The 110,187-nt window shown below is 66.0% G+C and carries 106 protein-coding genes (2 of these 106 only partly in view); 40 read left to right on the top strand and 66 right to left on the bottom strand.

Annotated features, from left to right (window positions below):
* Positions 1-313, bottom strand: partial view of a class I SAM-dependent methyltransferase gene (locus AC5P9L_RS00975; RefSeq protein ID WP_099524721.1) — the 5' end (the start) only. 752 nt of this gene lie to the left of the window's left edge; the window shows 313 of its 1,065 coding nt (coding positions 1-313); its start codon is at positions 311-313; its stop codon lies beyond the left edge, outside the window.
* Between the two features lie 155 nt (positions 314-468).
* Here AC5P9L_RS00975 and AC5P9L_RS00980 point away from each other — a divergent pair, with 155 nt between their 5' ends.
* Positions 469-732 carry a hypothetical protein gene (locus AC5P9L_RS00980; RefSeq protein ID WP_005407925.1) on the top strand — a complete coding sequence of 88 codons (264 nt, stop codon included), beginning with the start codon at positions 469-471 and terminating at the stop codon, positions 730-732.
* A gap of 82 nt (positions 733-814) precedes the next feature.
* On the opposite strand, the gene AC5P9L_RS00985 is transcribed toward AC5P9L_RS00980, so the two are convergent.
* On the bottom strand, positions 815-1,105 hold the full coding sequence (locus tag AC5P9L_RS00985) for a DUF3247 family protein (protein ID WP_024957100.1): 291 nt from the start codon (positions 1,103-1,105) through the stop codon (positions 815-817).
* A gap of 43 nt (positions 1,106-1,148) precedes the next feature.
* Complete coding sequence (locus AC5P9L_RS00990; RefSeq protein WP_005407923.1) at positions 1,149-3,137, bottom strand: hybrid sensor histidine kinase/response regulator; 1,989 nt, start codon at positions 3,135-3,137, stop codon at positions 1,149-1,151.
* A 244-nt stretch (positions 3,138-3,381) separates the two neighbouring features.
* Here AC5P9L_RS00990 and AC5P9L_RS00995 point away from each other — a divergent pair, with 244 nt between their 5' ends.
* Entirely contained in the window at positions 3,382-3,945 is a 564-nt protein-coding gene (locus AC5P9L_RS00995) for a DUF3016 domain-containing protein (protein WP_024957101.1), read from the top strand.
* Between the two features lie 186 nt (positions 3,946-4,131).
* Here AC5P9L_RS00995 and alr read toward each other — a convergent pair whose 3' ends face one another.
* Together alr and AC5P9L_RS01005 are read right to left on the bottom strand one after the other, a co-directional pair.
* Positions 4,132-5,199 carry an alanine racemase gene (gene alr / locus AC5P9L_RS01000; RefSeq protein ID WP_099524723.1) on the bottom strand — a complete coding sequence of 356 codons (1,068 nt, stop codon included), beginning with the start codon at positions 5,197-5,199 and terminating at the stop codon, positions 4,132-4,134.
* Complete coding sequence (locus AC5P9L_RS01005; protein WP_005412127.1) at positions 5,178-6,482, bottom strand: D-amino acid dehydrogenase; 1,305 nt, start codon at positions 6,480-6,482, stop codon at positions 5,178-5,180. Before AC5P9L_RS01005 ends, alr begins: the two co-directional genes overlap by 22 nt.
* Before the next feature lie 149 nt (positions 6,483-6,631).
* On the opposite strand from AC5P9L_RS01005, the gene AC5P9L_RS01010 reads away from it, so the two are divergent.
* Positions 6,632-7,111: an Lrp/AsnC ligand binding domain-containing protein gene (locus tag AC5P9L_RS01010; protein ID WP_005407919.1), complete on the top strand. Its 480-nt coding sequence runs from the start codon at positions 6,632-6,634 to the stop codon at positions 7,109-7,111.
* Between the two features lie 109 nt (positions 7,112-7,220).
* Here the strand turns inward: AC5P9L_RS01010 and AC5P9L_RS01015 are convergent, their stop codons facing one another.
* A complete protein-coding gene (locus AC5P9L_RS01015; RefSeq protein ID WP_004140556.1) occupies positions 7,221-7,400 on the bottom strand; it encodes a hypothetical protein in 180 nt (59 codons plus the stop codon).
* 144 nt (positions 7,401-7,544) lie between these two features.
* Positions 7,545-7,922 (bottom strand): classical arabinogalactan protein 4, encoded by a 378-nt coding sequence (locus AC5P9L_RS01020; RefSeq protein ID WP_262101930.1) that lies wholly within the window; start codon positions 7,920-7,922, stop codon positions 7,545-7,547.
* A gap of 140 nt (positions 7,923-8,062) precedes the next feature.
* Between AC5P9L_RS01020 and msrB the strand changes: the two genes are divergently transcribed.
* From msrB to AC5P9L_RS01045, 5 genes are all read left to right on the top strand, one after another.
* On the top strand, positions 8,063-8,530 hold the full coding sequence (gene msrB / locus AC5P9L_RS01025; protein WP_262101931.1) for a peptide-methionine (R)-S-oxide reductase MsrB: 468 nt from the start codon (positions 8,063-8,065) through the stop codon (positions 8,528-8,530).
* Positions 8,531-8,621: 91 nt separating this feature from the next.
* Positions 8,622-9,476, top strand: a complete 855-nt coding sequence (gene motA, locus AC5P9L_RS01030) for a flagellar motor stator protein MotA (RefSeq protein WP_005407915.1) — start codon at positions 8,622-8,624, stop codon at positions 9,474-9,476.
* 3 nt (positions 9,477-9,479) lie between these two features.
* On the top strand, positions 9,480-10,418 hold the full coding sequence (gene motB / locus AC5P9L_RS01035; protein ID WP_099561297.1) for a flagellar motor protein MotB: 939 nt from the start codon (positions 9,480-9,482) through the stop codon (positions 10,416-10,418).
* Between the two features lie 128 nt (positions 10,419-10,546).
* Positions 10,547-11,035 (top strand): hypothetical protein, encoded by a 489-nt coding sequence (locus tag AC5P9L_RS01040; RefSeq protein ID WP_043033926.1) that lies wholly within the window; start codon positions 10,547-10,549, stop codon positions 11,033-11,035.
* A gap of 13 nt (positions 11,036-11,048) precedes the next feature.
* The gene (locus AC5P9L_RS01045) at positions 11,049-11,324 is read left to right on the top strand and encodes a DUF4031 domain-containing protein (protein ID WP_043033927.1); all 276 of its coding nucleotides are present in this window, start codon (positions 11,049-11,051) and stop codon (positions 11,322-11,324) included.
* 219 nt (positions 11,325-11,543) lie between these two features.
* Here the strand turns inward: AC5P9L_RS01045 and AC5P9L_RS01050 are convergent, their stop codons facing one another.
* On the bottom strand, positions 11,544-12,086 hold the full coding sequence (locus AC5P9L_RS01050) for a DUF6630 family protein (RefSeq protein ID WP_012479021.1): 543 nt from the start codon (positions 12,084-12,086) through the stop codon (positions 11,544-11,546).
* A gap of 90 nt (positions 12,087-12,176) precedes the next feature.
* Here AC5P9L_RS01050 and AC5P9L_RS01055 point away from each other — a divergent pair, with 90 nt between their 5' ends.
* Positions 12,177-12,425 carry a DUF3297 family protein gene (locus AC5P9L_RS01055; RefSeq protein ID WP_005415112.1) on the top strand — a complete coding sequence of 83 codons (249 nt, stop codon included), beginning with the start codon at positions 12,177-12,179 and terminating at the stop codon, positions 12,423-12,425.
* Between the two features lie 99 nt (positions 12,426-12,524).
* On the opposite strand, the gene AC5P9L_RS01060 is transcribed toward AC5P9L_RS01055, so the two are convergent.
* The 3 genes from AC5P9L_RS01060 to AC5P9L_RS01070 form a co-directional block, all read right to left on the bottom strand.
* On the bottom strand, positions 12,525-14,174 hold the full coding sequence (locus AC5P9L_RS01060; RefSeq protein ID WP_005407909.1) for a Na+/H+ antiporter: 1,650 nt from the start codon (positions 14,172-14,174) through the stop codon (positions 12,525-12,527).
* A gap of 117 nt (positions 14,175-14,291) precedes the next feature.
* The gene (locus tag AC5P9L_RS01065) at positions 14,292-15,080 is read right to left on the bottom strand and encodes a dioxygenase family protein (RefSeq protein ID WP_005407908.1); all 789 of its coding nucleotides are present in this window, start codon (positions 15,078-15,080) and stop codon (positions 14,292-14,294) included.
* 31 nt (positions 15,081-15,111) lie between these two features.
* Positions 15,112-15,522 carry a DoxX family protein gene (locus AC5P9L_RS01070; protein ID WP_005407907.1) on the bottom strand — a complete coding sequence of 137 codons (411 nt, stop codon included), beginning with the start codon at positions 15,520-15,522 and terminating at the stop codon, positions 15,112-15,114.
* 96 nt (positions 15,523-15,618) lie between these two features.
* Here AC5P9L_RS01070 and AC5P9L_RS01075 point away from each other — a divergent pair, with 96 nt between their 5' ends.
* Positions 15,619-16,500 (top strand): LysR family transcriptional regulator, encoded by an 882-nt coding sequence (locus tag AC5P9L_RS01075; RefSeq protein WP_005412119.1) that lies wholly within the window; start codon positions 15,619-15,621, stop codon positions 16,498-16,500.
* 94 nt (positions 16,501-16,594) lie between these two features.
* Here the strand turns inward: AC5P9L_RS01075 and AC5P9L_RS01080 are convergent, their stop codons facing one another.
* Positions 16,595-19,657 (bottom strand): bifunctional diguanylate cyclase/phosphodiesterase, encoded by a 3,063-nt coding sequence (locus AC5P9L_RS01080; protein WP_005407905.1) that lies wholly within the window; start codon positions 19,655-19,657, stop codon positions 16,595-16,597.
* Between the two features lie 176 nt (positions 19,658-19,833).
* On the opposite strand from AC5P9L_RS01080, the gene AC5P9L_RS01085 reads away from it, so the two are divergent.
* A complete protein-coding gene (locus tag AC5P9L_RS01085; RefSeq protein WP_088435535.1) occupies positions 19,834-21,945 on the top strand; it encodes a M13 family metallopeptidase in 2,112 nt (703 codons plus the stop codon).
* Between the two features lie 150 nt (positions 21,946-22,095).
* Here the strand turns inward: AC5P9L_RS01085 and AC5P9L_RS01090 are convergent, their stop codons facing one another.
* Both AC5P9L_RS01090 and AC5P9L_RS01095 read right to left on the bottom strand, forming a co-directional pair.
* Positions 22,096-23,268: an MFS transporter gene (locus AC5P9L_RS01090; protein ID WP_043033929.1), complete on the bottom strand. Its 1,173-nt coding sequence runs from the start codon at positions 23,266-23,268 to the stop codon at positions 22,096-22,098.
* Positions 23,265-24,476, bottom strand: a complete 1,212-nt coding sequence (locus AC5P9L_RS01095; protein ID WP_043033930.1) for an MFS transporter — start codon at positions 24,474-24,476, stop codon at positions 23,265-23,267. The genes AC5P9L_RS01090 and AC5P9L_RS01095 overlap by 4 nt, the downstream gene beginning before the upstream one ends.
* A 133-nt stretch (positions 24,477-24,609) precedes the next feature.
* Between AC5P9L_RS01095 and AC5P9L_RS01100 the strand changes: the two genes are divergently transcribed.
* Complete coding sequence (locus AC5P9L_RS01100) at positions 24,610-25,197, top strand: TetR/AcrR family transcriptional regulator (protein WP_005407901.1); 588 nt, start codon at positions 24,610-24,612, stop codon at positions 25,195-25,197.
* A gap of 178 nt (positions 25,198-25,375) precedes the next feature.
* Here the strand turns inward: AC5P9L_RS01100 and AC5P9L_RS01105 are convergent, their stop codons facing one another.
* Positions 25,376-26,305, bottom strand: a complete 930-nt coding sequence (locus AC5P9L_RS01105) for an oxygenase MpaB family protein (RefSeq protein WP_262101779.1) — start codon at positions 26,303-26,305, stop codon at positions 25,376-25,378.
* A gap of 309 nt (positions 26,306-26,614) precedes the next feature.
* On the opposite strand from AC5P9L_RS01105, the gene AC5P9L_RS01110 reads away from it, so the two are divergent.
* A complete protein-coding gene (locus AC5P9L_RS01110) occupies positions 26,615-27,229 on the top strand; it encodes a hypothetical protein (protein WP_005407899.1) in 615 nt (204 codons plus the stop codon).
* Between the two features lie 39 nt (positions 27,230-27,268).
* Here AC5P9L_RS01110 and AC5P9L_RS01115 read toward each other — a convergent pair whose 3' ends face one another.
* The 13 genes from AC5P9L_RS01115 to AC5P9L_RS01175 all read right to left on the bottom strand — a co-directional run bounded on the left by AC5P9L_RS01115 (position 27,269) and on the right by AC5P9L_RS01175 (position 39,761).
* A complete protein-coding gene (locus tag AC5P9L_RS01115; protein WP_114618949.1) occupies positions 27,269-27,613 on the bottom strand; it encodes a hypothetical protein in 345 nt (114 codons plus the stop codon).
* Positions 27,614-27,647: 34 nt separating this feature from the next.
* The gene (locus tag AC5P9L_RS01120) at positions 27,648-28,418 is read right to left on the bottom strand and encodes a LytR/AlgR family response regulator transcription factor (RefSeq protein ID WP_005407897.1); all 771 of its coding nucleotides are present in this window, start codon (positions 28,416-28,418) and stop codon (positions 27,648-27,650) included.
* Positions 28,408-29,667, bottom strand: a complete 1,260-nt coding sequence (locus tag AC5P9L_RS01125; RefSeq protein ID WP_043033934.1) for a sensor histidine kinase — start codon at positions 29,665-29,667, stop codon at positions 28,408-28,410. The genes AC5P9L_RS01120 and AC5P9L_RS01125 overlap by 11 nt, the downstream gene beginning before the upstream one ends.
* Before the next feature lie 212 nt (positions 29,668-29,879).
* Positions 29,880-31,529 carry a M28 family metallopeptidase gene (locus AC5P9L_RS01130; protein ID WP_138970091.1) on the bottom strand — a complete coding sequence of 550 codons (1,650 nt, stop codon included), beginning with the start codon at positions 31,527-31,529 and terminating at the stop codon, positions 29,880-29,882.
* 360 nt (positions 31,530-31,889) lie between these two features.
* The gene (locus tag AC5P9L_RS01135; protein WP_032966398.1) at positions 31,890-33,536 is read right to left on the bottom strand and encodes a CsgG/HfaB family protein; all 1,647 of its coding nucleotides are present in this window, start codon (positions 33,534-33,536) and stop codon (positions 31,890-31,892) included.
* Positions 33,537-33,552: 16 nt separating this feature from the next.
* A complete protein-coding gene (locus AC5P9L_RS01140) occupies positions 33,553-34,230 on the bottom strand; it encodes a hypothetical protein (protein WP_049395636.1) in 678 nt (225 codons plus the stop codon).
* Positions 34,231-34,327: 97 nt separating this feature from the next.
* Positions 34,328-35,428, bottom strand: coding sequence for a hypothetical protein (locus tag AC5P9L_RS01145; protein ID WP_005407892.1), 1,101 nt, complete (start codon positions 35,426-35,428; stop codon positions 34,328-34,330).
* The gene (locus tag AC5P9L_RS01150; RefSeq protein ID WP_100443128.1) at positions 35,419-36,615 is read right to left on the bottom strand and encodes a hypothetical protein; all 1,197 of its coding nucleotides are present in this window, start codon (positions 36,613-36,615) and stop codon (positions 35,419-35,421) included. Before AC5P9L_RS01150 ends, AC5P9L_RS01145 begins: the two co-directional genes overlap by 10 nt.
* A 107-nt stretch (positions 36,616-36,722) precedes the next feature.
* Positions 36,723-37,985 (bottom strand): RNA polymerase sigma factor, encoded by a 1,263-nt coding sequence (locus AC5P9L_RS01155; protein WP_049395632.1) that lies wholly within the window; start codon positions 37,983-37,985, stop codon positions 36,723-36,725.
* 45 nt (positions 37,986-38,030) lie between these two features.
* Complete coding sequence (locus tag AC5P9L_RS01160) at positions 38,031-38,387, bottom strand: DUF1428 domain-containing protein (RefSeq protein ID WP_005407889.1); 357 nt, start codon at positions 38,385-38,387, stop codon at positions 38,031-38,033.
* A 24-nt stretch (positions 38,388-38,411) separates the two neighbouring features.
* The gene (locus AC5P9L_RS01165) at positions 38,412-38,822 is read right to left on the bottom strand and encodes a VOC family protein (protein ID WP_049418164.1); all 411 of its coding nucleotides are present in this window, start codon (positions 38,820-38,822) and stop codon (positions 38,412-38,414) included.
* A 34-nt stretch (positions 38,823-38,856) separates the two neighbouring features.
* Positions 38,857-39,279 (bottom strand): VOC family protein, encoded by a 423-nt coding sequence (locus AC5P9L_RS01170; protein ID WP_005407887.1) that lies wholly within the window; start codon positions 39,277-39,279, stop codon positions 38,857-38,859.
* Between the two features lie 68 nt (positions 39,280-39,347).
* The gene (locus AC5P9L_RS01175; protein ID WP_005412103.1) at positions 39,348-39,761 is read right to left on the bottom strand and encodes a YciI family protein; all 414 of its coding nucleotides are present in this window, start codon (positions 39,759-39,761) and stop codon (positions 39,348-39,350) included.
* Positions 39,762-40,488: 727 nt separating this feature from the next.
* On the opposite strand from AC5P9L_RS01175, the gene AC5P9L_RS01180 reads away from it, so the two are divergent.
* Positions 40,489-40,896 (top strand): YciI family protein, encoded by a 408-nt coding sequence (locus AC5P9L_RS01180; RefSeq protein WP_005407885.1) that lies wholly within the window; start codon positions 40,489-40,491, stop codon positions 40,894-40,896.
* Here the strand turns inward: AC5P9L_RS01180 and AC5P9L_RS01185 are convergent.
* On the bottom strand, positions 40,874-42,955 hold the full coding sequence (locus AC5P9L_RS01185) for an NHL repeat-containing protein (protein ID WP_262101542.1): 2,082 nt from the start codon (positions 42,953-42,955) through the stop codon (positions 40,874-40,876). The genes AC5P9L_RS01180 and AC5P9L_RS01185 overlap by 23 nt on opposite strands.
* A gap of 165 nt (positions 42,956-43,120) precedes the next feature.
* On the opposite strand from AC5P9L_RS01185, the gene AC5P9L_RS01190 reads away from it, so the two are divergent.
* Complete coding sequence (locus AC5P9L_RS01190) at positions 43,121-44,641, top strand: tetratricopeptide repeat protein (RefSeq protein ID WP_150359429.1); 1,521 nt, start codon at positions 43,121-43,123, stop codon at positions 44,639-44,641.
* Between the two features lie 48 nt (positions 44,642-44,689).
* On the opposite strand, the gene AC5P9L_RS01195 is transcribed toward AC5P9L_RS01190, so the two are convergent.
* Both AC5P9L_RS01195 and cycA read right to left on the bottom strand, forming a co-directional pair.
* Positions 44,690-45,466 carry a lytic transglycosylase domain-containing protein gene (locus tag AC5P9L_RS01195; RefSeq protein ID WP_012479002.1) on the bottom strand — a complete coding sequence of 259 codons (777 nt, stop codon included), beginning with the start codon at positions 45,464-45,466 and terminating at the stop codon, positions 44,690-44,692.
* 244 nt (positions 45,467-45,710) lie between these two features.
* Entirely contained in the window at positions 45,711-47,084 is a 1,374-nt protein-coding gene (gene cycA, locus AC5P9L_RS01200) for a D-serine/D-alanine/glycine transporter (RefSeq protein ID WP_005412098.1), read from the bottom strand.
* A gap of 230 nt (positions 47,085-47,314) precedes the next feature.
* Here cycA and AC5P9L_RS01205 point away from each other — a divergent pair, with 230 nt between their 5' ends.
* Positions 47,315-48,931: an EAL domain-containing protein gene (locus AC5P9L_RS01205; protein ID WP_262101541.1), complete on the top strand. Its 1,617-nt coding sequence runs from the start codon at positions 47,315-47,317 to the stop codon at positions 48,929-48,931.
* 324 nt (positions 48,932-49,255) lie between these two features.
* Here the strand turns inward: AC5P9L_RS01205 and AC5P9L_RS01210 are convergent, their stop codons facing one another.
* Positions 49,256-50,440 (bottom strand): MFS transporter, encoded by a 1,185-nt coding sequence (locus AC5P9L_RS01210; protein ID WP_049459180.1) that lies wholly within the window; start codon positions 50,438-50,440, stop codon positions 49,256-49,258.
* Entirely contained in the window at positions 50,437-51,615 is a 1,179-nt protein-coding gene (locus AC5P9L_RS01215) for a serine hydrolase domain-containing protein (RefSeq protein WP_005407878.1), read from the bottom strand. Before AC5P9L_RS01215 ends, AC5P9L_RS01210 begins: the two co-directional genes overlap by 4 nt.
* Before the next feature lie 229 nt (positions 51,616-51,844).
* On the opposite strand from AC5P9L_RS01215, the gene AC5P9L_RS01220 reads away from it, so the two are divergent.
* Both AC5P9L_RS01220 and AC5P9L_RS01225 read left to right on the top strand, forming a co-directional pair.
* On the top strand, positions 51,845-52,744 hold the full coding sequence (locus tag AC5P9L_RS01220; RefSeq protein ID WP_043033947.1) for a LysR family transcriptional regulator: 900 nt from the start codon (positions 51,845-51,847) through the stop codon (positions 52,742-52,744).
* Positions 52,745-52,969: 225 nt separating this feature from the next.
* A complete protein-coding gene (locus AC5P9L_RS01225) occupies positions 52,970-54,577 on the top strand; it encodes an ATP-binding cassette domain-containing protein (RefSeq protein WP_262101540.1) in 1,608 nt (535 codons plus the stop codon).
* A gap of 104 nt (positions 54,578-54,681) precedes the next feature.
* On the opposite strand, the gene AC5P9L_RS01230 is transcribed toward AC5P9L_RS01225, so the two are convergent.
* Positions 54,682-56,007: a GTP-binding protein gene (locus AC5P9L_RS01230; protein WP_262101539.1), complete on the bottom strand. Its 1,326-nt coding sequence runs from the start codon at positions 56,005-56,007 to the stop codon at positions 54,682-54,684.
* A 69-nt stretch (positions 56,008-56,076) separates the two neighbouring features.
* Here AC5P9L_RS01230 and AC5P9L_RS01235 point away from each other — a divergent pair, with 69 nt between their 5' ends.
* Positions 56,077-56,463 carry a MerC domain-containing protein gene (locus AC5P9L_RS01235; RefSeq protein WP_262101538.1) on the top strand — a complete coding sequence of 129 codons (387 nt, stop codon included), beginning with the start codon at positions 56,077-56,079 and terminating at the stop codon, positions 56,461-56,463.
* Positions 56,464-56,545: 82 nt separating this feature from the next.
* On the opposite strand, the gene AC5P9L_RS01240 is transcribed toward AC5P9L_RS01235, so the two are convergent.
* Positions 56,546-56,830: a metal-sensing transcriptional repressor gene (locus AC5P9L_RS01240; protein ID WP_111117790.1), complete on the bottom strand. Its 285-nt coding sequence runs from the start codon at positions 56,828-56,830 to the stop codon at positions 56,546-56,548.
* A gap of 48 nt (positions 56,831-56,878) precedes the next feature.
* Between AC5P9L_RS01240 and dmeF the strand changes: the two genes are divergently transcribed.
* Positions 56,879-57,853, top strand: a complete 975-nt coding sequence (gene dmeF / locus AC5P9L_RS01245) for a CDF family Co(II)/Ni(II) efflux transporter DmeF (RefSeq protein ID WP_262101953.1) — start codon at positions 56,879-56,881, stop codon at positions 57,851-57,853.
* An 88-nt stretch (positions 57,854-57,941) separates the two neighbouring features.
* On the opposite strand, the gene AC5P9L_RS01250 is transcribed toward dmeF, so the two are convergent.
* Positions 57,942-58,226, bottom strand: coding sequence for a hypothetical protein (locus AC5P9L_RS01250; RefSeq protein WP_012478993.1), 285 nt, complete (start codon positions 58,224-58,226; stop codon positions 57,942-57,944).
* Between the two features lie 90 nt (positions 58,227-58,316).
* Here AC5P9L_RS01250 and AC5P9L_RS01255 point away from each other — a divergent pair, with 90 nt between their 5' ends.
* The 3 genes from AC5P9L_RS01255 (at position 58,317) to AC5P9L_RS01265 (ending at position 60,096) form a co-directional block, all read left to right on the top strand.
* Entirely contained in the window at positions 58,317-58,733 is a 417-nt protein-coding gene (locus tag AC5P9L_RS01255) for a hypothetical protein (protein WP_161772004.1), read from the top strand.
* A 69-nt stretch (positions 58,734-58,802) separates the two neighbouring features.
* Positions 58,803-59,126: a hypothetical protein gene (locus AC5P9L_RS01260; RefSeq protein ID WP_088435675.1), complete on the top strand. Its 324-nt coding sequence runs from the start codon at positions 58,803-58,805 to the stop codon at positions 59,124-59,126.
* 127 nt (positions 59,127-59,253) lie between these two features.
* Positions 59,254-60,096 carry a class I SAM-dependent methyltransferase gene (locus AC5P9L_RS01265; RefSeq protein WP_024958106.1) on the top strand — a complete coding sequence of 281 codons (843 nt, stop codon included), beginning with the start codon at positions 59,254-59,256 and terminating at the stop codon, positions 60,094-60,096.
* A 3-nt stretch (positions 60,097-60,099) separates the two neighbouring features.
* Here AC5P9L_RS01265 and AC5P9L_RS01270 read toward each other — a convergent pair whose 3' ends face one another.
* Positions 60,100-61,068 (bottom strand): polysaccharide deacetylase family protein, encoded by a 969-nt coding sequence (locus AC5P9L_RS01270; protein ID WP_099474735.1) that lies wholly within the window; start codon positions 61,066-61,068, stop codon positions 60,100-60,102.
* 70 nt (positions 61,069-61,138) lie between these two features.
* Positions 61,139-61,798: a hypothetical protein gene (locus AC5P9L_RS01275; protein WP_111686810.1), complete on the bottom strand. Its 660-nt coding sequence runs from the start codon at positions 61,796-61,798 to the stop codon at positions 61,139-61,141.
* Positions 61,799-61,931: 133 nt separating this feature from the next.
* Here AC5P9L_RS01275 and AC5P9L_RS01280 point away from each other — a divergent pair, with 133 nt between their 5' ends.
* Entirely contained in the window at positions 61,932-62,612 is a 681-nt protein-coding gene (locus AC5P9L_RS01280; protein ID WP_262101951.1) for a hypothetical protein, read from the top strand.
* Between the two features lie 91 nt (positions 62,613-62,703).
* Here the strand turns inward: AC5P9L_RS01280 and AC5P9L_RS01285 are convergent, their stop codons facing one another.
* Entirely contained in the window at positions 62,704-62,877 is a 174-nt protein-coding gene (locus AC5P9L_RS01285) for a hypothetical protein (RefSeq protein ID WP_005412082.1), read from the bottom strand.
* Between the two features lie 9 nt (positions 62,878-62,886).
* Positions 62,887-63,699, bottom strand: a complete 813-nt coding sequence (locus tag AC5P9L_RS01290) for an alpha/beta fold hydrolase (protein WP_262101950.1) — start codon at positions 63,697-63,699, stop codon at positions 62,887-62,889.
* 227 nt (positions 63,700-63,926) lie between these two features.
* Here AC5P9L_RS01290 and AC5P9L_RS01295 point away from each other — a divergent pair, with 227 nt between their 5' ends.
* The gene (locus AC5P9L_RS01295; protein ID WP_262101949.1) at positions 63,927-64,409 is read left to right on the top strand and encodes a nuclear transport factor 2 family protein; all 483 of its coding nucleotides are present in this window, start codon (positions 63,927-63,929) and stop codon (positions 64,407-64,409) included.
* A gap of 39 nt (positions 64,410-64,448) precedes the next feature.
* Here AC5P9L_RS01295 and AC5P9L_RS01300 read toward each other — a convergent pair whose 3' ends face one another.
* The 4 genes from AC5P9L_RS01300 to AC5P9L_RS01315 all read right to left on the bottom strand — a co-directional run bounded on the left by AC5P9L_RS01300 (position 64,449) and on the right by AC5P9L_RS01315 (position 68,768).
* Positions 64,449-65,468 carry a helix-turn-helix transcriptional regulator gene (locus tag AC5P9L_RS01300; RefSeq protein ID WP_049397217.1) on the bottom strand — a complete coding sequence of 340 codons (1,020 nt, stop codon included), beginning with the start codon at positions 65,466-65,468 and terminating at the stop codon, positions 64,449-64,451.
* 70 nt (positions 65,469-65,538) lie between these two features.
* Positions 65,539-66,564, bottom strand: a complete 1,026-nt coding sequence (locus AC5P9L_RS01305; RefSeq protein WP_049399110.1) for a hypothetical protein — start codon at positions 66,562-66,564, stop codon at positions 65,539-65,541.
* 12 nt (positions 66,565-66,576) lie between these two features.
* Positions 66,577-67,131, bottom strand: coding sequence for a tellurite resistance TerB family protein (locus tag AC5P9L_RS01310; protein WP_033833675.1), 555 nt, complete (start codon positions 67,129-67,131; stop codon positions 66,577-66,579).
* Between the two features lie 86 nt (positions 67,132-67,217).
* Positions 67,218-68,768 (bottom strand): hypothetical protein, encoded by a 1,551-nt coding sequence (locus AC5P9L_RS01315; protein WP_053091916.1) that lies wholly within the window; start codon positions 68,766-68,768, stop codon positions 67,218-67,220.
* Positions 68,769-69,284: 516 nt separating this feature from the next.
* On the opposite strand from AC5P9L_RS01315, the gene AC5P9L_RS01320 reads away from it, so the two are divergent.
* Entirely contained in the window at positions 69,285-70,367 is a 1,083-nt protein-coding gene (locus tag AC5P9L_RS01320; protein ID WP_043033963.1) for a hypothetical protein, read from the top strand.
* 65 nt (positions 70,368-70,432) lie between these two features.
* On the opposite strand, the gene AC5P9L_RS01325 is transcribed toward AC5P9L_RS01320, so the two are convergent.
* The 4 genes from AC5P9L_RS01325 to AC5P9L_RS01340 form a co-directional block, all read right to left on the bottom strand.
* Positions 70,433-71,581 (bottom strand): YncE family protein, encoded by a 1,149-nt coding sequence (locus AC5P9L_RS01325; protein WP_099526890.1) that lies wholly within the window; start codon positions 71,579-71,581, stop codon positions 70,433-70,435.
* Between the two features lie 166 nt (positions 71,582-71,747).
* Entirely contained in the window at positions 71,748-72,674 is a 927-nt protein-coding gene (locus AC5P9L_RS01330) for an XVIPCD domain-containing protein (protein ID WP_227415455.1), read from the bottom strand.
* A 133-nt stretch (positions 72,675-72,807) separates the two neighbouring features.
* Positions 72,808-73,746, bottom strand: coding sequence for an XVIPCD domain-containing protein (locus AC5P9L_RS01335; RefSeq protein ID WP_262101947.1), 939 nt, complete (start codon positions 73,744-73,746; stop codon positions 72,808-72,810).
* Between the two features lie 9 nt (positions 73,747-73,755).
* Positions 73,756-74,223 (bottom strand): hypothetical protein, encoded by a 468-nt coding sequence (locus AC5P9L_RS01340; protein WP_262101946.1) that lies wholly within the window; start codon positions 74,221-74,223, stop codon positions 73,756-73,758.
* A 668-nt stretch (positions 74,224-74,891) separates the two neighbouring features.
* Between AC5P9L_RS01340 and AC5P9L_RS01345 the strand changes: the two genes are divergently transcribed.
* From AC5P9L_RS01345 to AC5P9L_RS01360, 4 genes are all read left to right on the top strand, one after another.
* Complete coding sequence (locus tag AC5P9L_RS01345; RefSeq protein ID WP_227415452.1) at positions 74,892-75,101, top strand: hypothetical protein; 210 nt, start codon at positions 74,892-74,894, stop codon at positions 75,099-75,101.
* 91 nt (positions 75,102-75,192) lie between these two features.
* Positions 75,193-75,618, top strand: coding sequence for an energy transducer TonB (locus AC5P9L_RS01350; protein ID WP_049403705.1), 426 nt, complete (start codon positions 75,193-75,195; stop codon positions 75,616-75,618).
* A 454-nt stretch (positions 75,619-76,072) separates the two neighbouring features.
* Positions 76,073-76,441: a hypothetical protein gene (locus tag AC5P9L_RS01355; RefSeq protein ID WP_262101945.1), complete on the top strand. Its 369-nt coding sequence runs from the start codon at positions 76,073-76,075 to the stop codon at positions 76,439-76,441.
* A gap of 625 nt (positions 76,442-77,066) precedes the next feature.
* A complete protein-coding gene (locus AC5P9L_RS01360; RefSeq protein WP_262101944.1) occupies positions 77,067-78,020 on the top strand; it encodes an HNH endonuclease in 954 nt (317 codons plus the stop codon).
* A gap of 909 nt (positions 78,021-78,929) precedes the next feature.
* Here the strand turns inward: AC5P9L_RS01360 and AC5P9L_RS01365 are convergent.
* The 4 genes from AC5P9L_RS01365 to aceE all read right to left on the bottom strand — a co-directional run bounded on the left by AC5P9L_RS01365 (position 78,930) and on the right by aceE (position 84,941).
* A complete protein-coding gene (locus AC5P9L_RS01365) occupies positions 78,930-79,835 on the bottom strand; it encodes a hypothetical protein (RefSeq protein WP_262101943.1) in 906 nt (301 codons plus the stop codon).
* A complete protein-coding gene (locus AC5P9L_RS01370) occupies positions 79,836-80,945 on the bottom strand; it encodes an AAA family ATPase (RefSeq protein ID WP_262101942.1) in 1,110 nt (369 codons plus the stop codon). It lies immediately after the preceding gene.
* A complete protein-coding gene (locus AC5P9L_RS01375; RefSeq protein WP_262101941.1) occupies positions 80,942-82,108 on the bottom strand; it encodes a DUF262 domain-containing protein in 1,167 nt (388 codons plus the stop codon). The genes AC5P9L_RS01370 and AC5P9L_RS01375 overlap by 4 nt, the downstream gene beginning before the upstream one ends.
* Positions 82,109-82,253: 145 nt before the next feature.
* Positions 82,254-84,941 carry a pyruvate dehydrogenase (acetyl-transferring), homodimeric type gene (gene aceE / locus AC5P9L_RS01380; protein ID WP_012478970.1) on the bottom strand — a complete coding sequence of 896 codons (2,688 nt, stop codon included), beginning with the start codon at positions 84,939-84,941 and terminating at the stop codon, positions 82,254-82,256.
* Between the two features lie 568 nt (positions 84,942-85,509).
* Between aceE and AC5P9L_RS01385 the strand changes: the two genes are divergently transcribed.
* Both AC5P9L_RS01385 and AC5P9L_RS01390 read left to right on the top strand, forming a co-directional pair.
* The gene (locus tag AC5P9L_RS01385) at positions 85,510-86,070 is read left to right on the top strand and encodes a PadR family transcriptional regulator (RefSeq protein WP_024957161.1); all 561 of its coding nucleotides are present in this window, start codon (positions 85,510-85,512) and stop codon (positions 86,068-86,070) included.
* Between the two features lie 59 nt (positions 86,071-86,129).
* A complete protein-coding gene (locus AC5P9L_RS01390; RefSeq protein WP_262101940.1) occupies positions 86,130-86,927 on the top strand; it encodes a siderophore-interacting protein in 798 nt (265 codons plus the stop codon).
* A gap of 93 nt (positions 86,928-87,020) precedes the next feature.
* On the opposite strand, the gene AC5P9L_RS01395 is transcribed toward AC5P9L_RS01390, so the two are convergent.
* Together AC5P9L_RS01395 and AC5P9L_RS01400 are read right to left on the bottom strand one after the other, a co-directional pair.
* The gene (locus tag AC5P9L_RS01395) at positions 87,021-87,173 is read right to left on the bottom strand and encodes a hypothetical protein (protein ID WP_159082292.1); all 153 of its coding nucleotides are present in this window, start codon (positions 87,171-87,173) and stop codon (positions 87,021-87,023) included.
* Complete coding sequence (locus AC5P9L_RS01400) at positions 87,170-87,991, bottom strand: hypothetical protein (protein WP_262101939.1); 822 nt, start codon at positions 87,989-87,991, stop codon at positions 87,170-87,172. Before AC5P9L_RS01400 ends, AC5P9L_RS01395 begins: the two co-directional genes overlap by 4 nt.
* Positions 87,992-88,200: 209 nt before the next feature.
* Between AC5P9L_RS01400 and AC5P9L_RS01405 the strand changes: the two genes are divergently transcribed.
* Positions 88,201-88,602 (top strand): hypothetical protein, encoded by a 402-nt coding sequence (locus AC5P9L_RS01405; RefSeq protein WP_099524508.1) that lies wholly within the window; start codon positions 88,201-88,203, stop codon positions 88,600-88,602.
* Positions 88,603-88,800: 198 nt separating this feature from the next.
* Here the strand turns inward: AC5P9L_RS01405 and AC5P9L_RS01410 are convergent, their stop codons facing one another.
* Together AC5P9L_RS01410 and AC5P9L_RS01415 are read right to left on the bottom strand one after the other, a co-directional pair.
* Positions 88,801-89,508: a YceI family protein gene (locus AC5P9L_RS01410; protein ID WP_005407837.1), complete on the bottom strand. Its 708-nt coding sequence runs from the start codon at positions 89,506-89,508 to the stop codon at positions 88,801-88,803.
* A gap of 86 nt (positions 89,509-89,594) precedes the next feature.
* Entirely contained in the window at positions 89,595-90,185 is a 591-nt protein-coding gene (locus AC5P9L_RS01415) for a malonic semialdehyde reductase (RefSeq protein WP_005407836.1), read from the bottom strand.
* A 126-nt stretch (positions 90,186-90,311) separates the two neighbouring features.
* Here AC5P9L_RS01415 and AC5P9L_RS01420 point away from each other — a divergent pair, with 126 nt between their 5' ends.
* The 6 genes from AC5P9L_RS01420 (at position 90,312) to AC5P9L_RS01445 (ending at position 94,249) form a co-directional block, all read left to right on the top strand.
* Positions 90,312-91,271, top strand: coding sequence for a mitochondrial fission ELM1 family protein (locus AC5P9L_RS01420; RefSeq protein ID WP_049417673.1), 960 nt, complete (start codon positions 90,312-90,314; stop codon positions 91,269-91,271).
* Positions 91,272-91,424: 153 nt separating this feature from the next.
* Entirely contained in the window at positions 91,425-91,655 is a 231-nt protein-coding gene (locus tag AC5P9L_RS01425) for a hypothetical protein (protein ID WP_262101938.1), read from the top strand.
* A gap of 48 nt (positions 91,656-91,703) precedes the next feature.
* Positions 91,704-92,555, top strand: a complete 852-nt coding sequence (locus AC5P9L_RS01430; RefSeq protein WP_060380533.1) for a DUF2145 domain-containing protein — start codon at positions 91,704-91,706, stop codon at positions 92,553-92,555.
* A gap of 19 nt (positions 92,556-92,574) precedes the next feature.
* Positions 92,575-93,069 carry a hypothetical protein gene (locus AC5P9L_RS01435; protein WP_043035716.1) on the top strand — a complete coding sequence of 165 codons (495 nt, stop codon included), beginning with the start codon at positions 92,575-92,577 and terminating at the stop codon, positions 93,067-93,069.
* A 32-nt stretch (positions 93,070-93,101) separates the two neighbouring features.
* The gene (locus tag AC5P9L_RS01440) at positions 93,102-93,614 is read left to right on the top strand and encodes a hypothetical protein (RefSeq protein ID WP_262101937.1); all 513 of its coding nucleotides are present in this window, start codon (positions 93,102-93,104) and stop codon (positions 93,612-93,614) included.
* Between the two features lie 74 nt (positions 93,615-93,688).
* Positions 93,689-94,249, top strand: coding sequence for a queuosine precursor transporter (locus AC5P9L_RS01445; protein WP_043035712.1), 561 nt, complete (start codon positions 93,689-93,691; stop codon positions 94,247-94,249).
* A 516-nt stretch (positions 94,250-94,765) separates the two neighbouring features.
* Here the strand turns inward: AC5P9L_RS01445 and glnE are convergent.
* Positions 94,766-97,561, bottom strand: coding sequence for a bifunctional [glutamate--ammonia ligase]-adenylyl-L-tyrosine phosphorylase/[glutamate--ammonia-ligase] adenylyltransferase (glnE, locus tag AC5P9L_RS01450; protein WP_262101772.1), 2,796 nt, complete (start codon positions 97,559-97,561; stop codon positions 94,766-94,768).
* Positions 97,562-97,982: 421 nt separating this feature from the next.
* On the opposite strand from glnE, the gene scpC reads away from it, so the two are divergent.
* Positions 97,983-99,497 carry a succinyl-CoA:acetate CoA-transferase ScpC gene (gene scpC / locus AC5P9L_RS01455; protein ID WP_043035710.1) on the top strand — a complete coding sequence of 505 codons (1,515 nt, stop codon included), beginning with the start codon at positions 97,983-97,985 and terminating at the stop codon, positions 99,495-99,497.
* A gap of 173 nt (positions 99,498-99,670) precedes the next feature.
* On the opposite strand, the gene hglS is transcribed toward scpC, so the two are convergent.
* The 9 genes from hglS to AC5P9L_RS01500 form a co-directional block, all read right to left on the bottom strand.
* A complete protein-coding gene (hglS, locus tag AC5P9L_RS01460) occupies positions 99,671-101,035 on the bottom strand; it encodes a 2-oxoadipate dioxygenase/decarboxylase HglS (RefSeq protein WP_495230532.1) in 1,365 nt (454 codons plus the stop codon).
* 166 nt (positions 101,036-101,201) lie between these two features.
* On the bottom strand, positions 101,202-101,690 hold the full coding sequence (locus AC5P9L_RS01465) for a hypothetical protein (protein ID WP_065183823.1): 489 nt from the start codon (positions 101,688-101,690) through the stop codon (positions 101,202-101,204).
* 31 nt (positions 101,691-101,721) lie between these two features.
* The gene (locus AC5P9L_RS01470) at positions 101,722-102,474 is read right to left on the bottom strand and encodes an HAD family hydrolase (RefSeq protein ID WP_012478958.1); all 753 of its coding nucleotides are present in this window, start codon (positions 102,472-102,474) and stop codon (positions 101,722-101,724) included.
* Positions 102,475-102,558: 84 nt separating this feature from the next.
* Positions 102,559-102,975, bottom strand: a complete 417-nt coding sequence (locus tag AC5P9L_RS01475) for an EF-hand domain-containing protein (protein WP_049418551.1) — start codon at positions 102,973-102,975, stop codon at positions 102,559-102,561.
* Between the two features lie 232 nt (positions 102,976-103,207).
* Complete coding sequence (locus AC5P9L_RS01480; RefSeq protein WP_012478956.1) at positions 103,208-103,579, bottom strand: hypothetical protein; 372 nt, start codon at positions 103,577-103,579, stop codon at positions 103,208-103,210.
* A gap of 398 nt (positions 103,580-103,977) precedes the next feature.
* Positions 103,978-104,691 (bottom strand): M15 family metallopeptidase, encoded by a 714-nt coding sequence (locus AC5P9L_RS01485; RefSeq protein ID WP_049440784.1) that lies wholly within the window; start codon positions 104,689-104,691, stop codon positions 103,978-103,980.
* On the bottom strand, positions 104,624-106,177 hold the full coding sequence (locus AC5P9L_RS01490) for a serine hydrolase domain-containing protein (RefSeq protein ID WP_262101773.1): 1,554 nt from the start codon (positions 106,175-106,177) through the stop codon (positions 104,624-104,626). The genes AC5P9L_RS01485 and AC5P9L_RS01490 overlap by 68 nt, the downstream gene beginning before the upstream one ends.
* A gap of 55 nt (positions 106,178-106,232) precedes the next feature.
* The gene (locus tag AC5P9L_RS01495) at positions 106,233-109,256 is read right to left on the bottom strand and encodes a TonB-dependent receptor (RefSeq protein WP_012478953.1); all 3,024 of its coding nucleotides are present in this window, start codon (positions 109,254-109,256) and stop codon (positions 106,233-106,235) included.
* Positions 109,257-109,307: 51 nt separating this feature from the next.
* On the bottom strand, positions 109,308-110,187 hold the 3' portion of the coding sequence (locus AC5P9L_RS01500; RefSeq protein WP_049460875.1) for a transglutaminase-like domain-containing protein. Its footprint extends 593 nt past the window's final position; the window shows 880 of its 1,473 coding nt (coding positions 594-1,473); its start codon lies beyond the right edge, outside the window; it ends in the stop codon at positions 109,308-109,310.

A 110,187-nucleotide genomic window follows, 5' to 3' on the forward strand; every position in this document is an offset into this window, starting at 1 on the left:
CCAGCGCGCGGGCGAACAGCGCGCGGGCTTCTTCACGCTGGCGCGGCGGCAGCACCAGCACCAGCGGGTAGCGGCCCTTGCCGGCCACATCATCCAGCTGGCCGCTGACGGTCCAGCCGGCGGCCTGCTGCAGCGGCTGCGCGAACGGGGCGAAGCTCTGCTCGCAATGCACCTCGCGGTTGCCGGCCACTTCGCGCAGCGGCCAGCCGTCGCGGGCCCGCAGGAAAGCCACGGGGCCTTCCGGCCAGCGCAGGGCGCCTTGGGAGAACGGCAGGAACAGGGTCTGCAGGGGGGCGTCGTCGCTGGAGGCCATCGGCGCGGGTACTTCAAGCGTGAGGGCCGTCCATTGTACCGGCTTGACCGGGTCGGCCCCGGCAGCCGCTTTGCGAAACCCGAACGGGGCCTTGATCTGCCAGCAACATTGGAACGTTCAGGGTAGAGGCTCCCCGGAAACCCAGGAGAACCTGCATGCGAGCCTTGTTCGTCGGTGGCGTGGTCGACAACAGTGAAATGGACCTGGAAGGCAGCCATCCGCCCGTGCATTACCCCGAGGACACCGGCGGCGGCCACTCGCGCTACCGGCTGCACCAGGTCGGTCATGGTGCCGACGGCAGCGTGGCCTATGCGGTGTATGGCGCGCCGGACCTGGCCGATGACGAGGTGGCGAGGGTTGCGGAGGAGCGGGCGTATGCACGCCGGTTCGAGGCGACGCCGACTCTGTTCGAGCACTGAGCGCAGCAGCCACGCATGGCGTGGCTCTACTGCAACCTCTGGTAGATCCACGCCAAGCGGGGATGGGCCCGGCAGGTTGCCGTCAAACCCTCGGCGGCAACCTGCGGATGCTGGCGATTTCATCCAGCCACACATGGTGCTGCTGCACCGGCGTGTCGTAGTCATCCAGGCGCAGCTGGCCGTTGCTGCCTTCATCACCAGCGACGTTGCGGTATTGCTGCACGGTTGGCCTCACGGCCACCGTGCCGAGCAGGCGGCGGCCATCGTGCAGAATCAGTTCCACCTGCGTTTCGCCATCCAGCTGCGGCAGCAGGGCTTCCAGGCGCGCGATCTGCGCCGGATCGGTGTGGATACGTGGAGCTATACGGGACATCGGCGACCTCCTGATTGCAGGGTCGCCGATCGGCCGTGAATGTTCAGTGCAGCGCGCTGTCCGCGCGCGGCACCTGCACCTTGCGTACGGCAGCCACCAGCTGCGCCACCGAGTACGGCTTGGCGACATGCTCCTGGAAGCCCGACGCCAGCGCGCGGCGGCGGTCATCGGCACGCGCCAGTGCAGTCACCGCCACCGCAGGCAAGGTTGCCGCGTCCACGCCCATGTCCTCGCGCAGCGTGCGCACCAGCCCATAGCCATCCATGCCCGGCATGCCGATGTCGGTCAGCATCACGTGGTACTGCAGATGGCCGGTGTCGGCCAGCAGTGCCAGTGCCTCGCCGGCCGAGCTGGCCGCCGACACGCTGGCGCCCTGCTCTTCCAGCATGCGCCGCAGGTACTCCAGCACCTCCGGCTGGTCTTCCACCGCCAGCACATGCATGCCCCGCAGCGGATACGGTTCGACGATCACCGGCTCCAGGATCGGCCCGCTGATGACTTCGCGCAGCGGCCGGCGCTCGGCATCCGGCAGGTGCTGGGGCAGGCGCACGGTGAACGTGGCGCCGTGGCCATGGCCTTCGCTGGCGGCGGCGACGGTGCCGCCGTGCAGTTCGACCAGCTGCTGCACGATCGCCAGGCCCAGGCCGAGGCCGCCATGGCGGCGCGTGGTGGTGCCATCGGCCTGGCGGAAGCGGCTGAACAGGTGGTTGAGGAACTCCGGTGCGATGCCATCGCCGGTATCGCGCACCGTAATCACCCAGTGGGTGCCGTCGGCCTGCAGCTGAACGTCGATGCGGCCCTCGGCCGGGGTGAACTTGATCGCATTCGAGAGCAGGTTCCAGAACACCTGCTGCAGGCGCGTGGCATCGCCCAATACCAGGCTGGGCTGCTCGGGCAGCTGCAGGTGCACGTCCAGCGCCTTGCCTTCGGCCACCAGTTCCTGCGCGCCGATGGCTTCGCCAAGCAGCGTGCGCAGGTCCAGCACTTCCACCTCCAGCTGTACCTTGCCCAGCAGCATGCTGCTGAGGTCGAGCATGTCCGAGATCAGCCGCTTCTGCGCACCGGCGCTGTTGGCGATCACGTTCAGGCCCTTGTACAGCGGGCTGGTGTTGTCCACGCGCTGCAGCAGCAGCTCGCTCCAACCGAGGATGGTGGTCAGCGGCGTGCGCAGCTCGTGCGACAGCGTGGCCAGGAACTCGTCCTTCAGCCGCGCCATGTTCTCGGCGGCGCTGCGCGCGGCGCGTTCGGACTGCAGCAGTTCCTCGCGTGCCAGTTCGATCTCGCGGCGCTCGGTCACGTCCGGGCTGCTGCCAGCCAGGCCGATGAAGCGGCCCATGCGCGAGAAGCGCGGGCGCGCGTTCATCTCCAGCCAGCGCCACTGGCCGTCGGCGCGCCGCGCACGTACCAGCGCATGCATCGAACGCTGCGCCTTCAGTGCTTCCTGCAGCTCGTACTCGAATACGGACGCATCATCTGGATGTACCAGGCCGCGCCAGACATCTTCCGGAACGCGCGTTTCGTCGCCACCGAAAAACTCGCTGAAGGCGCTGTTGACGAAGCGGGCGTGGCCGCGCTCGTCGAGCACCCATACCGGCATCGGCAGGCCATCGGCCAGTGCGCTGAAGCGGGCTTCGCTTTCGCCCAGCTCCACTTCCATCTGCTTGCGCGCGGTGATGTCGAAGAACAGGATGCCGACCTTGTCTTCGCCCGGACGACCAACGCGCACCGCATCAACCGCGAACGAGCGGCCCAAGGCGCGCGCTTCCATCTCGAACTGGGCGGGGCGACCACTGCGGGCCACTTCACCGTAGATGCGGAACCAGTCTTCCTCGTGGTTCGGTTCCAACGCACTCATGCGCTGACCGCGTGCGTCCTTCAGGCCGGTATGGCGCTCGAAGGCGTCGTTGACCTCGATGAAACGATAGTCCACCGCGCGGTCGCCTTCGAACAGCACCTGGATCACGCAGAAACCGGCGTTGATGCGCTCAAGCACGCCATGATGCAGGTCGGGTTCGGGCGCCGGCACCATCATCGGTGGGCGCTCCACTAGGGGCGGCAGTGTGGACAAGGGCGTCTGGACGGGCCGGATTGGAGACACAGCATGTTCCAGAGAGCGTATTCACAGCGTCAAGCGCCGTCAGTCAGGGTTGACGACGATGAATTGGCGGTAACCCCCCTTGCATACGCCGCAGCCGGCCATTGCAGTGACCCGGCCACAGGATCACACTCGATCCGTGATCAACATCGTCCCCAGCGCGGGGACGCAGGAGACCGTCATGAAACGCGCACTCGTGATTGCCCTGCTGGCAGGCGCCCTGGTGGTGAGCGGCGCCAACGCTGCAGCGCGCAACGTAACCGGTACGGACGCGCCGCGTGCGTTGCAGGCCAATGGCCCGGTCAGCGTGAAATGGGAGGATCCGGCCACGTTCACCGAGATCCGCCAGAGCACCAACCGCTTCGAGGCCGAACGCGGTGACTGGGTACAGCAGCTGGCCCGCTACCTGCAGACCACCGCTGCCAAGCCGCTGCAGCCTGGGCAGACCCTCGATGTCACCCTGGTGGACATCAAGCGTGCCGGTGACTACGAGCCGTGGCACGGCCCGCGTGCGCGCGACATCCGCGTGATGCGCGATATCTACCCGCCCCGCATCACCCTGCACTACACGTTGAAGGACGCCGACGGCCGTATTGTGAGCGAAGGCGACGCCCGCCTGAGCGACTCCGGCTACCTGCAGGGCAGTGGGTTGCTGACCAACAGCGATCCGCTGCGCTACGAGAAGCGCCTGATTGATGACTGGGTGAAGCGCCAGCTCGCCAGCCAAGCCACCGCTGCGCGCTAGGCCCCCCGGCAGGTGTCGACCTTGGTCGACACGCATTCATGGCGCCGACCAAGGTCGCCCGCCACCGAAGCCGCGCATGGCAACCGCTGCGCGCCAGGCCCCCCGGTAGGTGTCGACCCTGGTCGACACGCATTACAGGGCGCCGACCGAGGTCGCCCGCCACCGAAGCCGAGCGTGGGCTCGGCGCTACACGTATACCTTCGCCACGCGCTTGACCGCGCACGGCAGCTGGTACGCGCTCACGCCGCAGCGCGGCGCCAGTTCCGCCAACGTCGGCGCACTGCCCCACAGTTCCACCACGCTGCCCACCGCGGCCTGCGGATGCGCCGTCAGGTCCACCGTCAGCATGTCCATCGACACGCGCCCGATCAGTGCGCCGGGCTGGCCATCGATCAATACCGGCGTGCCATTCGGGGCGAACTGCGGATAACCGTCGGCATAGCCCAGTGCAACCACACCCACGCGGGTGCGCGCCTTGGCCACGAAGCGCGCGCCATAACCCACCGGCTCACCCGCTTCGATCCAGCGTTCGGCGATCACTTTCGACTGCATCGTCATCACCGGGCGCAGGCGCTCGGTCAGCGTGGTGTCGTCCGGCAGCGGGTTTGCGCCATACAGCATCAGGCCCGGGCGCACCCAGTCGCTGCGCACGTCCGGCCAGCCCAGCAGCGCCGGCGAATTGCACACGCTGGTCTCGCCGTGCAGGCCGTCGATGGCGCGCGCGAAGGTCGCCGCCTGCTCGTGGGTGCGTTCGCTGTCCAGCTCGTCGGCGCGCGCCAGGTGGGTCATCAGCACGATGCGCTCGACCTGCGGCAGCGCTGACAGGCGCGCGTGCGCCGCGCGGAAGCTGTCCACGTCCAGGCCGAGGCGATGCATGCCGCTGTCCAGCTTCAGCCACACCGTCAACGGGCGCGGGCTGTCGAAGGCGGCGACGGCCTCCAGCTGCCACGGCGAACCCACGGCGAACCAGAAATCATGCTCGGCCACCAACGCCATGTCGCTGGGTTCGAAGATGCCTTCCAGCAGCAGGATCGGCGCATGGATGCCGGCCTGGCGCAGTTCCAGCGCCTCTTCGATGGTGGCCACGCCGAAGCCATCGGCCTCGCCTTCCAGCGCCTGCGCACAGCGCACCGCGCCATGCCCATAGGCATCGGCCTTGATGATCGCCAAGGCCTTGCCACCGCCCAGTTCACGGGCGAGCCGGTAATTGCTGCGCAGGGCGCCCAGATCGATCAGCGCGCGGGCAGGACGCATGTGCGGTTCTCTTGTTGCGGCGCGTGACCGTACTGGCCGTAGCGGAAAATATCCAGGCCTTCGGTGCTGATCTGCGGCTGGCGCGCGCTCATCAGGTCAGCCAGGTAGCGGCCCGAGCCGCAGGCCATGGTCCAGCCCAGGGTGCCGTGGCCGGTGTTGAGGTACAGGTTGCGGAACGGCGTGGCGCCGATCACCGGCGTACCGTCCGGCGTGGCCGGGCGCAGGCCGGTCCAGAACTGCGCGCGCGACAGGTCGCCGCCCTTCGGGTAGAGGTCGCTGACCACCAGCTCCAGGGTCTCGCGGCGGCGCTGCGACAGCGACAGGTCGAAGCCGGCCACTTCGGCCATGCCACCGACGCGAATGCGGTCGTCGAAGCGGGTGACCGCCACCTTGTAGCTCTCGTCGAGGATGGTCGAGGTCGGCGCCATCGCCGGGTCGGTGATCGGCAGGGTCAGCGAATAGCCCTTCAGCGGGTACACCGGCAGGCGCATGCCCAGCGGTGCGACCAGCGCCGGCGAATAGCTGCCGAGCGCGACCACGAAGCGGTCGGCGGTTTCCAGCTTGCCGTCGATGCGCACGCCGGTGATGCGGTCGCCATCGAACTCCAGGCCGGTGATGTCCTGGTCGAAGCGGAACTCGACACCGGCATCCACGCACATCTGCGCCAGGCGACGGGTGAACAGCTGGCAGTCGCCGGTCTGGTCACGCGGCAGGCGCAGCGCGCCGACCAGGCCATCGACATGCGCCAGCGCCGGTTCGGCCTGGATGATGCCGGCGCGGTCCAGCACCTCGTACGGCACGCCGTACTGGGCCAGGATCTCGATGTCCTGCGCCGAGGCATCCAGCTGCTGCTGGGTGCGGAACAGCTGGGTGGTGCCCAGGTCGCGGCCTTCGAATTCGATGCCGATCTGCGCGCGCAGCTCGTTCAGGCAGTCGCGGCTGTACTCGGACATGCGCACCATGCGCGCCTTGTTGATCGCGTAACGCTCGTGGGTGCAGTTGCGCAGCATCTGCCACAGCCAGCGGTACTGGGCCAGGTCCATGCCCGGTTTGATCGCCAGCGGCGCGTGCTTCTCGAACAGCCAGCCGATGGCCTTCTTCGGCACGCCCGGGGCCGCCCACGGCGAGGTGTAGCCGAACGACAGCTGGCCGGCATTGGCGAAGCTGGTTTCGAGCGCCGGGCCGGGTTGGCGGTCGATGACCGTGACTTCAAACCCGGCCTGTCGCAGGTACCAGGCACTGGTGGTACCGATCACGCCGCTGCCGAGAACTAGGACTCGCATGGGACTTCTCCAACCCGATCATTCCCTGCACTGGAGCGCACAGGGACCATAATTGGGGAAGTATAGACAGCCATTCCCAGTTGATTTGCCTGTTTTGAAATCAACCGGCAGGATGTTCTCCTGCAATTCATTCCCCAAGGTTGACGACCATGGCCACCCGTACCCGCGAACTGGACAAGATCGACCGCAAGATCCTGCGCATCCTGCAGGCCGAGGGCCGTATTTCCTTCACCGAACTGGGCGAGCGGGTCGGCCTGTCGACCACGCCGTGCACGGAGCGCGTGCGCCGGTTGGAGCGCGAAGGGGTGATCACCGGCTACCACGCCCACCTCGACCCGGCCGCAGTGAAGGCCAGCCTGCTGGTGTTCGTGGAAATCAGCCTGGCCTACAAGTCCGGCGACATTTTCGAGGAGTTCCGGCGCGCGGCCCTGAAGCTGCCCAACGTGCTGGAGTGCCATCTGGTGTCGGGCGACTTCGATTACCTGCTGAAAGCGCGGATCAGCGAAATGGCCTCCTACCGCAAGCTGCTCGGCAGCACGTTGCTGACACTGCCGCACGTGCGCGAGTCGAAAAGCTACATCGTGATGGAAGAAGTGAAGGAAACGCTGAGCTTGCCGATTCCGGATTGACGCGGTTGCGATCGGGGTCAGAGCCCGCGTTGCGGGATCCGACCCCGGTCGGGATTCGGCAAGGGGTCGGATCCCGCGCAGCGGGCTCTGACCCCGGTCATGGCAACAGTCAACGCTGCTGTGGATGTTTCTGCGAGCGCTGTTCCTGCTGCTTGCCGCCCTTGTGCGGCTGCTGCGGGTCCATCTGCTGTTGCTGTTGCTGCTGCTGCGGGTTGCGGCCCTGCGGTTCCTTGCCGGGATGACGGTTCTGCTGGTTTTTCATGATCGCGATCCAGTGGACAAAGGACATGCGGCGGCGGAATGCCGGCGCAGGGCCACGGTGGTCCCGGAACGGTTAATCGCAGGCGAAAAAGCAGTGATCGCCAGGAAGCTGTTTTCGTGCGTTCAGCCCGCACGGCTCGCAGTAGCTGCCAACCTTGCCTGGCACCAGAGGTCAGCGCTTGATCTGCTGGCCATCGCCGGCCGGTACGCTGTCGTAATAGCGCCCGGTGCGCGAGTCGAACACGCGGTTCGGGCCGGCCGGGCGCACCCCGGGAACGATGCGGCCATTGCGGTCATAGACCTTGTCGGCCGGCTTCGGTACCGGCGCCGGCACGGCCTGGGCCGGACCGGTGGACTTGATCGGCTGTGCCGGCTGCGGCGAGGGCAGTACCTGCGGCTGCGGGCGCGCAGCCTGTGGCGGCGGCACCACCGGTTGCGGGGCCACGGTGGTGGCACTGCGGGTGGCGGTCGGGCTCGACGACGTCGGTACCTGGGCCTGCGCGACCAGGGGCAGCAGGGCCATCAACAGCAGGGAAAGGGTCGGCTTCATGTCACGCTCCGGCGTGGATCGCATTCACCTTGCGCCTGCACCTGTGTGCCGGCCATGAACGGCCATCTCACTTGCAAGCACGCGCCGACACCCCCACGTTTTCCGGCATCCCCAGGCCATCGACCCCACGGAGCGCCGCCATGACCGCCTTCGATCTGACGCCCCCCACTGCCACCCAGACCGAGGCGCTGGTTGCCGGTCTCAGCAGCGAGGAACGCCGCGTGCTGCTGCAGCACGGCACCGAAGCGCCGTTCTGCGGGGTATTCCTCGACAACAAGCGCGAGGGCGTCTACTGCTGCCGGCTGTGCGCACTGCCGTTGTTCCGCTCCAGCACCAAGTTCGATTCCGGCACCGGCTGGCCCAGCTTCTTCGCGCCGTTCGATCCGGCGCACGTGCGCGAGATCCGCGATACCAGCCACGGCATGGTGCGCACCGAGATCACCTGCGCGCGCTGCGGCAGCCACCTCGGCCACGTATTCCCGGATGGTCCGCCGCCCACCTACGAGCGTCACTGCCTGAATTCCGTCTCACTTTCATTCACTGGCAATGGTGAGCCGTGGCCCGACCCGTTGCAGCGTGGTGGCGCAGAAAACGGTGTGGCGGGCTGAAACACCCCGCTGACCGATTTCACAGAATTCCCTCTTCAGAAAACCGGGCGACGGGCCGACAAGGAGATATCCCCTCTCCTTGCGTCGCCCCATGCTCATCATCGTTGGATTCCTGGTCGTCATCATCAGCGTGATCGGGGGCTACCTCGGTGCCCACGGCCGCCTGGGTGCCCTCTGGCAGCCCTACGAGCTGGTCATCATCGGCGGCGCCGCGCTCGGCGCCTTCCTGGTCGGTACCCCGGCCAAGACCGTCAAGCAGACCCTGCAGGCCATGGTGGGCGTGTTCAAGGGCCCGCGCTACAAGCAGCAGGACTACATCGATGTGCTCAGCCTGCTCTATGAACTGCTCAACAAGGCGCGCCGCGAAGGCTTCATGGCACTGGAAGACCATGTCGAGCGCCCAGCCGAGAGCGCCCTGTTCGGCAACTACCCCAAGGTGCAGGCCGACCATCACCTGATCGACTTCATCACCGACTGCCTGCGCCTGATGATCGGCAGCAACATCGAGCCGCACGAGCTGGAACCGCTGCTGGAACTGGAGCTGGAAAAGCATCACGCCGAAGCCATGGCGCCGTCGCAGGTGCTGACCAAGGTCGCCGACGGATTGCCCGGTTTCGGCATCGTGGCGGCGGTGCTGGGCATCGTCATCACCATGGGCTCGATCGGCGGCGACATCGTCGAAGTAGGCGGCCATGTGGCCGGTGCGCTGGTCGGTACCTTCCTCGGCATCCTGCTGGGCTACGGCTTCGTCGGCCCGATGGCGGCGGCGATGGAAGCCCGCGCCGAACAGGACAGCCGCATCTACGAATCGGTCAAGACCGCCCTGCTGGCCTGCCTGCGCGGCTACAACCCGAAGATCGCGCTGGAATTTGCCCGCAAGACGCTGCCGTCGAACGTGCGCCCGGCCTTCTCCGATTTCGAGCAGCACCTGAAGACGGTCAAGTAAGCCATGGCCGAGAACAAGCCCACCGTCATCGTCCGCCGGATCAAGAAGGCCGGCCACGCCGCCCACCACGGCGGCTCGTGGAAGGTGGCCTACGCCGACTTCGTGACCGCGATGATGGCGTTCTTCCTGGTGCTGTGGCTGATGGCCACCACCAACAAGAACGACCGTGCGGCCATTTCCGAGTACTTCCGCAACCCCAGCCCGCTGAGTGGGCAGAACGCCACGCCGGCGCCCGGCATGGCCGGCCCGGGCGGCGCCAGCACCTCGATGATCAAGCTGGGCGGTGCCACCGACATCTCGCGCGGCAACAGCAACGATCCCTTCCAGAACCAGAAGGAAGCCGTGCCGCAGCCGGTGGACCAGCAGCAGCGCGACAAGCAGCAGCTGGAAGCGCTGATGAAGGAACTGCAGGAGGCGATCAGCAGGAGCCAGGCGCTGGAGCCGTTCAAGGACCAGCTGCTGCTGGACCTGACCCCGGAAGGCCTGCGCATCCAGATCGTGGACAAGCAGAACCGGCCCATGTTCGACCTTGGCAGCGCCACGCTGAAGCCGTACACGCAGCAGATCCTGCACGAACTGGCCGAGTACCTGAACCATGTGCCGAACCGGATCAGCCTGACCGGCCACACCGACATCACCGCCTATTCGGCCGCACGCGGCTACGGCAACTGGGAACTGAGCGCCGATCGTGCCAACGCCGCACGGCGCGCACTGGTGGACGGCGGCCTGGAGGACAGCAAGATCACCCGCGTGGTCGGCCTGTCCTCGTCGGTGCTGTTCGACAAGACCGACCCGCAGAACCCGATCAACCGCCGCATCAGCATCGTGGTGATGACCAAGGCCGCCGAGGAGGCCGCCCTGGCTGGTGCCGGCCCGCAGGTGGGGCTGTCGGCGCCCACCGCCGACCCGGACGTGCAGGCCGCGCCGGGGCCGGCAAAGTAAACGGCAGGTGCGGGCCCTGGTCCGCACATCCGGGAAAAGCGTGCGGACCAGGGCCCGCACGCACCAGGGGCATCACCCGGCGCACCCGCTACAATGGCGGTCTTTCCGTTTCCAGGTGATCCCACCCCATGTCCCAGAACTCCAAGGCCAAGCGCGACAAGCGCAAGAAGCAGCAGGCCAAGCGCCCGTTCCTGCGCCTGAACGCGCAGCAGCAGGTGCAGAACCATGCCGTGCTGACCAACGAAGACGGCCAGGTGGTCGCGGCCATCGGCCTGCAGGGCCGTGAGTGGCTGCTGGCCATCGGCGGCCAGACCATGGGCAACGCCGAGAACCCGGTACCGATGCTGGCCATGCTCAAGCACCTGGCCAACGTGCAGGAGAAGGAAGGCCGCAAGGTCAACCTGGAGTACTCCGAACTGCTGCAGAAGCTGCTGGACACCCTGGCGGCCGAATCCGAGCAGACCGCCGACGAGTACCTGGACAAGCTGGTTGCCGAGTTCGAAGGCGTCGACGCTGCTGAAGGCGAGGAAGGCGAAGCCGCCGACGGCAAGGTGGCCGAAGAAGCCGCTGCCGAGGCCGCTCCGGCCGCTGACAGCGACAGCAAGCCGCAGGCCTGAACCGGCCGCGGCGGTGACGGTCTACGTCGATGACGCGGTGCATCCCTGGCGCGGACAGCGCTGGGCGCACCTGATGGCCGACACCCTGGCCGAGCTGCACGCGATGGCGGCGCAGCTCGGCATTCCCCCGCGGGCCTTCCAGAACAAGGCCAGCGGTGCCCACTACGATGTCACTTCCGAGCTGCGCGCACAGGCGATCGCGCTCGGTGCGCAGGCGATCTCACGGCACACCGACCGTGAACTGGTCAAAACGGTGATTGCCAACGCCAGGGCGCAGTACCGGCCGTAGGCCACGTCGCGGGTTCGCCGGACACCAACCGGCACCGACCGGGTAGAGTCGACTGTCAGTCGACTGCTCTCCCATCCGGCCGCGAGAACCCCGCGCTGCGCGCGATAGTCGACCAACAGTCGACTCTACCCCGTCGGGTCGTCTCCAGCGGATCAACCCATCAGGCCGCACCCAGCAGATCGTCCCCGCCGGGTCGTGCCGGGGGGATCGGCCCATCGTTCAGAACGGGTCGCTGCCCAGCCGGATTTCCACGTTGAGCAGCGAGCACAGCGCCAGCATTGCGTCGTCGTCGCGGGTCAGCGCCATCACGCCGGTGAAGCCGTCGCTGCCGGCATCCACGCTCCACAGCGTGTAGTTGTGCTCGCGCAGGCGGTCGAAGGCGGTGGACATCAGCTGCACGCCGTCCAGGCCTTCGGCGAAGTCCTCGTCATCCAGGTCGCCGCCCCAGTCCAGCTGCAGGTTGAAGCGCGCCGACAGCTCGTTCACTGCCGACTGCAGCGATTCCAGATCATCACGCTCGACCTCGAAACCGGACTGCCAGGCGATGGCCGTGAACAGGGCCGGCAGCCAGTCGCTGTCCGCTTCCAGCGGCTGCCCGTCCTCGGCCAGGTGTTCGCGCCAGCGGTTGAACTGCTGCAGGGCCAGTTCCTCGTCGCCCGGGTTGATCAGCACCAGCAGGTTCCAGACCCGTGCCTCGAAGCCATCTTCGTCGAAGTCGTGGATGTCTTCCTCGAAGTCGAAATAGTCGCTGTTGTCGGGCATGGCGGAACTTCCTCTGGGGCAGGCCGGCATTCTACGGTTTATCCTGTGCCGCTGAAGCCGGCCTTGGTGGCCGTCACTGTGAATGAAGCGATGAGCGATACCCCTCCCGACCACCTGGCGATCAACCCGGCCAGCCCCTTCCATGATGCGCAGGCGCTGGAGCGCGGCGTCGGCGTGCGTTTCAACGACGTCGAGCGTGACAACGTCGAGGAATACTCGGTCAGCGAAGGCTGGATCCGCGTGCAGGCCGGCAAGGCCCGCGACCGCCGCGGCAACCCGATGACCATCAAGGTCAAGGGCAAGGTCGAGGTGTATTTCCTGGACCAGAAGCCGGAATAAGCACGGCTCCCGGATCCTGGGGTCAGATCCCTTTCCTGCGGAAAGGGATCTGACCCCGATCAACGCGGACCAAGGTCCGCACCCACCCGGGGTACACGGTCATTCGCGCTTGCGCGATTCCAGCAGGTCCAGGTTGCGGATCAGGCGCCGCGAGATCTCATCGGAGATCACCCCGCGCCGGGTCAACCGGAACAGCTCCTCGCGCTCGGCATTGAGGCCGGCGCTGCGCAGCTGGCGGTAGCCCATTTCCATGCGCCGTACCTTCTCCGGGTCCACGTCGGGCCCATCACTGTCGCGCTCCAGGTGGCGCTGGTAGAGCAGGCTCACCCGCGAGGCGGCGTCGTTGTACAGCTGCACGTTCTCGGTGTTCTGGTTCATCACCAGCTGCTGGCGCATGCGCTCGACCCCGGCCAGCGCGGCCTTCGACGACAGCCGGCGTGCCAGGTCCTCTTCCTTGCGCTCGCCCGAGTCAGCCGGCAGCTGCAGGCCCTTCAGCAGCTGTGGCAGCGCGATGCTGGCGCCCAGCAGCGAGAACAGGATCACCGATGCGGCCAGGAAGATCACCAGGTCACGCGCCGGGAATGCACTGCCGTCGGGCAGGAACAGCGGCAGGGTCAACACACCGGCCAGGGTGATCGCACCGCGCACGCCGGCCACCGAGGTCGCCACCACGATGCGCCAGTTCGGTGCCTCGCCCCGCTCCAGGCCGCGACGGCGCGCGCGCAGCAGGTTCCAGCGCAGCGACAACCACACCCACAACAGGCGCAGCACGACCAGTGCCAGATTGATCACCACCACATACACCAGCAGCCACCACGCACTCTGGTGGCCGGTCTCGTTCATGGTGGTGGTGGCGCGTTCGACGATGCCCGGCAGCTGCTCGCCCAGCAGCACAAACATGATGCCGTTGAAGCTGAACTGCAGCATGTTCCAGACCCCGGCGCGCTGCACGCGCATGCTGCCGGAGACGCGACCGGTCAGCTCGACATAGCTCATCGCGATACCGGCGGCGACCGCGGCGAGGATGCCCGAGGCATGGATCTCTTCGGCCAGCAGGTAGGCCGCGAACGGAATGAGCAGGTTGACCAGCATCGCCGCGCCGGGCTCCTCGCCAAAGCGGCGCCACAGCCAGCGCTGGAAGGTGGACACACCCAGCGTCACCGCCACGCCCACCGCCAATCCCGCCACCGCCACCCACACGAAGGTCAGCGAGGCCGTGGCCAGCGAGAAGGTGCCGGTCATCACCGCCGCCACCGCGAAGCGGAAGCAGACCAGGCCCGAGGCATCGTTCAGCAGCGACTCGCCTTCCAGGATGTGCATCAGGCGCTTGGGAATCGGCGCCTTCGAAGCAATCGCGCCCACCGCCACCGGGTCGGTCGGCGAGACGATGGCCGCCAGCGCGAAGCACACCGCCAGCGGCATCACCGGAATCAACCAGTGGATCAGGAAGCCGGCGCCGATGACGGTGAACACCACCAGGCCGAACGCCAGTTCGAGGATCGCGCCCTTGTCGCGGAACAGGCCCTGCTTGGGGATGCGCCAGCCATCGAGGAACAGCAGTGGCGGCAGGAACAGCAGGAAGAACACTTCCGGCTCCAGCGCGTGGCCGCGGTTGAACACCCCGGCGATGACCGCACCCAGGCCGATCTGCACCAGCGGCAGCGGCAACGAGAACGGCAGGACGCGAACCAGGTAGCCGCTGGCGACAACGGCCACCAGCATCGCCAGGACGACTTCAATGGTATGCATGCTTCTTCCAGGAAGCGGCGCGTGGGGAGGCTTGGAGGCCAGCGCCGGAAACCCGGAAAAAACTACCACATGCGGCCATGGCCGCGACGGCCGGGGCCGCCGCGCGTCAGCCCCGGCTCATGCCCCGTCGAAGCGGTACAGATCCATGGCGAGGAAGCCGGCATCGATGCCGGCATCGATGCGACGCGCACCGAAACCGCCCTCGCCGGCCGCGCCCATTGCAAAGAACAGCGGCAGCAGGTGCTCGTCGGTCGGGTGCGCGCGTTCGGCGAACGGCGCCTGCCGGCGGTAATCCAGCAGGGCCTGGCGGTCATCGGCGGCCAGGCGCTGCTCCACCCATTCGATGAAGGGCCGCACGTACGGCGCTTCCTTGCCGTCCTGGTAGTCGCCCCAGTCGTGCAGGTTGTGGGTGATGCTGCCGGAGCCGACCAGCAGCACGCCCTGTTCGCGCAGCGGCGCCAGCGCACGGCCCAGCGCGAACTGATGCTCGGGGCCGAGCAGCGGCTGGATCGACACCGGCACCACCGGGATGTCCGCCTGAGGGCGCAACAGCCGCAGCGGTACCCACGCGCCGTGGTCGAGGCCACGCTGCGGGTCGATGGCCACTGGCAGGCCTGCGGCGGCGATGCGGCCGGCCACTTCTTCGGCCAGTGCCGGATCACCCGGTGCCGGGTACTGCAGTTCGAACAGCGCGCGCGGGAAGCCACCGAAGTCGTGGATGGTCGGCGGCTGTGGATGCGCGCCAACCAGCGGCTGCCGGCCCAGCCAGTGCGCCGAAGCCATCACGATGGCGCGCGGCGTCGGCAGATCGCGCGCCAGCTCGGCCAGGCGCACGCCAACCTGGCCCGGCTGCAGGGCAGTCATCGGCGAACCATGGGAGATGTACAGCGAAGGCAGGCGGGACATGGAATTCTCCAGTTGCAGGATCAGGCGGCGATCAGCGCGAACGCAGGGTCCACTTGCCATCGCCGAGCAGGAACAGCACCACCAGCGCCAGCGCCCAGAACGCCGGGTATTCCCAGCCGCCGCCAGCATTGGCGAAACCGAAGCCGTTGGCGCCGTGCACGGTGACGATGGTGCCCAGCAGCAGCGGCACGCCGACCAGGCCCACCCAGCGTGCGTAGATGCCCAGCAGCAGCGCGACGGTGATCACCAGTTCGACGCCGATGGTGAGGTAGCCGAGCACACCGGGCAGGCCCAGAGACTCGAAGAACGCCGCCGTACCGGCCGGGGTGAAAACCAGCAGCTTGGTCAGTGCGTGGACCAGGAACAGCACGCCCAGAGCCAGGCGCAGCAGGGTGGCGCCATACGGCGCCAGCGGCGAAACAGGAGCGGTCGTGGTGTGCATGGCAAAGCACCTTGAAGGGAGTGGGCACAGGTTATTGCGCCTTCACTGGCCGATAAATACGATCGTTTGACCGTATTTATTTCACAAGGCGCAACAATGGACACCCTCGAGGCGATGCGCGTGTTCGTGGCGGTGGTCGAGCGCAACGGCTTCAGTGCCGCCGCCCAGGCCCTGGACATGTCCACCGCCGGCGTCACGCGCCAGGTCGCGGCGCTGGAAAAGCGCCTGTCCACCCGCCTGCTCCACCGCACCACGCGCCGGGTCAGCCCGACCAGTGCCGGCGCCGCCTACTACGCCCAGTGCGTGCGCCTGCTGGCCGAATTCGACGCGCTGGAAGCCAGTATCGGCGCGCAGGCGCTGGAGCCTTCGGGCACGCTGCGCATCAACGCACCGGTGAGCTGGGGCATTGCCCGCCTCGGCCCGCTGCTGGCCAGTTATCGCCAGCGCTTCCCGCAGGTGGAGCTGGACCTGGCGCTGTCCGACCGGCTGGTGGACATGGTCGAGGAAGGCTACGACGTGGCCATCCGCATCACCCGCGAGCCCGGTCCCACGCTGATCGCGCGCCGCCTGGGCGAATCGCGGGTGAGCCTGTGCGCCGCGCCGGCCTACCTGGCCGCACACGGCACCCCGCAGACCCCGCAGGAGCTGCAGGCACACGCATGCCTGAGCTACAGCTACTGGGCCGCCGGTGATCACTGGCCGCTGCAGGGGCCCGGCGGTGAAGTGAAGGTGGCGGTAAGCAGCCTGCTGCACGCCAACAACGGCGACGTGCTGCGCGAAGCGGCGATCGCCGGCATGGGCGTGATCCTGCAACCGGACTTCCTGCTGGAAGACGCACTGGCCGATGGCCGTCTGGTGCGCGTCCTGCCCGAGTGGGAGGCCGCGCCGATCGGCATCTTCGCGGTCTACACCAGCCGCAGCCACCTGGCACCGAAGGTGCGCAGCTTCATCGACCACCTGGTGGAGGCCGGGGTGTAGCCGAGCCTGGCGTTTGCGGTAGTGCCGGCCGCTGGCCGGCAATCAGACACCTCCCGGTCCTGGGCGAATGCCGGCCAGCGGCCGGCACTACCACTTAGGCGGCGACCTCATCCAGCGCGTCGATGATCCGTTCCAGCGGTGCCGGCCGTCCCAGCAGGTAACCCTGCACCTGGTCACAGCCGTGCGCAGCCAGCCAGTCCAGCTGTCCCGGCGTCTCCACGCCTTCGGCGATGATGGTCAGGCCCATGCTGTGGCCCAGCGACAGCAGTGCGCGGCAGATCGAGGCGTTGCGTGGATTGGTTTCCACGTCCGCCACGAAGCTGCGGTCGATCTTCAGGATGTCCAGCGGCAGGTGCTGCAGGTAGGACATGCTGGAATAGCCGGTGCCGAAGTCATCCAGCGACACGCTGATGCCCTGCTCGTGCAGGCGCTGCATGGTCTGCATCGCCTGCCCCGGCTTGCGCATCAGGCTGCTCTCGGTCAGTTCCACATGCAGCGCACCCCGCGCCAACCCGAACTCCTGCTGGGCGCGGGTGAACTCGGCCACCAGGTCGCTGTTGAAGAACTGCACGGCCGAGACGTTGACCGCAATCGGCAGCTCGCCCCACCCGGCCTCGACCAACCGCCGCTGCGCCTTCGCTGCCGCTCGGATCACCCAGCGGCCAAGTGCCAGGATCAGCCCGGTGTCCTCGCACAGCTGGATGAACTCATTGGGCGGAATGAAGCTGCCATCAGCCTGCGGCCAGCGCAGCAATGCCTCCAATGCCGCCGGGCTGCCATCGCTGGCATGCCGGATCGGCTGGAAGTACAGCTGGAACTCGTTGTCGATGGCCGCATGGATGCGCCCGGCCAGGCGCAACCGGTCGGCCAGCCGCGTGGTCACCGCTGCGTCGAACCAGACCACCACGTTGCCCTCAGCACGCGCCGCGTGCGCCGCCTGCGCGGCCATGCCGATCACCTGTTCGGCGCTGTGGCCGTCACCGGCCACATGCACCGCCACGCCGATGCGCGGCTCGAACTGGTGCAGTGAATCCTTGCCGCGCATCGGCGCCGACACGATCTGCAGCAGGTCGTCCAGCACGCGCTGGGTATCGTGCTCCGAACCGATGGCGAACACGAAGTCCTCCGCCGGCTGGAACGCCAGCGTGCCGCAGCGTGCGCCCAACCCGCCCAAGCGGGTCGCCATCGACTGCAGCACGGCATCACCGATTTCACGGCCCAGCGTATCGGCCACCAGCTGCAGTCCGCGCAGTTGCACGAAGGCGATGGTATAGCCCTCGCCCTGCTCATCCAGCTGGTCGGTCAATGCACGCACGTTGAGCAGGCCGGTGGCCGGGTTGTGCCGTGCCTGGTAGGCCAGGTCGCGCTCGTAGGCCAGCCGTTCGCTCACATCCTCGGCCAGCACCAGGCACGCGGGCTGTCCGTCGAAATCGAGTTTGGACAGGTGTGCGCGCACCTCGAACACACTGCCGTCCTTGCGCCGGTGCAGGCGCACGGTTGCGTCGGGGGGATCGCCCACCTGCGCGCGCTGGATGGCACCACGCACCTCGTCCCAGCCTTCGCGCGGGCGGATGTCGAGGATGCTCATCGCCAGGAACTCCTCGCGGCTGTAGCCGTACTGGCGCACCGCCGCGTCATTGACCTCGATGAAGCGCAGCGTGTCCGGGTCGAACACCCAGAATGGCGCCGGGTTGCGGTCGAACAGCAGGCGGAAGCGGCGTTCCACTTCGCTCATCTGCTCGCGCGCCTGGTAGCGTTCGCTCAGGTCGGTCAACGCGCCGATCATGCGTCGTTCGCTGTCGGCCACCTCCACCCGCTGTCCGCGCGCGCCCACCCAGCGCACTTCACCACCGGGCAGCACCAGGCGGAACACCTGGTCGAGCACTGCGCCGCCGGCAAAGGCCTGGTCGAAAGCCTGCTGCAGGCGCGCGGCATCATCGCGATGCACGCGAGCGAAGAAGTCGGCTACCGGCAGCGCATCGGTCTGCACGCCGAAGATCTCGCGCGCCAGGGGGGACCAGCGCAGCAGCGCGGCGTCCTCATCCACGTACCACGTGCAGACACGCCCGACCTGATGGGCCAGACGCAGCTCGGCATGGCCCGCCTTCAGTTCCTCGGCCATCGCCTGCTGGCTGCGGGTACTGCGGCGCACCGCATACAGCAGCACCAGCAGCACCACGATGTAGGCCAGCACGATCGCCACCGATGCCTGCAGGTACGGCCACCAGGGTGCCAGCACGTCTTCATCGGCCAGGCCGATCTGCACCGCCAGCGGGCTGCGGTCGAGCGTACTGATGGTCGTGATGCGCGGCACACCATCGACCACGCCGGGCAGGCTGCCGAGCTCGACCACCGCCTGCTTGCCGAGCAGGTCACGCCGCGGCAGGTCGTAGCGGCGACCGACCGTGCCATGCGGATCGGGCACGCGCGCCAGCATGTAACCCTCGGCGTCGGTGATCGAGACCAGCCCGTTGGGACCAACATCCAGGCCGCCGGCGATGCGCTGCAGTTCACCACAGCGCAGCCGCGCCAACAGCCAGCGTTCACCGGCCATCGGCAGTGCCAGCGGCACCACCCAGTCGCCATCGCTGGCCCGCTGCGGCGGGCCGATGTACAGGGCACTGCCCTGCCCCCGGCGCAGCGGGTCGGTCCACAGCGGCAGCTGCAGGTCGCCGCGCCCGGCGGTCAGCGCGCGCCCGTGGCGGTCCAGCACCACGATGCTGTGCAGTTCAGCGTGGCGGCGCAGCACGCCACCGATGGCCGCCTCCAGCAGTGCCGGAGCCTGTGACGGCACGCTGCGGAACAACTCACCGGCATCGCCGGCGATGCCGGTCATCGCCCGCTCCAGATTGCGCAGTTCCAGCGCCAGCAGGCGCTCGCTCCCCACCGCCAGCGCCCGGCTCTGCCGCTGCGCCGCCTCCAGGCGGCGGTGATGGTCGTTGGCCAGCATGGTGGCCAATCCGGCCACCAGCAACAGGCCCAGCAGCACGCCGCCCCAGGTGATGGCGCGCAACGGACGGGCCAACGCCCGCTTCAACGCGGGCATCGGTCGATCTTCCTTGTGCAGTCGGCTGGCTTCATGCGCGAACGAATCCTCCACATCCCCGACCTCAACGGCCGGCGGACGCCATTCTTGACGCCTGACCCCGTCCTGCATGGCCACCTCCCCGTGTCCGCGCAGGGCTCCAGGGCCCAGCATGCACCACCCCGGTGACGGCGTGAAGATCGCTTCGGCGCGTTCAGCCAGATCCTGCACAGGACCGGCCAGCCACAGGGACGGCCAGCCGGGCTGCGGCGGATTAGACTTGGGGTTTTCCGCTGCAAGAGAAGTCCATGTCCAAGCTGCGCCGTCCCACCCTGGCACTGGCCATCGTTGCCAGCCTGTCCCTGGCTGCCTGCGACCGTCCGGCCGATCCGGCCGCTGGCACCGCCAAGCCCGCCGAGGCTGCACCCGCTGCCGCCAAGCCGATGCTGGGCAGCTTCGGCTTCGATGCCAGCGGCATGGACCGCAGCATCGCGGCCGGCGATGACTTCTTCGGCTTCGCCAACGGCACCTGGGTGAAGAACACCGAGATTCCGGCCGACCGTTCGCGCTTCGGCAGCTTCAACGTCATCGCTGAAAAGACCCTGGCCGACACCCGCGCCATCCTCGAGGGTGCGGCCGGCAATGCGCAGGCCAGCGGTGACGACAAGCTGATCGGCGACTACTACGCCGCCTACATGGACGAAGCCGGCATCGAGCAGCACGGCATCGCCCCGGTGCAGCCGCAGCTGAAGGCCATCGAGACCATCGCCGACAAGGCCGGCCTGGCACGTGCCCTCGGCGGCGACATGCGCGCCGACGTCGACCTGCTCAATGCCACCAACTTCTACACCGACCGCCTGTTCGGCCTGTGGGTCTCGGTCGACATGCTGCAGCCGGACCGCACCGCGCCGTACCTCGTGCAGGGCGGCCTGGGCATGCCCGACCGCGACTTCTACCTGGGCGGCGGCCGCATGGCCGAACTGCGCAAGCAGTACCAGGGCTACATCGCGCAGATGCTGCAGCTGGCCGGCGTGGCCGACCCGGCCGGCAAGGCACAGCGCATCCTTGCGCTGGAGACGAAGATCGCGCAGGCGCATGCCACCCAGGAAGAAACCAACGACGTGACCAAGGGTGCCAATCCGTGGACCCAGGCCGATTTCAACGCCAAGGCACCGGGCATGGACTGGAACGCCTTCCTTGATGCGGCCGCGCTGGGCGAGCAGCAGGACTTCATCGTGTGGCAGCCCAAGGCCGTGGCCGGCCTGTCCAGGCTGGTCGCCACCGAGCCGCTGGAGGTGTGGAAGGACTACCTGGCCTTCCACGCGCTGGACCGAGCCGCCGCCTACCTGCCGAAGAAGTTCGCCGACGCCCGCTTCGCCTTCCATGGCACCGCGCTGAGCGGCACGCCGCAGCAGAGCGACCGCTGGAAGCGCGCCGTGGATGATGCCAACCACGCTGTCGGCGAGGCCATCGGCAAGCGCTATGTCGAGAAGCACTTCGACGCCAGGACCAAGGAGCGTGCGGACGAAATGGCGAAGAACATCATCGCCGCCTTCGCCAAGCGCATTGACGCACTGTCGTGGATGTCGCCGCAGACCAAGGCGCATGCCAAGGCCAAGGTCGCCGGCCTGACCGTGGGGATGGGCTACCCGGAGAAGTGGCGTGATTACACCGGCCTGGAGATCCGCCGCGATGACGCGCTCGGCAACGCACAGCGCGCCGAGCTGTTCGAATACCAGCGCAACATCGCCAAGCTGGGCAAGCCGGTCGACCACAGTGAGTGGGCGATGCTGCCGCAGACCATCAATGCGATGAACGTGCCGCTGGAAAACCGCCTGGTGTTCCCGGCCGCGATCCTGCAGCCGCCGTTCTTCGACGGTGCCGCCGACGACGCGGTGAACTATGGTGCGATCGGCGCGGTGATCGGCCATGAGATCAGCCACGGCTTCGATAACGCCGGCGCGCTGTTCGACGAGACCGGCAAGCTGCACAACTGGTGGACCGCCGAGGACCTGAAGCAGTTCAACGCCGCCGGTGATGCGCTGGCCGCGCAGTTCAGCAGCTACGAACCGTTCCCGGGCGTGCATGTGAACGGCAAGCTGACCCTGGGCGAGAACATCGCCGACGTGGCCGGCCTGGGCACTGCCTACGATGCCTACCAGCTGTCGCTGCAGGGCAAGCCGGGCCAGACCCTGGAAGGCTTCACGCCGGACCAGCGCTTCTTCCTGGGCTTCGCCCAGGCGTGGCGCAGCAAGAGCCGCGAGCAGGCGCTGCGCAACTCGCTGCTGACCGATGTGCATGCGCCAGGCCAGTTCCGCGCACTCACCGTGCGCAACATCGACGCCTGGTATCCGGCGTTCGAAGTAAAGGAAGGCCAGAAGCTGTACCTGGCCCCGGACAAGCGGGTCAAGGTGTGGTGATGTAACCGGAACGGGCGCCGCGAGGCGCCCGTTTCATTTCCCGGTAGCTGCCAACCTCGGTTGGCGAATGCCCCGCTCGGGTGGATGCCGACGTTGGTCGGCATATCTACAGGTCTACAGGACTACAAGCCATCCACGCATGGCGTGGATCTACCGGCGCGTTGTGGCAATCACCAGCGTGGCGACCATGGCAAGCCCGGCCGCGGCCCACAGATTCGCATGCAGGCCCACGCCATCCAGCAGCCGTCCACCGCCCCACGCGCCCATTGCGATGCCGATATTGAACACACCGACATACAGCGCGGTGGCGATCTCCACCGCGTGCGGGACTGCCTTCATCATCCAGCTCATCAGGCCGACCGACACGCCGCCATAGGCCAGGCCCCACAGCAACAGCACCACAATGCCGCCGGAGGGTGTGCCGCCCAGCCACAGGAACAACAACGGCGTCAGCAGCAGGCCGCAAGAGATCGCCAGCAGCATGCCGCGCGGGTGACGAGCGGCCAGTGGTCCGGCGATGAAGTTGCCCGCGATGCCCGCCATGCCATAGGCGAACAGCAGCGCGCCGATCCAAGCGGCATCCACGCCCGATCGCAGGGTCAGCAACGGGCGTACATAGGTGAACGCAATGAAGTGACCTGCTACCAGCAGCAGCGTCAGGCATAGGCCGCGCTGCAGGCCACGGTGGCCGAGCAGCTGCACGAACTGCGCCGGGCGCACCGACGCCACCACCGGCAACGCGGGAACCACCCACAGTTGCAGCAGCATCACCGCCGCACTGAACAGCGCCATCGCTGCGAACGCGAAGCGCCAGCCCAGGGCGTCGCCGATCAGTGCACCCAGCGGCACCCCCAGAACCGATGCTGCGGCCACGCCCCCGAAGATGATCGAGGTGGCCAGGCCGATGCGATGCGCCGGCACCAGGCGTGCTGCCAGCCCACCAGCGATGGCCCAGATCCCGCCCATGCAGAACCCCACCAGTACGCGCGCGGCCAGCAGCCAGCCGATGCCGGGTGCCAGCGCCGAAGCAACGTTAGCGACCAGCAGCAGCCCCAGCAGCACGCACAGGATGCGGCGACGATCGATGCCACCGGCTGCGATCACCACCAGCGGTGCGAACACTGCCGCCAGTAGGGCCGGCAGCGAGATCATCAGGCCGGCGGTGCCGGTGGACGCGCCGAGATCTTCGGCGACAGGGGTCAGCAGGCCCACCGGCAGCATTTCGGTGGTGACCACCGAGAAGGTGGCGAGGCCAACCGCAGAAACCGCCCACCACGGATGGCGATGCACAGGCGTGGCATGCGCAGGCGATGAAGCGCTCACGGGATGATGCCTTCAGGGGTGGATGCGGCAACCGGGCGCAAGGCACGTCGCGCGAGAACGGCCAACAGCAGCACGCCCCCGCCTGCCACCAGTGCAACGACAAAGCCGCTACGCACGCCCCCCGCATCGACGCTCTGCCCGGACAGCGCCGCGCCCAGCGCCACGCCGATGTTCAATCCGGCCAGCAGCCAGGTCATGCCCTCGGTCAGGCGCGATTCGGGTACGCGTTGTTCGACCAGCGACATCGCCACGATCATCGTCGGCGCGAAGAACACCCCGGCCAGCAACACCGCCACGGCCAGCCCGGGCAGGCTGCCGACCCATGGCAGCGGCAGGGTGGTCATCGAGGTAGCTGCTGCACCGAGCAGCAACAGGCGCCGCAACGGCGCCTGCAGCTTCAGTGCCCCGAACAGCAGGCCCGCCGCGCAGCTGCCCAGCGCATAGGCCGACAGCACCACGCTGGCGGCAAGCGGCTGCCCCCGCTGTTCGGCGAAGGCCACGCTGGTGATGTCGACCGTACCGACAATCACGCCCATCGCCAGCATCAGCAACGCCAGCAGGCGGATCTCCGTGTGCCGCAGCAGCGAGCCCGAGGGAGTTGCACCTTCGTGCTGCTGCAGCGGCGGCTCGGTGCCCCGCTGCAGCACCAATGCGGCGACGCCGACCACCAGCAACAGGGCGGCCGCCAGTACGCCGGCCTGTGGCCATACCGCCACCGACAGCCCCACTGACAACGGTGGACCGACGATGAAGGTCACCTCATCGAACACGGTCTCCAGCGAATACGCGGTCTGCAGCTGCGGGCGACCGCGATGGATCGCAGTCCAGCGTGCGCGCACCATTGCGGACACGCTGGGCATGCATCCAGCCAGCATGGCGGCGACGAAAAGCGCCCAGTCTGGCGCAGCCAGCAGCGTGCACGCGAGCAGCAGCAACAACCCTGCCGCACTGGCCGCAGTAGCCCATGGCAGCACCCTGCCCTGCCCGCGCCGGTCGACCCAGCGCGATAACTGTGGCGACAGCAGCGCGTAGGTCAGCACGAAGGTGGCCGACACCGCACCGGCCAAGGCATAGCTGCCGCGCAGCTGCGACAGCAGTGTGATGATGCCGATGCCGGTCATCGGCAGCGGCACGCGGGCCAGCAGGCCGGCCAGGGCGAGGCCGGCGGTGCCAGGGGCGGCGAACAGGTCGCGGTAGGGGGTGGCCATCGGGATCTCCAGGGCAGCGGCTTGCCTGGCGCTACCGGCGCCACGACAATACATACAGAGCGTATGAATAAGAGCCTACATTCATACGCGTCGTATGTAAATAATCATGCACTGCGTATGTAAGGAGTTCCGGATGGTCCGTCGCACCCGCGCCGAGATGGAAGAAACCCGTGCCAGCCTGCTGGCCACCGCCCGCCGCGTATTCAGCGAGCATGGCTATGCGGCCACCTCGATGGATGACCTGACCGCCCAGGCCGGCCTGACCCGGGGTGCGCTCTACCACCACTTCGGCGACAAGAAGGGCCTGCTGGCCGCGGTGGTCGCCCAGCTCGATGCCGAGACCGACCTGCGCCTGCAGGCGATCAGCGATGGCGCGGATGATGCCTGGGACGGTTTCGTACAGCGCTGCCGTGCCTATCTGGAGATGGCGCTGGAGCCGGAGATCCAGCGCATCGTGCTGCGTGACGCGCGCGCGGTGCTGGGTGGCGCCTCACCGGAATCGCAGCGCCACTGCGTCCACTCGATGCAGCGCCTGATCGAACAGTTGATCGCGCAGGGCGTAGCGATGCCGGTGGATGCGCAGGCGCTGGCATCGCTGATCTACGGCAGCCTGGCCGAGGCCGCGTTCTGGATCGCCGAGGGCGAGGATGGCGACGCGCGCCTGCGGCAGGCGACGACGGCGCTGGAAATGCTGTTGCGTGGATTGAAGTCGGCCGGGTGAGGCCCATCCACGCATGGCGTGGATCTACTGCGGCATCCGCTCTGGTAGAGGCCGACCTTGGTTGGCCCTTCTGCGGCATCGCGCGCAACGCGTGCCAACCAGAACCATGGCATCAGTAGATCCACGCCATGCGTGGATGAAGCTTTATCGCGCAACGCGTGCCGACCAAGATTGGCACCTACCGGGGAACGGTGGGCCACTCGCGCAGCACCGACACCGGCACGCCCATGCGCGCACAGGCGCGGCTGGCGAGGCCATCGGGCAGCGCACGGCGGAACAGCGGCGCCATGCCCTGCATCAACTTCGCTGAAGCGGCCGCCTGCGCACGCTGGCGGCCGCTGCGTTCAAGCATGCCTTCGGCCCAGTCCGGCAGCAGTGCCGCACCGGCGCCAAGGAACACCTCGCGCGACAGCCCCGGCACCGGTACCGGCAGGCGCACGCCGGACAACACCTCCAGCACTTCACGCGAGCGCTCGTCCACACGCAGCTCCGGTTGCCGCGCGCAGAAGTACGCTGCAACCTCGGCTTCACTGCGCGGCACATCCACCGCACCCAGTGCTTCGGCCACGCGGCGGTACTCGTCGTAGTAGCGGTCGGCGATGTGCGCCGGCACCTCGCGCCCGTAGCGACGGAAGCCCTGCAGGAAACCAAACGCCTCAGTCACGTGCACCCATGTCAGCAGTTGTGGATCGTCCGCCGCGTAGGGCTCGCCCTGCGCGGTCTGGCCGCGGATCCGTGCATGGATGCGGCGCACCTTGGCCACCAGCGCCTCTACCTCCCCGCTGGGTGCATAGCTGGTACCGGCGACAAACGCAGTGGTGCGACGCAGGCGACCCACCAGGTCCTGACGGAAATTGGAGTGGTCGTAGACCCCGGCCAGCGCGCGCGGATGCAGGGTCTGCAGCATCAGCGCACACAAGCCCCCGGCCAGCATCGAGGGGAACTCCGCGTGCAGGCGCCAGGTCACGCTGCCAGGTCCAAACCAGCCCGGGTCACCCAGCGGCTGGTCGTAATCGATGCCGCTCTGGCCACGCGGGAAGGCCTCCAGTACCCAGCGCCGGATCGGCGCGGTGACGGGGCGGGAGAGTCGCTGCAGCAGAGCCGGCATCACAGGTCCAGGAAAAGCGAAAGGGTGGCCGCGAGTTGCGCGGTCGGCCCCGATTCTGGGCGATCACGACGCCGGCGGCGAGTCTTCGCACGCAGCCACGGTTTCATGTGCGGCCGCAGCACATTTCACCCTGCGACATCCTGTCGCAGGCTCCGGCCTCGATGCTGCGATGCAGCAACATTCACCGATTCAGAGAAGGCCCTTACGCGGCTTGGCATGGCGCCCATTGCACGGCTCGCTGGAAGTGCTAGAACTGGACCCGCCACACCGTCCAATGCTGATCGACGCACGTTCCACAAGGAGCCAGCCATGATTGCTTTGTTCAAGGGTTTGGGAATTCTGCTTCGCGACAACGAGCTCTACAGCAGCCCGTTCGATAAACAGGTTGCGCATTGGCGCAATCTCAGCGAGCAGCAGATCCGCGATGAAGTAGCCGTGCTGGCCCAGGCCAAGTGCCAATGGCTGATCGCCTCGATCGTCGGCTGGCAGGCAGCCTCGCTGCTGATTCTTGGCCTGATCGCCAACTACCTGTGGCGTGACGACTTCCATATCACGTTCACCCGCGTGGTAGTCGTGTTCGGCTCGTGGGTCTCGATCCTGTTCGTGATCTGGTTCATGGCCAACATGTTCGATCAGCAGGCCGGTTTCGAGCGCTGGATGAAGGCGTTCAACAGTCGCGCACGCATCAGCTCCAAGGCCGACAGCGTCGAGCACGTGGCCGAGGCCCTGGAACTGGCCGAGCATTACCCGGAAGTGCTCGATTACAAGCAGGCGGTCACCGCCAAGCGCGAGCTGCGCCACGAGGACATCCGCATCATGACCGAGATCGGGCGCATGAAGCAGCACTCCGAACTGGTCGGCCGCCTCAACCACGTGGGCGAGAACGAGCACCACCACGACCTGACACTGCAGCCTGCCTACTGACCCTTCAGGGAAGCGGGGGGACCCACAATGCCACCGTGATCACTCACGGTGGCATTGTTCTTTCCGATCCTCGCTGACGCACTGGGCGAAGCCCTTCGGCAGGTCCCTGAACTCCTGGGTGGTGCCGGCCGCCAACGCGAACGACCGTATCGGCGCTCTCGCACACGCGGCGTCAGGACGACAGGCCGGGTCCAGCAACAGGTAATGGCACTGACCGCTGCGGCTGGCCATGCACTCAAAACGCGCCACGCCGTCCACTACCGTGCGCTTGCTGTACAGCGTGTCCACGCCATTGGCAGTGGTGCGGGTGATCGCGGTTTCGGTGGACTTCTGGCAACCGGCAAGCGCCAGTGCAGCGAGGCCTGCAAGCAGGAAAAGACGCATGCAATGCTCCTGGTAGCGGAAAGGTGCGGTGCGGCTACATGCCGCGGAACAGGCTCATGAATGGTTGGCTGACCACCAGTGTTTCCGTCCGGCCCCGCAGCCGCAGCACACCGCGCCCGGTATCGTCGCGGCTGACCGCCGCCACAGCCTTCATGTTGACAATGGTCGAGCGGTGGATCTGGCGGAAGTGCTGCGGGTCGAGTACTTCCAGCAGTTCGCGCAATGGTGTGCGCAACAGGCTCTCGCCGGCAGCGGTGACCACGGTGGTGTACTTGTTGTCGGCACGGAAGTAGGCGACATCTTCCAGCATGATCAGCTGCGTCTCGCGGCCGTTGCTGGCGGTGATCCAGGCCAGCGGCGGGCGCTCGGCAGCACCCTGCGATGGCCCCAGCCGCTGCAGCAGGCGTTCAAGCACGGCGTCATCCTGGCGTGTCGATGGCAGCCGCGACAGGATGCGCTCACGCGTCGCCAGCAGGCGTTCGTCACTGACCGGCTTCAGAAGGTAATCCATCGCGCCCTGCTCGAACGCGTCGATGGCGTACTGGTCATAGGCGGTGACGAACACCACCTGGGTACGCGGGCTCAGCTCGGACAGCGAGCGCGCAACTTCGATGCCACTGATGCCGGGCATGCGGATGTCGAGGAACGCGATGTCCGGCTGCGTCTCGGCCAGTTGCTCCAGCGCACTGGCGCCGTCCTCGCACTCGGCCACCAGCTTCAGCTCCGGCCACAACCGGCGCAGCTGTTCCACCAGTGACTGCCGCAGCAGTTCCTCGTCTTCGGCAATGAGGGCTTCAAGCGGCATGGCTGCGCTCCTTTTGTGTCTGCGGCAAGGTCATGGTCGCGGCCACACCGCTGGGGAAGTTGGCAACGATCGCCACGCCGGCCTGCTCGCCACAGGTCAGGCGCAGGCGTTCGCGCAGGTTCTTCAGGCCGATGCCGGTGCCGCTGGTGCCCTGGCCGAAGCCGAGCCCGTCGTCGGCGACGGTCACGGTCACATGGTCATCGAAGCCACGCGCCAGGATCCAGATCGTGCCACCGCCGGGCTTGGGCTCCAGGCCATGCTTGATCGCGTTCTCCACCAGCGTCTGCAGTGCCATCGCCGGCAGGTGCACGCCATGCAGCTCATTCGGTACCTGCACTTCCACCGCCAACCGTGCGCCCATGCGGATGCGCAGGATCTCCAGGTAGGCGCGCGTGCGTTCCAGCTCCACCCCCAGCGTCGACACCGACTCGTCCACCTGCGGCAACGAGCTGCGCAGGTACTGGATAAGGTGGCCCAGCATCTGCTCGGCACGTGCCGGGTCGGTGCGGGTCAGCACCTGCGCGTTGGCCAGCGTGTTGTACAGGAAGTGCGGCTCCACCTGCGCATGCAGCAGGTTCAAGCGCGCGACCGACAGTTCCTTTTCCACCTGGGTCTGTTCGGCGGCGGCCTGCTCATCGCGGCGCTGGTCGGCCACGCGGCGGCTGATCGCGCGGGTAACCGCTTCGGCGTTCTCGAAGTTGCTGCCCTCATCCAGCGCCAGCAGATCGGCCCACCAGCCGGCATCCGGTTCGAACAGCAGAGTGACGGTACTGGTGCCCTGCCCCGGCGTGACCGTCGCCAGCACGCTGTTGCGCTTGATCGCCAGCCGCGCCGGCAGGTTCCAGCGCGACGGCTGGCGGCCATTCCAGAGGTCCACCCGGCGCACGTAGGCGCGCACCTGCAGGCTGCCGGCCGAGCTTTCCACGTCTTCCACGCGCGGAAGTTCGGCAATCGCCGCTTCCACCACGGCATAGGCCTGGCCGGCATCCATCGGCAGTTCCACCTGGCGGCGCTGGCGCCCGGACAACGTGGTCGAATCCAATCGGCCGGCCACCAGCCAGACCCGGCGCACGTGGGTAATCGCGCTGCCCAGCGCGGAGATCATCAGGAACATCGCCAGCAGGCCGAACACCCAGCCCGGGCCATCGTTCATGCCGCTGAAGATGCCGCTCCAGACCATGCCGGCGACAACCAGCGCGGCGGCCCAGGCCAGCAGGTGGCGGATCAGGAGAGAGAGGCTGGCGAACACGGCGGCGCCTTGGAGGAAGGGGGTGAGCCGAGCATAGTGCGGCCCGCCGGGCAAACAAGCGGGCTGCGACGAAGGCGGGAAAAGCGGGGATGGAAAGCCATCTGGTAGTGCCGGCCGCTGGCCGGCTCCCCACTATCTCCGCATGCATCACAGGGATGCCGGCCAGCGCCCGGCACTACCCGGGAGGCGCCGGGCGAACCCGGCGCATGCCCTTACTTGCGCTGGTCGGCGCTGGCATCACGAACGGCGCGGAACGATTCGTCCTTGCTCCAGTTCGGCCAGCTGCGCGTGTTGGCCAGCTGGTTGCCGAGCGTGTACAGCACTTCCAGGTCGCGGGCGGCACCGGCGAACACCCAGTCCGGCTGCCATTCGTCGCCCTGCTGGTGGTAGCGCTTGGCGGTGTAGTCCTCGGAGGCCTTCTTGCCTGCGGCCACCCCGCCGTCCACCCAGTCCTGGCCGGCCGACCACGACAGTGCCGGAACGCCACGCTTGGCGAATGGGAAGTGATCGGAGCGGAAGAACAGGCCGGCTTCCGGCTTCGGGTCCGGGGTGTAGCGGATATCCCAGCCCTTGGCCACGTCCTTCAGCTGGTCCAGCAGCTCGAAACGCGCGGCACCGTAGATGCCGAAGTCACGCGACGGCCCGAACGGCGCCATGCCGTCCATGTTGATCACCGCCACGGTCTTTTCCAGCGGATACAGCGGATGGGTGGCGTAGTACTCCGAACCCAGCAGGCCCTTTTCCTCGGCGGTGACCGCCAGGAACAGCACTGACCTCTCTGGACGCTTGGCCTTGGCGAAGCCACGGGCCAGTTCGATCAGCGAGGCGGTGCCACTGGCGTTGTCCAGTGCGCCATTGAAGATGCGGTCGCCACGTGCGTCGGGCTCGCCCACGCCGATGTGGTCCCAGTGCGCGCTGTAGACGATGGTCTCGTCCGGGTGGCGGCTGCCTTCCAGGCGTGCGGCCACGTTGTGCGAGGTGATCACTTCGGTCTTCACCGCGTACTTCGCGTCCAGGCTGGCGCCGGTCAGCGGCACCGGGGTGAAGTCGCGCTGCTGCGCCTTCTTCTTCAGCGCCTCGAAGTCCTGCCCGGCCGAGCGGAACAGCTCCACGGCCAGGTCGCGCTGGATCCAGCCTTCCAGCAGCGGGTGGCTGTCAGCCGGGTTGTCGCGCACCACATCGAACATGGTGTTGGTGTTGGAGCCGGCCACGGTGGCCCAGCCGTACGACGCCGGTGCGGTCTCGTGCACGATCAGCACGCCCAGCGCACCCTGGCGGGCGCCTTCTTCGTACTTGTAGGTCCAACGGCCGTAGTAGGTCATGCCCTTGCCGTCGAAGTCACCCTGGCCGGTCTCGAAGTCCGGGTCGTTGATCAGCACGACGGCGATCTTGCCCTTCAGGTCCACGCCCTTGAAGTCGTCCCAGTTGCGCTCCGGGGCCTTCACGCCGTAACCGAGGAACACCAGCGGGGCCTTGCTGATGTCGACGTTGCTGGCCCCGTTCATGGCGGCGCGCACGGCAATCTGCTTGCCCTGTTCCAGCGGCAGGGTCTTGCCGCCCTGGCGCAATGCCAACTGCGGCGCGCCGACGATGTCGCCCTTGCGCAGCGGCACGGCCTGGGTCCACAGGCGCTTGCCGTCCTTGAGGTCACCGCCCGGCTGCAGGCCGGCGTCGGCGAACTGCTTGCTGAGGAAGGCGATGGTCTTTTCTTCGCCGGCGGTGGCCGGGGAGCGGCCTTCGTAGGCGTCGGAGGCCAGTTCCTTGACGTCGGCGGAGATCCGCGCGCCATCGAATTTCGGGGTGGCCGCCATCAGTGCGCTCGACACCGACAGGGCCAGCAGGCCCAGTGCTACTCGTTTCATTGCTCTCTCCAGCAGGAAATCCTTCTGGAGTGTAATGGGATTCGGCAGGGCTGCGCCCTGCACCTGCCGATGCCAGGGCAACAGCAACAGCCGAAGCAACAGCAACAGCAGAAGCAGGCATTCGGTGGAATGGCGGGGTGGGTCCGGTTGCGGGGGACGCCGTAAACCCGTCCTTGGGGGCTTGGCCGCGGCATCCATGCCGCGGACACCCCCGCAACCGGACCCACCCCGCCTTCGACAGCTTCCCGCTGCTGTTGGTAGGTGTCGACCTTGGTCGACACGCATGGAAAACACGAAGGGGTCAGATCCCTTTCCCGGCGGGAAAGGGATCTGACCCCACCGGTGTGTTGCTTGAGCCTGTTACCAGTTCGGGTCTTCGGCCGGCGCGGCAGCGGGCTTGGGCTTCGGCTTGGCGGCCGGGCGTGCGGCAGCTGCGGGAGCGGCCGAGGCAGTCGCACCTGCGGCGGCGGCGGCCGGCTTGCTGCCCAGCTTCTGGCGCAGTTCGATCTGGCCCGGGCGGAAACCGCCGCGCATCGCGTCGACGCCGTCTTCGATGGTGCCGTACGAGGTCTGTGCGGCCACGCGGTCGATGCGGATGGTGCAGCACGGGTGTTCGCTGCGGCCCAGCGAGCGGCCGGTCTGCGGGTCCTTCAGTTCTTCGCCCAGGCGCACGGCCTGCCAGCGCTGGCCGGCCTGCACGGTGTCACCGCCCTGGCTCAGCACCACCTGGTCACCGTCCACCGAGACCACCGACACCGGAAACAGCGTGGTGACGATGCTGGTGCCGATCTGGCCCGACAGCGATTCCATCATCGCCGCGGCCATGTTGCGGCCGTTGACCACGCGCGGCAGGGTGCTGGGGCCGGTCGAGGCCAGCTGGTGGTCGAAGCTGTCGGACATCACCACCTGGCCGGTAGTGGCGTTGATCAGGCGCAGGGTGATGCGGCCGCCACCGGAGTACGAGGTCACCTGGCGGTCGGACATGCGCAGGTTGCGCACGCTGCGCGGGTACTCGAAGCGTTCGATGGTCGGTATCAGGATCAGATCGGTCGCCAGCTGCTGGCCCACGCGCGCGGTGTCCTGCAGGCGCACGTTGCCGCTGTTGATGTGGTCGATCTCGGCCTGCAGTTCGTCGCCGAACTCGCGGTCCAGCACGATGAAGCGCTGGGTCTGGGTCAGCGTGTCGGACAGGCGCGCACGGATCGCGTCGGCCACTTCATCGGCATCCACGCGGCCATCGCCTACGGCGTAGCTGCCGGCCTTGGTGCGCGGCAGTGCAACCACGATCTTCGGCTTGCCCTGCTCGTCCGGTGCGCGGTACTGGGCGATCTGTGCACGCACGCGCACCTTCCAGTAGCTGCGCATGCTGCGGTGGGTCACGTCGGAATCGAACGAGCTTGCACCACGCTTGGCATCGACGCTGACCTTCTCGTCGTAGCTTTCCCTGACGCTGGCCGAGGCCGAACCGCTCTTGGCCGAGGCTTCGCCGGACGCATTGGCCGACGCCGAGCCCTTGAAGCTCCAGCCTTCATCGCTGGCGCGCACGCGGGCGATGGTTTCCTCGTCCAGCTGCCGCACTTCATCCTGCGACAGGATTTCATAGCCCAGCACCGCGCCCTGCGAGCCGGCGATCATCTGCTGGGTGAACGCGTCGGCGCGGATATCGCCGACGTGTTCGCCATCCACATCCACATGCAGGCCTGCGCGCAGGCCCTGCATCTGGCTGGCCACGCGTACGCCGTTGACCTGCGCCACGGCCGACTGCAGCGCCGCCAGCACCGCCAGTTCCGGGGTGCTGCCGATGCCGTCGGCTTCGCGCGCGACCTGGGTGGTGCCGCCGAAATCCGGCGTGCCACGCAGGGGCGCTGCTTCCACTGGCGCATTGCTGGCCAGTGCACTGGTTGCCTTGTCCTTGGCGGGCGCGGCGGCCGGGGTGTCCTGCTTGCCGCAGGCTGCAAGCAGCGCGGCGGCCAGGCCCAGGCCGATCAAACGGGTTGTCATACGCATGGAGATTCGCCTCGGATCAGATCGAGTCGAGCATCGAGTCGGCGTTGGACGGCACCTTCACCTTGCTCTTCCTGGCGAAGGTCACGGCCGACTTGGTCGAACCGTACAGGCCCTGGATGAAGCCCGGCGATTCCTTGGCCACCCATGCGCCCGCTGCCAGCTTGCGGCCAACGGTGGCCAGCTGGGTCGCGCCCAGGTTCTTCATGCCGGCGGTGAAGCTGCTGGCTTCGCCGCCCAGCTTCTGTGCTTCGGCTGCCGACGCCAGCAGCGAGACCAGGCCTTCGGCGTAGTGCTGCTTGGATTCAGCGTTCAGTTCCGGCTGAGCGGCCTGGCGCTCGTTGATCGCGGCCTGCGCAGCTTCGCTGACCGACACCGACTTCTTCATCGCATCGACGCTGACCGAACCCGACGACAGCGCCTGGCGCTCGGCTTCCAGCAGCTGCACCTGCTCGGCCAGGCCGAAGGCGCGGGCGAACGAAGTCTGGGCCTGCAGCGAGTGCGACTGCGAGCTGACGAAACGACGCACCAGCGCTTCCTGCGAGGCTTCATCCGGAGCGGCGGCGCTGGAGGCGCTGCTGCTGGAGGTGCCGGTGGCGGCACCGGCCAGGTCCTTCAGCTTGCCCAGGCCCGCGTGGGCCGGCATCGACAGGGTGGCGGCAGCGATGGCCACGACAAGAGCGGTATTGCGGATCATATGAGTGTCCTTTGGGAGAGACGGCCGCGAAGCGGCACGTGGGAATCGGTAACCCCAGCGCGATGCCGAGCGAGCTCGGCACCCACCGGGTGGCGGATCAGCGGACTGCCTTGACGTTCAGTTCGTTGATCATCTGCTGGGCGGCCTTCTCGGCAGCCAGCTGCAGGGCATTGGTACGGGCCACGGTTTCATTCGGGCCGGTGCCGGAGAACTGCACCGGGCCCACCGACGACACGGTGCGCGGGAAACGACCGGTCACGTCCAGCACCTTGCCGGTGACCGTGACGAACACGCGGGTGTTGCCGCTGGCCGGATCGCGGTCGCGCATGCCGACGTCGAGGGTACCGACGGCGATGTAGGGGATGTTGGCCGCACGGATGCCGTTGGCGGTATCGCGCAGGGTGGCGGCAGACAGGTCGTTGCCGGTGCTGAAGTCCTTGCGGATGCGCTCGATGCTCAGCAGGCCGCGCGATTCGCCTTCCACGTACTCGGCTTCAACCACTTCGTAGCCGGCGGCGCTGAAGGCACCGGTCATCGCGGTGTTCACTTCAGCGGCGTTGGCCACCTTCCAGCTGATGTTGTCGCTGCGCTGGGTGGTGCTGCCACCGCTGGTGACCGACACCGAGCCGTTCTGGTTGATGCTGCCGTTGGTGCTGACCGAGTTGCCACGGAAGCTGTCGCCTTCACGGGTGTTCTCGCTGTAGCTGCTGCTGGCGTCGACGCGGCGGTATTCCTTGTCCTGGAACGACTGCACGGTGTCCTGCGAGCGTGCCATGAACAGGAAGGTCAGCAGCGAACGCTGCGCGGCGGTGGCACCGGCCACGGCCGAACCTGCGTCCAGCTTGGTCTGCAGCAGCGTGGTGTTGATCTCGGCGCGGACAGTGACGGTGTAGGTCTTGGCCTTCTTGTCTTCGGTGTCCGACAGCGGCACGGCACTGAGCACATAACGGTCGATCTCGCCGATGAACTCGGCGCGGCGGGCTTCGAACAGGCGCAGCTTGGCCGCACCGGTTTCAGCGATGTACGCCTCCAGTGCATTGACCTTGGCCTTGTTCAGGGCCTGGGCGCGGGTGTCGGCGCTCAGGCGCAGGCCGTAGCTGGCCGAACCGGTACCGCGCGAACTCGCGGTCTGCGCGGCGACCGGCGAGGCCACCACCAGCGCGATGAGGATGAGCAGGATGGTACGCATCAACGACATGACTTGATCAACTCCTGGAGGGCTTGGGTCTGCTGCTGCAACGGGCGTCCGCCCGGCTTCTGTTCGTCCAGCCATGCGCGCGAATCGGCACGCTTGGCGGCGGCGCCGGCGAAGGCATCGAAGCCGGCCAGCAGGGTTTCGTAGCTGGCCGACCACTGGTCGACCTGCCACTGCGTGACCGGCACCACCTTGGTGGCGCCCTTGCGCAGCGGCTGTTCGAAATAGACCTTGCCGGAGAAGGGCTCGGTCACTTTGGCGGTGAAGAACGCGCCGAACAGCATCGTCTTCATCGCCGGGGTTTCATTGATGACGCCGTTCTTCAGCGCATCGACCTGCATAGTGATGACGTAGTCCGGCTCGGGGATCTTCAACTGGTAGACCTTGCCGTCGGCAAAGCGGGCGGCCATCGCACCACCGATCGCCTGGCCCGAGGCCGGCGGCAGCAGGCCGACGCCGGTATTGGACGACAGCGTCTTGGACAGTTCATGGGCCAGCGTGGCGCGCAGCGGGGTTTCCCACTTCGGGTCGGGCAGCTTGGCGCGGACCGCGTCGGACAGGGTTACGCCACCGACCTGCAGGCGACGCACGGCGGCATCGGGCAGCTTGGCCTGGGCGAGACTGGCGGCCAGCACCTGCGACAGGCTGGTATCGGCGCTGCCGTACAGCAGATCGGCGACGATCGCGTCGATATCGTCGTTGTCCGGCCGATAGTCCTGCACGTCGATGCGCTGCAGGGTCAGCGGATAGGACGCGATCACCTGGCGCTCGCGGAAATCGAAGAACAGTGCCTGCAGGGCCACTTCCACCAGCACTTTGTACTGGTTGCCGATCGGCTCGACCGAGACCAGTTCGCGGTCCAGTGCGGCGGCCAGCACCGTCGCGCTGGTGGTGCCGTCGAGCATCGCCACCGGCTGGTCGATCAGCTCCAGGTTCGCCGGCGGCCGGCGCTTGAGCGCCTGCGCCAGGGTCTGGTTCAGCGGGATCAGGCCGCGCTTTTCCAGCACGGCATGCGCATGCGGCGTGGTCGCCTGCACGGCAGCGGCATCCGCGGTATAGGCAAAACCGGCCCAGTAGGCCTGCTGCGATTTGTCAGCCGCCTGCGCGGCCATCGGCCACACGGCCAGGCACAGGGCACAGGCAAGCAGGCGCGCAAAAGCGCGCGATGCGCTCTTCGTCCTTGAATACATCCAACCGCTCCTCGGTCAATACGCACGGAATGCGGACGCTGATGCGTCCGCTGGGCGCGAAACATAGCCGCTCAGGCGCCTGCCGACAAGTGCTGCGTTCGTCGCAGTCACTCCTGGGGCGGCAGTCCGGCCCGTTGGCGCAGCAGGCCCCGCTCCGCCTGGTTCTGGCTGAGTCTGGCGGCTTCGGCAAAAGCCTGACGCGCGTCGAGGTCGCGCCCCAGCGCCTGTAGTATCTCCGCGCGCACCACCTGCAGGGGCGCGTACTCGCGCAGGCGTGCATCCACCAGCAGCGGCTGCAGTTGTGCCCACGCAGCGAACGCGCCCTCGCTGCGCAGCACCGCCACGACCCGATTCAAAGCGACAACCGGCGAAGGCATCACCCGCAGCAACTGGGTATAGAGCGAAGCGATACGTGGCCAGTCGGTGGCTTCAGCCCGACGCGCAGCCGCATGGCAGGCGGCGATGCGCGCCTGCAATACATAGGGATCATCAGCACCACCGGCGGCCAGCGCGCGGGCCAGCACCTGCTGCCCGCGTTCGATCTGCAGCCAGTCCCAGCGCGCGCGGTTCTGCTGGTCCAGCAGCACCGGCGCGCCCTGCGCGTCGGTCCGTGCCGCAGCACGCGATGCCTGCAGTTCCATCAGTGCCAGCAGGCCCAGCACCGGCGGCACCGGCAGCCGGTGCGCCAGGATGCGTGCGAGCCGCAGTGCCTCCTCGCACAGCGCCGGACGCATCCAGTCATCGCCGGCGCTGGCCGCGTAACCTTCATTGAAGACCAGGTAGATCGCCTCCAGCACCGAAGCCAGTCGCTCGGGCATCGCGTCCGCGCGCGGCACCTCATAGGGCACCTGCTTCTGCGCCAAGGTGCGCTTGGCGCGCACGATGCGCTGGGCGATGGTCGGCTCGGGCTGCAGGAACGCACGTGCGATCTCGACGGTGGTCAGGCCACCGAGCAGGCGCAGGGTCAGTGCCACCCGCGCATCGGCCGGCAGCACCGGATGGCAGGCCACGAACATCAACCGCAGCAGATCGTCACCCAGGTCATCCTCCAGCGCCTGGCTGTCATCCGGTGCCGGCAGCGCCGCTGGGTGCAGTTCCTCGCCCCACTGCGCATGCTGCTGCGCCACCCGCTGGTGTTGGCGCAGCACATCGATGGCACGGTTGCGCGCAGTGGTCATCAGCCAGGCTCCGGGGTTGTCCGGGATGCCCTGTTCCGGCCAGCGCTCCAGCGCGGCCAGCCAGGTGTCCTGGGCCAGCTCCTCGGCACGGCCGACATCGCCCCCGAGCAGCCGCGCCAGGCGCGCGATCAACACCGGCGATTCCATCCGCCAGAGGGTTTCCAGACGCTGCGTCAGTGCGGGATCGGGCATGCGCCGATCACAGCACGCACGCCCGGCCCGCACAAGCGCCGCAGCTCACGCTTCAACAATCGGCTTGAAGCCGCCCCAGAACATGCGCCTGGTATCGAACGGCATGTCCTTCGGGCCCAGCGACGCCAGCCGCGGGTCGGCCATTACCCTGGCGTTGATGCGGTCGCGCGCCGCGCGCGAACGGAACACCACGAAGGCGACGATCACCGTTTCGCCGGGCTTTGCCTTGACCGCACGCGGGAACGAGGTGCTCTTGCCCGGTTCCACATCGTCAGCCACGCATTCCATGTACTGCAGCGCGCCATGGTCCTTCCACACCGCACCGGCCTTGCGGGCGAGGCGGCGGTAGGCCGCCACCTTGTCCTGTGGGCACGGCAGCACGTAAGCATCCACGTAAGCCATGAGGGTTCTCCCTTGTGGCGGCCGTCAGCCCGGCTCGCCGTCCATGTGTGCGATTTCCCAGAGATGGCCATCCAGGTCCTGGAAGCCGCGCTGGTACATGAAGCCGTAGTCGCGCGCCGGCTGCGGTTCGCTGGCACCTGCAGCCAGTGCCTTGTCCACCAACTCGTCAACTGCCTTGCGACTGGGGGCCGAGAGCGCATTGATCACTTCCGTGTGAGTGTGTGCATCGGCAATCGGCTTGTTGGTGAACTGCTGGAAAAAAGGTTGGGTCAGCAACATCACGTAGATGCTCTCGCTGATGACCATGCCAGCCGCATCGTCATTGGTGTAGGTGGGATTGAAGCTGTAGCCCAACGCGGTGAAGAACGCCTTCGACTTCTCCAGGTCCTGCACGGGCAGGTTGACGAAGATCATCTGCGGTTGTGATGCGCTCATCGGTGAAGCTCCTTGTGGATGACAAAAAGGGGGATCAGGGCTGCTTCATGCAGTTGACCATCCACGGCTTGCCGTAGCGGTCGATCAGCATGCCCCAGCGGTGCGCCCAGAACGTTTCAGCGATCGGCATCTGCACCTGGCCACCTTCGGCCAGCGCCGCGAACACGCGCTCGGCTTCCTCGATGCTGTCGACGTCGACATTGATGGTGGTCGAACCACCCTCGCCACCGCCGGGACCGTCGGCTGCCATCACGATGGCGCTGCCGATTTCCAGCTGGCTGTGCGCGACGTGGTCCAGGGTTTCCGGCGGCATTTCGTTGCAGCCCGGCGAGCCGTCGGAGGGCGGCATGTCGCGGTACTTCATTTCCGAGGTGACCTGGCCACCCAGCGCCTTGGCGTAGAACGCCATCGCCTCATGGGCCTGGCCGCTGAAGCCGAGGAAGGGAATCAGTTTCATGGCAATACTCCGTTATGCGGTTCTAGGGCAGTAGTGCCGGGTCGTGCCCGGCAGGGAGATGAATCGGGTCAACCTTCCAGCTGTGCACGCAGACGCTGTTCCTGCTGCTGTAAGTCGGGGGTGAAGGCTTCACCGAAGTCTTCGGCTGAAATCAGCGGACGCAGCTCCAGCGTGCCGCCACTGTTGAACGGCGCGCGGCTGGCCCATTCAACGGCCTCGTCCAGCGACCGCACCTCCCACAGCCAGAAGCCGGCGATCTGTTCGCTGGCAGGACCGAACGGACCGGCCTCGACCTTGGGTGCCCCGCCGCCGAAATGAATGCGACGGCCGCGCTGGGTGGCGTGCAGGCCTTCACCGGCCAGCATGATGCCGGCGGCCACCAGTTGTTCGTTGAAGGCGCCCATTTCGGACAGTTCCTGTTCGCTGGGCATGCGGCCGGCTTCGGAGTCGGCGTTGGCCTTCACGATCACCATCACTTTCATTGCGGTCTCCCGTGGGGACGCGTGGTGCGTGCCCTTCATTGGGTACAACGAACCAGGGGGCTGGGAATCGACACGTCTGTTGGAAATTTTTTTCTTGCGCGGAAAGCGCGCCTTCGGCGGGAGTCGGCGAACGGCGGAGCCCCTCCGTGGTGGGGTTGGGTTGGTCGCTGAAAGCTGGGTTCCTTTGGGTGGGCCGGGCGGGTGGGATTGGCGGGGACGCCGTGAACCCGTCCATGGGGGCTTAGCCGCGGCATCCATGCCGCAGATACCCCGCCAACCCCACCCGCCCGGCCCCAGACAGATTCCGGTAGCCGAACCACTACGGGAAGATCAAGAGAAAAAGGCAGAAGCAAAGGCAACAGCAACGGCGGTTGGCTGGCGGGCTCGGCTTTGCGAGCGAAGCGACCCGCTTTTGCTCTTGTTTGTGATTTTCCGTGGTGGATCAGCTGCAGAGATCTGTCCAAGGCCGGGTGGGTAGGCGGGGCGGGGGTGTCCGCGGCATGGATGCCGCGGCCAAGCCCCCATGGACGGGTTTACGGCGTCCCCCGACCCGCCTACCCACCCGGCCAACCGCCAGAAACCCAGCTTTCAGCGACCAACCCAACCCCACCACGGAGGGGCTCCGCCGTTCGCCGATCCCCGCCGAAGGCGCCGCCTCCCGCGCTGCAACATGCCCACGCGCAATCCTGCGCGATCATGGACACTCCGCCCCCGCCAGGACCGTGCCATGCAGCAGTACCTGCTTCTGATCTACATCGAGCCTGCCCTGCTGCAGGCCCTGCCCACCGAAGAATTCAACGCGCTGATGCGCGACTGCCTGGCCCACGCAGACAAACTTCAGGCCGAGGGCACGCTGCTGGCCGCGCAGAAGCTGCAGCCGGTCGACACCGCGCAGACCCTGCGCGTGCGCGATGGCCACAGCCGTGTACTGGATGGCCCGTTCGCCGAAACCCGCGAACTGCTGGCCGGCTTCAACCTGATCGTCGCCCGCGACCGCGACGAAGCCATGCGCATCGCCCGCGACTTCCCGTGGGCGCGCTTCGGCAGCATCGAGGTGCGGCCACTGGAAGACATGGACGCCGAGCGCGAACGCTGCGGCGCCCCGGCTGCGGCTATGGCAGCAGCCGTATCCTGATCTCGCGCGGGCCCACGCCTTCGTTACCGCTGTAGTCGCGCACGCTGGCGCGCACGATGTACTCGCCCGGCGGCAGCGCCGCCGGCTGCCAGCGCCCGGTCTCCATCAGGCCATCACGCACGGTGTTGGTGGCCAGGTAACGGAACCGGGTCACCGCACTGCCATGCACCGTGATACCGCTGTCCGGTGCGTAGGCCACGCGCACCGCTTCCTTCTGCGGCGGCATGCGGTTGAACACGATGTTCCAGCGCGGCTGCTCGTAACCCTGCAGCGGCTGTCCGCCGGCATCGAGGATCTGGTAGCCCACCTGGTACATGCCCAGGCGACGACGCGGCAGGTTGTTGTCGACCTGGTCCCAGGCCTCGATCACGATCTGCACGCCGCGGCCCTGGCGCGCCACCATCACCACGCCATCGCTGCCGGCGGCCATCGGCTGGTCGTTGTCATCCAGCAGCGCCACATCGGTGATGCGCGGTGCGAAGTGGTCGGCGTAGTTGTGGAAGCCCAGCGCCACGGCATTGGTCTCGAAACCACCGGTACCCACGGCCAGGTGCACGTGCGCCTGGTTGTTGATGCTGCCCAGGCGGTCGCCGACGTGGATGCGCATGCCGCGGCGCACGCGCATCCGCTCCAGCTTGCCCTGCTCGTCATACAACGCCTGCCAGCGCGCATCGTAGGGCTCATCGCGCGGGGTGCGGCCGACCCGCATGTGGATGTACTTGAGGCGGTCCACCGCCAGGCCCTCGGCCTGCTCACCCAGGTTCCAGGCGGCCACCGGGCTGCTGATCTTGCCCTCGGCAATCGCCAGTACGGTCTGGCCCACATCACCGCGCACGTCGAAACCGCCATGCAGGTGGTGGCGGCTCTCGCCAGTGAAGTTGCCGCGCACCTCACCCAACGTACCGACCACTTCATGCCAACCGTCCTGCGGTGCTAGCGGCCAGCGACCGCCAGTCTCCGGCAACGCCGCATCGGCAGCCGGGCCGACCAGTGCCGGTGCCGGTAGTTCGCCCACCGGCAGCGGGCGCAGGCGATGCAGACGGTAGCTGGCGGCGTCGGCCACCAGCACGCTGCCATCGGCATCCATCGCCAGCCCGCTGGGGCGGGCCAGGCGCGGCAGGCGACCATTGCCAACCAGCGCGATCTGGTGACCCTGCGGCGTCACCTGCACGATGCGGCCATCAAGATCGCCCACGTACAGCACACCGTCGTGGGTGGTGGCCAGCGACAGCGGCCCATTGATCACGCCACCGGCGGCGACCACGGTGCTGACCGTTCCGTCGGCGCCTACGCGGCGCACCGCGTTGTTGAACAGGTCGGCCACCAGCAGCGCGCCCTGCGCATCGAAGGCCAACGCCACCGGCGTGTCGAAGCGCGCAGCGGCGCCGGTGCCATCGGCCAGGCCCGGCCGATCGCCGCCGGCCAGGGTGCGCACGTTGCCATCGGTACCGATCACCCGGATGCGGTCATTGAAGGTATCGGCCACATAGACCTGGCCCTGCGCATCCACTGCAATGCCCATCGGCGCATCGAAGCGTGCCTGTGCGGCAGGGCCATCGGCGTGGCCCTGTTCGCCACCGGCCAGCGTGGTCACCTGGCCATCGGTGCCGATGCGGCGGATGGCATGGTTGCCGGTGTCGGCCACATACAGGTTGCCCTGCGCGTCGGCGGCAATGCCCGAAGGCGTATTGAAACTGGCCTGCAGTGCCGGGCCATCAACGCGTCCCTCGCCCTGCCCGGCCACCGTTTCAACGCGGCCATCGGGCAAGCGGCGGCGGATCCGATTGTTGTCACCGGCATCGGTGAAATAGACGCTGCCATCGGCACTGCGCAGCAACGCGTACGGATCGGCGAAACGTGCCTGCGCGGACGCGCCATCGCGGTCACCCGGGTGGCCATCGCCGGCCAGCGGTTCGATCTGCGCGGTCCACGCCAGCGGCGTTGGAACCGGACCCGCCGGTTCAGCCAGCGTATGCAGCGGTGTCTCCCACCAGGTTGCGGCCAATGCCACTACCGTCGCCAATGCTACGCCTGCCGCCATCCATTGCCACCGTGCCATCGTGCTGCGCTGCCTGCCTGCTGTCTGAAGAGGCACCGACAATAGTCGCTGAACGCACGATCCGCCATGGCCAATCGTGCGGTCAAACGCCAGAGTTCCATCCATCGCGCTTGTTCTCGCTGGCTGCAGCGGGTTCAATGCGGTTCCCACGGATGGAAATCCTCCATGCCCCGCATCCTCCCCGTCGCCGCCCTGCTGATTGCCGCATTGGCCAGCACATCCGCCACTGCTTCGATCACGGTGGCACCGCAGAAGCCGTCCGTCACCGCCGATGCGATGCACCAGGCCTATGCTACGCGATGGGATGAAGCCATCCAGCAGTCGCGCAGTGGCAACACGCTGGGCGCACTGATCGCAATGGAACGGCTGATGGAAGATCCGATGCTGGATGACTTCGATGCCGAACATCGCGGCCGCGCCGCGCAGGTGGCCGGCTGGACCGCACTGATACAGAAGAAGCCGGCCCAGGCCCGCCGCTACCTGCAGCGGGCGCAGGAGGCACTGCCGGAGGATGCGCAGGTCCTGCTGACCCTGGTCTCGGTGGAACTGTCCGAGAACCAACCGGCACCTGCCACGAAGCACCTGGTGCAGGCGCTGAAGCATGCCGACGCGCCGTTGCCGGTGGACCACCACGCGATCAACTACCTGCAGTTCCGCCTGCGGGACCAGCCCCAGCAGCGCATGGAACTGCTGCAGGCGCTGTTCGACAACGGCTGGAAGAGCGGCGGCCTGGAACCCACCGGGCTGTGGCTGGCGCTGGCCACGCTGCAGGCCGACAACGGCCGTGGCGACAGGATTCCCGCCACGCTGGCGCGCATCACCGGCCCCGCCGAGATCATCCGCCTGCGCAGTGACAAGCGGTTTGATCGCTATGTCGACCGCGCCGATGCCCGCTTCGATCCGGTGCAGGCTGCACAGAAACACCTCGACGAACTGCGGGTCTCCGGCCTGCTCGACCGGGCGCTGGACGCACGCATGGCCGAGTTCAGCAGTACGCTGCTGATGCTGGACCGCAACGAGGAAGTGCTGGCACTGACCGATGGCATGGCCGGTGCGGCGGCCGAAGGTGAGTCGCCCTCGGCGGCGGAAGCCGAATGGGTGGCATGGCTGCTCAACAGCCGGCTTACGGCGCTGCGCCGGTTGGGCCGTACCGACGATGCGCTGGCCACAGCCAGGCTGGCCGCACGCATCGGTGCGCTGGGCCCGGATGGTGCCGAGCACCAGTTCAACGTCGGCTTCGTGCTCAGTTCGCTGGGCCGCATGCAGGACGCTGCTGCCGCAGTGAATGACATGCCAGGCCTGGCCGGTTACGGCAAGGCGGCCCAGGCACTGCTGCAGTTCGCTGCCGCCCGCGAACGCGGCGATGCCCAGGCAGTGGAAGCCGCCCGCTCGGTGATCCTTGCCCAGCGCGACGACGCACGCCTGTTCCATCGCGAGATGCTGCTGGACGAAGGCAACTTGGACGGCGCAGCCGCAGTGCTGATCGAACAGCTGCGCTCCCCCACCGACCGTGGCGAGACGCTGGCCTCCCTGCAGGACATGCGCACCTACCCCTCGCTGCCCGGTGACGTGAAGATCGATGCGGCCTGGCGTGCGCTGAAGCAGCGCGCCGACGTGCAGGCCGAGGTGGCACGCGTCGGCCGCATTGAGCGCTACGACCTGGTCAGCACCTCGACCTCGCGCTGAGCCGATGTCCTGTGGCGCCGAGCGTGGGCTCGGCACTACACCTTCCGCCTAGCGGGCTGGCACTTCGGTACGGATGCCCATCGCTTCGCGGTAGCGCGCGTACAGCGCCATCACCTTGTCCACATAGGCCAGCGTTTCGGCGTAGGGCGGCACGCCCTTGTAGCGGGTGACCGCGCCGATGCCGGCGTTGTACGCAGCCGCTGCCAGCGGCCGGTCACCGTTGTAGCGGCGCAGCAGCGCGCGCATGTAGCGCGCGCCGCCCTCGATCGACTGCTGCGGCGAGAACGGATCGCGCACGCCATATTCCTGTGCGGTCTCCGGCATCAACTGCATCACGCCCTGTGCGCCCTTGGTCGAGACCGCCAGCGCATCGAAGTTGCTTTCGGCATGGGCAATCGCGCGCAGCCATGCGTCATCGACACCCGTGGCCTTGGCCGCGGCCTTGAACTGCTTGGCGTGCTGCGCCAACTGCGGCTTGCCGACCTTGCCCAGGCCTTCGTGGGCAGGTTCGCCCGGCGGCGTGGCCACTGTGAACTTCAGGAACACCCGCGAGCCGGGCAGGTTGCGGGTGGAGTAGACCAGCGCGCCATCCTGCTCGCGCTCGTACAGCACGCCGCTGAACACGCCCATGTTGCCCCACAGGTTCGGGGTCTGGATGGCGTTGTCGTCGATTTCCTTCGCGGTGCAGCGTGAACCGGGTTCCGGCGCGGTGGCCAGGCTGACGGTGTTGCCCTGCACGCAGCGGTAGACGGTGCGCGCGGCGGCCAGCCCGGGCCACAGGCTGGGCAGCAGCAACAGCGCAAGCAGGAGAGGGTGACGGGGCATGGCGGCCGGATCATCCGGCCGCGCCCGCTAATGTTGGGTGAATGGGCGCCGGCAGGGCTGCGCCCTGCACCCGCGCGGGCACCGGCGCCGGCGCCGGCGCCGGCGGCGGCGGCGGTAGAGTCGACTGTCAGTCGACTATCGCGCGCAGCGCGGGGTTTTCCGGAAGCCCACGGGAGAGCAGTCGACTAACAGTCGACTCTACCGACGTTTCCGATTTCCGGCATTGCCGCCCCCGCATCCCCGGTCATTTCGCGGTCCTCCGACGCACCCAATACCCCACGCCCAGCAGCACGAACCACACCGGGCTGGCGATCAACGCCTGGCGGGTGTCGGCCTGCAGGCTCAGCAGCACCAGCACGGCGGCGAAGAACACCAGGCAGGCCCAGCACATGGCAACACCGCCGGGCATCTTGAAGATCGATGCGGCATGGCGCTCCGGGTAGCGACGGCGATAGGCCATGTAGGCCACCAGAATCAGCGACCAGACGAAGATGAACAGCACCGTCGCCAGCGTCGTCACCAGGGTGAAGGCGGTCACCAGGTTCGGAATCAGGTAGATCAGCAGCGTGCCACCGAGCAGGCACAGGCACGAGAACAGCAGGCCGCGGGCGGGCACGGCGGCACGTGACAACTTCGACAACCCGCGTGGGGCGTGACCCTCTTCGGCCAGGCCGTACAGCATGCGGCTGGTGGAGAAGATGCCGCTGTTGGCCGAGGACGTGGCCGAGGTCAGCACCACGAAATTGATCAGGCTGGCGGCGGCAGGGATGCCGGCGAGCACGAACAGTTGCACGAACGGGCTCTTGTCCGGCACCACCTGGCGCCACGGGGTGACGGCCATGATCGCGATCAGCGCCAGCACGTAGAAGATGATGATGCGTACCGGGATCGAGTTGATCGCCTTGGGCAGGTTGCGCTCGGGGTCGGCGGTTTCGGCGGCGGTGGTGCCGACCAGCTCGATGCCGACAAAGGCGAACACCGCAATCTGGAAGCCGGCGAAGAAACCGACCAGGCCCATCGGGAACATGCCGCCGTCGTTCCACAGGTTCGACAGCGACGCGGTGTGGCCGCTGGGCGAGGTGAAGCCCCACGCCACCAGGCCGGCGCCGGTGATGATCAGCGCGCAGATCGCCACGATCTTGATCAGCGCGAACCAGAATTCCATTTCGCCGAACAGCTTCACCGTCACCAGGTTCAGCGACAGCAGCAGCATCACGCACGCCAGCGCCGGCTTCCAGGCGTCAAGCCCGGGGAACCAGAACTGCGCGTAGGCGGCAATGGCGATCACATCGGCGATGGCGGTGACGATCCAGCAGAACCAGTACGTCCATCCACAGAAGAAGCCGGCCCAGGGGCCGAGCAGGTCGGTGGAGAAATCGATGAAGGATTTGTACTGCAGGTTGGAAAGCAGCAGCTCGCCCATCGCGCGCATCACGAAGAACAGCATCGCGCCGATGATCAGGTAGACGAAGACGATGGATGGGCCGGCCAGGCTGATGGTCTTGCCTGAGCCCATGAACAGGCCGGTGCCGATGGCACCACCGATGGCGATCAGTTGCAGGTGGCGGTTGGACAGGCTGCGGCGCAGGTGCTCGGGGGGCGTTGCGGGCTCGGTCATGGGCGCGGGCAAAAGGGCGGGCGAAGCGTTCGACGGTAGTCCTCCGCAGGCCGGAGCGCCAGCGTCGAATGGGCCAATCCCGTCAAACTTGGCCGCTTTCATCACAATGTGACCGAATACCGGATTCATCCCATTCCGCCCGGCCCGGCGCCATGCTCAGATAGCCGCACCTGCCCAAGGATCGGCCCGACCATGCGCCCTGCCCCGCCCGCCCCGCTGGAGCCCCGGCCATGAGCCGGCTGCGCGTGATCATCGGCGGCACCGCACTGGCGCTGCTGGCCGCAGCCGTGCCGATCGCGGTGATGGCCTATGCCACCTGGGACCGTGCGGTCAGTGTCGAGCAGCAGCGCCTGCGCGACATCGCCGGCCGCACCCTGCGCCGCGCCGACCAGTCCTACCTGGAAGCGCTGGCCGCGTTGAAGTCCGCCGAGGCCGGCGCCTACGATCCGTGCGGGCCGGACCACATCCGGCGCATGCAGACGCTGGTGATGACCTCGCCGTCGGTCGACCAGATGGGCTACTTCGAGGGTGGCAAGCTGCGCTGCACGTCGTGGGGCCCGTTCCTGTCGGACGTCAACCAGCCCAGGTCCGACCACGTCACCAGTGATGGCGCCGGCATCGCCGTGGATGTGCGCCCCGAGGCAAGCGGACGGCGCCAGGTCCTGTCGATCCTGTATGGCAACTACGACGTGCTGGTCGATCCGCGCCGCTTCGTCGATGTCATCGCCGACCCGAACGTGCGCCTTGCCCTGGCCAGCCCGGACGGCCGCCTCCTGGCCAGGCAGGACGGCATGGATCCGGCATTGCTGGAAACCCTGCTGCGCGCGCCCGGTGAGGGCCTGGACCACAACACCCTGTACGCCACCGCGCGCAACGAAGAGTGGCTGGCGATCGCAACCACGCCGCGTACCGCGCTTGCCGCGACCTTCCGCCAGCAGGCCTGGCTGTTCGTGCCGATCGGCGTTCTGCTGGCCGCCATCGGTGCCGGCCTGGTGATCTGGCTGTCGCGTCGCCGCCTGTCCCTGCGCGGCGAGCTGGCCACGGCGATCCGCCGCCGCGAGCTGTACCTGCACTATCAACCCATCATCGAACTGGATACCGGCATCTGCGTCGGCGCCGAGGCGCTGGTACGCTGGCAGCGCCCGGATGGCACCCAGGTGCGGCCGGACCTGTTCATTCCGCTGGCCGAAGAGGCCGGCATGATCGCCGCAGTCACCGATCTGGTGATCGAGAACGTGGTGCGCGACATGCGCGAACTGCTGGTGGCCGACCGCAGCGCGCACATTGCGATCAACCTGGCCGCCGAAGACATCAGCAGCGGCCGTGCGCTGAAGATGATCTCCAAGCACATGGCCGGCAGCGGCATCCTGCCGCAGCAGATCTGGATGGAAGCCACCGAGCGCGGCTTCCTCGATCTGGACCGCGCCCGCACGATGCTGGCACAGGCACGTCGGGCCGGGCACAGCGTGGCCATTGATGATTTCGGCGTCGGCTTCTCCAGCCTGCAGTACCTGGAGCAGCTGCCACTGGATGCGCTGAAGATCGACAAGTCGTTCATCGATGCGATCGGCACCGAGAGCGCGACCAGCCCGGTGACGCCGCACATCATCGACATGGCCAAGGAGCTGGGCCTGTGGGTGGTGGCCGAGGGCGTGGAAACCGAGGCACAGCTGGCGTACCTGCATACCCGGAAGGTCGAGTTCGCGCAGGGCTGGCTGTTCTCGCGGCCGCTGCCACGGGATGAGTTCGTGGCGTTCCATCACAAGCGGCAGCAGCGCTATGGCGCGGCGCGGGAGCACATGCAGAATCCGCGCAGCGTGCCGATCGAGCGTGAGGGGATCGAGTAGGACGGCCAACGGCAGAGCCCCTCGTGGTGGGTCGCGCCCAGTGGATCCATCAGTTGGGGCCGGGTGGCTGGGTCGCGCAGGGGGCGCTGCAAGTACGTCCATGTAAGCTCGGTCGCCGCATCCATGCGGCTCACGCCCCTGCGCAACCCACCCACCCGGCCACGGACACATTGCGGCGGCGTCCCACCACGGAATCAACAGAAGAAAGCAAAAGCAAAAGCAAACGCGGGTCGCTGCGCTCGGTAGATCCACGCCATGCGTGGATGGCGTGGACCACGGTAGTGCCGGCCGCTGGCCGGCACCTCGGTAACGTCGGGTCTGCGCTTACGCCCAGGCCTTCGGCCGTGCCAGCAGCCACGCCACGCTCACCGCCAGCAGCAGCAACGGCAGCCATCCCAACTGGTTCGGGCCGCCCGCCTGCAGCAGCACACCCCCTGCAACGCCTCCGGCGGCGATGGCGAGGTTCCAGCCGGTCACCAGCATCGACTGCGCCAGATCCGCGGCGGCACCCGCACGCCGTGCCAATGCGGTCTGGAACAACGTAGGCACCGCACCGAAGGCCACGCCCCACAGGATCGTCGCCAGCAGCAGCGCGGTCGCGTCGCCCGGCCACAGCAGCAGCGCCAGCACCGGCACGATGAAGCCGATCACCGCCGCCCACACCAGCGTGCGCAGATGACGGTCCACGCCCCAGCCCGCAATGCCGATGCCGGCGATGGCGGCCACGCCAAAGGCCAGCAGCAGGCGGTCCAGCCACGGGCCGGCGCCGGCCTCCACCGCCAGCGGCTCGATGTAGGTGTAGAGCACGTTGTGCGCCAGCACGTACAGCACCATCACCAGCAGTGCACTGCGCACGCCGGGCATGCGCCACACCGTGCCCAGCGGTATGCGCCGGCCGGCACCGGCGGCGGGCAAGGCCGGCAGTGCCCAACGCGCATACGCCAGCAGCCCCACGCCCAGCACGCTCATCAGCGCGAACGCCCAACGCCAGCCGATCTGCTGGCCCAGCAAGGTGCCCGCCGGTACGCCCAGTGACAGCGCCAACGGCGATCCGACCATCGCCACCGCGATTGCCCTGCCCTGCAGCGACGGCACCACCATGCGCGCGGCGTAACCGGCCACCAGCGACCACAGCAGGCCACCACTCACGCCGGCCAGGAAACGCGCGGCCAGGATCAGCGGATAGCTGCTGCTCAGTGCGGTCAGCGTGTTGACCAGCACGAAGCCGGCAATCGCGGCGAGCAGCAAGGGGCGTCGTGGCAGGCGCTGGGTCAGTGCGGTCATCGGCAAGGCGGCCATCACCGAGCCCAGTGCGTACACGCTGACCAGCTGGCCGACCGCCGCATCACTCACGCCGAGGCTGTCGCCCATCGGCCGCAGTACACCGGCCGGCAGGGTCTCGGTCAGCAGCGTGATGAAGCCGCCACCGGCCAACGCCAGCAGGCCGGCCCATGGCAGGCGCGTGGCTTCACCGGCGGGGCTGGCTGCATCGATGGCATGGCCGCTCATCGCACGGTCCCCATATCGGCATACACCGCATCGCGCAGTTGATCGACGAAGGCACCGTCCATGCCTTCGTAAAGGGTGTTGGTCAGCGCCACCACGCTCAGCCCGCGCACAGGATCGACAAACCAGCTGTGCCCGTAGGCACCGCCCCAGCGCCATGTACCTGCGTTCTGCGGCGTACCGCTTGCGGCCGCATCGCGCAGCACCGCAAAGCCCAGGCCGAAGCCCCAGCCGGCCGGTTCCGGCGGTCCCTGCTCGCCGACCTGCGGGCTGGCCATCTCCGCTGCCAGTGCGGACGGCAGGAGGCCTGAACGCTGCACGTCGCGCAAGGCTTCCAGCACCGCCATCACGTCATCGGCGGTACCGACCAGGCCGGCCCCGGCCGAGGGGAAACGGCTGGCATCGGTGGCGCGCGCGAGGCTGTATTCGATGCCGACCGTACCCTCGAACGGAGCGACCACCTCGCCTTCCTGCAGGCGATGCGGCTGCGGCGCGTCGCTTACATAGGGGGTGGCCAAGCGTGCCGCGTTGCGCGCAGCAAAGGCGGTGTCGCGCAGGCCCAGCGGTGCGGCCAGCAAGCGCTCGTACAGTGCCTGCAGCGTTTCACCCGTCGCTGCTTCGGCAACGGCACCGGCAACGTCCACGCCCAGCGAGTAGAGCCATTGGCTGCCCGGCGCGAACAGCAGTGGCGCCTGCGCGATGCGGCGCACGTTGTCGGCCAGGGAGAGCGGGTTCGCGTCCAGGCCATCGCTGACCCCAGCGCGCGCATACGGGCCGTCGGCATCGGCTTCGAGGAAGCGATAGCCCAACCCGCTACTGTGGCTGAGCAGTTGGCGCAGGCTGATCGGCGGCGTGCTGCCGTCGGCCAGTGCCGGGCGGAAGTCCGGCAGCCAGCGCTGCACCGGCATATCGAGGTCGAGCACGCCCTCTGCTACCAGGCGCAGGATCACCGTGGTCAGCAGCGGCTTGCTCACCGATGCCAGCCGGAACAACTGGTCGCGCTGCATCGGCGTGGCCGTCTCGCGATCGGCCAGCCCGGTCGCGCTGGCGTGGCGCAGCACACCGTGCTCGCGCACCAGCACCACCGCACCGACCAGGCGCTGCGGGTGCACCTGCTGCAGCAGCCGCTGCACCGATGGCAGCGTCGGCGTGGGTTCAAGGGAAGGAGCGGCATTCATCGCGGGAATCCGTGGGGGAGAGGCCCGCCACGTTAGGCAGCACGGCGCAGCGCAAAAAGCCGGTTGCCGCTCCGGGCATCATGGACCGTGCAGTCCGCAATCGGCATGATGGCCGGAACTGCTAGGCCGTAACGGCCCCCACGCCACCCCGCACCACAGTGTTGCGATGGCGGAGCCAGCCGCTACGGTCGCACCAACCTACCCTGCCGCTTTCACTGCCCGCACGCCCATGTCAGTCCTGGACAACCTCGCCAACCTGCAGACCTTCGTGCACGCGGCCGATACCCGCAGCTTCGTCGAGACCGGGCGCCTGCAGGGCATCTCGGCCTCGGCCGCCGGCAAATGCGTTGCCCGCCTGGAACAGGCATTGGGCGTGCGCCTGTTCCACCGCAGCACGCGCAGCATCACCCTCACTGCCGAAGGCCAGCTGTTCCTGGCGCGTTGCCGGCGCATCCTCGACGAGCGCGATGCCGCACGCACCGAACTGGCACAACCGCACGCCATGCCTCGCGGCACGCTGCGCATCGGCCTGCCACTGGTGGGCGACCTGACCCTGCCGCTGATGGCCGAGTTCATGGCAGCCTATCCCGATATCCGCCTCGACCTCGATTTCAGCGATCGGCTGGTCGACGTCATCGAGGAAGGTTTCGATGCCGTGCTGCGCGTCGGCGAGCCCAGCGACTCACGCATGAACGCACGACGCCTGGGCGTGTTCCCACGCCGCATCGTCGCCTCGCCGGCGTACCTGCAGCGGCGCGGCACGCCGCGCACACCGGCTGATCTGATGCAGCACACGCTGCTGCACTATCGCTTCCCCAGTACCGGCAAGCTGGAACTATGGCCGATCCACTGGCCCGACCAGGAAACACCGCAGGAACTGCCAGTGCACATGGTGGCCAACACCATCGAAGCGCGGGTAGCGCTGGCACTGCGCGATATCGGCCTGGCGTTCGTGCCCGTGCACTCGGTGCGCGATGCGTTGGCCGATGGCCGCCTGGTCACCGTGCTGGACGAGCATGTGCATTCCTGCGGAATCTTCCACTTGCTGTGGCCCTCCGGCCGCCACGTGCTACCGAAACTGCGCGTGTTCATCGACTTCGTCAGCGCACGCCTGGAAACTGTGCCCTAGGCGATCGATCCACCCCATGCCCGGCCCACAGTAGATCCACGCCATGCGTGGATGCCTTTGTAGAGTCGCGCCATCAAACCATTCAGCCAGCCCCGCTATACTGGCCGCTCATTCCTCCCAGAGGCTCGCGACCAATGCGCCATTGATGCCGCCGTCTTCCCACCAGACGGCCTGACTCTTCCCGCCCCTGCGCGCAGGGGAGAACCCGGCATCCATGGAGGTCGCATGACCCCGCATTCCCTCACGCTCGATCGCGTGTCGTATCGATTGGCCGACGGCCGCCCGCTGTTTTCCGATCTGGCGTTTTCCTTCGAACCGGTCGCCACCGGCCTGGTCGGTGCCAATGGCGCCGGCAAGAGCGTGCTCGCACGCCTGCTGGCCGGACGGTTGCTGCCCGACAATGGCCAGGTGCGCGGCACCGGCCGCGTGTTCCTGTTGCCGACGCCCGGCTATCCACCCGCCGGCACGGTCGGTGAACTGGCCGGCGTCGGCGCGCAACTGGCCGCACTGCGACGCATCGAAGCCGGCAGCGTGGACGAGGCCGACTTCGCCTGCGTCGACGACCGCTGGGATCTGCGCGAACGCCTGCAGCAGCAATGGCAGGCGCTTCGGCTGCCCGACGATCTCGATCCCGCCCAGCCGGCCGCGCGCCTCAGTGGTGGCCAGGCCATGCAGGTCGCGCTGTCCGGTGCCTGGGCCAGCGGTGCCGATTGGCTGATCCTGGACGAACCCAGCAACCACCTCGATGCACGCCATCGCCAACAGCTGTACGAGCAGTTGCAGCAGTGGCGCGGTGGCCTGCTGGTGATCAGTCATGATCGCGAGCTGCTGGCGCACATGCAGCAGATCGTCGAACTCGATGGGCGCGGGCTGCATCGTTACGGCGGACCGTGGCAGCACTATGCCGATGCGCGCGCCGCCGAGCGCGAAGCTGCCGCCGCTCAGCTCGATCATGCGCGCGCCCAGCACCGCCAGCAGCAACGCAGCGCGCGCGAACAGCACGAACGGCAACAACAACGCCAGGCGCGTGGTAACCGCGATGCGAAGCAGGCCAACCAGGCCCCGATCCTGCTCGGCCGGCAGAAGCAGCGCGCCGAGGCCAGCCACGGCCGCGCACAACAAGTGCAGGCCGAACGCCTGCAGGCCAGCGCAGAGCATCTGCGCGCAGCGGCATCGGCGGTGCACGCGGCGCCGGAACTGGCACTGTTCGCCGGTGCGGGTGACCGTGGCAGCACGCGCCTGCTACAGGCCGAGGCGCTGGTGCTGCCACATGGCTGCAGTGCACCGTTGCAGCTGGAGATCCGCCGCGGCCAGCGCATCGCCGTGGTCGGTGACAACGGCAGCGGCAAATCGACCCTGCTGCGTGTGCTGGCCGGCCAGCTGCCTGCACGCAGTGGCGCCGTGCAACGGCATGCGCCACTGGCCCTGCTCGACCAGCAGCTGCTGGGGCTGTCCGGCGAGCGCAGCATCCTCGACACCGTGCAGGCCGCCAACCCGGGCGCGGACCCAGGCGAGCTGCGCACGCGGCTGGCCCTGCTCGGGCTGGATGCACAGCGCATCCAGCGGGCAGCCCACAGCCTCAGCGATGGCGAACGCGTGAAAGGTGCGCTGGCCAGCGTGCTGTACGCCGATCCCGCGCCCCAGCTGTTGCTGTTGGACGAACCCGGCAATGCGCTGGATCTGAGCGCATTGCAGGCGTTGGAGGAACTGCTTGCGGCGTGGCCGGGCGCGCTGCTGATGGTGAGCCACGACCGGCACCTGCTGCAGGCATTGCGACCGACCCACGTGCTGCAGGTCACCGCCAACCACTGGCAATGGCGCGACAGTCTGTAGAGTCAAGCCATGCTCGACTCCGCCATGCATCCATCCACGCATGACGTATCGACCAGGGGTAGTGCCGGCCGCTGGCCGGCAACCCATGGATCCTCAATGCACCGTCAACGCTTCCATACCGGGAACGCCTGCGGCAACTGCTGCCACAGCAATGGCCCCGCACGCAGCTCCTGGTCGTTGAGCAGGCAGGCATCCAGCTCCGCACGCACCGCACGCTCATCCATGTGCACGCCAATCACTACCAGCTCCTGGCGCCGATCCCCCCACAACGGGTGCCACAGCCGCTGCATCGCCGTGTGGGCGGCCGAGTCCGGAAATTCCTCAAGCCCCGGCAGCGGCGCGCTCCAGCAATCGGCCTGCTGCCGCGCCCATCCCAGGTCGCTGTAGGGCAGCGGTGTCGGCGGCAACAACGGCGCGGTGTCTTCCAGGCCAGCCCGCACGCGGTCGCGTGCGGCGTACCAGAAGCCTGCGGCCTGCGTGCGCGTCGCCGCGCCCACGGTGTTCAGCTCACCCACCCAGTCCATGCGGTTGGCCAGCCAGAACCAGCCTTTGCTGCGGATCACGCCCGGCATGCCGGACTGCAGCGCGCGGGCGAAGCGCGCGGGGTGGAATGGACGTCGCGAGCGGTAGACGAAGCTGCCGATGCCGTACTCCTCGGTTTCCGGTGTGTGCTCGCCCCGCAGTTCCTTCACCCAGCCCGGCGCACGTTGCGCACGCTCCATGTCGAAGCGACCGGTATCCAGCAGCTCGGCCAGCGGCACATCGCCGAAGCTGGACAGCAGCAGCTTCGCGTCGCGGTTCAGGCCACGCAGCACGGCCAGCGTGTCCTGCAACGCTTCGTCATCCACCTGGTCCACCTTGCTGACCACGATCACGTCGGCGAACTCGACCTGCTCGCACAGCAGGTCAACCACACCTCGATCATCCTCCGGGCCGGCCTGCTGGCCGCGCTCGGCCAGTCGCGACGTCGAGCCGAAGTCGGCAAGGAACGCGCTGCCGTCGACCACCGTCACCATCGTGTCCAGCCGCGCGATATCACTCAGGCTGAAGCCATGTTCGTCGCGCACCGCGAAGGTGGCCGCCACCGGCATCGGCTCGCCGATGCCTGTCGATTCGATCAGCAGATAGTCATAGCGGCCCGCATCGGCCAGGCGCCGCACTTCCTGCAGGAGATCATCGCGCAGCGTGCAGCAGATGCAGCCGTTGCTGAATTCCACCAGCGTCTCTTCAGTGCGGCGCAGCTCGGCGCCACCTTCGCGCACCAATTGCGCATCGATGTTGACCTCGCTCATGTCGTTGACGATGACCGCCACGCGCAGGCCCTCGCGGTTGCGCAGGATCTGGTTGAGCAGGGTGGTCTTGCCGGCCCCGAGGAAGCCGGACAGCACGGTGACCGGAAGGCGACGGTCGGCGCGGGAAACAGTGTTCATGTCGGAGCAGGTTGGCTGCGGAACGGAAATGTTACTGTATAACAATTGCTGCGCAAGGAACCTCCCCCGATGAAGTCGCCTTCTGCCGCCCTGCTTGATGCCGGCGCGATCGCCCTGTCCAGCCTGTGCCTGCTGCACTGCCTGGCGCTGCCCCTGCTGGCCGCCGCGCTCCCCCTGTTCGGCACCTGGGCCGAAGCGGAATGGGTGCACCTGCTGTTCGTGGCCATCGCCCTGCCACTGACCGGCTACGCGCTATGGCGCGCCGAGCGCCGTCACCCGCTGCCCGTACTGGCCTGGGCCGCCGCCGGCGTCGGTCTGGGCCTGTTGCTGGCCGGCGCGCTGGCCTTGCCCTCACACGACTGGGAAACGCCGATGACGGTCACCGGCAGCCTGCTGCTGGCCGCAACGCATATCTGGAACGCGCGGCACCGGCACGGGGGTAGAGTCGACTGTTAGTCGACTGCTCTTCGCTCGGGCTGCATAGAACCCCGCGCTTCGCGCGATAGTCGACTAACAGTCGACTCTACCGCCCCCCGGCCTATTTGCCGTAGCGGCGCAGCAGCTCCACCAGCACCGCGGCCTCGTCCGCCCGCCGCTGCGGGTCATCGGCACCCACCACGTGTTCCTGCAGGTGCTCGTGCAGCAGCTCCATCAGCAGGCTGTGGGCGGCGCCGCGCACGGCGGCAACCTGCACCAGCACGTCCGCACAGTCGCCGGCTTTACCCTCGGGCTGGTCCAGCGCCTGCTCCAACGCCGCCACCTGGCCCGCGATGCGGCGCACCCGGGTCAGCAGCTGCTTTCGATTCTTGTGCACATGCGCCATGGCGGGATCATATACCCTATGGGGGTATCCACTCCAGCTCCCGCCACCATGCACTTGGACGCCCTCGCCGCCGCCCGTCGCCACGAACACCGCTTCGACGACGGCAACCCGCTGGCCGAACGCAATACCCGCCGCGCCCTGTGGCTGACCGTCGGCATGATGCTGGTGGAGATCGTCGGCGGCTGGTGGTTCAACTCCATGGCCGTGCTCGCCGACGGCTGGCACATGAGTTCGCACGCGCTGGCGCTGGGCCTGGCGGTGTTCGCCTACCGCTGCGCGCGCCGCTACGCGCACGACCCGCGCTTCGCCTTCGGCACCTGGAAGATCGAGATCCTGGCCGGCTACACCAGCGCCATCGCCCTGCTCGGCGTCGCCGCGCTGATGGCCGTGCAGTCACTGCAGCGGCTGTGGGTACCGGCGCCGATCCACTACAACGAAGCCATCGCCATCGCTGCGGTAGGCCTGGGCGTGAACCTGCTCTGCGCATGGTGGCTGCACGACAGCCCGGGCCACGCGCATCACCACCACGGGCATGACCATGGCCATCATCACGGGCATGACCACCAACACCACGATCACGGCCATGCGCACGGTCACGACCTCAATCTGCGCTCGGCCTACGTGCACGTGCTGGCCGACGCCGCCACCTCGGTGCTGGCCATCGTCGCCCTGCTCGGGGGCAAGCTGCTGGGCCTGACCTGGCTGGACCCGGTGATGGGCCTGGTCGGCGCCGTGCTGGTCACGGTGTGGGCTGTAGGCCTGCTACGCGACAGCGGCCGCATCCTGCTCGACGCGCAGATGGACGCACCGGTGGTGGCCGAAGTTCGCGAAGTGATCGAACAGGGCCCCTGGCCGGCGCGCCTGGCCGACCTGCACGTCTGGCAGGTCGGTCGCGGCAAGTACGCGGTCAGCGCCAGCGTGGTTACCAGCGACGCCAATCTGGATGCCGATACCGTGCGCAACGCGCTGGCGATCCATGAAGAGCTGGTGCATGTCACCGTGGAAATCCACCGCAGCACCTGACCCGCATCCGGTAGTGCCGGCCGCTGGCCGGCAACCTCATGGGCTTCGGAAACAATCCAGCGTTGCCGGCCAGCGGCCGGCACTACCGCTAGAGCTTCAACATCATCCGCAGCAGGTACATCAGCAGCGGCAGCGCACTCAGCACCGCACCACCGATGCCGATCCACGGCCAGCGCTCGCCGCGCACGCGCGAGGCCACCGCCAGACCGCAGCCCACCAGTGCCGCGCCCAGCACGCCCACGCCCAATCCCGCAGCCATGCCATTGCCGCCTGCGGCCACCGCCGCCTGCGCCGCCAATGTGCCGGCTCCCCAACCCACAGCGATCCCCAGCCAACTGGCCATGCCGCACCACGGTGCCTTGCCCTGCGCCATCCGAAAACCCCTTTGTTCTTGCCGAATTTCTGTACGGGCGACGCCCGAGTGCTGCCTACACTAGCCCCACCTGCCCTGTAGGGACATCCCATGCGCATGCTCCGCCTGCTGCTGCCCGGTGCCGTCCTGCTGCTCACCGCCTGCAGTGGCGATGCCGGGCTTCCTTTCAGCGCCGATCCGTTGCAGGGCTGCTTCGCCACCGGCGCACGCAAACCGGCCGACTTCCGCATCGACAGGGAAGGCGGCCAGTACTTCGTCTCCTTCAGCCGCGGCGACCAGTGGCAGCGCGAGCCGAATGTCCTGCACAAGGCCACCCGCAGCGAGATCAGCCGCTACTTCCGCGATGACGCCGAGCAGATCGACAGCGCGTTGATCCGCATGGCGGGCGGCTTCGGCATCTTCCACTTCAACAAGGACGCGACGTTGAAGGGCAAGGCCAGCGATAGTGACTACATGGCGTTGATGCTGATCGGTGCTGGGCCGGTGTATGCGGTGAAGTGCCCGTAAGACGCAATGATTCTGATGGCGGCTCAGGGCACTATGGGCGCATCCTGTCTTCTTTGAGGAGCGATGCCAATGCTGCTGTTTCTGCTGCTTGCGGTAAGCGCGCCGAAGACCCAGGGGGCCTATGACGAAGTCCGGCAGCTGTCCGATGGCCAGACCCTGATCATGCGCACCCTGGACTGGGATCTCGGTGATGGTCGCCACGAGCGCGTTACCGTGCATTGGCTGCTGCAGGAAGACGGCAGCCTGCGCTACGACTTTGATCGGCAGCCACCAGAAACCCAGGACGTCCATCGTCGGTCGTGCGCCCGTGTAGGCATGCAGCCGTCGCGTGGCGTCGGCATGCTCTCGGGGGAAGGGACCACACACGGCTACAGCTGCACCAGCCAGCGGTAGCGCCGAGCCCACGCTCGGCTCCTCCCGTCTACATCCACGCATGGCGTGGATCTACTGCAGCAGCCACACGTGGCCCCGGCAACAGCTGCGGTACCATGCCCTCCCCCGAACCGCCCCGGTACCCGCCGTGCCCCATTACACCGGCCCCCTGCTGACCCGCGACAGCGCCGATACCCTGCGCCGTGCCCATGACAAGGGCGCCGCCGACTGGCAGGGCTCGCTCGACCTCGGCCGCAGCGAGGACAGCGTGGTGCTGGATGCCGACGGCTTCCACTTCCGTGGCCAGCCCTACCCGTGGCCGGGCAAGCTGAAGGACCGCACGCTGTACTACTGGGACGGCGAGGACTTCGCACCGATTTCGCGCTACAGCGGTTCGCTGATCAAGCTGGTGCCGACCGAATGGGGCGCACCGACCTTCGAGATCGACGGCATCAAGATGCTGCCGACCTCCAAGCTGTCACCGTTCGAGGACGCGCGTCGCAAGGTGGAGCTGGTCGCCCCGGCCGGCAAGGTCATCCTCGATACCTGCGGTGGCCTGGGCTACTTCGCCGCCTGCGCGCTGGAGGCCGGCGTCGGCCAGATCCGTTCGTTCGAGAAGAATGCCGACGTGATGTGGCTGCGCACGCTCAACCCGTGGTCGCCGGATCCGGAATCGGCTGCGGCTGGTGGCCGCCTGCAATTCAGCCACGGCGATGTCTCGCAGCAGATCGAACAGGTGGCCAGCAACAGCGTCGACGCGATCCTGCACGACCCGCCGCGCTTCGGCATCGCCGGCGAACTGTACTCGCAGGTGTTCTACGACCACCTCGCCCGCGTCATCCGCAAGGGCGGTCGCCTGTTCCACTACACCGGCGCCCCGAACAAGCTGACCAGCGGCCGCGACGTGCCGCGTGAAGTGGCCAAGCGCCTGGAAAAGGCGGGGTTCAAGGCCGAACTGGCGCTTGACGGCGTGCTGGCCGTCAAGCGCTGAGCCTCATTCCGAGTCCACCTTCGCCAGCTTCATCACCCACTTCGGCACTTCCGGTTCACCGGCGTAGAAGTCCTTCGGCTTCTTCTCCGCCATCGCCCAGCGGTGCAGCCAGCTCGGGCCGTAGCGACCGCTGTAGCCCTCGGCGCCCCGCGCATAGGCCGGGTCACGCATCGCTTCGTCCAGCGAAATGAAGCGATAGCCGCGCCGCTTCGTCGCCGCCACCAGTTCGGCGAACGTGGCTGCATTGAGTTCGTTCGCATGCATCAGCCAGACCTGCGGCAGCGCGTAGCCCAGCAGCGCCTGGGACTGCTTCTCGTAGTAGTCCAGCTTGTTCAGCATGTACGGCACATAGCCCTTGCGCAGCTGCGCCAGCGTCGCCTCACGCGCCGGGGAATCCGGCTGCTCGTTCATCACGTTGGCATAGGCGAACGCCCACACCCACTCGCCGTTGTCGACCGTCACCGGTGCCACGCGGTAGCCATGCTGCTTGAAGAACACGTCCATCTCCGCGCGTTCTTCCGGCGTGCGCCCGGCACGCAGATAGGGGTGACGCATCCACTGCGGCTTCAGCCCGCGCTCGGCCAGCAACGGCCGCAGCACCGCCTCGCCACGCAGGAAATCCTGCTGGAACGCAGGCACGCCCTTGGCGTTCAGGTCCATGTGCGAGTAGGTGTGGTTGCCCAGCACATAACCGGCGTCCAGCCAGTCGCGCAGCATCTGCACCCGCGCCGGCTGCACCTGCCCATCGATCTCAAGCTTGTTCTCGTTGACGAAGCCAACTACCGGCACACCCGCCTGGTGCAGCTGCGTCATCAGCGCTTCGTGCCGCGCCTGAAGATCCGGCGGAACGATCTCGTCCACCCGCGCCCAGGGCAGGTCGTCGATGGTCACCGCGATCCGGCGATCCACTTCAGCGGCGTGTACCGCCAACGAACACAGCAGCAACGGCACAGCACGCAGCAACCAACGCATCAGCACATCCTTGCAGGAGCGGAGCGCAGACTGTAGCGCGATTGCGGGCGCGTGGTCGGTCACACACCCGTTATGGGCTGGGCGACTGCACCTGACGTTCGCGCACGATCGCCCGCCACAGCATGAATCCTGCAGCCATTGCCACCAGCATCAACGCGACCAGCACCAGGGCAAGGTCATCGGGATTGCGCAGCAGCGGCGCATGCTCATGGGTGAGGATCTCGAACACCACCTGCTGCGCCTGTGCCAGTGGCAGCCGGCCCTGCTCGCCCAGTTCAACCAAGCACGCGGCCGGAGACAGCTTGGCCACGCTGGTCCACGCCATGTCGTACAGGTGCAATGCCCTGAGCGCCAGCGCCAGGATCGCGGCGTGCATGGCCATCACCCCCCAGTTGGCGCGTCGCAGGCGTTCGGACAGACGCCCCAGACGGTAGACGCTGATCGACATCGCGCCCAGCAACGCCAGTACCACGCCTGCCATCGGAATCCACTGCAACGGTTGCCATGGTGCAAGCGCAGCGGACCGCGCCAGCAGCTGTTCTGCGACCTGCATGCGCGCGACAGGATCAGGCCCACCGCATGCGTCATCCACCGGCTCCAGCAGCAATCCCACGCGGTAGTGGAAGAAGCCGGCTGCAAGGGCTACCGCCAGCAGCGCCACGACCTGCAGTGCCAGCAGAATCGGGCCAGGACCACAGATACGACAGAAGCGGGCAGCAGCAGAGACCATCGGTTCATCCGTGACAACAAAGGACCATCCTAACCAAGCGCCCTGTGCTTGTCGGCTGGCGGATACGACAACCGCCGCGTGGTCCCGGTAGGATGTGGATGAGCATGGATGGTCGTATGTAGAGGTGTTGTGGATGGTCACGCTGTATCTGTGGGTGCGAACGCTGCTTCCGCTGCTGGCGTTCGTGATCGCGTGGATGCTGCTGTCGCGCCTGATCAAGGCCCGCGTGGCGCGCCTTCCACGGGTGCCCTTGAACCTGCCCGAGCACAGCAGCAGCCCGCGCAGGAAGGACCGGCGCATCTACGCGCGCAAGCTGCGGCGCAGACCGGGCCTGCGCACCGCAACGCGCCCGGCCACCGCGCCGCGCAGCTGGAACCTCGCGGCGGTGTTCGTTTCGTTCTCTGCGTTGATTGCCGCCGTGCTGGTCATGCCGGATGGCGCGCGCTTCCAGGTGCTGGTCGAGAGCCTTACGGGCTACCCGGCCACGATTGCCGAAGTACATGTTCCCGCTGCCGGGCAGCCCCTCGTGCTGCAGGCGTGGCAGCCCGCACTGGCGCAGCTGTCACGGCCGGTAACAATGCGCTACCCGATCGGGCGCACGGGCGGCCAGCATGACGCGTGCGCCACGCTACCGGTACAGGTGAGGCATCAGGGTGATCGGCTGCAGGTGGCTACGGCCGCGCCGGTGGATTCCGAGCTGCTGCGTGCAGAGCTTGCGCACTTGGCGGGGCTGCCGACGGAGGCAATCACTGTCCGCCAGAGCGAGATCTCACCGTGGCTGGAATCCGGCTGGACGCCGCTGGACGGCATGTAGATGCCGGACCAGGCCAGGCTGCTGTTGCAGTAGATCCACGCCATGCGTGGATGGGCACCGTGCGGGGTCGAGCACGGCTCGACTTTACAGATCAGGATCCGCGCGGCAGCTTCGCGGCCCACATGTTGTCCACCAGATTCGGATAACGCCGCCCATTCTCTTCCGCCCGCTGCCGCGCCGCCTCTTTCTGCGCAGGCGACAGCGGCTGCGAGGTCTGGCCCTTGGGGTTGGGCTTCTTCCACGGGGGTGTCTTGGTCTGGCGCATGGCCGCAGCTTACCGCTTCAGGAAGTTCAGCAGCGCCAGATTGAAGCGGTCCGCATGGCTGGTATTGCACCCATGTGGTGCGCCTTCCAGGATCACCACTTCGCTGCCCGGAACGGCCCGGTGCGTGCGCTGGCCCGAGCCTTCAAACGGCACGATGGCATCGCTGTCACCGTGCAGGATCAGGGTTGGCACCGTGATCTTCTTCAGATCGTCGCGGAAGTCGGTAGTGGCAAACGCCTGCATGCAACCCAGCGCCGCCGTCTGGTCGGATTGATGGCAAAGCGCGATTGCGGCTTGGCGCTCATCCTCGGTCACCATCAGCTTGCCATTGGCACTGAAGAAATCGCGGGCGAAGCCATCGAAGAACGCCTCGCGATCCTTCTCCAGACCGCTACGCATTTCGTCGGCCTTGTCCTGTGTGAGCGGACCTTCCGGATTGTCCTCGCCGCGCAGCAGATACGGCGGCACCGCTGCTGCAAACACCACGCTGTGCAGGCGCTCCTGCCCGTGATTGGCCACGTACCGCGCAACCTCACCGCCGCCCATCGAGAAACCGACCAGGGTGACGTCGCGCAGGTCACGCTCCTCGATCACCCCGGCCAGATCCGCCGCCAGCGTATCGTAGTCGTAGCCCTCGGCGGGCTTGTCGGAACGGCCGAAGCCGCGCCGGTCGTAGCTGATCACCCGGTGTTGGGCGTCGCGGAGGATCGACACCTGCGTCTTCCATGCATCGGCGGAAAGCGGCCAACCGTGAATCAGAATGACCGGGCGGCCGTCGCCACCAGTGTCTTCAACGTGCAGGCGGACGCGGGGAGCAGACATGGAACCTCCTGTGGAAGGGGAGGATTTCAGGCTACGGGCCGGCCCCTATCGCGACCGTGATGGAATCGCCGGCCGCCATGACATCCCCTGCACAGACCACGGCCCCGACGCTGGAGCCGAGCCGCCAATGCGGGCATTCACTCCGTGGTACGGCCGTTTCGTCGGACGCCGGCTGCAGCGCCCCGAACGCCATGCGAGCCTGCGTGAACCCTCCTTGGAGCTTCGCCATGCTGCTGCTCACCCTGCCCCTGCTGGCCGCCGGCCTCGCCGCCGCACCCGCGCCCTCCGATGACCTGCGCGAGCAGATCCGCCAGGCCGACACCCAGCTGTTCGCCGCCGCCTTCGAGGCCTGCGATGCCGACAAGGCCGCCGCGATGACCACCCAGGACATGGAGTTCTTCCATGACAAGGATGGCAAGTCGGCCAGCAGCCGCGAAGACTTCCGCCGCAGCGTGGCCAACATGTGCAGCAATGCGCGCAAGGGCGGCTGGAGTCTGCGCCGCGAGCGGGTGGAGTCTTCGTTGCAGGTTTTCCCGCTACACGACGAGCGGGCGCTGGAAATCGGCGACCACCGCTTCTATGAACGCGGCAAGTACGGCGTGGAGCGCTGGGTGGGCCAGGCCCGCTTCATCCAGGTCTGGCGTCGCGTGGACGGGCGCTGGTTGGCCGAGCGGGTGATCAGCTATGACCATCGGCCGGCAGCGAAATGAACCCGTCGGCGACTGTTCATTCGCCCTGACCAAGACCATTCAGCCCACGGTCTCCTCCAGATCGCGGGCGTAGTAGCTTGCTGCCTGAGCCAACTCCGCGCCGATGGCGTCGCACAGGTGCGTTGGGGAATCGACCCGTACGTTGCTCCCGAAGCCCATCAGCCACCAACGCAAGGTCTGGTCGTCCTCCACCGTAGCGCGCAGCCGGATCCATCCATCACCCAGATCACTGATCGTCTGATCTTCGGACAGGGGCGTCTCCCTGAGATGCTCCGCAGCCTGCGCCCGGAAGCGCGCCTCCAGCACGATGCGTCCTTGCCCCTGGAACGCGGTGGCGGTGGTCGTCGCATAGCGCTGGAAGTCGAAGTCCGGCAGGCTCCTTGCCTCCATCTCCAGCACCCGGGTTCCACTCAGGCGATGCAACGCCAGGTGGCGGATGTCCGTATAGTCCCGCAGCATGCAGACAAGGTACTGCGCAGAACCGCGCATCAGCAGCCCCAGAGGATGCATGATCATCTCCTTCGGCTCGTCCTTGCCTTTGCTGCGGTACCAGCCTGACAGGCAGCGTCGGGATGCCAATGCCCTGTGGACATCCACCTGTACGGCCGTTTCCACCTCGGGGGCGAGCAGGTTCGGGCCCATGGGCAGGATCGCGGTCCTGCTGGCCCACTCCCCCCAGCCCGACGTCGAGACTTCCGCCCGCGCCATGTCGAACACGGGCATCAGCTCATTCATGGCCGTTGCCGGGAGCAGCTGACGCAGATGTGCATGCGAAAGCAGCAGTGCAACGCTCTGCGAAATCGACAGCCTGGGCGTGAAGGCGAAGTTCGCTTCCCTGGACCAACTCCAGCCAAAGGGCTTTTCACTGTCGTCGGCAATGAGCTGGAACCGCGTGGACAGGTTCTGGAGGTCCCGTTCAATGGTGCGACTGCTGGTCCTGAAGCCCAGCGGCTCCAGATTCTCCAGTATCTGCCTGACGGATATCCTGCGCGGAGCGCGCGGGATCATGCGCAGCATCTCCCACTGCCGCATCAACGTGTCGTTCGAACGGATCTTCATATCAATCTTCCCTTCCAGAGCCGACAGGCAACAAGAGCCCCACCAGAACGGCGTGGGGCTCTGCCCATCGTCAAGCCGCCTTGGCGGGCTCCTCGCCCTTCATCACCACCATCGCCGCATCCACATCGGCCACGGTCTTCTCGGTCGAAAGCACCAGCGCTCCTGCGTCATCCAGGATCGGGGTATCGATCATCACCTTGATCAGCTGGGCAATCTTCACGGCACGGAAAACCCGCTCCCGCGCCTGCTGGGGGAAACTACTGAAATCGCAGCCGTGCTCCCGGATGACATCACGGATATCGGCTACACCACGACGCAGCGACATGCACAGCTTGGAGAACGTCCTGTTGGCGAGCGTTGTAACGGCCTCGACCGCTGCCAACTGTTCGGCGGCCAACACGGCCTCGTCGTAATGGGTTCGAGCAACCTCTTTGTTACGGCGTGCATCGGCCAGCGCGGCTTCAGCCTTGCTGCCCACCACGTAGCCAAAGATCGCCAGCGCCGGACCGGCAACCAGGCCACCCAGCACCAGGGTGCCGCCGGCCATTCCGAATCCGCCCGCAGCCAACGAACCGCCGCCCAGCCACGCCAGCGTTGCGTTGGTTGCTGCAACACCGCTGAGGGTCGAAATGGCGGTGCCGGTGCTGGCACTGGCCAGCAGCATCGTCCCGTTGTACGCACCAAATGCCAGCGCGGCGCCACTTCCCAGCCCGGCGCCCAGGCCCAGGCCCGAGTCCATCAGCAACTGGTAGTCCCGCTTCAGGCCTTCCAGCGACGCCGTGGTGAAATCGCCCTGCACCAGCTTGTCCAGTTCGGGTGAGCCGATCCCCTCAACGTTCTTGAGCTGGCCAAACGCATCGATGAAGTCCGCAATCCCTCCATTGAAAGCACGCAGCTTGCGTGCACCATAGTCCTCAAGCACCGTGTTGGTACGCTTGCGCTGCGTCTCCAGCAACGACGAGCCCTTCTCGATCAGCCCCTTGGCATCGGCGTTGGCGATGCCGGCATCCTTGTGATCGACCACGGCCTTGCCGCCCTTGTAGATGCCATACAGCGCGCTGGCAGCCATCGCGGCCCCGACTACGATTGGAATCATGGGTAACTCCCTTTACTCAAGAATGATGGCAACGGTACGGCTGGCCTCGCGATTGATACTTTCCGCGCGCTCAAGCAGGTCGTTGTAGATGTAGTCGTCAATACCGAAGATATCGGCCAGGCGACGCAGCTGTGCTTCCTCGACACTCGACACTTCACCGTCGGCCAGTGCAAGCAGCATCAACTCATACAGCATCACCTTCGGTACGGCCGGCTGCGCGGCTTCGACCATGGCCTTGTCGATCAGCGAGTCGAGCACCTCGCACGCCACCCGCGCCCGCTCCACCGGGTCGCTCTGGCGCACCAGCGGCATCGTCTGCAGGCGCGTCAACAGTTCCTTCGTCACCCCGTCGGACCGATATACCTTGCCGCACTCACGGGAAAAGCTGTCGAAGATCGCACGTTCGTGTTCGGATTCATCCAGCGAAACCTTGCTCAGGTTGGTATCGCCAGTCACTTCTTCGTGGGTCTTTCCGTCCCACAGCATCGGGTTGTCACTCACGCTCAGCAGGCGCGCAACCTTCAGGAAGGTTGCCTGCTCGGTGTCTGGAAGCAGATAAAGGAACATCGTATCTCCAAGGTCCTGGGATCACACACGGAAGCCGGCGTGGCCAACCTGCCCGGAAGGCCACGACCAGAAATGGGTTCGATTGATCAAAGCCGAAGCGGCTCGTCACCCGTCATGAACAGATCAAACTCCTGCAGCGAAGCAAACTGCAGGCGGCTGCCCAGCAGAAGGGCAAAGCGGTTGATTGCAGCCGCGAATCCATCGGCGTCAATCTCCGGCTGGGTGGTATCGAGTGCACACAGCAACTGGGCCGTCTCGTCATTCAGCACTGGAAGCTCGGCCGCAATGAACTGCGCCAGCGCCAAGCGCTGCGCCAGAATTTCTTCACGGGCAGCTTTATTGAGCTCGATTGCCAAGGCCAGCCTCTCGGCAGCCAGATCTGCACTCCGGGCCGCCTCCAACGTTTCCCGATAGAAGATCGATGAAAGCGTGCAGCCAATCATCCCGCCGATGGCGGCGCCAACCACCGGGACCGGAATCGCGATCTGGCCCAATGCCGCCATCATGGCCGAAGCCATCATGCCGGAACCCTTCTCACCGATCTCATCCAGGAACTGGACGCCGTCGATCTCACCCCTGGCGTAGCGGCGTATGCAGCCGGTCATGGTCACGCAGACGTCGACCACCATGGCCGGAGCGGCTGTACGGGAAAGGACCTGCAGGCTCTGTCGGCCTGACTGCTGCATCACTGCGGTCAATGCGGCCCCGGACGCAGCCGTTGCGTAGCCCATGCCGGCAGAGACGGCACCATCCACCAGGACTGCGCGGCCCGCATCAATCATCCCCCTGCGCTCGGTTGCCACCGCATAGGCATTGGTCGCCATGCTGATCGCCGCGCCAACCATGAACGCCCCGCGCGCGCCTTCAAGACCTGCCCTGTGGCTGGTATGCGCGATATCGCGCACCGTCGCCATCCGCGGATGGGTACGATAGAACTTCGCATCGTCACTGGTCAGCCCCGTATCCAGAAGGTTGCCGGCCAGCTGCTCATAGTTGTCTGCCTTCGCACGAAGATGCAGTGCGACCTCAGGCTTGCCCCTCGCGTCGACCACGTCCGCCTGACGGCGCAGATCTGCTGCCTGCGCCCGGCAATGTGCCTCGGCATCGACGTACTGCTCCGAGGGCAGCTCCAACTTCAGCCCACGATAGCGCGAGAACTCTCCATCGGGCGCAGCGATCTTCTCAAGGAGCCGGTCACGGTTGCCCACGAACTTCATCTGTGACTGGCTGCCTTCAATGATCTGGCCATCCAGCACCCTTATCCGATCAACGCGATCATCGTTCCGCCGGTACTGGGGATGGTCATCACTGCGCACCGTGCGAACGGGTGACCCACTGATGATGGCCTCGGCATTGTCACGACTGGTCGCTGCGACCTCAGCCGCATAGCCGGCCTGCTGGGCAATGCTGTTTTCCGGACGTACCGGATCAAGCTTGTACCCGGAGATCTTCTTCAGGCCATGGGTAAATGTCTGACCGGTCAGTTCGTCTCTTCCGGTATACCCTTTGATGTATTCGGCATTAGCATTGCCATAGCGTTGGACAGTCTCCAGCGTTGACATCGTCGTCGCTGCGTCCAGGATCTGCCTGCCCGACGTTTCGCGGGCACTGTCATCTGCATTTGCATTGGGTTCCATTGCGTTTTCCTCCGTGACGCAAAGCATCCAGCTGTGGGCCAATACCCAGGCATGCTTCGCCCGCGGGTTTGGCTGGGAGATCCATCTTCGGCGTACATAGCGACAAACCATGTCGTAACGCCTGATCTCCCGGATCATCGACAGCACTTCCGAAAACTTTAGGCCTATTGCGAACTTTTCGTGGCCGATTGCGACGACACATCGCACTGCGACACAGATTGTCGGAGGAATCCGCATATTCCTCTCCGGGGAGGCCACGCAGGTGCTGGGCCTCCCTTCCTTCCATCACCTGACGAGGAACGCCATGTTCAGAATCATCGGTGCAACCGTGGTGTACGGGCTCGCGCTGTATGGCCTGGGATGCTGGGTACGTGACAGCCACGAAGTACGTGGCACGAGGTAGACCTTTACTCCTGTCGAGACCCGGACGACCTCAGCGGTCGACAGCAGGCAATCCCCTCACCGGACAGCGAGGGAACACAGATCAGGATGATGGAACCCCCAAAAGAGAGATTGATGAACAAGCGTCATTCCGAGCTCGTGATCTTCATTGACAATGTCGTCGCAGAACTTCGCCCGGTGCTGGCCTGGATCGAGCGCCATCCGGTCCTTATTGCGTCGATTGCCGTACTTCTGCCCAGCGCAGGCATCCTCTACTACGCCGTCAGGGAAGAGCTGCCTCTCAGCCTGCTTTCGTCCGATGCCGTTTCCGCACTCCCCATGATGCTTGCGGTGACCGGGCTGCGCGTCCTTGCCCTGGCCGTCATGTTCCTTTCCCCCATCGTACTGTCACCCAATCGGTTCTCGTATATCCCAGGCCAGGGAATCAAACTGCTGCCGGACGCTCCGGCGAGCCGGAACAGGACGCTCTGGCGCTGGAGCCTTGCGCTGATCACTCCGGGCGTAATGCATTTCAGCGGAATCTATGTCGCATCCTTCTACACCGAGATTTCAGATGCAGCACTGTGGTTCAGTACGATTGGCTGCCTGCTGATCTTCGTTCTCCTTTCCCGCTGGGCGAAGCCCGATGACAGGAAGCAGAAATGGCTTTCCTTGGATAGCTACTTCCTGCTGGGCATGGGGCTCATGCAACTGCTGTCCATCAACACGATCATGCGGCTCATGCTCGGCCTGGTCTCCAGGGAAAGTGATCTGGTGATTGGCATGTGCCTGCTCACGGCCGCAGTAGCATTGGGCATATTCCAGTCCATCGTCATCAGAGTGGTCGATGAACTGAGTGGACGATACGGCGTTGGTGTACTTGCACTCTCGTTCGCCTCGATCATGGTCACCGTGGCCATGCTCTTCCCTCCGACCGGTGCATACCTGGCCTCGCAGGTTGTCAATCCGCCAAGCGGAAAATCCCGCGGCTGCATGACGCTGGATCTGCGATCGCGTGACAGCGCATCCCGCAAGCTCCTGATCGGTGATGGTACCGCTACCCATCCGATCAACGTTGTCTACTCGACCAGTTCCGTGCTGCTTGTACGCTTGAAGGATGACGACAGCAGGACCATCCATCGCATCCCCATGGACCAGGTTACCGAGTTCAACCCGTGCCCGCGGGAAACAGACACCGAGAAGTCACCCGGGACATAAGGAAGCTGATGCCCTGATCCGAGCAGGGCCGCCCGTGCCAGACGCACGGGCGGCCCCGTAGCCGGTTACAACTGAATCCGCGCCACACTCTCGTCAGCGCCCTTGTCGTCCTTCTCGCCGTTCTTGATGCTGACGAACAACACGTTGTTCTTAGCATCCAGCGCCAGGCTGTTCGGGTGGGTCGGCACCGTGTAGGTCGCCACCTTCTGGTAGCTGTCACTGTTGTACGCGGTCACCGTACCGGCCTCGCGGTTGGTCACGTACAGGCGCTTGCGCGGTGCATCCAGCAGGATGCCCAGCGGGCCGGCATCGGTCGGGATGCTGGCCAGTTCCTTGCCGGTGCTGCGGTCCAGCACCAGCACGCGCTGGCCCGGATGCTTGCTGACCAGGCCGCTGCTCTTGGCCTGGTAGCCACGCAGGAATTCCGAGCCCTGGTCGGTCACGAACAGGCGCTTGCCGGCCGGGTCCAGCGCGATGTTCATCGGCTGCTCGGCGGCGATCCTGTGCTGCGCCACCACCTTGTTCGAATCGGTGCCCACCACCACCAGGTCGGCCAGCAGGTTGCTGGTATAGACGCGCTTGTTGGCCGCATCCAGCGCCAGGCCCGGCGCCTTGGCATTGCCCAGGCCGTCGATGGTGTTGATCACCTTCAGCGTGGTGGTATCGATCACGAACAGCACGCTGCTCACGTCCGGCTGGCTGCTGTGGCCGGTCACGTACAGGCGGTTGGCGGCGCTGTCGACCACCAGCTCGCGCAGGTCGTGGGTGTAGGCGGCCTTGCCATCCTTGCCGGTCTTCTTCTCCATCAACTGGATGGTGCCCACGGCCTTGTTCTGCGCGGTGTCGACCACCGTCACCGACAGGTCCACGGTGTTGCCCACGTAGAGGCGGTCGTGGGCGTCATCCAGCACCACGCCGAACGCCTTGCGCTCCAGCGGGATGCGGGTTTCCACGGCCAGCGTGGCCGGGTTCAGGCGCAGCACCTGGGCCGGGCCGGCGTCATCGCCGAAACCGCCGGAGGAGGCCACGAACACGGCGTTCTGCTTCGGGCTGTAGGCCAGCTCGTACAGGCCTTTGGCCACGGCCTGGCGCTGCACAGCGGCGGCGGTGGCACTGGCGGCGGGCGCGTTGTCGGCGAACGCGGAGGGCACGCCGAGGCTGAGCGAAACGGCAACGGCCAGCGCGGCCGAGCGGAAGAGAGGAGTACGGAACATGCGAGCGTCCTTGAATGGGCACGGGAAGGTGTCCTGGCTCGCTGGGCCGTACTGCGACGGCCCGCCCCGCATCTGTCTGCGCGGGGTGGGCTGGCTGGGGTTGCGGGGGAATGGTAGCAGGTGGGGGGCGTGGCGTGCGCCGGCGCGTGCATGGCAGGCGCGCGGGTTACTGCTCCTTCAACCGCAGCGAATCGGCCACATCGGTCTTGGCCGCCACCTCGGTGGCGATGCTGGCGCGGCGGTGCCCCGGGTCGTTGCGGTCCCCCTGCACGATGAAGATGCTCTCGGCGGCATGACTGCTTTTTGTCGGCCGGCTGAGCAGCACGTGGTCCACGCGCGAGAGATTGTTCTGCTTGGCCAGCACCAGCAGACTGGCGCTGATGCGCTGGCTGGCCGCATCGAACGGGCGGCCATGCGCGGCATCCAGTTCGGCCACTTTCTGGATCAGCTGCGAGAACAGGCGATGGTCCGGATGCGAGGGGTCCAGCAGCGTGCCGGCCACTTCAATCGGCGTCGGCGGCGGCTCATCGCTGGCGCGGTCACCCTGGCGATGGTGCTCGGCCTCGCGCTCGGGCATCGCGTGATGGGTTTCGACATTCAGATCGCTGCCCGGGAACGGCGCGGCAATGCACTGGATCTCTGGCAGGTTGAACAGCACCGCGAACTCGCCGAGGTTGCTGCCGCCATCCAGCGGCGCCGGCAGCGGATGCAGGCCGGCGTAGTGCAGGGCGGCCCAAACGAAATCGCTGCAGCGATTGATGGTGGCCGGGCGATCCACATCGAATTCGAACTCGGCCGGCTCCTCGGCGAAATCACGCAGACAGCCGTAGTGTTCTTCGGTGATTTCCAGGGTACGGCTGTAGTACGGGTCCAGATGCTCGTCGGCATCGTCGTGGCGCACCTGCGCGTACTGCGCACCCGTGGGGGCTTTGCCCGGCGCGTGGCGCGGTGGTGCGAAGCCGTAGCTGTGGGCCTCGTCGCCCGCCGCCACCTGCAGGTACATGTGGCCGCGCGGCGAGATGCCCCCACTTTTCAGCGGGGTGCCGGGGGCGGCCAGGTACAGCGTTGCGGTGTAGCGTGTTGCGTGCTCCATGCCTGTTCAGCCTTGATGGGTGCTGCGGTCCTGGCCGGATGATGGCATAGGTGGGATGGGAGGCAGGTGGAGATGGAAGCAGTTTCGAGGCCAAGGCGCTCGAAACTGTGATCTTCCGTGCAGTCGCTGGAAGTCAGCCCATCTGTAGCGGCGCCCGGGTTTGTTCCAGGGCCGGCTCCTGCGGCGCCAACAAGGCGCGCTCCTGCTGGGTCTGCGAAATCTGCTCGACCTTGGCGAATGACTGCTCCACCGGTGTTCGCGCAGCCTCCTCCGCCGTCATCGAAGCTCGCACATGGGCAGGATCGTTGAGCTCCCCCTGCACGACGAACAGTCGCTGCGGCGAACCATCGCTTGGAGCATTGCCCAATACCACATGGTCGACATGCTCCAGCCCGCTCTCCTTGGCCGTGACCAACAAGCCCACTGAGATCCGCTCGCTGGTCCCATCGTAGGAGCGGCCATGCGCCTCATCAATGCCCGCTATTCCCTTGCGGATGGAATCGAGCATATCGCGATCGCCCCGCGGCAGTCGCTCATCGCTGATGATTCGCTGCATCAACGTTCTCTCCGGCATTTTGTTGTAGTGCTCACTATTCAGCGCGCTATCTGGAAAGGGCGCGCGGATGCTGCGGATGTACTCCACATTGCTGAGCGGTTTCAGGCCACCTTCGAAGCTCTTGTCCTGCATGAGGAGAAGGTTGGTTCGATGAAGGCCGGCGTGATTCAGTGCGCCCCAGGTGTAGTCGATACAGCTGTTTTCCACACCGTGATACTCGGTATTGAATCCATGCTCGCCGGGCTTTGCACCAAATTCCACCAGCTTGTCGTACTGCTGCTTGCTGATTTCCATCGTCCGCGTGTAGTACGGGTCTTTGTACTGCTCAGCGTCATTGTTGTAGACCATTCCGGGCCCAGTGACGACGCCATGCTCGATGGGTGCAAAGCCAAAGCTCACCTCGTCCTTGCCATGTGCCACTTTGTAGTATACGTGGCCGGCGCTGGATGTCCCTCCAGCCAGCAGCGGCGTGCCGGGAGCGGCAACGAAGACTGTGACTGTGTACTTGTCGTCCATGACGCACTCCTACTTCGACTTGTTTACGTAGGCCACCAGCAACTCGGCTTGCGTGGCCGCCAATCGATCATCAGGCTTCAGTATCTGCATGCTCAGCCTGTAGTGGCCAGGCTGCAGTTCCTGAGCCCAAGCGAGGGCAAGTTGTGTGTGGTGACTGTCAGGCGTCTCCAATCCTGCTGACTGCAGAGACTGATGATCGACGTCATCCAACCACCCGCCTTCCACCCGGCCCGTGGGTCCGATGGGCTCAATACGCGCGGGCGTGCCTGCCACCGACTCCACCCTCACCAACGGAACAGGAATGCGCTTCTGCGCCTCCAGCCGCTCCAGTTTCACCTCGGCGGGTAGGCCCATACTGCGGATCTCACGGCTCGTATTTAGTGATTTCAGCCCGTCTTCTCCACCCACCCGGATTCCAAGAAACAAGGTTGGCGAGGAGCTTTTCCCTGGGGGCGGTAGGGTGAACTCGACCACCATGGGTGTGGTCATCGCTACCAGCGGCAGCGACCTGACGAAGGGCACCAGGGTCCCGTTCTCTACCGGGGCGCGCGGCCCGGGTACCGCCTCGGAGCTGGCTCGGCAGCCACCCAGCAGGGAACCTGACAGTACCAAGGCCAGGCAGACCAACCATCTTCCTTGTCGAAACATCGCTTTTCCTCTTCCAAGGCTCATTGAAGCCGTTGAAGGCGCCTTCGCCCGTACTTATACACCCCGGCCGCAGATGATTCTGCGACGAAGTTCGCTGCGTCGCGGCTCCTGCGACTGGGAGTGATCAAAGTCGACCACGCGCAATGGTGCGCTTACCGTACACGCATAGGGGGTAGTAAATGGACCGCTACTTTGTGAACAGAACGCCGCAGGCCAATGGAGACCATGAGGTGCATAAACAGGGATGCTATTGGCTTGCTCGCGCCCAGTCCACACAGGACCTCGGCTTGCACACCAGCTGCAGGACGGCTGTGGCTGAAGCCCGGAGGTGGTACCGGCAGTCGAATGGCTGTGCAACTTGCGCTGCAGCTTGCCATACGAGTTGATCAACGGCCGAAGGCGAAGCGGATGCGGCCCCGCCAAATTTGGGCGGGGCCGCACCGTCACAGCCGCTGAGACAGGCCTAAGCCTCCCCCCGTCCCCACTGGAGGATGCCCATGACCAAGATCCACCCCACATGGCTGGAAGCCTTCGACAAGGAGCTCCTCCACCTGTTCGCCATCGACCATAGCGATGCCGGCATGGATGAGTACCTGCTGGGCTGCTACGCAGACCTGCCGCCGCGCGAGGCGGCGCTGGCGTTCGGCAGCGACTACGACCTGGAGCGCGACGATGCGCTGTGGCCACGGCCGGGCGCGCCTATGTGAGCCGCGCAGAAATCCCGCACGCCGGCATTCAAGGCAAGCGATGCCAAGGCATGGCCGCTATGCTGGCAGCGCGCCGGAATGGAAACCACGCATGCCCCGCTTCAACACCGCCCTGGCACTGAACCTCGTTCTGATGCTGCTGGGCGCTACACCCGCCATGGCCGTGGCGGCAGACCCGCAGGTTTCCACTGAAGTGTTCGTGGAGCGCGGTGACAACCCCACCGTCGAGCTGCAGCAGGCGCCTGCCATTGATTACTCAACGGCCCCTGCCATGCCGCCCGACACCTTCCTGCAGACTCCCATGCAGGTGCTGCTGGTTGCTCAGTTGGATGAGCTGGGCCACGTTTCCAACGTGATGGTGGCGCGGTCCAGCGGACTGCGGGAGATGGATCGTGCGGCCCTTACCTCAGTGCGCCAGTGGCGCTTTGATCCGGTCGTGGCTGACGGCGTCGCGCTGCATACGCGGGTGCGGGTCCGTCTGACCTTCGTGCCCACGGCCGAGGCGCCGCCCGGCTGAACCGCTGCTCCAATCTGTCGCGATTGGCCCTAGGCCATTGGCCTGGCTGCAGGTATTCCTACGCTTGGGGTCAATAGCGCCAAGCCCTTCAAAACCGTTGCAGCGCAATCGCTTGCTGGCTTAACACCTTGTGCGACAATGCCGAAAGCGTCAGGACTGGCAATCATCAGTCCTGTGGATTCTTGGCATTTGGTTACTGCACGGGTATCTCTTGGCGTGCCACCGGAAAAGGGTGGCGCGGGACTCGAAAACCCGTCTGAATACCCAGTGCTTTACGCTTGCCAGTCGGCGTCATCTTCGGATGGCGCCGGCTGGCAATCCGTTCGCGTTCCATGGCGGGCGGTGCGTGGGGGCCTTCGGGCCCGCCGGCTTGGGTACTCACCGGTTTTCGAGACACGCACCGTCCGCCGCCTTTATAGGTGGCGCTGCTATCTGTCCTGTACGGAGCATTGCCATGAACACATCGGACTTCCGTTCCCTGCACGCGCAGTACGATCCGGACAACGCCGAAGCCGAGCGCGAACCGTCTGTCGATCCCAACGCCTTCGTCGCCACGCTGCATCGCATCGGAACCGGTGCGGCTGCGGACGGCCAGCCTTGGCCCGAGCGGCATCAACTGCCTGGGCGGTGTCTTCAGCTGGCGGATGCGGATTGCGCACTGGCCGGGCTGCGCGTGGTGGCGGAGCTGATGCTGGCTGCGGAGCGGACTCGGCAGAATGGCGCGCCCGAGGAGTACCTGGGGGATCGGGTTATGGAAGGGTTGAAGATGGCGTGTGTGGCGTTGACTGCGCAGGTGACTGAGCGGTTGCACGTGCGGGAGTAGAGCGCGCTTCGCTACGTACATCGAATGCAATGCTTCGGATCGTGTGCAGGCTCCGAAGCATTCTCCACTGTCTGAGCCTTTAGCCTCCAACACTGGCCTCACTATGCCGAGCCGCACTCTACTTGCCCTGACGGCGGCAGCCCTATTGGGATTGATCATTGGCGGGGCGTACGCGCCAGCCACCACAATGAGTCTTGAGAACTACCCAAGACTCACCGACGCCGAGTTTGCCCTGTTTCGGGCCGATGCCGAGAACTTCGCCGAGGAGTTGGCCTGCCAAGGCATCACCATCGGCAAGCATGATTCCAGTAGACGCTTCTTCGATATGAGCGTACGTGGCGATGCCGTTCTGTTCGTGGACAACTCTGGGCCAAGTCTTCTGATAGTCACCATGTCTACGGTCGCAAGCGATGCAACGGAGCTACAACGCTGGAAAGATGGATGGGGCTCACCAAAGAGACGCAGGAGGAATTTGAGCGCACCTGAGAACAGCTGCGCTAGATCTGCGTCCCAGTAGCCCCCCATCTGCGCCCTGTCCAGGCAGCCAAACGCGTCAACCAATGACACAAGGAACCTGGTTCTGGCTAGAATCCTGGGCACTTAGCTTCTGGGACAGGGATCTAGGATGGAACTCCCATTCGAGGTGGGCGCGCTCTACAACCGTCAAAAGCAGATCCATGGTGTATTTGGCGGGCAACAGCAAGGCGGCATTTCGACACCCAAGGAGCATCCGCTAGTCATCGCGTTCACTGGCGAGGCCGGCGTGTCTCATGGCTACCATGACTTCTGGGACGACGACGAAGTCTTTCATTACTTCGGCGAGGGTCAAGTCGGAGACATGAAGTATGTGGCGGGCAACCGAGCGATTGGCGAGCACGTCAAGGATGGCAAGACGCTCGTAGTGTTTCAGATGATGGGCAAAGGGCGTCCCTACCGGTACCTTGGTAGGTTCTTGTGCGAGTCCTCCTACGTTCAACCTGGCACGCCAGATCGAGAAGGGCAGCCAAGATCTGCCATCGTGTTCCGTTTGAGATCACTGGAAGCCTCCTTGGGCCTCGCTGCAAGTGAGTCGGATCAAGCAGAAATCGATGCTGCCATCGATGAAGTCGGCGAGACGACCACAAGACGCGAAACCGAAGTGCGGACGAAGCAACGCCTGTTCCGCGAGCGCTTGATCGGCGTTGAGAAGCGCTGCCGGCTGACTGGCATTGAGGATCTTAGATTCCTCCGTGCGAGCCATATCAAGCCGTGGGCAGATAGCACTCATAGCGAGCGCGTTGATGGAGAGAACGGTCTTTTGCTGGCTCCGCATGCGGATCTGCTGTTTGATCGAGGGTGGATTAGCTTTTCGTCGAGCGGTCGCTTACTCGTTTCGAGCGCGCTGCCTAGCGATGTGAAAAATCGACTCGGCCTCAACTTGGATGCATCACTTCGATATGGATTTTTCTCCCCGAAGCAGCTTGGATTCTTGGAATTTCACCGAAACGTTATTTTTGATAGACGCCATCCCCATCGCACTTCCCAGAGTATTGACTCTCGAACTTCGGATCTTCTAGCCCAAGGGTTGGTAGGGACGTAAGCGCGGCTTGGCCAGCCCCCGCGAGTTGAAACGAAGGCTTCTCGGGCCTAGAGACCGGGTCAGCGTTGAACCAGCGATCTGTGTCGGATCTGGGTTGCAAGGATGGCTGGCAGAGCCTAGCGCTGATGATCGACTGTGGCACGCGACAGCTGCCTGGATGACACCTGTCGCGAAGTGGCAAGGCCAGCAACGCCTCGACGGCGCTGGAGCAAGCCCTGATCACCCGTTGCTCTGCGCTGGGTCGAGTGTCGTCGCCCCTGCCTGCTGCGATCTGACAGTGGCTTGGTGTTCATCAGCCATGACTACACAGCCCTGGTACTCAGCTACGGCCTGCAGGAGGAGTATCCCTCACAGTGCCCACAGCAGAAGTGCATTTGGAGCGGCTGATCGACGTTGAAGGAACAATGCATGCACCTGTGCCGTTTCGAGAGCCAAGTGCACTCTACATGGGCGATTACTGACTGGATCAGCTTCTAAAACCAACGGCGGCTGCATCAGGTGCTGAGGATGTTGGCGCGAAGCGCGGCAAATGCCGCTGCATCGACCACACGAGCAGAGCGAAAACCGGCGGGATACTACAGATGCAGACTGCGCTCCGGGCGCCATCCGTGCGATGGATCAGCTGATGCCGGCGGCGGTGCGCACCCGGCAGTACGGCTGCCGACGAAGAATATCTGGGCGACCGGGTGATGGAAGGTTTGACGATGCCTTGCGTGACGTTGACTGCGATGCCTACAGCGGTCGCAGGGTTAAGGACTAGAGCGCTCGGAGCTTATTAATCTCGAAGCTTACTGACTAAGGAACCAGGTTAGAAAGCACTGGCGAGCTATCGCGGCCGTCAGCATTCCCATTCGCAGACCGGCGGCCTTTCCGCCACAAACCTTCAGCATCCAAGTGCACCTTCAAGGCTCACCTTCCTATTTTCAACCCAATATAGGCAACCTCAACCATTCTGAATTCTTCAATCAACCGGAAGTGAATTCGCCCTGCTCCCGGGGTGTACCTTGCATGAATTTCGTACACTCTGTTGTCACCATTATCATCAGAGAACTGACAATCCGCCCTCCTTGTTTCAGATTCATTCGTTACTTTGCTACCCCAAACTGGGTAAGCAACGCCACCCATCGCCCATTGCTGAGCACTGCCATTAATACTAACTAGCCTATTGAAAATTTGAGAAATTCCTCCACCTGAAGCAGCCACTTTCAATAGATCACTCTCAACACGACGCAAGAATTTTAGCGAGGGGAACAATTCGCCTCGACGTTTCCAGACCTCGGAAGCGCCACCAGAGGGCAAACCCCGACCACGGCTTTGGATTACCTGCCTATGCTCCACACAGGAATCAACATCATATACATTCTCAACGTAAACTTCCTCTTCAAATATTTCACCGACATCCGAAACCTGACTAACCAATGCATGCAGGCTGGTTGTTTTCCACAAAGCGAGTAGCGGCAGAGTAAGAATTATCCCATCACGCTCGTAAGCGACTTGAGCTGCCCAGTGGGATCGACCTCCAACAGAGACTTCAATTCCTGCATCAAGCGCCAATGATGGCGCCCTATTGGCCAGCGACATCATTAAGCGCAACTCTTCCTTGACATGCGACTCGGAGAGGAAGGATACGAGGGTTCGGCCTGGCGATACCTGCAGTTCTGCAAAAGGTCTTTCGGTTAACAAATGAACATCTGCCCTCCAAACTCGCGCCTGCTTAAGTGCGCCCGCGCACATCGCAATAGCTTTAACTTGTGCGTCCTGGTCAAACTCTACTTCATCCACCCCTGTCAAGCTTAGCGCAATGGGCAGCGTCATCTATATTAACTCCATAATCGCCTTATCCCACTCATCAAAGAAGCCTGATGGCCAATGATCGAATCGCCCATCTGACGAAACTACCGGCGTCTCGAAAGTTGTTCCTCGCCCTCCAGTTTCCCTACGGAAGAAATGAAAAGCCGAAGAGTCTGAAGGAAGAACGCCCGCCTTGACCGCACGCCTAATGCCATTTATCAGATGATCACTATGAGTTTCAACAATAATCTGAACACCGTCAGTCGCTGTCCTCGCCAGAAGTTCCCCCATTATGCTCTGACCCTGGGGATGAAGATGAGCCTCTGGACTCTCAATCATTAAGAAATCCCCACTTTTTGCCGAAAGACAGGCGACCACTACCGGAAGCACATAAGTCAGCCCAAATCCAACATTCGTCGGCCGATACTCATTTGAACTTTCAATCCCAGCCTTTCCACCGTAGACAAAGGATAGTTGAGCTAAATCCGCTCCAACGACCTCTCTAGCTACGACGCCTACCCCTGGCGAAAGACAGTCAAGCCAGCTTTCAACTTGTGAAAGTAATTGCGCCCCTCTACTCCGATCCCTGACACGCAGCTCAGATACTGGCTCATCCTGACAGACCGACAAATAATGAACTGTATACTGCCCCCTTACACCAAGAAATCTTCGCCGGATAGCGTCTGAGTAGGACTTTGGGAACATCACAGCTGGAGATGCACGATCAGCGCTCAAGAACTGAAATCCACCGGTTAGAGGGGTTCCGAATGCGTCCGCACCGGGACCACGCTCCATCGGCAATAGATTCTCCCTCTCCGCATAGGAAAAATCCCAACGACTAGTTAATCCAGCCCCCTTGCCAATCTCGCTAACCGATATTGAGATTCGCTGACCATCCGCATATTCAAATAAGACATCCTTTCCCGTACCAAGATTGACGAGCTCTCCATTCAGGAGCAACCCACCATCCTCTTGCAAGCACCTAGCCTCGCTAGACTGCCTTAAGGCTGCCAATGCCTGCATCACCGAGCTCTTTCCTGAGCCGTTCAGCCCCGACAAAATGGTCAGTGCAGCAACAGGAAGATCGATCGATTTGAAAGACTTAAAATTCCTTAGACATATCTCTGAGATCACAACGAGTGCCTCCGAAACAGTTCGGCAATTTTTGAGAATCTATATTTAACCTTACTGGGATTTCCGGTTCCTTGAGATATGGAAGACTCAAAGCCAGAGTCATTAACCAATTGGATATAGTCTTTTACAACCACCTTACTATTCTTAATTAGCCTTGCACGCTCCACATCTCCGAGCATCGCCAAGTTGACCGATATCGAATCAAAAAGCGCTTTGTTTATTGGATATCTTGGCGCACCCTCCCGATAGATCTTTCGGAAGCAATGACGCCCGAATATATGATAAGCAGCGTCAAGCGACGAAGAGAACTCGTGCCGAAGCTTTCGGACTTCATCTGGCTTCAAGGAATTAAGTGAGCGCATAGCTCTCCTCAAAAAATCATCGAAGTCGGGGCTTGAGTATCCATCATAGCCCGCAATTCTGAATGCAATAAATCGAAGCACCAACTCCCGATCGGCCATTCGATCGTCCTTGATGCTTCCATCCGTAGCGTGCACGAATTCATCAGTGCCCGCCCACAACCCAAGGATCTCTCGAGCTTTTCCAGGAATAAGGGCGTGCCTCAACTCCTGACTCGAAAGCGGCATCCCTCCGGTATTAATTCTCGCGAAGACATTAAATTTAACTTCGTCCGGGGTACCAAATCTAATAACATGAACTATTAATTCGGTCTCTCTAAGCCGCCTCTTCAACCTTGGCGGAAGGTCATCGTAAGTCGCGCCATTGAACTCACTGGACAGATACTCCAGCCCAACAAGCTTAAGCCGCTGCTGTCGAATCGATTCCGGCGCCATAAACCGGGCTATTGTCGTCAGCCTCTGGATTCCGTCAACCATAGCCCACGTTTCAACCTCATCTTCCGCCGCATAGAGAGTTGGCAATGGGATTCTCAGCAGGAGCGACTCAATTAAGCGACTTTGGCGCACATCCGTCCAGATTCCTGCGCGGCGCTGAAAATCTGGAGCTAAATCAATTGCACCACTATTAATTCTCGAAAGCAGAAGATCAACTGTCATTGATCGCGTGGATACATCGATCTTCTCAGGATCGAACGGCTGACTAATACTCTCGATGGGCTGCGCAGTCTCATCTTCAATACCACTCGCTGCCCCGTCAGATGAGAGAATCTCGGTAGGCTCCATACATTCCTTCTCATTATCCAAGTGAATTTCTCGGCAGCCGCCCGGAATTATTCCGGCTACGGAATTGCTCTCGACTCATGGATGGTACTTGCTTCTAATGATGCATTCAAAAGCGAATAAGGCGACCAAATGGTCGCCTTATTCACTAACTCAACTGAGCGCTCAATCAAACCCCAACAGGATTAGCCTTCTCAGGATCAATCTTGTACTGCTTGATCGCCCGGGCCACATCCTTAGCCGTCATCTTCCCTTCCTTCGCCAGCGCCGCAATCGCGGCATGCGCGATGTAGTAGCGGTCCACTTCAAAGAACCTACGCAGGTTCGCACGCGTATCCGAACGACCAAACCCATCGGTACCCAGCACGGTGTACGACATCGGCACGAACGCGCGGATCTGGTCCGCATACGCACGCACATAGTCGGTGGCGGCAATCGCCGGGCCCTGGCGGCCCTCCAGCAGCTCGGTCACGTAGGCCTTGCGCTGCTCACCTTCCGGATGCAGGCGGTTGGCACGCTCCACGTCGAAACCATCGCGACGCAGTTCGTTGAAGCTCGGGCAGCTCCAGATGTCGGCGGTCACGCCGAAGTCCTTGTCCAGCAGCTCGGCGGCGGCAATGGCTTCGCGCAGGATGGTGCCGGAGCCCAAAAGCTGCACGCGCAGCTCGCCCTTCTTCGGCTTGCCGGCGTCGGTCAGCAGGTACATGCCCTTGACGATGCCTTCGGCCGCGCCTTCCGGCATTTCCGGGTGGGTGTAGTTCTCGTTCATCAGGGTGACGTAGTAATACTCGTCCACCTGGTCTTCCATCATGCGCTTGGTGCCGTGCTGCAGGATCACCGTCACTTCGAAGCCGAAGGTCGGGTCGTAGCTGCGCACGTTCGGGATGCCACCGGCCACCAGATGGCTGAAGCCATCTTCGTGCTGCAGGCCTTCACCGTTCAGCGTGGTGCGGCCGGCGGTGCCACCCAGCAGGAAGCCGCGGGTACGCATGTCGGCGGCCTGCCAGGCGATGTCGCCCACGCGCTGGAAGCCGAACATCGAGTAGTAGATGTAGAACGGCAGCATCGGCACGTTGCTGACCGAGTAGCTGGTACCGGCGGCCATCCACGAGCTGATCGCACCCGGTTCGCTGATGCCCTGCTGCAGCACCTGGCCGCTCTGGTCTTCGCGGTAGAACATCAGCTGGTCGGCGTCGACCGGCTTGTACTTCTGGCCGAACGGCGCGTAGATGCCGATCTGACGGAACAGGCCTTCCATGCCGAAGGTACGGGCTTCATCGGCCACGATCGGCACGATGTGCGGGCCCAGTTCCTTGTCGCGCAGGGTGATGTTCAGGCTCTGCACGAACGCCATGGTGGTGGAGTAGCTGCGCTCGCCGCTGCTCTTCAGCAGGCGCTCGTACGCCTCCAGCTTCGGTGCCACGAAGGTCTTGTCGGCCTTGCGGCGGCGCTGCGGCAGGTAACCGCCCAGCGCGGCACGGCGCTCCTGCAGGTACTGCACTTCCGGCGAATCCGGGCCCGGGTGGTAGAACGGCACCTGGCCGTCGGCCAGCTGCGCGTCGGTCACCGGAATGTTGAAGCGGTCGCGGAAGTGGCGCACCGCTTCGTCGTCCAGCTTCTTGGTCTGGTGGGTCGGGTTCAGCGCTTCACCGGCGCTGCCCATGCCGTAACCCTTCACGGTCTTGGCCAGGATGACGGTCGGCATGCCCTTGGTGTTCACGGCCTGGTGGTAGGCGGCGTACACCTTGTGTGGGTCGTGGCCACCACGGTTCAGGCGCCAGATGTCGTCGTCGCTCAGGCCGGCCACCATCGCAGCGGTTTCCGGGTACTTGCCGAAGAAATGCTCGCGGGTATACGCGCCGCCGAAAGCCTTGCAGTTCTGGTATTCGCCGTCGACGGTTTCCATCATCAGCTTCTTCAGGACGCCGTTGGTGTCCTTGGCCAGCAGGGCATCCCAATAACCGCCCCACAGCAGCTTGATCACGTTCCAGCCGCCGCCACGGAACACGCCTTCCAGTTCCTGGATGATCTTGCCGTTGCCGCGCACCGGGCCGTCCAGGCGCTGCAGGTTGCAGTTCACCACGAAGATCAGGTTGTCCAGGCCTTCACGGCCGGCCAGCGCGATGGCACCCAGGGTTTCCGGCTCGTCGCTCTCGCCGTCGCCGATGAAGCACCACACCTTGCGGTCGGACTTCTCGATCAGGCCACGGTTTTCCAGGTAGCGCATGAACTGCGCCTGGTAGATGGCGGCCAGCGGGCCCAGGCCCATCGACACGGTCGGGGTCTGCCAGTAGTCCGGCATCAGCCACGGGTGCGGGTACGAGGACAGGCCACCGCCGTCCACTTCCATGCGGAACTTGTCCAGCTGCTCTTCGCTGATGCGGCCTTCCAGGAAGGAACGCGCGTAGATGCCCGGGGCGCTGTGGCCCTGGATGAACAGCAGGTCGCCCGGGTGGTTTTCGCTCGGGGCGCGCCAGAAGTGGTTGAAGCCCACGTCGTACAGGGTGGCGCCGGAGGCGAACGAGGCGATGTGGCCGCCCAGGTCACCCGGCTTGCGGTTGGCGCGGACCACGGTGGCCATCGCGTTCCAGCGGATGATCGAACGGATGCGCCATTCCAGCTCGGCATTGCCCGGGCTCTTGGCCTCGAACTGCGGTTCGATGGTGTTGACGTATTCGGTGGTGGGAGAGAACGGCAGGTAGGCGCCCGAACGACGGGTCAGTTCCACCATGCCTTCCAGCAGCTGATGCGCGCGCTCGGAGCCCTCGACATCAATAACGGCCTTCAACGACTCGATCCACTCCTGGGTTTCCACAGGATTCGGGTCGTTGTTCAGCACCTCGTTCAACCAGTTCATTAGCGCTCCCATAACCGCACGCACGCGCGCGACTGTTGTATAGATTTCTAGACCGCAAAGTGTAGCGCACCAAGGGCTTTCGTCACTTGGCTACGCAGGCGTATGGATGCAACCGGCCAGTGTCCGCAAGGGGCTTGCCGGGCCCGCTGAAGGCCCTGCGGCGGGCCTTGGTGGCTGCGCGGGCTGTCGCTTGCGGGCCGCTGCGCCCATGTGCAGGACGCAGTGTTACCGCTGCCGATGACGGTTGTAGGGCAGCGCCATGCCCACCTGTATCGGCTGCGCGTGCCGGCGCTGAACCGGCGACAACGTGTCGCACCTGCCTCTGGATTGGCCCCCACCCTGCCCTCAGGGTAGGCCTCGAGTGTTGGCCTCGCCCGCTTCGGTCCGCCGTCTGGCCCTGCCTCGCTCCCTTCCACAGTGTTGCCCGGGGCGCCTCGCAAGAGGCGCCCCTTTTGCCGTGCGCGGGGCTGGCCGTGGCCCAAAACTGATCCGCTTGTGGCCGGATCGGTGATTGTCGTCTTCGATATATCGATATATCGTTTGCACACTCGTTTACCGATATATCGAAATGAGCCGCACCGCTTCTCCCAGAGCCCGTTCCACCAATCCGGAAGTGCCGCGCCGCAACGGCCAGCCGCGGGTGCTCAGCCGCGGCGACCTGCGCCTGCTGGTGCTGGCCCTGATCGGCGAACAACCCCGCCATGGCTATGAGCTGATGCAGCTGATCAGCAACCAGTTCATGCAGGCCTACACGCCCAGCGCCGGCACCATGTACCCGCTGCTGGCCAGCTTCGAGCAGGCCGGCTGGATCGAGGCCGAGGAAGTGGACGGCAAGCGGATCTTCCGCATCACCGCCGCCGGCGAGTTCGAGCTGAAGGTGCAGCGCACCCAGGTGCGCTTGGCGCAGCGGCGTGCCTTCGACCGTGCCCGCGAGATCACCAAGGCCTCGCTGCCGCCGCCGCTGGCCGGTGCCCTGCGCGAGTTCAAGCGGGCGCTGGTGCACCACCACGGCCGCTGGGCCGAGGGCGAAGCGGAAGAAGTGGCGGCGCTGCTGACGCGGGCGTCTGCCCTGCTCAACGGTACGGCCGGTAGCGAGAGCCCACCCATTTCAACGACCCAGCCAGACTGACTCCAGCCAGGTCTCCCCTACGCCGCGCGCCCGCGCGCGACACCTTTGCAGGTAACCCCATGACCGAACACAACAACACGCGCCTGCGCCTGGATGTGCGCTTCCGTGAACTGACCGTGCTGCGCTCCGAAGAGGTCACCCCGCACATGCGCCGCATCGTGCTGGGTGGCGCCGAGCTGGCCGGTTTCGATTCGCCCGGCGCCGACGACCACATCAAGCTGTTCTTCCCCAATGCCAGCGGCGAGATGGTGCTGCCGGTGGTCACCGCCGAAGGCCGCAGCTATCCGGCCGGCAAGGAGCCTTCCCCGGCCCGCGACTACACGCCGCGCTGGTGGGACCACGAGACCGGCGAGCTGGCCATCGACTTCGTGCTGCACGACCAGGGCATTGCCGGGCCGTGGGCCGAGCAGGCCCAGCCGGGCGACTTGCTGGTGATCGGCGGCCCGCGCGGCTCGTTCGTGGTGGCCGACACCTACGACGCCTATGTGCTGATCGGCGATGAAACCGCGCTGCCGGCCATCGCCCGCTGGCTGGACGTGCTGCCGGACGGTGCCGAGGTGCAGGCCTTCATTGAAGTGAGCGATGAGGCCGAACGCCAGGACCTGCCGCAGTACGAGAACGTGCGCATCCACTGGCTGGAGCGCAATGGCTTCCCGGCGGCCACCAGCACGCTGCTGGAAGACATGCTGACCGACTTCGAGGCACCGGACGGCGATGTCTTCTACTGGATCGCCACCGAATCGCGCCGCGCACGGATGATGCGCAAGTTCATCGAAGGCCACCTGGGCGTGCCGCGCGACTGGATCCGCTCGACCGGCTACTGGAAGGCCCATCCGGACGAAACCGACGGCGATTGATCCCAAGACGGTGGGTGCGGCCCCCGCTTGGTGGGTGCGGATCGTTGGTCCGCACGCCCTGCAACAGGTAGTGCCGGCCGCTGGCCGGCAACCTCATGAACCTTCGGCAGGAACCTGCAATTGCCGGCCAGCGGCCGGCACTACCACCTGCTGCGCCCACCCGAACCGCTGCGCGGCCCAGATCTCCAGCGCCAGCATCCGCACGCCCTCCGACAGGTAGTGCCGGCCGCTGGCCGGCAACCTCATGAACCTTCTGCAGGAACTTGCAATTGCCGGCCAGCGGCCGGCACTACCACCTGCTGCGCCCACCCGAACCGCTGCGCGGCCCAGATCTCCAGCGCCACCAGCAGCGCGATGATCAACAACGGCAACAGCAGCCCGAAGTACACGCCGGGCATCATGCCGTTGATCTGCGCCTTCACCAGCCGCAGCACACCACGGGTGTGCAGCAGCTCATCCACATGCATGGTCAGCGCCTCACGCACCACCTTGGGCTCCAGGCCAATCGTGCCGGCCTTGTCCACCAGCGTGTCTTCCACCATGCCGCGCAGCAGGCCTTCGCGCACCTTGCCGATCACCCAGCCGGTGCCGCGCGCCAACGGGCCGTTGCCAAGACGATCAAGGCCGGGCAACGGATGTTCGCTGAGGTAGGCCGAAGCGATGGTATCGGCCACATCGCCCACCGTGCCCTGGCTGCGCAGGGCCTCGCGCATGCGCGGGTCATCCAGTGAGTCGGTGAAGCCTTCGCTCCAACCTTCCACCAGGGTCTGCAGGTGCGGCTGGAAATGATCGAGCTGTTTGAACAGCGCGCGGTGCGCACCGGCAGTGAAGCCCAGCTGCAGGCCGAAGAAGGCAGTGGCCAGCGGCAGCAGCACCACGTAGCTGGCCAGCAGCCAGTGATGCCAGCGCTTGCGCCGCTGCAACCAACCCCGGCGGTGCAGCCCGCGCCAGGCGAGAATGCCCAGCACCAGGCCAAGCAGCGTACCGAGCACGCTGCCGCCCACCAGATCGAGCACGCTCAGGCCCGACCAGAATTCGTTCAACCAGTACTGCGCGTCCTGCATGGGTCTTCCTTCCGTGGGTGCGGCTGCGCCTGAAACGCCAGCCAGGTAGAGTCGACTGTTAGTCGACTATCGCGCGCAGCGCGGGGGTTTCCGGCATCGCGCCAAGAGCAGTCGACTAACAGTCGACTCTACCAAACGGAAGACCGCCGCTCCGGAACACGCCAAGCAATGCGACAATCGCGCTCCTTTCCTGCAGCAACGAGGCCCACATGGCCAAACTGACCCTGGCCAGCGTGGATGCGCTGCGTACCCGCTTTGCCGATGACGCCGCCTGCGATGCGGCCCTGGCCGCCTTTGCCGACACCGCTGCACTGCGCGTACCGCTGCGCGAGCTGGTGGCGGCACAGCACCGTTACCTGCAGGCCGAATTCGAAGTGGCACAGGTGGCCGACGTGCTGCGCCGCGACCAGAAGTACGCGCCGGTGGGCCGCCCGTCGGTGCACATCGTGCAGCTGCGCAAGCAGCAGGCCGCGACCAAGCAGGCGGCGCTGATCGCACGCCAGGTGGTGGCGCAGGCCGCGCAGACCTTCGTGCGCGTGAGCGGCATGACGGTGAAGGCCAAGCAGAGCCCGAGCGAAGCATGCGCGGCATGGTTGGGCGCGTTGCGCTGAGGGATCGTGCGGACCGACGGTCCGCACCCACCAGATGCAGGTTGGCACCTACCGGGTAGTGCCGGCCGCTGGCCGGCAACCCCTCATCATCGGGCACCCCGCATGCAGCCGGCCAGCGGCCGGCTCTACCGGCACCCAAAAAGAAGGCCCGCTTTTCAGCGGGCCTTCTGCCTTCTCACGACGAGTGAGCGGGGTGCATCAAGCCGCCGGCTTTTCGCCGGTGGCTTCGGTGGTGATGCGGATCTTCACTTCATCGCTGACGTTCGGGGCATACGCGCCGACGCCGAAATCGCTACGCTTCAGGGTGGTGGTGGCATCAAAGCCGGCGGCCGGAACCTTGGCCATCGGGTGCTCGCCGCCGCCGTTCACGGTGACGTCCAGGGTGACCGGCTTGGTGATGCCCTTGATGGTCAGGTCACCGGTGACGGTCAGCTTGTTGGTGCCAGCGGCTTCCACCTTGGTGCTCTTGAAGGTGGCATCGGCGAACTTGGCGGCGTCGAAGAAGTCGGCGCTCTTCAGGTGCTCGTCGAACTTGGCGGTGAAGCTGTTCAGGCCGCTCAGCGGCAGCTTCACTTCCACGGTGGACTTGGTCACGTCTTCGGCGTTGTACACCAGGGTGCCTTCGACATTGCCGAAGTGCGCGCTCGGGTTGGAGAAGCCGAAGTGGCTCCACTGGGCCAGCACGTCGGTGTGGGTCGGGTCCAGCTTGTAGGTGCCCGAGGCGATCTTGATCGCTTCGGCGGCCGGCGCGGCAGCGGCGGCATCGGCGGCCGGGGTGGCGGCCTGCTCGGTGGTGGCCGGGGCGGCGGCATCGGCAGCCGGGGCAGCGGTGTCGGCCGGCTTGGAGCAGGCGGCGATGGCCAGGGTCAGGGCCAGCGGCAGCAGCAGTTTACGGGTGGCGCTCATCTGAGGAACTCTCCGGATCGTAGGGTGGGTACACGGTGCAGCAAGAGCCTGCCACGGGACAGCAGGCCCGAAACCGATACAACGACTTACGCGATGCGCGCCGCTTCGTCGAACGACAGGCGCGGCAGACGCGGGAACAGGCCCGCCGGGTCACCGTAACCCAGGTTGACCAGGAAATTCGACTTGATCGAAGTGCCGGCGAAGAAGGCTTCGTCGACCTTGGCCGGGTCGAAGCCGGACATCGGGCCGGCATCCAGGCCCAGCGCGCGTGCGGCCAGGATCAGGTAGGCGCCCTGCAGGCTGCCGTTGCGGAGGGCGGCTTCGTGGCGGCCTTCCTGCGGGCCGTCGAACCAGGCCTTGGCATCGGTGTGCGGGAACAGGTACGGCAGCTTCTCGTGGAAATCCAGGTCGAAGCCGATGATGGCGGTCACCGGAGCGGCCATGGTCTTGTCGTGGTTGCCTTCGGACAGGGCCGGGGCCAGCTTGGCCTTGGCTTCCTTCGAGGTGACGAAGACGAAGCGGGCCGGCGTGGTGTTGGCGGCGGTCGGGCCCCACTTCACCAGGTCGTACAGTTCCTGCAGCAGGCTGGCCGGGACCGGCTTGTCGAGGAAGGCGTTCTGGGTGCGGGCAGTACGGAACAGCTGGTCGAGGGCAGCAGCGTCGAGCGCGTGGGACATCGGTGGATCTCCAGGGCGGCTAAGGGAAGTCAGTGCCCGCGGGCGGCGCGGGGCGAAACGACGAGCCGCAGTGTAGAGTGTCGCGACTGTTGCAACACCCAGCAGGGCTGAAACGAATTAATGCCAATGGTGAAACGATCGAGCGCGCCATGGACGGTCACTGACGGCCGTGCGGGCAATGTCCGCCAGGCGGTCGCGCTGGCCTCGGCGCTGCGCCAGGGCACCCACCGACCGCTGGTCCTGCAGCCCCGCGCACCCTGGCGCTGGCTGTCGCCGCGGCGCCTGCCGGGTGATGTGAACGGCTATGGCGAGGCTTTCGCGTCACTGGCCGCCGAGGCCCCGGCGCTGGCGATCGGCTGTGGCCGCCAGGCCGCCGGCGCACTGCGCGTCCTGCGGGCACGTGGCAGCCAGGTGGTGCAGATCCTCGACCCGCGCATCGGCGCACGCCACTGGGATGTGGTGGTGGTGCCCGAACACGATGCCCTGCGTGGCAGCAACGTGCTGACCCTGCTCGGCAGCCTCAACCCGGTGGACGACGACTGGCTGGCCTGGGGCCGCGCCGCGTTCGCCGGCTTCAGTACCTTGCCCGGCCCGCGCACCGCGTTGCTTGTCGGTGGACCGACGCCGCTGGCGCCGTGGGATGAAACGGCGATGGTGGGCGTGTTCCAGGCGCTGGCCGGGCAGATCCGCAGCGAAGGCGGCAGCCTGCTGGCGACCACCTCGCGACGCACGCCGCCGGCGTTGGCCGAGATCCTGCGCGCGACGTTCGCCGACCTGCCGCATGTGATCTGGGGCGACGGCGGCGACGGTACGAATCCTTATGGCGGCCTGCTCGGCTGGGCCAACCGCGTGGTGGTCTCGCCCGATTCGGTGAACCTGCTGTCTGAAGCCTGCGCCACGCGCATGCCGGTGATGGTGGCGCTGGCCGAGACCGCGCAGGGCCGGCTGGCACGCTTCCAGCAGCAGCTGCGCGAGCGCGGGCGGCTGCAGGCGCATTGGCTTGACTGGCAGTACGACCGCATCGAACCACTGCGCGAGACCGCACGGGTGGCCGCGGAAGTGAAACAGCGTTTGGCATTGGGGTAGTGCCGGCCGCTGGCCGGCAATGCTCTACGCGCTACCGAAGCTCCTGACGTTGCCGGCCAGCGGCCGGCACTACCGGGTGCGCAGCATTTTCTGAACATTTCGATCCGACTGTGCGGTTAGAGTCCAGCGTCCCCCATCACGCTGAACGTCTTCATGCGCACCCTGCTTCTGCTGCCCCTGGCCATGCTCGCCGCCTGCTCCACCACGCCCACCGAGCTGGATCCGATCTCGTATCAATGCCAGCAGCAGCTGGACGCGTACCGCGAACAGCCGGCGCTGCGCGATCCGAAGACTGGCGAACGCCCGCCGCTGCCGGTGGCCCCGATCAGCGACGCCTGTGACAAGGAACTCCAGCGCAAGGGCCTGGACCGCCCGCTGCGCTGACCGGCGTATGATCGGCGCGCGGGCCTGCCCGCCGTTGAAGGTACCGACATGGATCGTTTTTCCCGCCTGCCCCGCGCCGTGCTGCTGATCGCCAGCCTGCTGGTGACCGCGCCCGCTTGGGCCAACAGTTCCGAGTGCCGCGAACGCTACCCGAGCGTGGCGTCGCAGGCGGCGATGCTGGACGTGGCCTGGACCACCGCCGAACGCCTGGACGCGCTGCCCGATGTGGACGTGGTGGTCGCCGCGCGCGGTGGCCAGGACCTGAGCCGCTACGGCCTGCGCCACAGCCACCTGGCCTTCCTGCTGCGCGAGGACGACGGCCGCTGGCGCGCGATGCACCTGCTCAACCGCTGCAAGACCGACAGCTCGCAGCTGTACCACGAGGGCCTGGGCAACTTCGTCGGCGAGAGCGGCGGGCATACGGACCTGCGCATCGGCGTGCCGTCGGCGCCGCTGCGTGCTGCATTGAAGGCGATGCTCGTGTCGCCGTCGATCCAGTCCAAGGCGCTGCACGAGACCAAGTACAACGTGGTCGCCTACCCGTTCGCCACCGACTACCAGAACTCCAACCAGTGGGTACTGGAGGTGCTGGCGGCAGCGATGGCACAGGCCGACGGTGCGCCGGCCATCGTCAAGCGCGAACAGGCGCAGCAGTGGTTGCGCCAGCAGAAGTACCAGCCCAGCGTGCTGCATATCGGCCTGGGCAAGCGCGTGGGTGCGCGCCTGTTCATTGCAAACGCCACCACCACCGACCACCCCGCCGGCGAACGCATTTCCGGCAACTATTCGGTGGTGACGGTGGAATCGGTATTCGACTTCCTGCACCAGCGCAGCCAGCTGCAGCAGGAACTGGTGATCCCCCATGTGCCGGTGGCCGGTGCTGCTGCCGCCACGCCCTGAATCCCGCGAGGAGAACGACATGCGTCCGCTGCCTGTTTCCCTGATGTCGATGGTGATCATTGCCGGCCTGCTCGGCGCGAACACCGCCCATGCCGAACGCCGCATCATCATCCTGCAGGACCCGGGTCCGCAGGGGCCGAGCCTGGAAATGTCCGCGCCCCTGGTGGCTTCGGCGCGCGCCGCCGCTGCCAAGGAAGCCCGGGATGCCGGGCTGCCGCCCGGCCACGGCGCATCGGTGAAGCTGCCGCAGATGCAGGTGAGCGCCATCGCCACCACCGTCGACGGCCGCCGCGAAGTGCTGCTGCGCGATGCCAGCAACCCGCAGAACACCGCATCGATGCAGTGGCCGAAGCGCCCCGGCGATCCCGCCGTGCAGTTCACCGTGGGACAGACCGTGAACTTCGAGCCGACCGGCACCGACCAGGGCTGGCAGGTGAAGGACAACCAGGGCCGCCCGCTGGAATACCTGCCCGAGGCCACCGGCCCGCGCGACATTTTCGATACCCGGCGCTGAGCCGCCGCCCCCACGTTGACCAGGAGGTCTCCATGTTCCGTTGCCTGCGCATTCCCGCGTCCGCCCTGCTGCTCTCGGTGCTGCTGGTGCCCACTGTCCATGCTGGCGCCGCGCCGCAGTTGAACAGCAGCGAGGCCAGCGTGATCGTGACGTCGTTCGTGGTGCTGTCGTTGCCACTGGCGGCCCCGATGGGCTTGTCCGAACTGTCCAAGGCGCCGTTCAAGGCCAGCGAACGCAACGGCCGAGCCACGCGCACCAAGGCAGTGCCGCTGCCGCCGATGGAGGTGAAGAAGGTGGAGACCACGCCGGAGGGCGAGCGCCAGGTACAGCTGCAGGTGCCGGACAAAGCCGACCAGACCGCCACCCTGCGCTGGCCGGCGCGCGTGCATCAAGACCAGGCGGCAGGCTTCGTGGTCGGCCAGCAGGTGCACTTCGACCCCACCGAAGCCGGTGCCGGCTGGACCGTGAAAAGCGCGCAGGGCCAGGCACTGGCTTACGTGCCCACCGCCTACGCCGCTGGCGACGTGATGAGCGAAGCGCTGTAAAGCTGAACGAGTGGTTTTGGCTTTGCCGCGGGCCGGGCGGATAATGGGCGATCCCCTTGTCCCCCTGGCTCGCCATGTCCGTGCGTCCTGCCCCTCTTTTTGCCCCGCTGACCCCGCGCGCCCTGGTGCTGGCGGTACTGGCGATGGGCGCGGTGGTGCTGCTGTCCAACGTACTGGTGCAGTACCCGATCAACGACTGGCTGACCTGGGGTGCCTTCAGCTATCCGGTCGCGTTCCTGGTCAGCAACCTGATCAACCGCCGCTTCGGCCCGGGCCCGGCGCGCCGCGTGGCGTGGATCGGCTTCCTGGTGGCAGTGGTGTTGTCGGTGTGGGTGGCCACGCCGCGCATCGCCATTGCCTCGTGCTCGGCCTTCATCGTGGCGCAGCTGCTGGACATCACCGTGTTCGACCGCCTGCGTCGTGGCAGCTGGTGGCGCGCACCGATGGTGGCCACCACCTGCAGCGCGACGGTGGATACCACCATTTTCTGGTCGATCGCGTTTGCCGGTTCCGCCCTGCCGTGGGTGAGCTGGGCAGCGGGCGACCTGGCGGTGAAGCTGGCGATCGGCGTGTGCCTGCTGGCCCCGTTCCGCGCGTTGTTGTGGAAGATGGCGCCGCTGCGCACCACCAGCTGACCGCACATGCTCTGGTGGGTGCCGACCTTGGTTGGCACGCTCCATCGGAGTTCATTACCGCTGGCGGATTGTGCCGACCAACGGTCGGCACCTACCAGGAGCGGGCATCGCAGGGCCATTGATCCGGTGGGTGCCGACCGTTGGTCGGCACCCCCTGCAGAACTCATTGCTGCCGACAGATTGTGCCGACCAACGGTCGGCACCTACCAGAGCGGGCATCGCAGGGCCATTGATCCGGTGGGTGCCGACCGTTGGTCGGCACCCCCTGCAGAACTCATCGCTGCCGACAGATTGTGCCGACCAACGGTCGGCACATACCAGGAGCGGGCATCGCAGGGCCATTGATTCGGTGGGTGCCGACCGTTGGTCGGCACGCCCTGCAGAACTCATCGCTGACAGATTGTGCCGACCAACGGTCGGCACCTACCAGAAGCGGGCCATCGCAGGGCAATTGATCCGGTGGGTGCCGACCAACGGTCCGCACCCACCCAAAGTTGTTGCAGCATTTGCCCCCGCTCAGGCGAACGGCAACTCCGCGGCTCTGCACGCTGCCGTAATCGCGGCACACGCGTCTTCAATCGCGGGCGTGGTCGGTGCCAACCGCGGGCGCCGATCCAGCGTGCAGGCCAGGCCCACGTCCAACAGCGTGGCGTGCGCGCCATGCAGCGCCTGCGCGGTGGCATCCGGCAGGAAACCGGCAACCGCCAGCGCATCGATCAACGACGGCGTATCGCGAGGCTGCAGCAGCGCCGCATGCTGCGCACTGCGTGCCAGCACGCCGGTCTGCAGCAGGAACTCCAGGTCCACTACGCCGCCGGCACCTTGCTTCAGGTCCAGTCGAGCGGCATCGCTGCGGTCCAGCTCGGTGCGCATACGGCCGCGCATCTTCAGCACGTCGGCATACAGCACACCCGTGTCGCGCTCACGCCCAAGCGTTTGTGCACGCACCTGCTCGAAGTCGGCCAGCAAGCTCGCATCGCCGGCCACGCCGCGAGCGCGCACCAGCGCCTGGTGTTCCCAGGTCCATGCGCGTTCGCGCTGGTATTCGGTGTAGCTGGCCAGCGAAGACACCAGCGACCCCTTGCCACCGTCCGGGCGCAGGCGCACGTCGATGTCGTACAGGCGCCCGGCAGCCGTGACTGCACCGAGCAGCGCCATCACCTTCTGCGCCAGGCGTGCATACCAGCGGCCCGGCTCCAGCGGGCGCGCGCCATCACTGGCATCCACGCCGGCCGGGTTGTCATGCAGGAATACCAGGTCCAGATCGGAACCGAAGCCCAGTTCAAGCCCACCCAGGCTGCCGTAGCCGATGATCGCGAAACGTCCGCCGGGAATCCCGCCGTGTGCGGCGTGCATGTCCGCTTCGGCCATCGCCAGCACGGTGACCACCACCGCCTGCGCCAGCTCGGCCAGTTGCCGGGTGCTGTCCACCGCGCCCTGGCGGCCATCCAGCGTAGCCATCGCCATGCGGAAGCTGAGCGCCAGCCGCGTTTCGTTGAGCCAGCGCAGCGCGGATTCGGGATCCTCCACCGCCAACACCTGCTGGCACTCGGCCAGCATGCCGGCGGCATCCGGCATCGGCCCGGACACGCGTACGTCCAGCAGTTCGTCCAACAGCAGCGGATACGCCGCCAGGCGCTCGGCCAGCAGCGCGCTGCGCGCCAGCACATCGACCAGCCGCGCCAACGCGCTGGGCTGCTCGTCCAGCAGCGCGAGATAGCTGGTCCGGCGCAGCACCGCCTGCAGCAGGCCAAGCACGCGCTTGAGCGCGGCGTCGGGTTGTGGCGAACGCGTGGCCGCATGCAGCAGTGCGGGCAGCACGCGATCCAGCCGCGCACGCGCTGCATCGGACAAGGACTTCACGCCGGTGCCCTGGGCGAAATCGCGCAGCGACTGGTCAGCGCCGTTGGCATCGAGGAAACCGGCTTCGGCCAGCAGTGGTGCGTTGCTGCCTTCGGGCAGGCTGCGCCAGTAGTTGGCCAGCGCGTCGGGCGCGGCCTGGCCCTTGCGCGGTGCCAGCAGCGCGGCGAATTCAGTACTGACCCGCTGCTGCTGTTCGGCCAACGCCGCGCGCAGCACGTTCCAGTCCGCATAGCCGAGGCCGACGGCGATGCGTTCGCGGTCCAGCGCGTCGCTGGGCAGTACGTGGGTCTGCGCGTCGCGCAGCATCTGCAGGCGGTTCTCCAGCCGGCGCAGGAACAGGTAAGCCTCGCGCAGTGCGGCGCCATCCTCGGGCGCGATCTGACCGGCGGCGACCAGTGCATCCAGCGCCACCAGCAGGCGACGCTCGCGCAGTGCCGGTTCACGGCCACCGCGGATCAGCTGCAGTGCCTGGCACAGGAATTCGATTTCGCGGATGCCACCGGCGCCACGCTTGATGTCCTCGTGCAACTCGCGGCGCGCGACCTCGGCGGTGATCGCCGCCTTCATTTCGCGCAGGCCATCGAGCGCGGTGAAATCGAGGTAGCGGCGGTACACGAACGGGCGCAGGGTCTGCAGCCACGCTTCACCGGCGGCGATATCGCCGGCCACCGCGCGCGCCTTCAGCCACGCGTAGCGTTCCCAGTCGCGGCCCTCGCGCTGGAAATACTGGTCCATCGCCGCGAAGGACAGCGCGACGCGGCCGGCGCTGCCGAACGGACGCAGGCGCAGGTCGACACGGTGGCTGAAGCCATCGACGGTGGTTTCGTCCAGCAGCTTGGCCAGGCGCTGGCCGAGGCGGGCGAAATACTCTTCGGCGGCCAGCGCGCGCGGGCCATCGGATTCGCCGCCGTGCGGATAGGCGTAGACCAGATCGATGTCGGAACTGAAGTTGAGCTCGCCGCCGCCCAGCTTGCCGAGGCCGAACACGACCAGCTGCTGCGGCGTGCCTTGGTCATCGGCGATGACGCCATGGCGCTGGGCGAATTCCTGCTGCAGGGCCTCCAGCGCCAGCCGCAGGCAGTCTTCGGCCAGGGTGGTGGCGCCGGCCAAGGTCTGCGCCACGTCGTCCAGCCCGGCAAGGTCGCGCCAGATCAACCGTGTGGACATCGCCGCACGCCAGCGCCGCAGCTGTGCCGGCCAGTCGCTGGGCTGCAGCGGGTCGAGCACCGGCGCCGGGATCGGCGGGCAGCCGGGCGCGGCCAGCTGCGCCAGCAGCGCCGGTTGCCGCACCAGGGTGTCCAGCGCGAAGTCGCTGGTCACCGCCAGGCGGGTCAGCAACGGCAGCAGGTCGGCCGGGATGGGCTCTGGCAGGACTTGAGCCAGACGCGCCAGGGCGCGGTCGACAAGAGGCTGCAGGGAGACGGGCAGATCAGCGGGGGCGAGGGTCATGCACTGATTGTATCGACCCGGCCGGGGCGCAACGGACCCGGTAGTGCCGGCCGCTGGCCGGCAACCCCGGTAACCTTCGGCAGCATCATCGGATCTGCCGGCCAGCGGCCGGCACTACCAAGTCAACGGATCTGCCGGTTAGCGGCCGGCATTACCAACAATGGAGGCCGCGTATTCATACTGGGCGACAGGCAATAAAAAAGCCCGCTTGCAGCGAACTGCCAGCGGGCTCTGCTCCCTCCCCCACGTCGGGATGCAGGGCCATCGTGCGGGCTGCGAAAGCACTTTGCACGCTGCACTGCAAAACAAAACCGACGGGTTTGGGTGAGCCCCTGGGGAAAAGCCATTCCACGAAGGTAGAACCCCCCGTACGGATGAGGATGGCCGATAATCGGAATTCCCCCCAGCAACACGTGTCGTCATGTCTGTTGATCGCATCGCCAACGCGCGTCTCCGTGACCGCGTGGTCTCCGCAGAGGCCGCAGCCGCGCTGATCCAGCCCGGTGAAACCGTGGCCATGAGCGGCTTTACCGGCTCCGGGTATCCCAAGGCCGTTCCCGTCGAACTGGCCCGCCGCATCGAAGCGGTGCATGCCCAGGGCAACCCTTTCCAGATCAAGCTGATGACCGGCGCCTCCACCGCGCCGGAACTCGATGGCGCGCTGGCCAAGGCCGATGGCATCGCCATGCGCATGCCGTTCCAGAGCGACCCGGATGCGCGCAACCGCATCAACGAGGGCAAGCTGGACTACATCGACATCCACCTCAGCCACGTTGCCCAGCACGTGTGGTTCGGCTTCTACGGCGAGATCGATACCGCCGTGATCGAAGTCTCGGCCATCCGCGAGGACGGCTCGCTGGTGCCTTCCACCTCGGTCGGCAACAACAAGACCTGGCTGGACCTGGCGAAGAAGGTGATCGTCGAGGTCAACGAATGGCAGCCGGCCGGCGTCGACGGCATGCATGACATTTACTACGGCACCGCGCTGCCGCCGCACCGCAAGCCGATTCCGCTGGTGAACGCCAACGACCGCATCGGCGACACCGCACTGCGCTGCGACCCGGACAAGATCGTGGCCGTGGTGCGCACCAACGGCCCGGACCGCAACAGCCCGTTCAGCCCGATCGATGCGACCAGCGAGCAGATCGCTTCGCACCTGATCGAGTTCCTCAAGCATGAGGTGAAGAAGGGCCGCCTGCCGCCGAACCTGCTGCCGCTGCAGTCGGGCGTGGGCAACATTCCCAATGCGGTGCTGGCCGGCCTGGCCAAGAGCGGTTTCCGCGACCTAGCCGCGTTCACCGAAGTGATCCAGGACGGCATGCTCGACCTGCTGCGTGATGGCGTGCTGAGCTACGCTTCGTGCACCGGCTTCGCGCTGAGCCCGCAGGCCAACGAGACGTTCAAGGAGAACATCGATTTCTACCGCGAGCGCATCATCATGCGCACGCAGGAAATCTCCAACCATCCGGAACTGGTGCGCCGCCTGGGCTGCATCGGCATGAACGGCATGATCGAGGTGGACATCTACGGCAACGTCAATTCGACGCACGTGATGGGCACGCGGATCATGAACGGCATCGGCGGTTCCGGTGACTTCGCCCGCAACGGTTTCCTGTCGGCGTTCCTGAGCCCGTCCACCGCGAAGAACGGCACCATTTCGGCGATCGTGCCGATGGCCAGCCATGTCGACCACACCGAGCACGACGTGTCGGTGATCGTCACCGAACAGGGCCTGGCCGACCTGCGTGGCCTGACCCCGCGCAAGCGCGCGCAGGTGCTGATCGACAACTGCGCGCATCCGGATTTCCGCGCGCAGCTGCAGGATTACTTCGACCGCGCCAGCCGCGAGAGCTACGGCAAGCACACCCCGCACCTGCTGCCGGAAGCGCTGTCGTGGCACCAGCGCTGGCTGGATACCGGAACGATGAAGGGCTGATTGCGTTGGGGGTCAGAGCCCTTTTCTGCCGAAAAGGGATCTGACCCCGATCATGCGCAACGTTGGGGTCGGATCCCTTTCCACAGGAAAGGGCTCTGACCCCAGCTACGGAATCGGGTAGTGCCGGCCGCTGGCCGGCTTCCCCAACAGCCGGCCAGCGGCCGGCTCTACCTTCACGCGATGCGCAGGCTTGCCAGCGATTCGGCCTGCAGCCGCTCGTAGATCTCGAACTCGTCATGCACCGCTACGCCCAGCGCCTGCTCGAAGGCCTCGCGGTTGGCATGTGCGGCATAGGCGCGCTGTTCTTCACCGCCCAGGTTCGACTGGAAGATGCCCGCGGCACTGACCGGCAGGAAATCCTCGTAGACGATCGGGTCGGCCGTGGCCAGGCCGGCGGCCACCAGCACTTCAGCCGGCAGATCCGCCACGCGCTCGGGCGCGGCACGGCCGGCGTCGGTCAGCTGGTAGCGGTAATAGCCCAGTCCTTCCTGGCGCAGCGTGTCATGGTCATCCGGGAAGCTGGCGAACACCGCCTGCAGGCGCTGGCCGTAGTCGCCGCCGGTGCTGCCTTCGCCACCGGCATCGCGTGCCTGCGACAGCAGCTGGTCGTACAGCGCGCGGCCCTTCGGGGTGAGCGCAAGGCCGCGCTGTTCGATCTCGCCGAAGCGCGCGGTGTGGGTGCCGGCATCGCCGCCTTCGCCGCCCGGGAAATGCACGGCCTCTTCCAGTGCCTTGAAGCTGGTCTGGCGCAGCAGGATCGGGCAGGCGCGGCGCGGCGGGCCCTCGATCACCGCCTTGGCCGCCATGCCGTGTTCGATCATCGCCGCCTGCGCAGCGTCGATGTCCAGCGTGCGCGGGGTCAGGTGATTGATGTGCGGGCCACGGAAACTGATCACGTCGGCCACCAGGCGATGCGCGTTGTGCAGCGCGTGGTAGGTCGGCAGGTCGACGGTGGCATCGCCGTGCCAGCGGAAGGTTTCCAGCGCTTCGTCGACGAAGCGTTCGGCATCGGCCTGCGACAGGCCGCCGTCACGCTCGGCCTGGTCGATCAGTGCCAGCGCGCCGTCGGTGAAGATGCGGCGGCGCGCAAGGATCTTCGCCGATTCGGCACGCAGCGCGTCGTCTTCGATCAGCTCCAGGCGCAGCAGCGAGGTGAACACGCGGAACGGATTCTGCGCCAGCGCCGCGCCGGTGAGCGGGCGGAACGCGGTGGAATGCACCGGCACGCCCGCGACCGACAGGTCGTAGTAGCCGACCGGGTACATGCCCATCACGGCGAACAGGCGGCGCAGCGTCGCCAGTTCCTGCACGGTGCCGACGCGGATCGCGCCGTGGCGCTCTTCATCCAGGCGTGCGCGCTCGTCGTTGCGCTGCAGCTGCGCGGCCAGCGCCGGGTCCTGCTCCAGCACCTGCGCGTTGATCCGCTCCACCAGTTCCACCAGCGTGCCGTACAGCGGCACTTCGGTGCGGTACATGCGGGACATGGCCTGTGCGAACAGGCGGCGGATCACATCAGGCGAAACCAAAGAGGCGCTCATCAGTCACTCGATTACGGGAACGGGGGAACAGCTCGGACCCGTATTGTCGCCGGAGCGCGCGGTGGCGGCGATATGCAGAGCAACATGAAACAAACCGGTAGTGCCGGCCGCTGGCCGGCAATCTCCGGATGCCTGGAAGGGTGCAATTGCCGGCCAGCGGCAGGCACTACCGCTTGAGCTGGCGCTTCAGGGTGGCATCCAGGGTGATCGGCCGGTCCCAGTGCTGGTAGCTGGCCACGATGGCGTGGCGCACGGCCCGGTAATGCAGGTTGTCCGGCCTGGTGGGCATCCGCTTCACCACCGCTTCCCAGCCGCCGTCCGGGTCCTGGCTGAAGGCGCGCACGCTGTCGCGGCAGGTCTGGCCGCTGGCCTTGGCCCAGAAGCAGGCGAAATAGATGTCCCCGGCCTGCCAGCCATGGGTGGTGAACAGCGCGCTGATGTAGCCACGGGGCACGTCGGCATAGCGCGATACCTCATCGAGAAAGGCATCCGGGTAGCGTTCGGCGTAATGGTTGATGTCCTGCAGCTGGGCATCAACCCAGCTGTCGCCGGTTGCCACCTCATACGCAGCCGAACGCTCGGCGGTCTGCTGGGCCAGCACGGTGGCCGGCGCCAGCAGCAGGGACAACAGCAACACGCGCAGTCGGTAATTCATGCCCCGATTCTGCCGCAGCCGCCGGGCCCTGTCAGGCCGCCGCAGCGGCCTTGGCTTCGATCGCCGCCAGTGCGGCCGGCCAGTCGTGGGCGGTGTCGGCGGTGACCATGCGCGGTTCATCATCGGCGACGCCGTGCTGGGTCTCGTGGGCCCAGGTCACTGCGTACGGGGTATGCACGCCCCAGCCTCCCAGGGTAACCACCGGCTCGATGTCCGAACGCAGCGAGTTGCCGACCATCACGAAGCGCTGCATGGGCAGGTCGAATTCGGCCAGCACGCGGGCGTAGGTTTCCGGGTCCTTCTCCGAGACGATCTCGATGCGCGGGAACAGCTCGCCCAGGTTGGCGACCTTGATCTTCGCTTCCTGGTGGAACAGGTCGCCCTTGGTGATCAGCACCACCGGGTAGTGCTCGGCGATGGCCGCCACCGCTTCGCGCACACCGTCGATCAGTTCGACCGGGTGGCGCAGGGTGTCGTGGCCGATATCCAGGATGCGCTGGATGTCCTTCGCTTCGATGCGCTGCCCGGTGATGTCGATGGCCGCTTCGATCATCGACAGCGTCATGCTCTTCACGCCGTAGCCGAAGGTGCCCAGGTGGCGCTGCTGCACTTCCAGCAGGTGGCGCGCAGTCTGGGTGTCGTGCACGTCGACGTAGCGCGACAGCAGGTCAAGGTAGTCCTGCTCGGCCTTGCGGTAGTAGTCCTCGCTCTTCCACAGCGTATCGTCACCGTCAAAACCGACCAGGCCGATGGCGCGCGACGGCGCAGGCGTGGAGGTGTTCATCGCGCAAGGATACAGGGGCCGTGGTGACGAAAAAAACCCGGGCGGCCGAAGCCGCCCGGGTTCCCATACGCCCCGATACAGGTCTTACCTGCCCTGCGCACCCTGCGCTGCGCCGCCGGCGCCGGCCTGCTGGGCGGCCACATAGGCCTTGTACTCATCGGCGCTCAGCTCGCCGTCCTTGTTGGTATCAGCCTGGTCGAACACCTGGGCCAGGCCCGCGTTCACCTGCGCCTCGGTCTTGCTGATGGTGCCGTTGCCATCGGTATCGATGCTGGCCCAGGTCTGGCCACCGCCGTTGGCCTGCGCCGATGCGGCTGCGGCAGCGTCGGTCGCCTGGTCGGCGGCCTGGCCGGCCTGTGCAGCCGCCTGCTGGGCCTGTGCGGCCTCGTTCTGCGCATGCGCCGCCTGCTGCTTGGCCGACTGGGCCATCGCCGGAATGGCCAGCACGCTGCCAGCGGCGACGATCAGGGCGATCAGGGGCTTGCGGTTGCGAATAGTCATCAGGGGTGTCTCCTGCCAATTGGGTGGTGTTGCGCGGCGTGTTGTCTCCGCACGGCACCTACCCTGCCACCCCGTTTCTGAATCGATTTTGCCCCGCGACCGGCGTCAACACGCACCATTAACCACTCGCCCCCGCGCATGCATTAGCGCGGTGGTTAGCAGCAAGTGAGCAGCTCATAAGATGCGCATTCAGCGCTGCCGGATTTAACCGGCAACCAACGAAAAACCTGCGTCAGTCGACGGTTTTTTCCGATGACCGCGAACTGAACAACACCCAGCCGAGCGCAACACCGGCGAGCGCGCCGGCGATTTCCAGCACCACGCGACTGCCGAGTTCGTTCGGATCGTGGATGGTGGCGAGGAACAGGCGCGCGTACAGCGGCGACTCCAGCCGCACGATGCCCATGTAGAACAGCTTCCATGCATCGATGCCGGCGGAGATGATCACGGCGATGACACAGGACCACCCGATCGCGTGACCCGCTGTCCAGTGCAGGAGCCGGCACAGCTGCGACCACAGGAAGTACACCAGCAGCCCGACCAGCAGGGCGATGGCGCCGGCTTCTAGGGTACCGAGCAGGCCGAAGTGCAGGGGAAGGTTCATCGGGTGGGCAGGGATGAAGAGGCGGCCAGTGTAAGGGATCTGCCCCGGACCCAATCCGGTAGCCACAGTAGATCCACGCCATGCGTGGATGAATCTCCATCGAGATCGAGCATCTCGACGATTGAACAAGAAGCAGCCGACGAACAAAGAGCAGCCGAGCATGGACTCGGCTCTACAACGGACCGCGCGGGAAACTGTCAGAGGCTGGGCGGTGCCGGAGTGCGGGGTGTCAGCCGCATGGATGCGGCTGCCAAGCCTCCATGGACGGATTTACGGCGTCCCCGCACTCCGGCACCGCCCAGCCAACTCACGGAACGCACGCTGTTGCTGTTGCGTCTGATGTTGCCGGCCAGCGGCCGGCACTACTGCGGGTGCAGGGCGCAGCCCTGCCGATACCCCTACCGTACCGGGACGTCGTACGCGGTGCCGGGATCCGGTTCGGGCTGCAGGGTGTAGTGCCACCACTCCTGCGGATAGTTGACGAAGCCGTGGCGTGCCATCGCCTGCACCAGCTGCTGGCGGTTCGCCTGCTGCACAGTGCTCAGCCCGCTCGTCCGGGTATGCGCGCGCGGGCCGAAGAAATCGAAGTCGGTGCCCATGTCCAGCGGCGTGCAGGCGCCAGTGCGGCAATCCAGCAGGCCAAGATCAACCGTGGCGCCACGACTATGGCCAGAACGCTCGGCGATGTAGCCGTCGGCCAGCAGCCGTGGCTTGTCCAGGTCCGGGTACTGCTGTGCCTTGCGCGAGAGTTCGCGCGGATCGTTCACCCAGGCCATGAAGGCCTGCACCGAGCGCACCGGCCGGTAGCAGTCGTAGAGGCGCAGGCCAAAGCCCTGCGCGCGCAGATCCTGTTCTACCTGCGCCAGCGCTTTCGCCACCGGCGCCAGCAGGTAGCAGGACGGCGCCTCATAGCCGGGCACGCGCGCGCCGGTGAAGTTGTTGGCATTGGCGTAGCGGATGTCCATGTCGATGCCTGGCGACAACGTGCGGATCTCCACCAATCCGGCGCTGGCCGCATCGGTGGCCGGCGAAACGCGCGGTGGCTCAGCGGCGTTGGCGGTCGCCGCCAGGGCAGTCGCCAGTACGAGTGAAATGCAGGTCCTGGAAGTCATAGCTGAAGTCGATGTCCGGATCGATGGCGCGCAGGTCCAGTGTCGGCGCCGGGCCCTGGCCCGGCTGCAGCCACGCCTGCGCCTCGTCACCCAGCGTATCCCAGCGCAGCAGCCAGCGCCCCTGCAATTGCAGCACCGAGGCCTGCAGCCGGGGCGACTTGTCCACGCTGAAGCGCAGGCCATCCTTGCCCGGGCACAGCGAAGCCGGGCCCAGCCAGGGGTCGGAGTAGCGGCCCTGCCAATGCGGCAGGTCATTGCCGCGTGCCGGCTGTGCGGCGGTGGTCGCTGGCCGTTGATGGCCAGATGCTGCCTGTGCTGCCCGGTCAGCCTTCAGTTCGGCCAGGTACTCCATCGCAGGGGGCGCATCGTCTGGTGCGGTGAAGCGCTTCAGCGTGGCCTGCATCAGCGCCGTGCGTGCATCCTCGCCTTCGCCGTTGATCAGCATCACCACGCCGACCCTGCGATCAGGAAGCAATGCCAGCGACGAGTACATGCCCGACAACGTGCCGGTATGCGCCACCTTCCACTGCCCGTCCATGTCCGACACCCGCCAGCCATATCCATAGCCGTAGAAATGCGCGTTGTCCCAGCGCCGCTGGCGTTCACCCAACGGCATCGGCATGTGCAGGGTCCACAGCGTGCGCCGCTGCTCGCTGCCCAGCCAGTCCGGCACCAGCGCGGGATCGAGCAGCACCTGCATCCAGCGTGTCATGTCGCGCAGCGAACAACGGATGCCTCCCGCCGCCATCGAGGGCAGGTCCGGGCTGATCGCAGCATCGGCGTTCACCACCTCGTTGCGTTTACCACGCCAGGCATGCGGCTGTGCCACGTTGCCCACGCGTTTCACCGACCACGCACCCACCTGGCAGCGCGTCATGCCCAGTGGTTCGAACACCTGCTCGCGCATCAGCTGGTCATACGGCTTGCCACCCGCTGCCGCCGCCACTTCGCCGGCCACCACATACATCAGGTTGTCGTAGGCGTAGTGACTGCGGAAGCTGCTGACCGGCTTGAGATGCGCCAAGCCGGCGATGATGTCGGCGCGGGTGAACGCGTTCGGCTCCGGCCACAGCATCAGGTCCCCGGCGCCCAGGCCAAGGCCACTGTTGTGGATCAGCAGGTCGCGCACCTGCATCTGCTCGCCCACCCACGCATCGTGCATGCGGAGGCCCGGCAGATGCCGCTGCACCGGATCATCCCAGCGCAGCGTGCCCTGCTGCACCAACCGCGCCAGCAACGCAGCGGTCATCGCCTTGCTGTTGGAAGCGATCTTGAACAGCGTGTCCTCGTCGATGCGGCCGCCATCGCCGCGCGCCCCCTCTGCATGGCGATGGACCAGCTGTCCGTTCTCGACCACCGCCAACGCCAGCCCGGGCAGATGCTCGGCCCGGACCACGGTCGCGATGTCGGCCTCGATGGCTGCACTGTCGGCCGACGAAGCGGACGGTGCGGCCAGTGCCGCCGCGAGGATCAGCAGGTGGTGCATGCGGGCAGCCCCTCCATTGCCCGCGCCGTCACGGTGGACGGCGCGGATCGTGGCCTCAGAAGTTCCAGGTCACCACCAGCTGGGTGTAGCGCGGTGCCTGCCAGCGCGTACCGGTAGCGAACGTCGCCTCGCGATACTGGCCGGGCTGCGCCTCGTAGCGCTGGTGCACGTTGATGGTCTTCTGGTTGTTGAACAGGTTGTACACCGACAACCGGGCGCTGAGGTCGATGCCCTCCACCGGCAGGCGCCAGGTGACGTTGGCGCCCATGGTCCAGGTCCACGGCAGGCGACCAAACGCGCCGCGCGGGCTGTACTCGAACTGGCGCTGGTTGTACGGGCCCGAACAGTTGGCCACGCACAGCCAACCGGTGCCACCACCACTGCCTTCACTGGACGTGCTGCCACCGGCGATGGAGTCGTTCGGCCACATCACGCCGTAGGCGGTGATCGGGCCACCGGACTGCACCTGCAGCGTGGTGCCGAACGACCACTGCTTGTTCAGCGCATACGCGGCACGCAGCTTGAACTGATGGCGGAAATCATTGAACAGAACACCATAGCGTTCATTGGTGGCCGGGTGGTCCCAGAACTGCACCATGCCGGTGTCGCCGTAGTTGGTATCGGAGTTCACCGGGCCTTCGAAGTTGCCCTCGCTCTTCGACCACAGGTAGGACGCGTTGAACATCCACTTCTCGTCCCAGGCGCGGTCGATCTGGAACTCCAGCGCCTTGTAGGTGCGCTTGGGCTTGGAGTAACCGATCACCTCGCCACTGCCGCCCTTTCGATAGCCGCTGTTGGCGGTGTCGATGGTGATCCAGCCTTCGTTGGCGCAACCGATGCTCTTGTCGCCCCAGATCGTCAGGCTCTCGCCCGGGTTGGCGATCGGCCACAGCGTGCTGGGGGTCGGGCCGCACGGGGTGTAGTTGATGCGGATGTCATCCAGCGCTCGGGTCATGCGCCGGTAGGTGGCATTGACGCCCCACGACCAGGCCTGGTTGATCATGTTCTGGAAGCCCAGGATGTACTCGTCCTGGTAGACCGCCTTCAGGTCGCGGTCCACGCTCTGGCGCAGGTCGGCACCGCCGGTGTTCATGCGGGTGTCGGTCGGCCCGATCTGCTGGCCGACAATCGGTGCCATGTACGGCGAACCGGTCGGCGAGGTTTTCTGCTCCCAGCCGTTCAGCACGTAATAACTGTATTCGTCGGTCAGGCCACCGGCGAAGTTCACGTTGATGTTGTTGGTGACCGGCAGGTAGTAGCGGCCGGCGTTGCCGAACAGCTTGGTGCTGCCATCACCGCGCATGTCCCACGAGAAGCCGACGCGTGGCGCGATCAGGTCGTCCATCTTGATGAACGCCTTGCCGGCGGCGGTGCGGTTCTCGAAGCGGTCCCAGCGCACGCCGAGGTTCAGCATCAGGTTCGGGGTGATGTTCCAGATGTCTTCCAGATAGAAGGCATTGGCCTCGGTCTCGAAGGTGCCGCCGGAGCGGCGGTTGCGAGCGCGCAGCATCTCGGTGACGCCAGCCGGTACGTAGGCGTTTGCGCCATCCCACACTTCATCGCCGGGCCGCGCCACGTAGGCGGTGTAGCTCAGCTCGGTCGGCCCTGGATAACGGGTGGACTGCTTGGTGGTCATCAGTTCGCGGTCGACACCGAAGCGCAGCAGGTGATCACCGAGCTGCCATTCGAAATCCAGGCGCGCGACATCGCGGGTGTCATCGCGCTCGGCCACCGCCGCGCCGGTCGGGTGGCAGCCCGCGCGCAGCCCCTGCAGCTTGCCCAGCCGCGGGCCGTAGGTGCTGTCGGTGAACACCGGGCTGCAGGCCTGGTCCAGCGACGAATTGGTGAAGGCACGCTGCTTGTTCTGGCCGACCATGGCGCGCGCGGTGAAATTCTGGCCGAAGTGGCCGGTGTAGGTGGCCGACCAGTTGCGGCCGCCGGTCTCGGTGACCGAGTCGCCGCCCCAGGAACCGATCCGGTCCGCATTCCAGTTGTAGCCGTACGACGCGTTGGTGACATCGCCCTCGTCGGAGAACGCCAGCAGCGCCAGGCTGTGGTTGTCGTTGATGTTCCAGTCCAGCTTGGTACCCCAGAAGCCGTTGCCGGAGTCGTTCTTGAACCAGGTACTGCCATCGGATGAGGTGTTGTGGCCCTTGTCGCTGCGGTCCTCGTACATCGCGAACAGGAACAGCTTGTCCTTGACGATCGGCCCCGAACCCCAGACGTTGGTCTTCAGGAAGGAGTTGTTGTCGCGGCTTCCGTAGGAATGCGGGGTGCCGTCGCGGTGGAAATGATCGCCGCCACTGGCGCGCCACGCACTGGGCTCGGCGGTGACTTCAACGCCGCCTTCGAACTCGTTGCTGCCCGAACGGGTCACTGCGTTAATCACGCCACCGGTGGAGCGGCCGAACTCGACCGAGTAGCCACCGGTCTTGACCTGGAATTCCTTGAAGAAGGCGAACGGCGCGGTGCTGAAGCCACGACGGGTATACATGTCGGTGACATTCAGGCCGTTGATGAAGACCGCATTCTCGGCCACCGATGAACCGGCGAACGACAGGCCTCCGAATGACGAGTTGCCGCCGACCACGCCCGGCGCCATCAGCGCGACCGCGGACAGGTCCTGCGCTACCGGCAGCCGCGAGATCTCCTGGCGGTTGATGTTGAACGAGGTTTCGGTGGAGTACACATCCACGCGGTTGACCACGCGGGTGCCAACCACCTGCAGTGCATCCAGGTTGGTGACACCGCCGCCGCTGCCAAGGTTGACCGTGGTGGTACCGCCGACGGCAACGCTCACCGATACCTGGTCGCCCAGCTTCTGGCCATCGCGGCTGAGCTGCAGCTGGTAGTCGCCCACCGGCAGCTGGCCGAGGCGGTAGCTGCCATCGGCGCCTACGGTGACGGTACGGGTCAGGCCGGTGCTGCTGCTGACCACGGTCACCTGGTCACCGGCGGTTGCACGGCCGGCGACTGCACCGCTCACGTTCTGTGCCATCGCGATGCCGGGCAGCACTACGCCCAGACACGCCCCGAGGGCGACGCACAACGCCGCCCGCTTGATGCTGTAAGCCTTCATCCCCTGCTCTCTCCTGCAAGAATTGAATGGTGTGGAATGCGATGTGTCGCGCTAGCGTTGCCTGGCTGGCAGTACCCGCCACTGGAAGTCGTAGCTCCATTGGTCGAAGTACAGGTTGCCGCCTGCCCACTCGGCCTCGCCGCGCTGCGAGTCGACCGTTTCCGAGCGGAAGTGCTGCTTGGCCGGCACGAAGGGCTGGCCGAAATCGTCGTTGAAAGCAATGCGGTAGCCGTCGAGGCCACCCAGATAGAAATCGCGCAGTGCCGGCACATCGCTGGCAAGCGCGCCGGTGGTCACGTCCATCGGCAGCCAGCCGTATGGCGCCAGGTAGACCTGTCCCCAGTCATGCAGGTTGTTGTAGCCGCTGCCGTCGCTGGAGAACACCATGCCCGACTGCCAGCGTGCAGGAATGCCGTTCATGCGCAGCAGCGCGATCAGCAGCAGGGTCTGCTGCCCGCAATCCGCATGGCCGGCGCGCAGCGCATGATCACTGATGTTGCTGAGCGTCGAGTATTCGCGCGCACCGGCCCATGGAATGCGGTCCACGGCGGCAAACAGCTTGCGCACCACTTCATAGGGGCGCGTCTCGCCCTGCAGCACCTGCTCGGAGAACAGCTTCAGCGCCGGGGTGAAACGCACATGCGGCAGCTGCTCGGCCAGATAGGGCTTCAATGCGGGATCATTCGGGGTGGCCTGCACCTTCGCAGGATCGATCGCGGTGTGTCGCGCGAAGACCGTTACCGCATAGCGGATCTCGAACCGGGTCGGCTTGCCGGCTACGGCTTTGGCTTCCAGGTAGGCGGTGCGCTGCAGGGTACTGGCCGGTGCCACCCGTGCCTTGCCCGGGGCGCTGCCCAGCCACTGCACCTGTTCCTGCTGGCCCGGGATCTCGCGCGGGTATGGAATCCAGGCGCGTACGGTTTCACCCGCC

Source organism: Stenotrophomonas sp. YJH_SMC_64 (genome assembly GCF_059371375.1).

What these genes read in the sequence shown, in the direction of transcription:
- AC5P9L_RS01495 (WP_012478953.1), bottom strand. Translation starts at nt 109,256, where the DNA reads ATGAAGGCTTACAGCATCAAGCGGGCGGCGTTGTGCGTCGCCCTCGGG.
- AC5P9L_RS01480 (WP_012478956.1), bottom strand. Translation starts at nt 103,579, where the DNA reads ATGAACCTTCCCCTGCACTTCGGCCTGCTCGGTACCCTAGAAGCCGGC.
- AC5P9L_RS01180 (WP_005407885.1), top strand. Translation starts at nt 40,489, where the DNA reads ATGCAGCAGTACCTGCTTCTGATCTACATCGAGCCTGCCCTGCTGCAG.
- AC5P9L_RS01385 (WP_024957161.1), top strand. Translation starts at nt 85,510, where the DNA reads ATGAGCCGCACCGCTTCTCCCAGAGCCCGTTCCACCAATCCGGAAGTG.
- AC5P9L_RS00985 (WP_024957100.1), bottom strand. Translation starts at nt 1,105, where the DNA reads ATGTCCCGTATAGCTCCACGTATCCACACCGATCCGGCGCAGATCGCG.
- AC5P9L_RS01285 (WP_005412082.1), bottom strand. Translation starts at nt 62,877, where the DNA reads ATGCGCCAGACCAAGACACCCCCGTGGAAGAAGCCCAACCCCAAGGGC.
- AC5P9L_RS01120 (WP_005407897.1), bottom strand. Translation starts at nt 28,418, where the DNA reads ATGCCGCTTGAAGCCCTCATTGCCGAAGACGAGGAACTGCTGCGGCAG.
- AC5P9L_RS01185 (WP_262101542.1), bottom strand. Translation starts at nt 42,955, where the DNA reads ATGGCACGGTGGCAATGGATGGCGGCAGGCGTAGCATTGGCGACGGTA.
- AC5P9L_RS01350 (WP_049403705.1), top strand. Translation starts at nt 75,193, where the DNA reads ATGCCCCGCTTCAACACCGCCCTGGCACTGAACCTCGTTCTGATGCTG.
- AC5P9L_RS01210 (WP_049459180.1), bottom strand. Translation starts at nt 50,440, where the DNA reads ATGAGCGGCCATGCCATCGATGCAGCCAGCCCCGCCGGTGAAGCCACG.
- AC5P9L_RS01230 (WP_262101539.1), bottom strand. Translation starts at nt 56,007, where the DNA reads ATGAACACTGTTTCCCGCGCCGACCGTCGCCTTCCGGTCACCGTGCTG.
- AC5P9L_RS01270 (WP_099474735.1), bottom strand. Translation starts at nt 61,068, where the DNA reads ATGCGTTGGTTGCTGCGTGCTGTGCCGTTGCTGCTGTGTTCGTTGGCG.
- AC5P9L_RS01050 (WP_012479021.1), bottom strand. Translation starts at nt 12,086, where the DNA reads ATGCCCGACAACAGCGACTATTTCGACTTCGAGGAAGACATCCACGAC.
- AC5P9L_RS01065 (WP_005407908.1), bottom strand. Translation starts at nt 15,080, where the DNA reads ATGTCCCGCCTGCCTTCGCTGTACATCTCCCATGGTTCGCCGATGACT.
- scpC (WP_043035710.1), top strand. Translation starts at nt 97,983, where the DNA reads ATGTCTGTTGATCGCATCGCCAACGCGCGTCTCCGTGACCGCGTGGTC.
- AC5P9L_RS01325 (WP_099526890.1), bottom strand. Translation starts at nt 71,581, where the DNA reads ATGTTCCGTACTCCTCTCTTCCGCTCGGCCGCGCTGGCCGTTGCCGTT.
- aceE (WP_012478970.1), bottom strand. Translation starts at nt 84,941, where the DNA reads ATGAACTGGTTGAACGAGGTGCTGAACAACGACCCGAATCCTGTGGAA.
- AC5P9L_RS01225 (WP_262101540.1), top strand. Translation starts at nt 52,970, where the DNA reads ATGACCCCGCATTCCCTCACGCTCGATCGCGTGTCGTATCGATTGGCC.
- AC5P9L_RS01425 (WP_262101938.1), top strand. Translation starts at nt 91,425, where the DNA reads ATGCGCACCCTGCTTCTGCTGCCCCTGGCCATGCTCGCCGCCTGCTCC.
- AC5P9L_RS00980 (WP_005407925.1), top strand. Translation starts at nt 469, where the DNA reads ATGCGAGCCTTGTTCGTCGGTGGCGTGGTCGACAACAGTGAAATGGAC.
- AC5P9L_RS01485 (WP_049440784.1), bottom strand. Translation starts at nt 104,691, where the DNA reads ATGACTTCCAGGACCTGCATTTCACTCGTACTGGCGACTGCCCTGGCG.
- AC5P9L_RS01110 (WP_005407899.1), top strand. Translation starts at nt 26,615, where the DNA reads ATGATTGCTTTGTTCAAGGGTTTGGGAATTCTGCTTCGCGACAACGAG.
- AC5P9L_RS01300 (WP_049397217.1), bottom strand. Translation starts at nt 65,468, where the DNA reads ATGAAGATCCGTTCGAACGACACGTTGATGCGGCAGTGGGAGATGCTG.
- AC5P9L_RS01140 (WP_049395636.1), bottom strand. Translation starts at nt 34,230, where the DNA reads ATGATCCGCAATACCGCTCTTGTCGTGGCCATCGCTGCCGCCACCCTG.
- AC5P9L_RS01295 (WP_262101949.1), top strand. Translation starts at nt 63,927, where the DNA reads ATGCTGCTGCTCACCCTGCCCCTGCTGGCCGCCGGCCTCGCCGCCGCA.
- AC5P9L_RS01115 (WP_114618949.1), bottom strand. Translation starts at nt 27,613, where the DNA reads ATGCGTCTTTTCCTGCTTGCAGGCCTCGCTGCACTGGCGCTTGCCGGT.
- AC5P9L_RS01400 (WP_262101939.1), bottom strand. Translation starts at nt 87,991, where the DNA reads ATGCAGGACGCGCAGTACTGGTTGAACGAATTCTGGTCGGGCCTGAGC.
- AC5P9L_RS01220 (WP_043033947.1), top strand. Translation starts at nt 51,845, where the DNA reads ATGTCAGTCCTGGACAACCTCGCCAACCTGCAGACCTTCGTGCACGCG.
- AC5P9L_RS01290 (WP_262101950.1), bottom strand. Translation starts at nt 63,699, where the DNA reads ATGTCTGCTCCCCGCGTCCGCCTGCACGTTGAAGACACTGGTGGCGAC.
- AC5P9L_RS01105 (WP_262101779.1), bottom strand. Translation starts at nt 26,305, where the DNA reads ATGCCGGCTCTGCTGCAGCGACTCTCCCGCCCCGTCACCGCGCCGATC.
- AC5P9L_RS01470 (WP_012478958.1), bottom strand. Translation starts at nt 102,474, where the DNA reads ATGAACACCTCCACGCCTGCGCCGTCGCGCGCCATCGGCCTGGTCGGT.
- AC5P9L_RS01255 (WP_161772004.1), top strand. Translation starts at nt 58,317, where the DNA reads ATGCGCATGCTCCGCCTGCTGCTGCCCGGTGCCGTCCTGCTGCTCACC.
- AC5P9L_RS01345 (WP_227415452.1), top strand. Translation starts at nt 74,892, where the DNA reads ATGACCAAGATCCACCCCACATGGCTGGAAGCCTTCGACAAGGAGCTC.
- AC5P9L_RS01280 (WP_262101951.1), top strand. Translation starts at nt 61,932, where the DNA reads ATGGTCACGCTGTATCTGTGGGTGCGAACGCTGCTTCCGCTGCTGGCG.
- AC5P9L_RS01150 (WP_100443128.1), bottom strand. Translation starts at nt 36,615, where the DNA reads ATGTATTCAAGGACGAAGAGCGCATCGCGCGCTTTTGCGCGCCTGCTT.
- AC5P9L_RS01010 (WP_005407919.1), top strand. Translation starts at nt 6,632, where the DNA reads ATGGCCACCCGTACCCGCGAACTGGACAAGATCGACCGCAAGATCCTG.
- AC5P9L_RS01315 (WP_053091916.1), bottom strand. Translation starts at nt 68,768, where the DNA reads ATGGAACCCAATGCAAATGCAGATGACAGTGCCCGCGAAACGTCGGGC.
- AC5P9L_RS01005 (WP_005412127.1), bottom strand. Translation starts at nt 6,482, where the DNA reads ATGCGAGTCCTAGTTCTCGGCAGCGGCGTGATCGGTACCACCAGTGCC.
- AC5P9L_RS01435 (WP_043035716.1), top strand. Translation starts at nt 92,575, where the DNA reads ATGCGTCCGCTGCCTGTTTCCCTGATGTCGATGGTGATCATTGCCGGC.
- alr (WP_099524723.1), bottom strand. Translation starts at nt 5,199, where the DNA reads ATGCGTCCTGCCCGCGCGCTGATCGATCTGGGCGCCCTGCGCAGCAAT.
- cycA (WP_005412098.1), bottom strand. Translation starts at nt 47,084, where the DNA reads ATGACCGAGCCCGCAACGCCCCCCGAGCACCTGCGCCGCAGCCTGTCC.
- dmeF (WP_262101953.1), top strand. Translation starts at nt 56,879, where the DNA reads ATGCACTTGGACGCCCTCGCCGCCGCCCGTCGCCACGAACACCGCTTC.
- AC5P9L_RS01215 (WP_005407878.1), bottom strand. Translation starts at nt 51,615, where the DNA reads ATGAATGCCGCTCCTTCCCTTGAACCCACGCCGACGCTGCCATCGGTG.
- AC5P9L_RS01410 (WP_005407837.1), bottom strand. Translation starts at nt 89,508, where the DNA reads ATGAGCGCCACCCGTAAACTGCTGCTGCCGCTGGCCCTGACCCTGGCC.
- AC5P9L_RS01440 (WP_262101937.1), top strand. Translation starts at nt 93,102, where the DNA reads ATGTTCCGTTGCCTGCGCATTCCCGCGTCCGCCCTGCTGCTCTCGGTG.
- AC5P9L_RS01055 (WP_005415112.1), top strand. Translation starts at nt 12,177, where the DNA reads ATGAGCGATACCCCTCCCGACCACCTGGCGATCAACCCGGCCAGCCCC.
- AC5P9L_RS00995 (WP_024957101.1), top strand. Translation starts at nt 3,382, where the DNA reads ATGAAACGCGCACTCGTGATTGCCCTGCTGGCAGGCGCCCTGGTGGTG.
- AC5P9L_RS01250 (WP_012478993.1), bottom strand. Translation starts at nt 58,226, where the DNA reads ATGGCGCAGGGCAAGGCACCGTGGTGCGGCATGGCCAGTTGGCTGGGG.
- motA (WP_005407915.1), top strand. Translation starts at nt 8,622, where the DNA reads ATGCTCATCATCGTTGGATTCCTGGTCGTCATCATCAGCGTGATCGGG.
- AC5P9L_RS01075 (WP_005412119.1), top strand. Translation starts at nt 15,619, where the DNA reads ATGGACACCCTCGAGGCGATGCGCGTGTTCGTGGCGGTGGTCGAGCGC.
- AC5P9L_RS01060 (WP_005407909.1), bottom strand. Translation starts at nt 14,174, where the DNA reads ATGCATACCATTGAAGTCGTCCTGGCGATGCTGGTGGCCGTTGTCGCC.
- AC5P9L_RS01390 (WP_262101940.1), top strand. Translation starts at nt 86,130, where the DNA reads ATGACCGAACACAACAACACGCGCCTGCGCCTGGATGTGCGCTTCCGT.
- msrB (WP_262101931.1), top strand. Translation starts at nt 8,063, where the DNA reads ATGACCGCCTTCGATCTGACGCCCCCCACTGCCACCCAGACCGAGGCG.
- AC5P9L_RS01395 (WP_159082292.1), bottom strand. Translation starts at nt 87,173, where the DNA reads ATGAGGTTGCCGGCCAGCGGCCGGCACTACCTGTCGGAGGGCGTGCGG.
- AC5P9L_RS01310 (WP_033833675.1), bottom strand. Translation starts at nt 67,131, where the DNA reads ATGTTCCTTTATCTGCTTCCAGACACCGAGCAGGCAACCTTCCTGAAG.
- AC5P9L_RS01415 (WP_005407836.1), bottom strand. Translation starts at nt 90,185, where the DNA reads ATGTCCCACGCGCTCGACGCTGCTGCCCTCGACCAGCTGTTCCGTACT.
- AC5P9L_RS01205 (WP_262101541.1), top strand. Translation starts at nt 47,315, where the DNA reads ATGAGCCGGCTGCGCGTGATCATCGGCGGCACCGCACTGGCGCTGCTG.
- AC5P9L_RS01445 (WP_043035712.1), top strand. Translation starts at nt 93,689, where the DNA reads ATGTCCGTGCGTCCTGCCCCTCTTTTTGCCCCGCTGACCCCGCGCGCC.
- AC5P9L_RS01170 (WP_005407887.1), bottom strand. Translation starts at nt 39,279, where the DNA reads ATGAAACTGATTCCCTTCCTCGGCTTCAGCGGCCAGGCCCATGAGGCG.
- AC5P9L_RS01365 (WP_262101943.1), bottom strand. Translation starts at nt 79,835, where the DNA reads ATGACGCTGCCCATTGCGCTAAGCTTGACAGGGGTGGATGAAGTAGAG.
- AC5P9L_RS01145 (WP_005407892.1), bottom strand. Translation starts at nt 35,428, where the DNA reads ATGTCGTTGATGCGTACCATCCTGCTCATCCTCATCGCGCTGGTGGTG.
- AC5P9L_RS01475 (WP_049418551.1), bottom strand. Translation starts at nt 102,975, where the DNA reads ATGACTATTCGCAACCGCAAGCCCCTGATCGCCCTGATCGTCGCCGCT.
- AC5P9L_RS01165 (WP_049418164.1), bottom strand. Translation starts at nt 38,822, where the DNA reads ATGAGCGCATCACAACCGCAGATGATCTTCGTCAACCTGCCCGTGCAG.
- AC5P9L_RS01330 (WP_227415455.1), bottom strand. Translation starts at nt 72,674, where the DNA reads ATGGAGCACGCAACACGCTACACCGCAACGCTGTACCTGGCCGCCCCC.
- AC5P9L_RS01335 (WP_262101947.1), bottom strand. Translation starts at nt 73,746, where the DNA reads ATGGACGACAAGTACACAGTCACAGTCTTCGTTGCCGCTCCCGGCACG.
- AC5P9L_RS01465 (WP_065183823.1), bottom strand. Translation starts at nt 101,690, where the DNA reads ATGAATTACCGACTGCGCGTGTTGCTGTTGTCCCTGCTGCTGGCGCCG.
- AC5P9L_RS01135 (WP_032966398.1), bottom strand. Translation starts at nt 33,536, where the DNA reads ATGCGTATGACAACCCGTTTGATCGGCCTGGGCCTGGCCGCCGCGCTG.
- AC5P9L_RS01040 (WP_043033926.1), top strand. Translation starts at nt 10,547, where the DNA reads ATGTCCCAGAACTCCAAGGCCAAGCGCGACAAGCGCAAGAAGCAGCAG.
- AC5P9L_RS00990 (WP_005407923.1), bottom strand. Translation starts at nt 3,137, where the DNA reads ATGATGGTGCCGGCGCCCGAACCCGACCTGCATCATGGCGTGCTTGAG.
- AC5P9L_RS01305 (WP_049399110.1), bottom strand. Translation starts at nt 66,564, where the DNA reads ATGATTCCAATCGTAGTCGGGGCCGCGATGGCTGCCAGCGCGCTGTAT.
- AC5P9L_RS01085 (WP_088435535.1), top strand. Translation starts at nt 19,834, where the DNA reads ATGTCCAAGCTGCGCCGTCCCACCCTGGCACTGGCCATCGTTGCCAGC.
- AC5P9L_RS01130 (WP_138970091.1), bottom strand. Translation starts at nt 31,529, where the DNA reads ATGAAACGAGTAGCACTGGGCCTGCTGGCCCTGTCGGTGTCGAGCGCA.
- AC5P9L_RS01070 (WP_005407907.1), bottom strand. Translation starts at nt 15,522, where the DNA reads ATGCACACCACGACCGCTCCTGTTTCGCCGCTGGCGCCGTATGGCGCC.
- AC5P9L_RS01320 (WP_043033963.1), top strand. Translation starts at nt 69,285, where the DNA reads ATGAACAAGCGTCATTCCGAGCTCGTGATCTTCATTGACAATGTCGTC.
- AC5P9L_RS01160 (WP_005407889.1), bottom strand. Translation starts at nt 38,387, where the DNA reads ATGGCTTACGTGGATGCTTACGTGCTGCCGTGCCCACAGGACAAGGTG.
- AC5P9L_RS01405 (WP_099524508.1), top strand. Translation starts at nt 88,201, where the DNA reads ATGGCCAAACTGACCCTGGCCAGCGTGGATGCGCTGCGTACCCGCTTT.
- AC5P9L_RS01420 (WP_049417673.1), top strand. Translation starts at nt 90,312, where the DNA reads ATGGTGAAACGATCGAGCGCGCCATGGACGGTCACTGACGGCCGTGCG.
- glnE (WP_262101772.1), bottom strand. Translation starts at nt 97,561, where the DNA reads ATGACCCTCGCCCCCGCTGATCTGCCCGTCTCCCTGCAGCCTCTTGTC.
- AC5P9L_RS01240 (WP_111117790.1), bottom strand. Translation starts at nt 56,830, where the DNA reads ATGGCGCATGTGCACAAGAATCGAAAGCAGCTGCTGACCCGGGTGCGC.
- AC5P9L_RS01155 (WP_049395632.1), bottom strand. Translation starts at nt 37,985, where the DNA reads ATGCCCGATCCCGCACTGACGCAGCGTCTGGAAACCCTCTGGCGGATG.
- AC5P9L_RS01190 (WP_150359429.1), top strand. Translation starts at nt 43,121, where the DNA reads ATGCCCCGCATCCTCCCCGTCGCCGCCCTGCTGATTGCCGCATTGGCC.
- AC5P9L_RS01195 (WP_012479002.1), bottom strand. Translation starts at nt 45,466, where the DNA reads ATGCCCCGTCACCCTCTCCTGCTTGCGCTGTTGCTGCTGCCCAGCCTG.
- AC5P9L_RS01235 (WP_262101538.1), top strand. Translation starts at nt 56,077, where the DNA reads ATGAAGTCGCCTTCTGCCGCCCTGCTTGATGCCGGCGCGATCGCCCTG.
- hglS (WP_495230532.1), bottom strand. Translation starts at nt 101,035, where the DNA reads ATGAGCGCCTCTTTGGTTTCGCCTGATGTGATCCGCCGCCTGTTCGCA.
- AC5P9L_RS01100 (WP_005407901.1), top strand. Translation starts at nt 24,610, where the DNA reads ATGGTCCGTCGCACCCGCGCCGAGATGGAAGAAACCCGTGCCAGCCTG.
- AC5P9L_RS01430 (WP_060380533.1), top strand. Translation starts at nt 91,704, where the DNA reads ATGGATCGTTTTTCCCGCCTGCCCCGCGCCGTGCTGCTGATCGCCAGC.
- AC5P9L_RS01095 (WP_043033930.1), bottom strand. Translation starts at nt 24,476, where the DNA reads ATGGCCACCCCCTACCGCGACCTGTTCGCCGCCCCTGGCACCGCCGGC.
- AC5P9L_RS01260 (WP_088435675.1), top strand. Translation starts at nt 58,803, where the DNA reads ATGCTGCTGTTTCTGCTGCTTGCGGTAAGCGCGCCGAAGACCCAGGGG.
- AC5P9L_RS01360 (WP_262101944.1), top strand. Translation starts at nt 77,067, where the DNA reads ATGGAACTCCCATTCGAGGTGGGCGCGCTCTACAACCGTCAAAAGCAG.
- AC5P9L_RS01340 (WP_262101946.1), bottom strand. Translation starts at nt 74,223, where the DNA reads ATGGTGGTCGAGTTCACCCTACCGCCCCCAGGGAAAAGCTCCTCGCCA.
- AC5P9L_RS01355 (WP_262101945.1), top strand. Translation starts at nt 76,073, where the DNA reads ATGAACACATCGGACTTCCGTTCCCTGCACGCGCAGTACGATCCGGAC.
- AC5P9L_RS01490 (WP_262101773.1), bottom strand. Translation starts at nt 106,177, where the DNA reads ATGCACCACCTGCTGATCCTCGCGGCGGCACTGGCCGCACCGTCCGCT.
- motB (WP_099561297.1), top strand. Translation starts at nt 9,480, where the DNA reads ATGGCCGAGAACAAGCCCACCGTCATCGTCCGCCGGATCAAGAAGGCC.
- AC5P9L_RS01275 (WP_111686810.1), bottom strand. Translation starts at nt 61,798, where the DNA reads ATGGTCTCTGCTGCTGCCCGCTTCTGTCGTATCTGTGGTCCTGGCCCG.
- AC5P9L_RS01175 (WP_005412103.1), bottom strand. Translation starts at nt 39,761, where the DNA reads ATGAAAGTGATGGTGATCGTGAAGGCCAACGCCGACTCCGAAGCCGGC.
- AC5P9L_RS01015 (WP_004140556.1), bottom strand. Translation starts at nt 7,400, where the DNA reads ATGTCCTTTGTCCACTGGATCGCGATCATGAAAAACCAGCAGAACCGT.
- AC5P9L_RS01080 (WP_005407905.1), bottom strand. Translation starts at nt 19,657, where the DNA reads ATGCAGGACGGGGTCAGGCGTCAAGAATGGCGTCCGCCGGCCGTTGAG.
- AC5P9L_RS01020 (WP_262101930.1), bottom strand. Translation starts at nt 7,922, where the DNA reads ATGAAGCCGACCCTTTCCCTGCTGTTGATGGCCCTGCTGCCCCTGGTC.